The organism is Xenorhabdus kozodoii, from assembly GCF_002632875.1.
Classification (GTDB): domain Bacteria; phylum Pseudomonadota; class Gammaproteobacteria; order Enterobacterales; family Enterobacteriaceae; genus Xenorhabdus; species Xenorhabdus kozodoii.
This window is the reverse complement of sequence record NZ_NJCX01000002.1, coordinates 32,560-147,902: the sequence shown is the minus strand read 5'-3', so window position 1 is coordinate 147,902 and position 115,343 is coordinate 32,560. Positions and strand designations below refer to the sequence as shown.

General features: G+C 45.8%; 96 protein-coding genes, 9 tRNA genes, 2 pseudogenes and 1 other annotated feature (1 of these 108 running past the window's edge). Of the genes and pseudogenes, 31 read left to right on the top strand and 76 right to left on the bottom strand.

Annotated elements, in window-relative coordinates:
• A protein-coding gene (gene mpl, locus Xkoz_RS02190; RefSeq protein ID WP_099140543.1) for a UDP-N-acetylmuramate:L-alanyl-gamma-D-glutamyl-meso-diaminopimelate ligase crosses the window boundary here: on the bottom strand, window positions 1-741 show its 5' portion. Its footprint begins 630 nt before the window's first position; only the first 741 of its 1,371 coding nucleotides appear in the window; its start codon is at window positions 739-741; its stop codon lies beyond the left edge, outside the window.
• 224 nt (window positions 742-965) lie between these two features.
• Here mpl and fbp point away from each other — a divergent pair, with 224 nt between their 5' ends.
• The 3 genes from fbp (at window position 966) to ppa (ending at window position 6,003) form a co-directional block, all read left to right on the top strand.
• The gene (gene fbp, locus Xkoz_RS02185) at window positions 966-1,970 is read left to right on the top strand and encodes a class 1 fructose-bisphosphatase (RefSeq protein WP_099140542.1); all 1,005 of its coding nucleotides are present in this window, start codon (window positions 966-968) and stop codon (window positions 1,968-1,970) included.
• Between the two features lie 463 nt (window positions 1,971-2,433).
• On the top strand, window positions 2,434-5,277 hold the full coding sequence (locus tag Xkoz_RS02180) for an inverse autotransporter beta domain-containing protein (RefSeq protein ID WP_167386538.1): 2,844 nt from the start codon (window positions 2,434-2,436) through the stop codon (window positions 5,275-5,277).
• A gap of 195 nt (window positions 5,278-5,472) precedes the next feature.
• Window positions 5,473-6,003, top strand: a complete 531-nt coding sequence (gene ppa / locus Xkoz_RS02175) for an inorganic diphosphatase (RefSeq protein WP_099140540.1) — start codon at window positions 5,473-5,475, stop codon at window positions 6,001-6,003.
• Between the two features lie 70 nt (window positions 6,004-6,073).
• Here ppa and Xkoz_RS02170 read toward each other — a convergent pair whose 3' ends face one another.
• Genes Xkoz_RS02170 through tamA form a run of 3 tightly spaced genes read right to left on the bottom strand, consistent with a single transcriptional unit; the run spans window position 6,074 to window position 11,939 of the window.
• On the bottom strand, window positions 6,074-6,421 hold the full coding sequence (locus Xkoz_RS02170; RefSeq protein WP_099140539.1) for a gamma-glutamylcyclotransferase family protein: 348 nt from the start codon (window positions 6,419-6,421) through the stop codon (window positions 6,074-6,076).
• 2 nt (window positions 6,422-6,423) lie between these two features.
• The gene (gene tamB / locus Xkoz_RS02165; protein ID WP_099140538.1) at window positions 6,424-10,200 is read right to left on the bottom strand and encodes an autotransporter assembly complex protein TamB; all 3,777 of its coding nucleotides are present in this window, start codon (window positions 10,198-10,200) and stop codon (window positions 6,424-6,426) included.
• Window positions 10,197-11,939, bottom strand: coding sequence for an autotransporter assembly complex protein TamA (gene tamA, locus Xkoz_RS02160; RefSeq protein WP_099140537.1), 1,743 nt, complete (start codon window positions 11,937-11,939; stop codon window positions 10,197-10,199). The genes tamB and tamA overlap by 4 nt, the downstream gene beginning before the upstream one ends.
• A gap of 139 nt (window positions 11,940-12,078) precedes the next feature.
• On the opposite strand from tamA, the gene msrA reads away from it, so the two are divergent.
• From msrA to Xkoz_RS02140, 4 genes are all read left to right on the top strand, one after another.
• A complete protein-coding gene (gene msrA / locus Xkoz_RS02155) occupies window positions 12,079-12,726 on the top strand; it encodes a peptide-methionine (S)-S-oxide reductase MsrA (protein ID WP_099140536.1) in 648 nt (215 codons plus the stop codon).
• Between the two features lie 258 nt (window positions 12,727-12,984).
• Entirely contained in the window at window positions 12,985-13,833 is an 849-nt protein-coding gene (locus tag Xkoz_RS02150; protein ID WP_099140535.1) for a Thoeris anti-defense Tad2 family protein, read from the top strand.
• Window positions 13,834-14,132: 299 nt separating this feature from the next.
• Window positions 14,133-14,864, top strand: coding sequence for a Thoeris anti-defense Tad2 family protein (locus Xkoz_RS02145; RefSeq protein ID WP_099140534.1), 732 nt, complete (start codon window positions 14,133-14,135; stop codon window positions 14,862-14,864).
• A gap of 431 nt (window positions 14,865-15,295) precedes the next feature.
• Window positions 15,296-15,595, top strand: a complete 300-nt coding sequence (locus Xkoz_RS02140; RefSeq protein WP_099140533.1) for a helix-turn-helix domain-containing protein — start codon at window positions 15,296-15,298, stop codon at window positions 15,593-15,595.
• Window positions 15,596-15,745: 150 nt separating this feature from the next.
• Here Xkoz_RS02140 and Xkoz_RS02135 read toward each other — a convergent pair whose 3' ends face one another.
• Window positions 15,746-15,952 carry a DUF1107 domain-containing protein gene (locus Xkoz_RS02135; RefSeq protein ID WP_099140532.1) on the bottom strand — a complete coding sequence of 69 codons (207 nt, stop codon included), beginning with the start codon at window positions 15,950-15,952 and terminating at the stop codon, window positions 15,746-15,748.
• 263 nt (window positions 15,953-16,215) lie between these two features.
• Here Xkoz_RS02135 and Xkoz_RS02130 point away from each other — a divergent pair, with 263 nt between their 5' ends.
• A complete protein-coding gene (locus Xkoz_RS02130) occupies window positions 16,216-16,788 on the top strand; it encodes a YtfJ family protein (protein WP_167386537.1) in 573 nt (190 codons plus the stop codon).
• 66 nt (window positions 16,789-16,854) lie between these two features.
• On the opposite strand, the gene cysQ is transcribed toward Xkoz_RS02130, so the two are convergent.
• The 3 genes from cysQ to Xkoz_RS02115 form a co-directional block, all read right to left on the bottom strand.
• A complete protein-coding gene (cysQ, locus tag Xkoz_RS02125) occupies window positions 16,855-17,598 on the bottom strand; it encodes a 3'(2'),5'-bisphosphate nucleotidase CysQ (RefSeq protein ID WP_099140531.1) in 744 nt (247 codons plus the stop codon).
• A gap of 228 nt (window positions 17,599-17,826) precedes the next feature.
• On the bottom strand, window positions 17,827-18,447 hold the full coding sequence (gene bamJ / locus Xkoz_RS02120; protein WP_099140530.1) for a BamJ family beta-barrel-assembly machinery protein: 621 nt from the start codon (window positions 18,445-18,447) through the stop codon (window positions 17,827-17,829).
• A 318-nt stretch (window positions 18,448-18,765) separates the two neighbouring features.
• On the bottom strand, window positions 18,766-19,380 hold the full coding sequence (locus Xkoz_RS02115; protein ID WP_099140529.1) for an inositol monophosphatase family protein: 615 nt from the start codon (window positions 19,378-19,380) through the stop codon (window positions 18,766-18,768).
• Window positions 19,381-19,654: 274 nt separating this feature from the next.
• On the opposite strand from Xkoz_RS02115, the gene Xkoz_RS25505 reads away from it, so the two are divergent.
• Entirely contained in the window at window positions 19,655-19,726 is a 72-nt protein-coding gene (locus Xkoz_RS25505; RefSeq protein ID WP_071839248.1) for an IS1 family transposase, read from the top strand.
• 1,008 nt (window positions 19,727-20,734) lie between these two features.
• Here the strand turns inward: Xkoz_RS25505 and rplI are convergent.
• The 16 genes from rplI to tsaE all read right to left on the bottom strand — a co-directional run bounded on the left by rplI (window position 20,735) and on the right by tsaE (window position 36,832).
• A complete protein-coding gene (rplI, locus tag Xkoz_RS02100; protein ID WP_099140527.1) occupies window positions 20,735-21,187 on the bottom strand; it encodes a 50S ribosomal protein L9 in 453 nt (150 codons plus the stop codon).
• A gap of 38 nt (window positions 21,188-21,225) precedes the next feature.
• Window positions 21,226-21,453, bottom strand: a complete 228-nt coding sequence (gene rpsR / locus Xkoz_RS02095; RefSeq protein ID WP_000135199.1) for a 30S ribosomal protein S18 — start codon at window positions 21,451-21,453, stop codon at window positions 21,226-21,228.
• Window positions 21,454-21,457: 4 nt separating this feature from the next.
• Window positions 21,458-21,775, bottom strand: a complete 318-nt coding sequence (gene priB / locus Xkoz_RS02090; RefSeq protein WP_099140526.1) for a primosomal replication protein N — start codon at window positions 21,773-21,775, stop codon at window positions 21,458-21,460.
• Window positions 21,776-21,780: 5 nt separating this feature from the next.
• Window positions 21,781-22,179 carry a 30S ribosomal protein S6 gene (rpsF, locus tag Xkoz_RS02085; protein WP_099140525.1) on the bottom strand — a complete coding sequence of 133 codons (399 nt, stop codon included), beginning with the start codon at window positions 22,177-22,179 and terminating at the stop codon, window positions 21,781-21,783.
• Window positions 22,180-22,313: 134 nt separating this feature from the next.
• Window positions 22,314-23,051, bottom strand: a complete 738-nt coding sequence (gene rlmB, locus Xkoz_RS02075; RefSeq protein ID WP_099140524.1) for a 23S rRNA (guanosine(2251)-2'-O)-methyltransferase RlmB — start codon at window positions 23,049-23,051, stop codon at window positions 22,314-22,316.
• Window positions 23,052-23,151: 100 nt separating this feature from the next.
• The gene (rnr, locus tag Xkoz_RS02070) at window positions 23,152-25,596 is read right to left on the bottom strand and encodes a ribonuclease R (RefSeq protein WP_099140523.1); all 2,445 of its coding nucleotides are present in this window, start codon (window positions 25,594-25,596) and stop codon (window positions 23,152-23,154) included.
• Between the two features lie 44 nt (window positions 25,597-25,640).
• Window positions 25,641-26,060 carry a nitric oxide-sensing transcriptional repressor NsrR gene (gene nsrR / locus Xkoz_RS02065; protein ID WP_099140522.1) on the bottom strand — a complete coding sequence of 140 codons (420 nt, stop codon included), beginning with the start codon at window positions 26,058-26,060 and terminating at the stop codon, window positions 25,641-25,643.
• A 176-nt stretch (window positions 26,061-26,236) separates the two neighbouring features.
• Complete coding sequence (locus Xkoz_RS02060) at window positions 26,237-27,535, bottom strand: adenylosuccinate synthase (protein ID WP_099140521.1); 1,299 nt, start codon at window positions 27,533-27,535, stop codon at window positions 26,237-26,239.
• A gap of 272 nt (window positions 27,536-27,807) precedes the next feature.
• Window positions 27,808-28,797, bottom strand: a complete 990-nt coding sequence (gene hflC / locus Xkoz_RS02055) for a protease modulator HflC (protein WP_099140520.1) — start codon at window positions 28,795-28,797, stop codon at window positions 27,808-27,810.
• 2 nt (window positions 28,798-28,799) lie between these two features.
• Complete coding sequence (gene hflK, locus Xkoz_RS02050) at window positions 28,800-30,011, bottom strand: FtsH protease activity modulator HflK (protein ID WP_099140519.1); 1,212 nt, start codon at window positions 30,009-30,011, stop codon at window positions 28,800-28,802.
• A gap of 305 nt (window positions 30,012-30,316) precedes the next feature.
• Entirely contained in the window at window positions 30,317-31,597 is a 1,281-nt protein-coding gene (gene hflX, locus Xkoz_RS02045; RefSeq protein WP_099140518.1) for a ribosome rescue GTPase HflX, read from the bottom strand.
• 95 nt (window positions 31,598-31,692) lie between these two features.
• On the bottom strand, window positions 31,693-31,995 hold the full coding sequence (gene hfq, locus Xkoz_RS02040; protein ID WP_099140517.1) for an RNA chaperone Hfq: 303 nt from the start codon (window positions 31,993-31,995) through the stop codon (window positions 31,693-31,695).
• 128 nt (window positions 31,996-32,123) lie between these two features.
• Window positions 32,124-33,065 carry a tRNA (adenosine(37)-N6)-dimethylallyltransferase MiaA gene (gene miaA / locus Xkoz_RS02035; RefSeq protein WP_099140516.1) on the bottom strand — a complete coding sequence of 314 codons (942 nt, stop codon included), beginning with the start codon at window positions 33,063-33,065 and terminating at the stop codon, window positions 32,124-32,126.
• Window positions 33,058-34,977, bottom strand: coding sequence for a DNA mismatch repair endonuclease MutL (gene mutL / locus Xkoz_RS02030; RefSeq protein WP_099140515.1), 1,920 nt, complete (start codon window positions 34,975-34,977; stop codon window positions 33,058-33,060). The genes miaA and mutL overlap by 8 nt, the downstream gene beginning before the upstream one ends.
• A 59-nt stretch (window positions 34,978-35,036) precedes the next feature.
• Window positions 35,037-36,353, bottom strand: a complete 1,317-nt coding sequence (gene amiB / locus Xkoz_RS02025) for an N-acetylmuramoyl-L-alanine amidase AmiB (protein ID WP_244183372.1) — start codon at window positions 36,351-36,353, stop codon at window positions 35,037-35,039.
• Window positions 36,354-36,367: 14 nt separating this feature from the next.
• Window positions 36,368-36,832 carry a tRNA (adenosine(37)-N6)-threonylcarbamoyltransferase complex ATPase subunit type 1 TsaE gene (tsaE, locus tag Xkoz_RS02020; RefSeq protein WP_099140513.1) on the bottom strand — a complete coding sequence of 155 codons (465 nt, stop codon included), beginning with the start codon at window positions 36,830-36,832 and terminating at the stop codon, window positions 36,368-36,370.
• Window positions 36,833-37,037: 205 nt separating this feature from the next.
• Here tsaE and queG point away from each other — a divergent pair, with 205 nt between their 5' ends.
• Window positions 37,038-38,195, top strand: a complete 1,158-nt coding sequence (queG, locus tag Xkoz_RS02015) for a tRNA epoxyqueuosine(34) reductase QueG (protein WP_099140512.1) — start codon at window positions 37,038-37,040, stop codon at window positions 38,193-38,195.
• A 697-nt stretch (window positions 38,196-38,892) separates the two neighbouring features.
• On the opposite strand, the gene Xkoz_RS02010 is transcribed toward queG, so the two are convergent.
• Window positions 38,893-40,077, bottom strand: coding sequence for an MFS transporter (locus Xkoz_RS02010; protein WP_208615193.1), 1,185 nt, complete (start codon window positions 40,075-40,077; stop codon window positions 38,893-38,895).
• Window positions 40,078-40,273: 196 nt separating this feature from the next.
• On the opposite strand from Xkoz_RS02010, the gene Xkoz_RS02005 reads away from it, so the two are divergent.
• Entirely contained in the window at window positions 40,274-41,149 is an 876-nt protein-coding gene (locus Xkoz_RS02005) for a LysR family transcriptional regulator (RefSeq protein WP_099140511.1), read from the top strand.
• Window positions 41,150-41,310: 161 nt separating this feature from the next.
• On the opposite strand, the gene Xkoz_RS02000 is transcribed toward Xkoz_RS02005, so the two are convergent.
• The gene (locus tag Xkoz_RS02000) at window positions 41,311-41,622 is read right to left on the bottom strand and encodes an MFS transporter (protein ID WP_244183371.1); all 312 of its coding nucleotides are present in this window, start codon (window positions 41,620-41,622) and stop codon (window positions 41,311-41,313) included.
• A gap of 112 nt (window positions 41,623-41,734) precedes the next feature.
• On the opposite strand from Xkoz_RS02000, the gene Xkoz_RS01995 reads away from it, so the two are divergent.
• Window positions 41,735-42,529, top strand: a complete 795-nt coding sequence (locus tag Xkoz_RS01995) for a substrate binding domain-containing protein (protein WP_099140510.1) — start codon at window positions 41,735-41,737, stop codon at window positions 42,527-42,529.
• A gap of 117 nt (window positions 42,530-42,646) precedes the next feature.
• On the opposite strand, the gene Xkoz_RS01990 is transcribed toward Xkoz_RS01995, so the two are convergent.
• Window positions 42,647-42,722 (bottom strand) — tRNA-Gly (locus Xkoz_RS01990).
• A 383-nt stretch (window positions 42,723-43,105) separates the two neighbouring features.
• Between Xkoz_RS01990 and Xkoz_RS01985 the strand changes: the two genes are divergently transcribed.
• On the top strand, window positions 43,106-46,468 hold the full coding sequence (locus Xkoz_RS01985; protein WP_099140509.1) for an indolepyruvate ferredoxin oxidoreductase family protein: 3,363 nt from the start codon (window positions 43,106-43,108) through the stop codon (window positions 46,466-46,468).
• Window positions 46,469-46,559: 91 nt separating this feature from the next.
• Here the strand turns inward: Xkoz_RS01985 and Xkoz_RS01980 are convergent.
• The 3 genes from Xkoz_RS01980 to orn all read right to left on the bottom strand — a co-directional run bounded on the left by Xkoz_RS01980 (window position 46,560) and on the right by orn (window position 47,511).
• Window positions 46,560-46,635 (bottom strand) — tRNA-Gly (locus Xkoz_RS01980).
• Between the two features lie 55 nt (window positions 46,636-46,690).
• Window positions 46,691-46,766: transfer RNA gene (locus Xkoz_RS01975), tRNA-Gly, on the bottom strand.
• A gap of 199 nt (window positions 46,767-46,965) precedes the next feature.
• Window positions 46,966-47,511, bottom strand: a complete 546-nt coding sequence (gene orn / locus Xkoz_RS01970; protein WP_099140508.1) for an oligoribonuclease — start codon at window positions 47,509-47,511, stop codon at window positions 46,966-46,968.
• Window positions 47,512-47,633: 122 nt separating this feature from the next.
• Between orn and rsgA the strand changes: the two genes are divergently transcribed.
• Genes rsgA through mscM form a run of 3 tightly spaced genes read left to right on the top strand, consistent with a single transcriptional unit; the run spans window position 47,634 to window position 53,074 of the window.
• Window positions 47,634-48,692: a small ribosomal subunit biogenesis GTPase RsgA gene (gene rsgA, locus Xkoz_RS01965; RefSeq protein ID WP_099140507.1), complete on the top strand. Its 1,059-nt coding sequence runs from the start codon at window positions 47,634-47,636 to the stop codon at window positions 48,690-48,692.
• A 34-nt stretch (window positions 48,693-48,726) separates the two neighbouring features.
• Window positions 48,727-49,689, top strand: a complete 963-nt coding sequence (gene asd / locus Xkoz_RS01960) for an archaetidylserine decarboxylase (RefSeq protein WP_099140506.1) — start codon at window positions 48,727-48,729, stop codon at window positions 49,687-49,689.
• Between the two features lie 40 nt (window positions 49,690-49,729).
• Window positions 49,730-53,074: a miniconductance mechanosensitive channel MscM gene (mscM, locus tag Xkoz_RS01955; RefSeq protein ID WP_099140505.1), complete on the top strand. Its 3,345-nt coding sequence runs from the start codon at window positions 49,730-49,732 to the stop codon at window positions 53,072-53,074.
• 231 nt (window positions 53,075-53,305) lie between these two features.
• Here mscM and Xkoz_RS01950 read toward each other — a convergent pair whose 3' ends face one another.
• The 8 genes and pseudogenes from Xkoz_RS01950 to recQ form a co-directional block, all read right to left on the bottom strand.
• On the bottom strand, window positions 53,306-53,737 hold the full coding sequence (locus Xkoz_RS01950) for a carboxymuconolactone decarboxylase family protein (protein ID WP_099140504.1): 432 nt from the start codon (window positions 53,735-53,737) through the stop codon (window positions 53,306-53,308).
• Between the two features lie 307 nt (window positions 53,738-54,044).
• Complete coding sequence (locus Xkoz_RS01945; protein ID WP_099140503.1) at window positions 54,045-54,398, bottom strand: DUF805 domain-containing protein; 354 nt, start codon at window positions 54,396-54,398, stop codon at window positions 54,045-54,047.
• A 403-nt stretch (window positions 54,399-54,801) separates the two neighbouring features.
• Window positions 54,802-54,951, bottom strand: a pseudogene (locus tag Xkoz_RS22510) (LacI family DNA-binding transcriptional regulator); the annotation flags it as partial.
• Window positions 54,952-54,988: 37 nt separating this feature from the next.
• Window positions 54,989-55,405, bottom strand: a complete 417-nt coding sequence (locus Xkoz_RS01935) for a helix-turn-helix domain-containing protein (RefSeq protein ID WP_099140502.1) — start codon at window positions 55,403-55,405, stop codon at window positions 54,989-54,991.
• The gene (locus Xkoz_RS01930; RefSeq protein ID WP_099140501.1) at window positions 55,402-55,713 is read right to left on the bottom strand and encodes a type II toxin-antitoxin system HigB family toxin; all 312 of its coding nucleotides are present in this window, start codon (window positions 55,711-55,713) and stop codon (window positions 55,402-55,404) included. The genes Xkoz_RS01935 and Xkoz_RS01930 overlap by 4 nt, the downstream gene beginning before the upstream one ends.
• A 109-nt stretch (window positions 55,714-55,822) precedes the next feature.
• Entirely contained in the window at window positions 55,823-56,623 is an 801-nt protein-coding gene (gene yigL / locus Xkoz_RS01925) for a sugar/pyridoxal phosphate phosphatase YigL (protein ID WP_099140500.1), read from the bottom strand.
• Between the two features lie 21 nt (window positions 56,624-56,644).
• Complete coding sequence (gene pldB / locus Xkoz_RS01920; protein ID WP_099140499.1) at window positions 56,645-57,616, bottom strand: lysophospholipase L2; 972 nt, start codon at window positions 57,614-57,616, stop codon at window positions 56,645-56,647.
• Window positions 57,617-57,661: 45 nt separating this feature from the next.
• On the bottom strand, window positions 57,662-59,488 hold the full coding sequence (gene recQ / locus Xkoz_RS01915; RefSeq protein WP_099140498.1) for an ATP-dependent DNA helicase RecQ: 1,827 nt from the start codon (window positions 59,486-59,488) through the stop codon (window positions 57,662-57,664).
• 370 nt (window positions 59,489-59,858) lie between these two features.
• Here recQ and Xkoz_RS01910 point away from each other — a divergent pair, with 370 nt between their 5' ends.
• The 3 genes from Xkoz_RS01910 to rarD all read left to right on the top strand — a co-directional run bounded on the left by Xkoz_RS01910 (window position 59,859) and on the right by rarD (window position 62,106).
• On the top strand, window positions 59,859-60,344 hold the full coding sequence (locus Xkoz_RS01910; RefSeq protein ID WP_099140497.1) for a thioesterase family protein: 486 nt from the start codon (window positions 59,859-59,861) through the stop codon (window positions 60,342-60,344).
• Between the two features lie 73 nt (window positions 60,345-60,417).
• Entirely contained in the window at window positions 60,418-61,050 is a 633-nt protein-coding gene (locus Xkoz_RS01905) for a hypothetical protein (RefSeq protein ID WP_099140496.1), read from the top strand.
• 165 nt (window positions 61,051-61,215) lie between these two features.
• Window positions 61,216-62,106 (top strand): EamA family transporter RarD, encoded by an 891-nt coding sequence (rarD, locus tag Xkoz_RS01900; protein ID WP_099140495.1) that lies wholly within the window; start codon window positions 61,216-61,218, stop codon window positions 62,104-62,106.
• A gap of 142 nt (window positions 62,107-62,248) precedes the next feature.
• On the opposite strand, the gene corA is transcribed toward rarD, so the two are convergent.
• The 7 genes from corA to lptM all read right to left on the bottom strand — a co-directional run bounded on the left by corA (window position 62,249) and on the right by lptM (window position 69,103).
• Window positions 62,249-63,199 carry a magnesium/cobalt transporter CorA gene (corA, locus tag Xkoz_RS01895; RefSeq protein WP_099140494.1) on the bottom strand — a complete coding sequence of 317 codons (951 nt, stop codon included), beginning with the start codon at window positions 63,197-63,199 and terminating at the stop codon, window positions 62,249-62,251.
• 88 nt (window positions 63,200-63,287) lie between these two features.
• Entirely contained in the window at window positions 63,288-65,453 is a 2,166-nt protein-coding gene (gene uvrD / locus Xkoz_RS01890; RefSeq protein WP_099140493.1) for a DNA helicase II, read from the bottom strand.
• Between the two features lie 207 nt (window positions 65,454-65,660).
• Complete coding sequence (yigB, locus tag Xkoz_RS01885; protein ID WP_099140492.1) at window positions 65,661-66,377, bottom strand: 5-amino-6-(5-phospho-D-ribitylamino)uracil phosphatase YigB; 717 nt, start codon at window positions 66,375-66,377, stop codon at window positions 65,661-65,663.
• Complete coding sequence (gene xerC, locus Xkoz_RS01880; RefSeq protein WP_099140491.1) at window positions 66,377-67,291, bottom strand: tyrosine recombinase XerC; 915 nt, start codon at window positions 67,289-67,291, stop codon at window positions 66,377-66,379. The genes yigB and xerC overlap by 1 nt, the downstream gene beginning before the upstream one ends.
• Window positions 67,288-67,992 carry a DUF484 domain-containing protein gene (locus tag Xkoz_RS01875; protein WP_167386536.1) on the bottom strand — a complete coding sequence of 235 codons (705 nt, stop codon included), beginning with the start codon at window positions 67,990-67,992 and terminating at the stop codon, window positions 67,288-67,290. Before Xkoz_RS01875 ends, xerC begins: the two co-directional genes overlap by 4 nt.
• 48 nt (window positions 67,993-68,040) lie before the next feature.
• Window positions 68,041-68,865, bottom strand: coding sequence for a diaminopimelate epimerase (dapF, locus tag Xkoz_RS01870; RefSeq protein WP_099140489.1), 825 nt, complete (start codon window positions 68,863-68,865; stop codon window positions 68,041-68,043).
• Window positions 68,866-68,905: 40 nt separating this feature from the next.
• Window positions 68,906-69,103 carry an LPS translocon maturation chaperone LptM gene (gene lptM, locus Xkoz_RS01865; protein ID WP_099140602.1) on the bottom strand — a complete coding sequence of 66 codons (198 nt, stop codon included), beginning with the start codon at window positions 69,101-69,103 and terminating at the stop codon, window positions 68,906-68,908.
• A 78-nt stretch (window positions 69,104-69,181) separates the two neighbouring features.
• On the opposite strand from lptM, the gene cyaY reads away from it, so the two are divergent.
• The gene (gene cyaY, locus Xkoz_RS01860; RefSeq protein WP_099140488.1) at window positions 69,182-69,502 is read left to right on the top strand and encodes an iron donor protein CyaY; all 321 of its coding nucleotides are present in this window, start codon (window positions 69,182-69,184) and stop codon (window positions 69,500-69,502) included.
• A 217-nt stretch (window positions 69,503-69,719) separates the two neighbouring features.
• Here the strand turns inward: cyaY and Xkoz_RS01855 are convergent, their stop codons facing one another.
• Window positions 69,720-72,332, bottom strand: a complete 2,613-nt coding sequence (locus Xkoz_RS01855; protein ID WP_099140487.1) for a class I adenylate cyclase — start codon at window positions 72,330-72,332, stop codon at window positions 69,720-69,722.
• A 739-nt stretch (window positions 72,333-73,071) separates the two neighbouring features.
• Between Xkoz_RS01855 and hemC the strand changes: the two genes are divergently transcribed.
• The 4 genes from hemC to hemY are packed head-to-tail and all read left to right on the top strand — an operon-like array spanning window position 73,072 to window position 77,157.
• Complete coding sequence (gene hemC, locus Xkoz_RS01850) at window positions 73,072-74,013, top strand: hydroxymethylbilane synthase (RefSeq protein ID WP_099140486.1); 942 nt, start codon at window positions 73,072-73,074, stop codon at window positions 74,011-74,013.
• Entirely contained in the window at window positions 74,010-74,750 is a 741-nt protein-coding gene (gene hemD, locus Xkoz_RS01845) for a uroporphyrinogen-III synthase (RefSeq protein WP_099140485.1), read from the top strand. Before hemC ends, hemD begins: the two co-directional genes overlap by 4 nt.
• An 11-nt stretch (window positions 74,751-74,761) precedes the next feature.
• Complete coding sequence (hemX, locus tag Xkoz_RS01840) at window positions 74,762-75,949, top strand: uroporphyrinogen-III C-methyltransferase (protein WP_099140484.1); 1,188 nt, start codon at window positions 74,762-74,764, stop codon at window positions 75,947-75,949.
• 2 nt (window positions 75,950-75,951) lie between these two features.
• Window positions 75,952-77,157, top strand: a complete 1,206-nt coding sequence (gene hemY / locus Xkoz_RS01835) for a protoheme IX biogenesis protein HemY (protein WP_099140483.1) — start codon at window positions 75,952-75,954, stop codon at window positions 77,155-77,157.
• A 786-nt stretch (window positions 77,158-77,943) separates the two neighbouring features.
• On the opposite strand, the gene Xkoz_RS01830 is transcribed toward hemY, so the two are convergent.
• The 19 genes from Xkoz_RS01830 to trxA all read right to left on the bottom strand — a co-directional run bounded on the left by Xkoz_RS01830 (window position 77,944) and on the right by trxA (window position 95,972).
• Window positions 77,944-78,020 (bottom strand) — tRNA-Pro (locus Xkoz_RS01830).
• A 24-nt stretch (window positions 78,021-78,044) separates the two neighbouring features.
• Window positions 78,045-78,131: transfer RNA gene (locus tag Xkoz_RS01825), tRNA-Leu, on the bottom strand.
• Between the two features lie 15 nt (window positions 78,132-78,146).
• Window positions 78,147-78,222: transfer RNA gene (locus tag Xkoz_RS01820), tRNA-His, on the bottom strand.
• A gap of 111 nt (window positions 78,223-78,333) precedes the next feature.
• Window positions 78,334-78,410 (bottom strand) — tRNA-Arg (locus Xkoz_RS01815).
• 172 nt (window positions 78,411-78,582) lie between these two features.
• A complete protein-coding gene (gene thrP / locus Xkoz_RS01810) occupies window positions 78,583-79,956 on the bottom strand; it encodes a bifunctional threonine/serine APC transporter ThrP (protein ID WP_099140482.1) in 1,374 nt (457 codons plus the stop codon).
• A 265-nt stretch (window positions 79,957-80,221) separates the two neighbouring features.
• On the bottom strand, window positions 80,222-80,959 hold the full coding sequence (wecG, locus tag Xkoz_RS01805; RefSeq protein WP_099140481.1) for a lipopolysaccharide N-acetylmannosaminouronosyltransferase: 738 nt from the start codon (window positions 80,957-80,959) through the stop codon (window positions 80,222-80,224).
• Entirely contained in the window at window positions 80,946-82,367 is a 1,422-nt protein-coding gene (wzyE, locus tag Xkoz_RS01800) for an ECA oligosaccharide polymerase (protein WP_099140480.1), read from the bottom strand. Before wzyE ends, wecG begins: the two co-directional genes overlap by 14 nt.
• A complete protein-coding gene (locus Xkoz_RS01795) occupies window positions 82,364-83,470 on the bottom strand; it encodes a TDP-N-acetylfucosamine:lipid II N-acetylfucosaminyltransferase (protein WP_099140479.1) in 1,107 nt (368 codons plus the stop codon). Before Xkoz_RS01795 ends, wzyE begins: the two co-directional genes overlap by 4 nt.
• Window positions 83,467-84,717, bottom strand: coding sequence for a lipid III flippase WzxE (wzxE, locus tag Xkoz_RS01790; RefSeq protein ID WP_099140478.1), 1,251 nt, complete (start codon window positions 84,715-84,717; stop codon window positions 83,467-83,469). The genes Xkoz_RS01795 and wzxE overlap by 4 nt, the downstream gene beginning before the upstream one ends.
• 1 nt (window position 84,718) lies before the next feature.
• Entirely contained in the window at window positions 84,719-85,849 is a 1,131-nt protein-coding gene (gene rffA, locus Xkoz_RS01785) for a dTDP-4-amino-4,6-dideoxygalactose transaminase (protein ID WP_099140477.1), read from the bottom strand.
• A gap of 1 nt (window position 85,850) precedes the next feature.
• The gene (gene rffC / locus Xkoz_RS01780) at window positions 85,851-86,576 is read right to left on the bottom strand and encodes a dTDP-4-amino-4,6-dideoxy-D-galactose acyltransferase (RefSeq protein ID WP_099140476.1); all 726 of its coding nucleotides are present in this window, start codon (window positions 86,574-86,576) and stop codon (window positions 85,851-85,853) included.
• Window positions 86,554-87,435 (bottom strand): glucose-1-phosphate thymidylyltransferase RfbA, encoded by an 882-nt coding sequence (gene rfbA, locus Xkoz_RS01775; RefSeq protein ID WP_099140475.1) that lies wholly within the window; start codon window positions 87,433-87,435, stop codon window positions 86,554-86,556. Before rfbA ends, rffC begins: the two co-directional genes overlap by 23 nt.
• An 18-nt stretch (window positions 87,436-87,453) precedes the next feature.
• Window positions 87,454-88,524 carry a dTDP-glucose 4,6-dehydratase gene (gene rffG, locus Xkoz_RS01770; RefSeq protein ID WP_099140474.1) on the bottom strand — a complete coding sequence of 357 codons (1,071 nt, stop codon included), beginning with the start codon at window positions 88,522-88,524 and terminating at the stop codon, window positions 87,454-87,456.
• The gene (gene wecC / locus Xkoz_RS01765) at window positions 88,521-89,783 is read right to left on the bottom strand and encodes a UDP-N-acetyl-D-mannosamine dehydrogenase (protein WP_099140473.1); all 1,263 of its coding nucleotides are present in this window, start codon (window positions 89,781-89,783) and stop codon (window positions 88,521-88,523) included. Before wecC ends, rffG begins: the two co-directional genes overlap by 4 nt.
• Window positions 89,780-90,910, bottom strand: a complete 1,131-nt coding sequence (gene wecB / locus Xkoz_RS01760; RefSeq protein ID WP_099140472.1) for a non-hydrolyzing UDP-N-acetylglucosamine 2-epimerase — start codon at window positions 90,908-90,910, stop codon at window positions 89,780-89,782. The genes wecC and wecB overlap by 4 nt, the downstream gene beginning before the upstream one ends.
• A 79-nt stretch (window positions 90,911-90,989) precedes the next feature.
• Window positions 90,990-92,060, bottom strand: coding sequence for an ECA polysaccharide chain length modulation protein (gene wzzE / locus Xkoz_RS01755; RefSeq protein WP_099140471.1), 1,071 nt, complete (start codon window positions 92,058-92,060; stop codon window positions 90,990-90,992).
• Window positions 92,061-92,090: 30 nt separating this feature from the next.
• Window positions 92,091-93,179, bottom strand: a complete 1,089-nt coding sequence (wecA, locus tag Xkoz_RS01750) for a UDP-N-acetylglucosamine--undecaprenyl-phosphate N-acetylglucosaminephosphotransferase (protein WP_099140470.1) — start codon at window positions 93,177-93,179, stop codon at window positions 92,091-92,093.
• A gap of 341 nt (window positions 93,180-93,520) precedes the next feature.
• Window positions 93,521-94,780 (bottom strand): transcription termination factor Rho, encoded by a 1,260-nt coding sequence (gene rho / locus Xkoz_RS01745; protein ID WP_099140469.1) that lies wholly within the window; start codon window positions 94,778-94,780, stop codon window positions 93,521-93,523.
• Window positions 94,781-95,645: 865 nt separating this feature from the next.
• Complete coding sequence (trxA, locus tag Xkoz_RS01735) at window positions 95,646-95,972, bottom strand: thioredoxin TrxA (protein ID WP_099140468.1); 327 nt, start codon at window positions 95,970-95,972, stop codon at window positions 95,646-95,648.
• A gap of 119 nt (window positions 95,973-96,091) precedes the next feature.
• On the opposite strand from trxA, the gene rhlB reads away from it, so the two are divergent.
• On the top strand, window positions 96,092-97,375 hold the full coding sequence (rhlB, locus tag Xkoz_RS01730; protein WP_099140467.1) for an ATP-dependent RNA helicase RhlB: 1,284 nt from the start codon (window positions 96,092-96,094) through the stop codon (window positions 97,373-97,375).
• Window positions 97,376-97,467: 92 nt separating this feature from the next.
• On the top strand, window positions 97,468-98,976 hold the full coding sequence (gene gppA, locus Xkoz_RS01725; protein WP_099140466.1) for a guanosine-5'-triphosphate,3'-diphosphate diphosphatase: 1,509 nt from the start codon (window positions 97,468-97,470) through the stop codon (window positions 98,974-98,976).
• A gap of 51 nt (window positions 98,977-99,027) precedes the next feature.
• Here the strand turns inward: gppA and rep are convergent, their stop codons facing one another.
• On the bottom strand, window positions 99,028-101,061 hold the full coding sequence (rep, locus tag Xkoz_RS01720; RefSeq protein WP_099140465.1) for a DNA helicase Rep: 2,034 nt from the start codon (window positions 101,059-101,061) through the stop codon (window positions 99,028-99,030).
• 558 nt (window positions 101,062-101,619) lie between these two features.
• On the opposite strand from rep, the pseudogene Xkoz_RS22505 reads away from it, so the two are divergent.
• Window positions 101,620-101,883: pseudogene (locus Xkoz_RS22505) on the top strand (class II histone deacetylase); the annotation flags it as partial.
• Between the two features lie 35 nt (window positions 101,884-101,918).
• Window positions 101,919-102,056: a hypothetical protein gene (locus tag Xkoz_RS22500; RefSeq protein ID WP_244183369.1), complete on the top strand. Its 138-nt coding sequence runs from the start codon at window positions 101,919-101,921 to the stop codon at window positions 102,054-102,056.
• A gap of 54 nt (window positions 102,057-102,110) precedes the next feature.
• On the opposite strand, the gene ilvC is transcribed toward Xkoz_RS22500, so the two are convergent.
• Window positions 102,111-103,589, bottom strand: coding sequence for a ketol-acid reductoisomerase (gene ilvC, locus Xkoz_RS01710; protein ID WP_099140464.1), 1,479 nt, complete (start codon window positions 103,587-103,589; stop codon window positions 102,111-102,113).
• A gap of 160 nt (window positions 103,590-103,749) precedes the next feature.
• Between ilvC and ilvY the strand changes: the two genes are divergently transcribed.
• Window positions 103,750-104,631: an HTH-type transcriptional activator IlvY gene (gene ilvY, locus Xkoz_RS01705; protein ID WP_099140463.1), complete on the top strand. Its 882-nt coding sequence runs from the start codon at window positions 103,750-103,752 to the stop codon at window positions 104,629-104,631.
• Window positions 104,632-104,743: 112 nt separating this feature from the next.
• On the opposite strand, the gene ilvA is transcribed toward ilvY, so the two are convergent.
• The 6 genes from ilvA to ilvL all read right to left on the bottom strand — a co-directional run bounded on the left by ilvA (window position 104,744) and on the right by ilvL (window position 111,325).
• Window positions 104,744-106,291 carry a threonine ammonia-lyase, biosynthetic gene (gene ilvA / locus Xkoz_RS01700; RefSeq protein WP_099140462.1) on the bottom strand — a complete coding sequence of 516 codons (1,548 nt, stop codon included), beginning with the start codon at window positions 106,289-106,291 and terminating at the stop codon, window positions 104,744-104,746.
• A gap of 2 nt (window positions 106,292-106,293) precedes the next feature.
• Window positions 106,294-108,144, bottom strand: coding sequence for a dihydroxy-acid dehydratase (ilvD, locus tag Xkoz_RS01695; RefSeq protein WP_099140461.1), 1,851 nt, complete (start codon window positions 108,142-108,144; stop codon window positions 106,294-106,296).
• An 88-nt stretch (window positions 108,145-108,232) separates the two neighbouring features.
• Window positions 108,233-109,159 (bottom strand): branched-chain amino acid transaminase, encoded by a 927-nt coding sequence (locus tag Xkoz_RS01690; protein ID WP_099140460.1) that lies wholly within the window; start codon window positions 109,157-109,159, stop codon window positions 108,233-108,235.
• Window positions 109,160-109,183: 24 nt separating this feature from the next.
• Window positions 109,184-109,441 carry an acetolactate synthase 2 small subunit gene (ilvM, locus tag Xkoz_RS01685; RefSeq protein WP_099140459.1) on the bottom strand — a complete coding sequence of 86 codons (258 nt, stop codon included), beginning with the start codon at window positions 109,439-109,441 and terminating at the stop codon, window positions 109,184-109,186.
• On the bottom strand, window positions 109,438-111,084 hold the full coding sequence (gene ilvG / locus Xkoz_RS01680) for an acetolactate synthase 2 catalytic subunit (protein ID WP_099140458.1): 1,647 nt from the start codon (window positions 111,082-111,084) through the stop codon (window positions 109,438-109,440). The genes ilvM and ilvG overlap by 4 nt, the downstream gene beginning before the upstream one ends.
• A 145-nt stretch (window positions 111,085-111,229) precedes the next feature.
• Window positions 111,230-111,325: an ilv operon leader peptide gene (gene ilvL, locus Xkoz_RS01675; protein WP_099140457.1), complete on the bottom strand. Its 96-nt coding sequence runs from the start codon at window positions 111,323-111,325 to the stop codon at window positions 111,230-111,232.
• 597 nt (window positions 111,326-111,922) lie between these two features.
• Here ilvL and Xkoz_RS01670 point away from each other — a divergent pair.
• Window positions 111,923-113,449 carry a YifB family Mg chelatase-like AAA ATPase gene (locus Xkoz_RS01670; protein WP_099140456.1) on the top strand — a complete coding sequence of 509 codons (1,527 nt, stop codon included), beginning with the start codon at window positions 111,923-111,925 and terminating at the stop codon, window positions 113,447-113,449.
• Between the two features lie 62 nt (window positions 113,450-113,511).
• Here the strand turns inward: Xkoz_RS01670 and Xkoz_RS01665 are convergent, their stop codons facing one another.
• Window positions 113,512-113,850: a MaoP family protein gene (locus Xkoz_RS01665; RefSeq protein ID WP_099140455.1), complete on the bottom strand. Its 339-nt coding sequence runs from the start codon at window positions 113,848-113,850 to the stop codon at window positions 113,512-113,514.
• Window positions 113,851-113,965: 115 nt separating this feature from the next.
• Here Xkoz_RS01665 and hdfR point away from each other — a divergent pair, with 115 nt between their 5' ends.
• Window positions 113,966-114,823 (top strand): HTH-type transcriptional regulator HdfR, encoded by an 858-nt coding sequence (gene hdfR, locus Xkoz_RS01660; protein WP_099140454.1) that lies wholly within the window; start codon window positions 113,966-113,968, stop codon window positions 114,821-114,823.
• A gap of 205 nt (window positions 114,824-115,028) precedes the next feature.
• On the opposite strand, the gene Xkoz_RS01655 is transcribed toward hdfR, so the two are convergent.
• Window positions 115,029-115,104, bottom strand: a tRNA-Trp gene (locus Xkoz_RS01655).
• Between the two features lie 8 nt (window positions 115,105-115,112).
• Window positions 115,113-115,189: transfer RNA gene (locus tag Xkoz_RS01650), tRNA-Asp, on the bottom strand.
• A gap of 66 nt (window positions 115,190-115,255) precedes the next feature.
• Window positions 115,256-115,343 (bottom strand) — a sequence feature (5S ribosomal RNA rRNA prediction is too short).

The following is a 115,343-nucleotide window of genomic DNA, read 5'->3' as shown; positions in this document are numbered from 1 at the left end:
CCAACTCCCGCTTTCCCCAAGCTGTTCCAATTCACTCCAGCAGCCCATTGAGAGCACATGCTTCAAATGAATATCATTATCCGGAACAATGATCTTGCCTGTACCCGGCACAACCCTGACGAGATGGTGGAACTGTTTTTGAATCGCGCCCAAATTTTCAAAAATGTCGGCATGATCAAATTCAAGATTGTTCATGATCAGTGTGCGGGGGCTGTAATGGACAAACTTTGAACGCTTGTCAAAAAAGGCGCAGTCATATTCATCGGCTTCAATAACAAAAAACGGGCTGGCACCGATTTGGGCTGAAACCTCAAAATTTCCCGGCACGCCGCCGATCAAAAAGCCGGGCTGATAGCCACACTCTTCTAAAATCCAGGCTAACATCCCTGCCGTGGTTGTTTTGCCGTGGGTTCCCGCGACCGCCAATACCCAACGTTCAGGCAAGACATGGTCATGCAGCCATTGCGGGCCAGAAGTATAAGGAATACCCCGATCCAGAACGGCTTCCACACAGGGGTTGCCACGGGTCATGGCATTACCAATGACCACCATATCTGGAGCAGGATCGAGCTGTGCCGGATCGTATCCCTGGATCAGCTCAATACCCTGCTTTTCCAGCAAAGTGCTCATTGGTGGATAGACATTGGCATCAGAGCCAGTCACTTCATGCCCCTGTGCGCGGGCGAGGATCGCCAACCCACCCATGAAAGTACCGCAAATGCCAAGAATATGAATACGCATTTATTTCTACCTGATATCATGAACTGTACCACCATTCTAACCATCAAATCATAGATTAGAAATGCACTAACCTATCAATCAGTTGATTCTTTAGCTAAACTGCCAGCGCCTCCGTGCAACACTTAAGTGCAATCCTTAAGTGCAAATCGTCAATGCAATAAATAGTAGAATAAATAGTCGTAAGGCACTCCCCTAAAACCAAAATCACATTCAGGATCTTTGTCATGAAAACATTGGGCGAATTTATCGTCGAAAAACAGCAAGATTTTCCACATGCCACAGGTGAACTGACTGCACTGCTGTCTGCCATCAAGTTAGGTGCCAAAATCATCCATCGGGATATTAATAAAGCCGGACTGGTGGATATCTTAGGCGCCAGTGGCGTATCTAATGTTCAGGGTGAAGTTCAGATGAAACTGGACTTGTATGCCAACGAAAAACTTAAAGCCGCACTGAAAGCCCGTGGCGAAGTGGCTGGCATTGCTTCTGAGGAAGAAGACGACATCGTTATTTTTGATGGCGATCGGGCAGAAAATGCAAAATATGTTGTTTTGATGGATCCATTGGATGGTTCTTCGAATATTGATGTAAACGTTTCCGTCGGGACGATTTTCTCGATTTACCATCGAATTACCCCGATAGGTCAGCCTGTCACCGAAGAAGATTTCCTGCAACCCGGCCATCGTCAGGTGGCGGCGGGTTATGTGGTTTATGGGTCATCCACCATGCTGGTTTACACGACCGGTTGTGGTGTCCATACCTTTACTTATGATCCTTCCCTTGGCGTATTCTGCCTGACCCATGAGAAAGTCCAGTTCCCGGAGAAAGGCAATATGTATTCGATCAACGAAGGAAACTACATCAAGTTCCCAATGGGGGTGAAAAAATACATCAAATATTGCCAGGAACAGGATGAAGCCACCCAACGCCCGTACACGACCCGTTATATCGGCTCTCTGGTGGCTGATTTTCACCGCAATTTGTTAAAAGGTGGGATCTATATCTACCCAAGTACGGCCAGCCATCCAACCGGCAAACTCCGCTTACTTTACGAATGCAACCCTATCGCATTTCTGGCTGAGCAGGCGGGGGGGAAAGCCAGCGATGGCGCAAACCGCATTCTGGATATCGTGCCAAATAAGCTCCACCAACGCGTGCCTTTTTTTGTCGGGACAAAGTCGATGGTCGAAAAAGCCGAAAGTTTTATGGCGGAATACCCTCACCCATAAAATTAAGAGGTGGGTTTCCACCTCTTCTGTTATTTCCCTTGCCAGCCACAAGCTTATTCATTCTCTTTCCCACCGTTAAACCCACCAACTATTTATCCCCGATTTATCCAGCGATAATTATGCCTATACCAATCCAACTTCAAGATGCGTCTTATATCTCCCCTAAAATTTAACCATTTTATTTATTCCACAATAATGGCTAAAAACATTCTCTCTCGTCGCCAAATTTATAAAAAATACAACCAGATATAGGCCTCAATAAAGTGATAACTTTTTCTTATCGGCTGATAATAATTTTTCATTACGCACAACAACAAAAGTTTTCCTAATGTATGTAGGTATGGGGAATATTATCTTTTTGTATTAACAAGATATCTATCCTCGTTTAAGACTTAAGTTTGAAACATCAAAGGTGTAATGCAAAAGCGCTGGCAACAGCCCATATTTTATGAGGAATTCATATATGGACTCGTATATAAATCATAAAGTTTTTCGGTTTTCTATTCTGATGTGTTCGCTATTTCTCCCCTTTGCCACGACAAGTGCAATTTCTGCGGGTGAAGAAACCCAACAGAGTAGGGCTGAAAACAAACGGTTTTTACAAGGTTCATCAAATGTCAATCGCGCTGATGATGCGCGGGATAGGCAAGCGGCGACTGATGCCGAAGCCGGTGTCATCGCACAAAATATCCAGAGAGTGGGTGGGATCTTATCCTCTTCCCCTTCTCAATTAACTGAACAGGCTAAATCCTACGCGCTGGGGAAACTCAACGGTACAGTCACCTCAGAAGCGCAAAAATGGTTATCCCAATTTGGTACGGCCAATATTAACCTTGCTCTCGACAGCAAAGGCAAACTGGAAACCAGCGCCTTAGATTTACTGCTCCCGCTCTATGACAATAAAGCGGATTGGTTGCTGTTTACCCAATTAGGCTATCGCCATCATGACAGCCGCGATATCCTGAACGTGGGTCTGGGTGGGCGTTATTTCACCCCAAGCTGGATGTACGGCTTAAACACCTTCTTTGACAATGATTTCACCGGTAAGCATAAGCGTGTCGGTGTTGGCGGTGAAGTGTGGACAGATTACGCCAGATTCTCGGCCAACAGTTACTGGCGCGCAAGCAAATGGCGTGAATCGGAAAAAGAGTTGGATTATGAAGAGCGTCCAGCCAACGGTTTCGATATCATCGGTGAGTTTTTCTTACCGGCCTATCCAAACCTTGGGGGTAAGTTGAGTTATGAACAGTACTTCGGCGATAGCGTTGGCCTGTTCAACCGGGAAACCAAGGAAAAAGATCCTAGCCAGGCTCGGTTTGGCGTGAATTATACCCCTGTCTCATTGGTGACCCTGGGGGCGGATTATAAAATCGCCAGCGGTGGGCACAGTGAAGGTCTTTTCCTGGCTAACCTGAATTACCGTTTTGGTGTGCCTTTTGCCGATCAAATTTCATCGGACAGTGTCGCGGCGATGCGTACGCTGGCGGGCAGCCGTTATGATCTCGTGCAAAGAAACAACAACATCGTGCTGGAATACAAGAAGAAGCCAGAATTCAACCTGTCTTTGCCAAGTATTTTAAGTGGATACAGTGCCCAGCATGTTCAGGTCACACCGCAAATGACCGCTGAAAATCGCTTGAAAAAGCTATCATGGCAGGCTAATGACGAGTTCCGTAAAAATGGCGGCGCTATCATTCCTGGTAATAAATCGATTGAAATAGACCTACCGAAATATGTTGCCAAAGGGGTCAACAGCTATACCCTGTCTGCGACTGCCGACCTTGAAGGTAACAGCAAGCCCAAGACAACCCAGATGAATCTTGTGGTGGAGCCTTTTGCCATTAAAGAGCAAAGCATCAAGCCAAATGGCTCAGGCCCGGTCATTTCCGATGGCAAATCTGCGTATGATCTGGCAGCCATCATCACCTATGGTGATAAGAACAACCCGCCGATTAAAAACACGGTCATACCCGATGTGAAATGGAGCATCGAACCGGAAGATAAAGATGCAACATTAACGTGGGATAAATCAGGAAAAACTGATGACAAGGGTCAGTTAACAGCCACATTAAGCACGACGAAACCGTTGGCTGCGAACACCAAGGTCTATCTGTCCCTGGATGATCAGCCCCAATTGGAGTTAACAGGCCAAATCGCACCAACAGATCAACAGATTAAATTGGGCGATATAATACTGTTAGAATCTCCGAAGATAGCAACAGCTAATGGAACAGACCACTATACCTTTAAGGTGCAAATATTCGATGCTGACGACACTCTGCTGAAAAATAAGACGATTGGTAAACTTAAAACGGAACTGAAAGTAAATACAGACAAGGGTTCCCCAATAGATGCGCCACAAGGAGTGAAACTGGAAGAGCCAACAAATCTAACAACAGATGAAGAGGGTAATTTAGTTCTCAATATGACAAGTACAGTCGGGATAAATGACGTTTATTTCATCATATATCCAGATTCTACCGATACAACTTCTGGCAGTAAGCAATCCAACAAAGTCATCTTCGAGCCAATTTTAGAACCAATAGGGATAATATTGAGCACGTCGCATAATGCAACAAAGACGCCAAACCCCTATAAACCTTTTCCTGCGAATTACAGTCTCCATAACGTGACTACCGATGCGAGCGTGTTTTTGGCGCTTTCAGGTGCTGGGAACGATCCACAAGGTACTGGTGATTTTATTTTGACCGATGTGGAAGTTAGCGATCCCAATGCGGTGAAAATGGATCCGACGACTAAAGCTATATACTTCCCCCTAAAGGCTTTTAAAACAGGGAGATGGCCAGTAACCGTGACAGCCACTGCAACAGACCAGAAAACTCAGATAGTAAAACGTGTTACCCACACCTTTAATCCAGCAAGGCTTTGGTTTACCGATATCTCGCTAAATTCACATCAGGTTTCACATGAGAGTACTTGTAGCGATGAGCGCACATACTCCTATTACCTCCCTGGTGATACTCAGGTACAGACCGACAAGACCACGGATGGAAATAAGCCAACCTTAATGGAAGTAGGCGGCGTTAACATCGCTCTACCGTCTTCATTAAATGAGGAATATGACAAAACGATTTTACCTGGTTTCGGGTTCGGAGAATTGGAAAGGGTTATCTACGGAGACATAATTCCTAAACTAGGTTCAAGTACCCCTCTAACAGTTCGGGTACAAGAAACAGGCGGTTTATCAAAAGATGCAGTGAGATATAATTACGTAACCAGAACCTGGGAAAATAATCCGACGAAAGACAAGGAAGATATTTACTTATGTGTAATACGCAGGTCATAGGTAACATCGCAAAAACTAAACAGGACGTTTCTTAGTCTCAAATAAGCAATAAGCGCGGACTCAATCATCATTGAGCCGCGCTTTTTTTATGCTTTTGATCCCACCGCCAGCCCCGAAAAATCCGAGGCATTTGAGCCGGTTTTGGCTATAATACTCCGCACTCCATTTTGGTCTAACATTGAAGGAAACCGTTTTATGAGCCTAAATCATGTCCCGGCGGGCAAAGATCTCCCCGAAGATATTTACGTCATCATTGAAATCCCGGCCAATGCCGATCCCATCAAATATGAAGTGGACAAAGAATCCGGCACCCTGTTTGTAGACCGTTTTATGTCAACGGCGATGTTCTACCCTTGTAACTACGGCTACATCAACCATACCCTGTCGCTGGATGGTGATCCGGTTGACGTATTGGTCCCGACGCCATACCCATTACAGCCAGGCTCGGTTATTCGCTGCCGTCCGGTGGGTGTCCTGAAAATGTCTGACGAATCCGGTGAAGATGCCAAACTGGTGGCGGTTCCCCATACCAAACTGAGCAAAGAATACGATCACATCAACGATGTGAACGACCTGCCTGAGCTGCTGCGTGCCCAAATCGCGCACTTCTTCGAGCACTACAAAGATCTGGAAAAAGGCAAGTGGGTTAAAGTGGAAGGCTGGGACAATGTTGAAGCGGCCAAGGCTGAAATCCTGTCTTCTTTTGAACGTGCTGCCAAGCAATAATCCTGCCAGCTAAAACCACAAAAACCGCTGCCCCTGATAAGGGCAGCGGTTTTTGTTACGCTTCTGATGGTTACGCTTCTCCCTGGCGTTTTAGCCAGTCACCACTGGTTATGCGGTGCAACCCTTCTACGGACAATTGATAGAGGTAGATCCAGGCCTTACCATAAGGGGTATCAATCAGTTCCCTTTGGTATTCCTGATCGTTTTTTTTCAACTGATCCAACTCCGTCAGGATGGAGGGGGTAATCCGATAGACTTCACATTGGAGGGTCCCTGTGCCACGGATAACCGCCGGATAGTGCCCCAGATCATAAATTTCATAACCTGCCAACCGGTGTTCCCCCAACAATTGGGCATCCGTCATCCAGTGATGATTGCCTTGTTTTCGCCTCAGGCTACCATAAACAATAACTCGCATGTTTAAAACTCAAACTCATAGAGCAGATCTAAAGCCTGATCAATACCAGATACCGCTTCCAGATACAATCTTGGCATAACTCGATAGCGTAATGTCAGCGTCGCCAAAGAATCAAAAATACCGACACCGTACTTCACCTGTAAGTTGTTGGTAATCCTGCCACTGACAACCACCTGATATTTATCCCCCACTCCCTGGGTATCTAAAGCCAAATCAGAAACCCCAAACGTTTCCCCAATCTTGCCAACGAGTTGACCACTCTGGGCAATCCCCAATCCAATCAGCATGGCGGCCATTTGCGAGTTGTCAGAATCGCCTTTTTCCAGCCCTTCCCCCCGTAACAAGTAAGACAAGGCTTCCTGCTGCGATTTGACCGGATCAGAAAAAATCTCCACTTTCGGTTTATCTGCCAATCCCGTGACCCGCACACCGGCAATCACTTTGTTGGCGGTGGATTCTGGATTACGGATAGCTTCAATATTCAGCAAAGGCTGATCGGGCGGGCCAGAAAACATAATGGTTCCCTTACGCACCTGCAAATCTTGCCCATAGGCGTGGAAACTCCCTTCCGGGATATCAATCTGGCCATTTAGCCCCAACCCCTGTTGATCCTGAATGACTTTTAAGGCGCCTTTAAGCTGTGCCTTTAGGCCAAATGCACTCAGGCGCACATCATCGCCAATCTGAACATTTAAGTGACTTTGCAGCAAAATAGCGGATTTTTTCTTCTCGATGGGCTGGAGGTGGTCATCCAGCATCACTTCATCCGCAGAAACCCCGACCGCAGATTCCGGTAACTCCTGCACCGTGATACGTGCCCACGGGATATCCACATTACCGTCAAGTTTCAACAGGTTTGGTTTGGCCTCCAGCACCAGATTGGGGCTGATATCCACTTTCACCATCGGGGGCACCGTGACACGTAACTTATCACCCTTGGCGGCAATTCTGGCGTACCACTCATTCAGGCTGCGCCAATCAGCATGACCGTTTAAGTTTAATTGCCCCTGGGGGGTTTTGATCACGCCATGCAAATCAGAGCTGGCGCCGGCAAAATGCACGGCTAACTGACCCTGGGAGATATCGAAGGGCAGCCAATGGCTGCTGATTTTCAGGTCACCCGCGTTAAGTTGACCAAATAGCAGCGGCGTTTTGGCGGTGCCGCCCAAACGTAAATTCGCATTTAATCCTCCCTGCGCCTTTTCGTCTTTAGCCAAAATAGGCTTAATCAGCTTTAAGGCCACCGCTTGAATATCAATATTGCCGGCTAATTTTCGGCGGCCTTCTAAATCAGTGACCTGCACATCACCTTGCAACAGCCCATTGCCCGCCAATTTAAAGAGCCAGGCCAAATTCGCCTTGCCATTGATTAGCCCTGCATGCAGGGTGAGGGTTTCAAAATTCACCGGCAAGATATTTCCTTCCACGACCTGACGAACTTCCACCCCCTGCCCCTGAAGCGCCACTTTTGCTTGTGGCAACCCCTGCCCTGCGCGCCATTTGACCTCGGCATTCCCACTGAATATCCCCTTAAGTTGGGTACTTCTGTCAAGGAACGGCTGGATCATAGCTAAATCAAAGCGCTCAAGTGCCACTTGCGCATGGCCGCTCGCTCCCGCTTCAATCGGTTTGGGGATACAAAGGCGTGCATGGGAATTCAGCCAACAATGGGTGCCCACGATGGCTTTTTGTTGCAAATTGAAGTAATCAATGGCGATGGGCTTGCTTAAACGCCACTGACCGACAGGCGTATTCGCCTCCGTATGCGTGATGTTGCCTTTCCAGTGTGCTTTTTGCCGATCAAAGCTGCCATGAAGTGCCAATTGGCCTGATACCGGCGTGCCTTCGATTTTCAGTTGTAAATCATGTTTTTTTTCTGTGCCCTGGGCGTTGAGCGTCAGGTTCCTGATCGTGAAATCTGCCTGCTGCAATTGCCGCACCACAACCGATAACTGGCCCTGGATCTGCTCAGCCGAACGGATATCGGCTTTGATCGTGGCGCTATCCACCCTGAGTGCATCTTGCCAGCGCACCCCACGCGCATTGACATCCGCCATGATTTGCGGCGCTTTCAGGTTGCCCCGCAGTTTAACCTCACCAGTCCCCCGCCCCGCCAAACCGGGCAATAAGCCATGTAATTGCGGGGCATGAATGTCACCGTCCAGCTTCCACGCCGCATCCGTAAGCCGCCCCTGGATATTCAGCTTATTGCGGCCAAAAACAAGATCGAGCTGGGGGATATCCCACTGGCCGGCGGCATTGCCCGATGCCTGACCTCGCGCTTTAATGGCATTCTGTTTTACGTGACCTTCAAGGCGAATTTCAGGCACCTTAAGCTGCCAGCTTCCCCCGTACAGGCTGCCCCGCACGGCGATTTTACCGTCGATTTGGGCAGGCCATTCCGGCCACTGTTTGGCGGTATTGATGCCAGCCAAAATCAGCCCGGCATTCCAGCTAACGGCCTGACTCCAATCCACCACGCCGGTCAACTCCGCTTTACCCTGCAAGGCCGCCAGACGCAGGCGGGTTAACCTCAGCAACGCTTCATTGCCTTTTGCGTCCAATGTCAACAAGGCCGGAGGCAACCCATTGCCCTTGATCGCCGAGCGGAGGGAAAGATCGTAGTGGCTGGCCTGACCATTCAGGCGTAGTTTTACGCCATCAAGCTGGTACTCCGGTTTGCCGTGCAAAGGCCATTGCAGTTGCGGGCTGGTGAAGGTCAGGCGGGCGGGCAAGCCTGCTGTTGCCAATTCGGTCTGGGCGGCTAGGCTGGCGCTGACCGGGCCGGAAAGCGTCAGGGCGAGATCAAGCTGCTGCAATAACGCGCCTTTTAGCGTTAAATCCATCTGTTGCCCTGTCAGGTCATCCAGACTGAGACGGGCTAAATTCTCCGCCTTGCCCTGCACCCGCAGGTTAACCGGCCATTGCTCAGCCAGGGTTGCTGTCCCCTGTATCGCCAGTGCGCCTTCCGGTGACTGTAAGCGCAAGGTTTTGATCGCCACCGCCTGCCCATGATTACTGGCCTGTAGCTGCAACTCGTTAATGTTGATATCGCGATCACCGGTCAGGTGAAGCTGACGGCCGTGAATACCGGCCAGCGTGATATCAAGCGGGATAGGGATCGCGGGCAATTCGGTTAACAACGGCTTGGAGAACAATGCCTTTAACGTTGCACCCAATGATTTTTCAGGCCCAGCCTGCGGATGGGTTTTGGCGGGCTTTTCAGGGGGGCTTTTGGGCAAGGCCACCAACAGGTTGTTAATTGCCGTCGGTTTTACGATCAGCCGCTTTTCCTGCCACTGGGCCGCGGTTTTCAACTCATCCAAGGTCATGGCGATATCATCGACCGTCACGTGGATATTTTTTAACGCCAGCAAATCCAGCGAGATAGGATACGGTGTTATCAATTCCGTTAATGGCTTCGATTCCGCCGCCGGTGCCGATGGCGGCAGTTCAGCGGTATTGACCGCAACCGTCACCCCTTCCGTGGTCAAGGCATTGACACACACCTGGCTGTGTTTCAGGCAGGCAAGCCGAACCGACAGGTGCAGGTTATCGGCTTTCACCTTCACGCCCGGCATCTGGTATTTGACGCCCGTTAAGGTTAAATCGCGCCAGCCCCCGCTGACATGGGCAATCTCCAATCCGGGCACCCAGCGTGCCGCACTGTTGATCATAAAATGCAAGCCGGTTTGCGTCCCCACCAGCCCCACCACGGCGATCAATAACAGGCTAACCATCAGCAGGAAAGCGACACTGACCCTTTTTGCCCACTTCATAGTTCCGCCCCTAATCCAATATAAAATTCAATATTATGGCTATCGGGATCATTGATTGGCGTGGCCAAATCAAATTTTATCGGCCCCACCGGGGAAGCCCAGCGCACCCCCATGCCGGCACCGGTTTTGAAATTGCTCTGTCTAATGTCATTCACCGCTTCCCCCGAATCGATGAACACGGCTCCCCACCAGTTACCATAAACATGGTATTGGTACTCCAATGAGCCAACCACCAACTTTGATGCGCCGACTAATTTGCCGTCCCGGTTGGTCGGGGAAACTTTTTGGTATTTGTAGCCACGAATACTGCGATCGCCACCGGCAAAGAAACGCAGATCCGGCGGCACCTTGTCGAATTCATTGGTTTCTATCCAGCCCAAATCGGCTCGCATCACAAAACGGTGGTTCTCCCGATAAGTCCTGATCCAGACGTGATGAGCCTGTAACACCAAAAAATCGACATTGGATTGCCAGGTGGTATCAGAAATATCCACCGAGTAACGCTGGCTATCGCCCCAAGAAGGCATGGTTCCCCCCCGCTGGCGAATACGGCTAAGACTGAACCCCGGATACAGCAGCGTGGTGGTATTGGTGACATTGGCCTGGGTAAAGTGGCTCAGGCTCCAGCGCAAATTCACGCCATATTGCCAGCCAGTAAAACGATCCCAATTGCGGGACAGGTTTAAGGTTGCCGTATCGGAAATGGTATCGTTAATCGCTTTGCGTTTATAACCGGTTTGTAGCTGGTAGTACTCTTCCAGCGGGTTGACTTTCAGCGGCATTTTGTAGGCGGCATCGATAAGCTGATCCCGTGTCGACAGGTTAAGGCTGGTGCTCAGGCTGTGCCCACGGGAATTAATCCACGGTTTTTTCCATTTGGCCTGTACGCGCGGGCCAACGTCCGTGGCATAACCGCCGCCCAACTCCACCGAGTTGGCTGAGCGTGGGATTAAGGCGGCATTGAGCGGCAAGATCTTATCCTGATTTTCGCGCCCGGCTTTAAAATCGGGCACCACAACCGCAGAGTTGAACCAGCCGGTATCAACCAAACGGCGGTTAAACTCGGCCAACTGTTCCGAGGTATAGTATTCGCCTTGTTTGAACGGGATCAGGTTATGCAGGTAAGGTTCACGAATTTGTGAACCGTGGAAGGCGACCGAGCCAAAGCGATAACGTTGGCCGCTATCAAAATCAAAATCCCAAATAGACTCGTGCAAATCTTTTGCCACCCCCAGCTCACTTTTTTTCATGACCGCATCAAAATAGCCTTTCTTGACCGCCAGATTGGTCAATGCACTTTTAAAATCTTCATATTGACCGTGGTTGAGTATTGTCCCGATTTTTGGCCGGTTTTTGGCAATCAGGGCGGCATAATCTTTATCGGTTTTCGCGCCGCCCTCCAGTTCAACATTCACGGAAGCCACTCGCACAGGCTCCCCCAGCGTCACTCTGGCGGTTAAAACCGGGCGGGCGGGTGGTGGATTTTCTTGGTAGGTAAATTCAACGGTGGGCGCATAATAGCCCAATGGCCGCAGCCCTTGTTGTATTGCTTTCGCGACACGGGCACGAAAACGGCCATCCGGGGAAACTTCATCGGTACTGATATTGGAAAGTTGCACCCTGGCATTTTTTTCTAATTCGCCAGAAAGCCCTTCTATTTTCAAGCGTAAATTTGCACTGTAAGCCGATGGCGTGACGATAGATAAAAAAAGCGCACCTATGAGGGGATATCGTGACACTCGAACTCCTAATATTTAGCCATCTGTAGGGTAAATTCCAACAATTAAAGAAATGCTGCAATAAATTAATTCTGGTAAAGTTTTAAGGATATACAAGCCACATATCATCATAAAACTTGTGCATATACAGGAGATAATCTTGCCAAATTCAACTAATGGAAGACAACATGTTTCTTCACCGCAGGCCATATCCGGCAGAGCCACTCCGCTCGCGGTATCACCCTACCATGCCATCACCCAGCATGCGATAGCGAACATTCCTGAAAATGGGGAAATTGCTTATGTCGGCATGGGCTGTTTCTGGGGCGTGGAGCGCCTTTTCTGGCAACAGGCCGGCATTTACACCACCTCCGCAGGGTACAGTGGCGGCACGACCCCCAACCCCACCTATGAAGAAGTGTGTACGGGCTTGACCGGCCATGCCGAAATCGTCCGGATCGTCTTTGATCCCGCCAAAATCAGTTACTCGCAATTACTCACCCTGTTCTGGGAAAATCACGACCCCGCGCAAGGCATGCGCCAGCATGGGGATATTGGCAGCCAGTACCGTTCAGCCCTGTATACCGTTTCACCCCAACAGTATGAGCAGGCCATTGCCAGCCGCGACCACTACCAGCAAGCGATGGCGCAAAATGGCGACCCGCGCCCCATCACGACGGAAATTCGCCCGGCCGGGCCATTCTATTTTGCCGAGGATTACCACCAGCAATACCTCCACAAAAACCCTGAGGGGTATTGTGGCTTAGGCGGTACGGGGATCTGCTTCCCGCCGGCACTGAGAAACTAACCGATGTCGCTAGCCCAACAGCATGACTGTTGGGCTAATTGCCTGAGTCACCCGCCATAAATCCGCCTTTACACTCCAGCCGATAGCTATCACAGCAGATAAACAGATTTTATAGCGCAAAACCACATTTTCGCCCGAATTAATTGCTTTGTATATCATATTGTTGAAGTAAAAATTCAACTTAAGTAATATCTCTTGGCGCTTTAACAGTAGGATGGAATGACCTTGATACTTTAACAATCAATAAGTGAGGTAATTATGTCTGACGTAAGCAAACCCGATACACCCAAATGTCCATTAGATCTGAGCCAATATCAGGTACTGGTGAATAATGTTTCACCCGTTGGCAGTTGCCCGTGGGCTTTGATTCAGGTGTATGCAGGAGTAAAAGTCCATCGCAGTGGTTGGAATGCCCCCAAAGAACATTTACGCCTAGACTATGAATCGGGCACGGGTAGTGATAAAGGGAACCCTTATATTGAAAAGAGTGACAAGGATGGTGTGTGGGGCACTTGGCAACCCACAAAGGAAGATTTGGTCGCCTGTGATTGGAAGTTACTGACGGCAGAAGATAATAAGCCGAAGCCTGTGGATTGTATGCTGTCTTTTACGCTTGAATTGGGTGCTGGCAAGGATATGGAGGGTCCAGCTTGGGGATATTTGAATGAAGATGTGGATGGTCCAGCTTGGGGATATTTGAATGCAGGTGAGACTTCTCATTACAAGGGGCCGGCTTTCGGTACTTTGACTACAGTCCAAAATAACGTAGGTATCGCAAACATTTCAATGTTCTATTTTAGAGATAATGGTCAAATGATGTTTGGAGTAATCCCTGCCCAAGATAACCCACTGCAGGCGCGTGAATTATTTACGAAAACGCTTTATGTCACCGTTGATAACACCACCTATAATCTTGGGGGTAATCCATCCGCGGGAGGTATTGACGCACAATTAGCTGCCGCCCTGCCACGCCATATGGCGGGTAATCCATCCGCGGGAGATATTGACAATAATTTTAGCGATTATTTCAGTAATGACACACGAAAATTAGGTGCCATATTGAAGGAAACAGGCAAAACCAAGCACTTTTGCCTAACCTGGAAATAATCCCCCCAATCTACCCCCTGAATTCAAGGCTACGCCCAGCGTGGCCTTTTTCATCTTTATTTACCGCCGTCTCTTTCGCTATTCCCTGAGCCACTAGCGGTAAATTCGCCTTTACACTCCAGCCGATAGCTATCCTAGCAGATAAACAGATTTTATAGCGCAAAACCACATTTTAGACCGTATTAATTGCTTTATATATCAAATCGTTGAAGTAAAAACTCAACTTAAGTAATATCTCTTGGCGCTTTAACAGTAGGATGAATGACCTTGAACTTTAACAATCAATAAGTGAGGTAATTATGTCTGATGTAAGTAAGCCCGAAAGCCATAACGCTGACCTTAAATGCCCCTTTAATCCAGAGGATTATAAGGTCAAAATCAATGATACGGTTGCCCCAGTTGGCTCATATCCTTGGGCAATCATTCAAGTCTATTTAGGCGCGAAAATACGTCGTAGCCATTGGGCGGTGCCCGATGAATACCTACGCCTTGCCGGTATGCCCGATGATTTGCCCTATATTGAGAAACGCAAAAAAGACGACGTCACACGCTGGCAACCCACTCAGGAAGAGATGTTCGCTTGTGATTGGAGCTTGTGGAAGCCAGAGAGTTGCATGTTGTCTTTTGATCTTGAATTGGGTACTAGCAATTTTAGTGGCACTGGCCAAGATTGGGGATATTTGGCTAAAGATGGGTATGTTAAAACAGACGAGTCGACTTTCGGTACTTTGACTAACCTTCAAAGTCACGTAGGTATCGCAAACATTTCAATGTTCTATTTTGAAACAGATAATGTAGTGTATTTGGGGGTGTCTTCTGCTCAAGATAACCCACAGCAGGTGCAGGAATTACTTAAGAAAACGCTTTATGTCACCGTTGATAACACCACCTATCATCTTGGGACTTCCAGAACATTTACTTATAATGATAATAATATTTGTTATTATTATTACGATAATGACACACAAAAATTAGGTGCCATATTGCAGGAAACCGGCAAAACCAAGCACTTTCGCTTCACCTGGAAATAATCCCCCAATCTACCCCCCTGAATTCAAGGCTACGCCCAGCGTGGCCTTTTTCATCTTTGCCGCCCGTTCAGTTTTTCCCGCTCACGGTTCCAAAGCGATGCGAACCATTGCGCAAAAAGATATTGAAAGATCTGGGACTATCCACCTCAAAATAATGCCCAACATTATTCGTGGGTTGGGATGGCGAACGACTTGAAATCAGCGATAATTTTAGCGTGAAATTCGTATCTTGAGTAAAAATAAATTTGGAATTTATATATTGTAGCCTATAATTTTTATAGGCTGTAGCCTATGAATTGAAGTTTATATATTCATAAATATGGAAGACGGCGTGTGTGGGACGTCATAACGACAAAATTATTTGACCAATGGTTTGATTAACATCGCTGATGAACAATTTAAAAATCACCTGAATAATTTGGAGAAATGACATGTCAACGTTAAACAAACTGATGAAAAAACGTAGCCCAGAAAGCCGCGTGCGAATTAAAGAAAAAGCAGACGAAATGCTGCTGGAAACGCAACTTTACCAAATTCGTGAGGCGCTGGCGTTATCACAAACGCAGGTCGCAAAAAATCTGGGGATAGCGCAATCGTCTGTTGCCGCTATTGAACAACGTGGAAATGAATTAAAAATTTCCACGCTGAAAAAATACATTGAATCTATGGGTGGCGAAATGACTCTCGGTGTCAAATTGCCTGGCGGTAAATCAATGAATTTTTCTATTTAATAAAAATCCTGATTATCCAATTAACACATCGGCGATGATATGAACGTGACTGCTCTTCGCCGTAAATGGCGAGGCCTCCCACTTCACAGGCCGCTGCTTAATATTCAGCGCAGCATTGATTTTATGACATTATCCGTTAACCGACGAGAATCACCCTATTTCGGTCTGTAAGCGCAATACGTGCTGGTTCACTTCACTCATGACATGGAAATGGCGTTTGTCTTTGATTTTCGGGGGTAAAATCTTGCCATAATTGAATTCAAAAGCGCCCATGTCCTGAATATATAATCGTCCACGAAATAGGGTCTTTACGTAGAGAGCAATTTTCACTGGGTTATAATGGCGAAAGATTTTCATCTCTGTTTTTTCCTCCCATGCTTCTTACGATACTATTCGATTGCTACGGCATAACATCGGGTTATTTCATCACCACTCAATGGACTTAAAAAACACGTCACGGTTATGCCAACTGTATAGACTACGTATAGGAAAGTTGGTTCATTCTCTATCCAAAATGTTATCAAATTGTTTATTTTTTTGAGGACAGACCAGTTAACAAACGCTATGCTGAATATGACGTTCCCTGATAACATGCCACCCCTGATAGATAAGGAATAAATATGTTAAAAAACAATATGTTAATAAAAATCGTGTTATCTGCATTATTGAGTGTCACGCCACTATTTGCTTTCGCCCATCACCTCAATTTAGAGCAACAACTTCCCGCTGTCAGTGTGACAGATAAAGGTGAACTGTTGCTCAACAATGATAAGTTCAGCTACCAAAACTGGAGCAGTGCTGAACTGCCGGGGAAAGTCAGAACAATCCAGCATATTGCCGGTCGTAGCTCTGCCAAAGAGATGAATGCCCCTTTAATTCAGGCATTGAAGGAAGCTGATTTACCTAAGGATAAGTATCAAACCACCAGTATCGTGAATACCGATGATGCTATTTTTGGTACGGGAATGTTTGTGGGTAATAGTATCGAAGACAGCAAAAAACAGTTTCCGTGGTCACAATTCATCGTGGATAGCCACGGGGTGGTGAAAAAAGCCTGGGGACTGGAACCCAAGAGTTCAGCTATCATCGTGCTGGATAAAAACGGTAACGTGAAATTTGTCAAAGATGGCAAATTAAATCATGCCGAAATTGAACACGTTATCAGCTTAATCGAAGCCGAATTGAAAAAATAGCTTAACGAACAGTGATAATGGCTCCCCGTTGTGAGCCATTATCTCCTGACGCTTATCGCGTTAGTATCAAAAAACGCTGACCCTAAAGCCGGGATTCAGGAAAGATTCACGCGGCGTGTAATTGAGTGTCTTCCCTTCCCAGTCGGTCACATGCGCCCCCGCCGCAATGGCAATGGCATGACCGGCTCCGGTATCCCAGATGTTGGTTGGCCCAAAGCGTGGGTAAAGTTGGGCTTTTCCCTCTGCAACCAGACAGAATTTTAGTGAAGATCCTATCGAAAGTGTATTGTGCACCCCTAGCTGGGCGAGGTAATCTTGCAACTCTTCATCATCCTGATGGGAACGACTGACTACCACCACCGGAGGCTTCGCTGGCATCGCTTTAATCGGCAGCGTCTGACCATTGGCCTCTTTCCACGCCTGACGCCCTTGCCCTGAATATAAGACGTTTTGTACAGGAACGTAGACGACCCCCATGACCGGTACGCCATTTTCTACCAACGCAATATTGACGGTAAATTCACCGTTTCGGCGAATAAACTCTTTCGTCCCATCCAATGGATCAACCAGCCAATAACGCTGCCAATTTTTCCGCTCTTCCCATGCAGGTGGATCTTCTTCTGATAACAACGGGATATCAGGCGCAATGTGCAATAATCCCGCTTTAATGACTTGATGAGCGGCAATATCCGCGGCCGTTACCGGCGAATCATCCATTTTATGTTCGACTTGCAATGGTTGTTCAGCCTGATAGACCTCCATGATCGCCGCACCCGCTTCCCGTGCCAATTGGCAGATCTGTTGTAGCATCATTCACCTCTGTGTTTGTTATTCAGCTATCCTCCCATGCTTTCAAATGGCAACTTTTTGACGGTGTTGCGCTGTGTTGCACATTGAAATCAATTCCGGGATACCCTTTGAAGCTACATTTTTAACGCATTTTTCATCGGAATGGCGAATATTTTCTCTTTTAGCGGCGGGAAATGTCGTGCGGGAATACACCTGAAAAAATAGCCGGCTAACCGGCTATTCAACAACTTACAGAATTTCCAGTAATTCGACTTCGAAAATCAGCGTGCTATAAGGCGGAATAGATGCCCCTGCGCCACGCTCACCATAAGCCAGATTATGAGGAATATAGAGTTCCCACTTAGAACCGACTGGCATCAGGGTCAACGCTTCAATCCAACCGGGGATCACGCCGCTGACGGGGAATTCTGCTGGCTCGCCACGCTGTACTGAACTGTCAAATACGGTGCCATCGATCAGGCGGCCAGTATAGTGAACACGGACACGATCAGTACGGGTAGGGATAGTGCCATCACCTTGGGTCAGGACGGAAAATTGCAGGCCAGACTCCGTGCTGCTGACACCTTCACGCTGAATATTGTCTGCCAGAAATTTTTTGCCTTCTTCTGCCATCTCCTGCTGACGTTCACGACGAACGCTATCAGCACGTTCATGTATCTCACGTAGTGCGCGATGCAGTTCTTCGACAGGAATAGCAGGAGAACGGCTTTCCAGCGCATCACACAGCCCTGCCAGCAGCGCTTCTGGTTCTAACCCTTGTAAACCCGATTCCTGTAATTGCTGCCCAACCTGCAAACCAATCCCGTAACTTGCCCGCGCTTCAATAGACTCAAAAGAAGGTGTTGTCATGAAAGTACCTGTTATTAAATGAGTGAAAGCTCAAGCATAACAGCACTGTCTGGATGGGTAAACGCGTGAAGGCGTTTAATTGGATTATCGTTCTTTACTCTGTTTGGTGGCGAAGTGTAAGCGTCCAAAATGAAATAGTGACATTGTTTATACCCTATGGATTTCAAGATGCAGCGCAGCGGCAAGGGAATGAACCCCCAGGAGCATAGATAACTCTGTGACTGGGGTGAATGAGCGCAGCCAACAAAGCGGCAACTTGAAAGACGACGGGTATAGTGATTTGAAACCTATTTATCCGATAGTATTCCCACATTGACTTTAATTTAAAGCATAGAGCAATTCATCCAAAAGAAATTGCGATGAAGCTGTAATTAAGCTTCCTCCATGTAATAGTTTTTCCCTGGAACCTTGTAGATTTGCACACACCACTCCAGACTCTCTCATACAAGGGATCAATGCTGCTATATCCCAAGGTTTCATTAGAGTATCAAGAGCGGCATCAATGCGCCCCATAGATACCATAACATGCTGATAGCAATCATTTATAAAAACAGTATCTCTGGCAGTATGCACTATATTAGACAAATTATAAGCTTTCATACCTTCCCGTCTATCGAATGTAGTGCTATGAATACCTGAGGCTGATATCACAGAATCTTTTAATTTTCTTTCATTATTGGACGCGATAGAGATTTTAATAGGAGTATTATTACCATGTTGAACCCAGCATCCCTCACCTTGAGAGGCATAAAAGACTTTTTCTAATGCAGGAAAAGAAATGACACCAATAAGGGGTTCATTATTTTCAACATTCAAGTCAGTTCGGGTAACTAAAGATTTGTCGGATTTTATCTCGAAAGCTTTTGCATTATAAAAAGAGTCAATCGTAAATTGACGTGTTTGTTTAACCGCTTGTATAGCTATGTTTAACATCGTAACCTCATTAGGCTTGGACTTAAAGCCCAAGCCTATAAATATCAAACCAGATTGAGCACTCTTAACATAAAAGAGTCTAAGTTATCCTTAAATTCATCTATGTTAGAAAAAATGAAGTCCGAATGTTCATCGCTCAATTTCACATCTCCTGTGCAACGAATACTAAAATTGAGTTGAAGACATTTTCTGCCTCTGGCAGAATAGCTGACGGAGCTAACATACTTTTCTATTTCGATAATATCTAAGTCAACTTCTTCCTTTATTTCGGGTCATGACCTCAAAATCCATAGAAATACATGACAGGGTCATAGGGTATTATTTAAACATTCATCACTATCAATAAATTGGTATCATGACCCAAGCATTCATTCTCGTTTTCTTTCACAAATTAAAAATGGTGAGAGAATTAGTTTTAGTAATACTTATAATTTTGGAACCGAGTCTATACCCTATGGATTTCAAGATGCGGCGCGGCGGCAAGGGAATGAACCCCCAGGAGCATAGATAACTCTGTGACTGGGGTGAATGAGCGCAGCCAACAAAGCGGCAGCTTGAAAGACGACGGGTATACACACCCAAATGACCCGTTATGGGCTATAGGCAGTGCAATAGTTAGTGGAAGATTATCTGATATTGAAGTAAAAGAAAGAGGGAATAGATATAATCTATTTGGCGTAGTTAATTACAAACTTTATGACAAATTCACGGATCCAGTTGATATATTTAATTGGTTTGAGAAAGATTGAAATCCATTAGGTGCTCCTTTTGAAATCAAAGGAGAATGGAATCAACCTATCAGCATCGATATTGATAAAAATACATATGAGAATAAAATAAAACAGTTACTTAATAAATAATCATTTCATGGTTACAATGTTGTGTATTTAATGCACAACATTGTAAATAAACTCAGACAAATATAAAAAACAGTACAATAGTGGTATAGAGAGAATCTCAGAAAAAATAAGAGTGACAATAGATAGAGTTGAAAAAAATAGAATTTTTTTGATATTTTTCCCTGTGATGAAAAAATAACTTATTATAGTCATTAATATAAAGAAAACAGAAAATTTTATTACGTATAATGCGATGAATATCATTTTTACATCCTTTATATAAAAATTGATGACATCATATAAACATATTAAAAAGTTTTCAATTTATTAATTAACCATTGAGCCTTATTGTTTTTAAGGGCAATAGAAAAAGATCCCGTTCATGTCTTAAAAGCATTATCTATGTAGCACCTTGCTCATCCGTTTGGCAGGAAAATCATTTTGCGACATAAAACAAAAAACGCCGGCAATGCCAGCGTTTTTTGTCACCTGTTCCTTCCGCTAATCAGTGACGATTAAGCTTCTGGAACGATGTTAACGTTCAACTGTGCGAATACATCGCTGTGTACCTGGAAGTGAACTTCGTGTTCACCCACAGTACGCAGAACGCCGTTAGGCAGGCGAACTTCGCTCTTAGATACTTCAACGCCAGCCGCAGTCACTGCGTCAGCGATATCACGAGTACCAATAGAACCGAACAGTTTACCTTCGTCACCTGCTTTGGAAGCGATGGTGACAGAACCCAGTGCACTGATTTTCTCTGCACGAGCTTGTGCTGCTGCCAGAACGTCAGACAGTTTAGCTTCCAGTTCAGCACGGCGAGCTTCGAAGAATTCGATGTTTTTCTTAGTCGCAGGAACCGCTTTGCCCTGTGGTACTAAGAAGTTACGGGCATAACCCGCTTTAACGTTAACTTGGTCACCCAGGCTACCCAGGTTAGCTACTTTATCAAGCAGAATAATTTGCATTACCTTATCCTCTCAAAGTCGTTAATGGACTGAGCCTATTACTGATGGCGATCAGTATAAGGCAACAGAGACAGGTAGCGCGCACGCTTGATCGCACGAGCGAGCTGGCGCTGGTATTTTGCACGGGTGCCAGTAATACGGCTTGGTACAATTTTACCGCTTTCGGTAATGTAGTTTTTCAGCGTAGCGATATCTTTATAATCGATCTCTTGTACGCCTTCCGCGGTGAAGCGGCAGAATTTGCGACGACGGAAATAACGTGCCATTTGGCTAGTCTCCAGAATCTATCAATTCAATCTGCTCGGCATGGAGAACCAGTTTGCTAAGACCATTGCGCCCATAATGGGAATGAATGAACCCTGCTACGGTGATCCGACTGCCGACCGTTATACTGTGAGTATATTCCTGTAACAATTGTCCGCTGGCAATAACGGGCATTCTGCACCATGACTGCCTGCTGAATCCGGCTTCCTGTTGCTGTGAACGATGTTCAAGCACAAACTGACAATGTGGAATACCCGATGGACTGACTTTTCGTATCGGTGCCTTACATACTGTGCCGGAAAGCACCAATCGATTGGTTGTCACGGTAATTACTCTTCAGAATCCCCAGCTTCTTCAGCATCATCAGCCAGGTCTTCTTCCAAGACCAGATCACGGCCGCGACGTTCGTCTTTAGCCTTAACCATTGGTGATGCTTCAGTGATGGCGTGCTTAACGCGCATAACCATGCTGCGGATAACGGCGTCGTTGAAGCGGAAGTTAGTTTCCAGCTCATCAATCGCTTCTTGTGGCGCTTCAACGTTCATCAGAACGTAGTGTGCCTTGTGCAGTTTGTTGATTGGGTAAGCCAGTTGACGACGGCCCCAGTCTTCCAGACGGTGAATCTGACCTTGCGCGTTAGTGATTGTCGCACTGTAACGCTCGATCATGCCCGGAACCTGTTCGCTTTGGTCAGGATGGACCATAAAAACGATTTCGTAATGACGCATGAGTTGCTCCTTACGGATTATTCAGCCTCCTGTCAGGGTCAGCCGTGGCCCATGGAGGCAAGGAACGTAATTTGGTACGGCTGAAAAATCGACGCGTAACTATACCTGTACAGGATAAAAAACTCAATAAAGAATTATTGAGCACGCCTCTGGCGTACGATTTCAAACAAGCATACCCCGGTTGCCACCGAGACGTTCAAAGAGGAAACGGCGCCCGCCATCGGAATGCTGATCAATTCATCGCAATGATCGCGAGTCAAACGGCGCATTCCTTCCCCTTCCGCGCCCATTACCAGCGCCATTGGGCCAACCAGTTTGCTCTCATATAAAGCATGCGTGGCTTCTCCCGCCGTGCCGACAATCCAGATATGGTGTTCTTGCAGTAAACGCAGGGTTCGGGCAAGGTTAGTGACACGGATTAGCGGTACGCTTTCTGCCGCACCACAGGCTACTTTTTTGGCGGTTGCATTCAATTGTGCAGAACGATCGCGGGGAACGATAACGGCATCAACCCCTGCGGCATCTGCGGTACGCAAGCAAGCGCCCAGGTTATGTGGATCGGTAACACCATCCAAGACCAGCAGGAAGGGGCGCTCTAGCCGAGATAACAAATCCGGCAGATCATTTTCCTGATACTGACGCCCCGGCTTAATTCGTGCGATGATCCCTTGATGTACGGCACCTTCCGTTTGGGTATCCAACCATTGGCGGTTGGCAATTTGTACCGCAATGCCGATACCTTCCAACTCCTGCAATAATGGGGTTAAACGGCGATCTTCACGCCCTTTCAGTACATAAACTTCCATGAAACGTTGCGGATCGCGCTCCAGCAAGGCTTTAACGGCATGGATACCGTAGATAATTTCACTCATGACTGACTAATACCTGACTCACTGATATTTTTAAGCTATCGAAAAATAGTGGGCGGCAAAATCCGCCCTGTTTGATGATGGTAGGGTTTAATTTTTACGGCTAGTTTGTATTCGCACTTTTTTTCGCGCGTTTCGCTTTCAGTTTTGCCGCAATTTTTTTCGTCTTGTTGGACGGTTTTTTCTTTTTATCTGGCGCAGATTCTTTCGATTTTTCCGTATTTTTCTTTTTACGGAAGGCGTTATCTGGCTCAAAATTGGCTGGTTTTTTACGATCACGGCCTTTTTTGCCATTTTTACGCTCTGGGGTGCCTTTTTTCGCCTTATCCCGTGCGGTTTTCCCCGGATGACGCGCCTTTCGGGTGGTCGAAAGCAGGGCGAAATCAATCTTGCGTTCATCCATATGAACGGCGTCCACACGGATTTCGACTTCATCACCAAGGCGATAAGTTTGGCCGGAAGATTCGCCAATGAGACGCTGCCCCACGTTATCATATCGATAATAATCGTTGTCCAACGTCGAAACATGCACTAAGCCGTCAATAAACAGGTCATGCAAGCGAACAAAGAAACCAAAACCGGTCACACTGGTAATCAATCCGGTGAAAACATTCCCCACCTGATCTTGCATGAAATCACATTTCAGCCAGTCTGCCACATCCCTTGTCGCTTCGTCAGCACGGCGTTCGGTCATGGAGCAATGGTTACCCAGTTGCAGCATCTGTTCCAGATCGTTGTGACAACCGCCGGTTGGCGTCCCGCTATGTTCACTATCACCGCTTTCTTGCGCCAATATATATTTGATCGCCCGATGCAGCGCCAAATCAGGGTAGCGGCGAATTGGCGACGTAAAGTGAGAATAAGAGCGCAATGCCAAACCAAAGTGCCCACGATTCTCCGGCTCATAAATCGCCTGCTTCATGGAGCGCAACAACATCGTTTGCAATAATTCGCGATCTGGCCGATCCGCGACTTCTTTCATCAATTGTGCGTAATCTTTCGGTTCTGGCGTCATGCCCCCCAACAAGCTCAATCCCAACTCGTTGAAGACCGAACGCAGGTTCAGGATGCTCTCTTCTTTCGGTCGATCATGGATGCGGTACAATGCTGGCTCATGGTGTTTTTCCACAAAGCGAGCCGCAGCGATATTCGCCAGGATCATGCACTCTTCGATCAGTTTATGCGCGTCGTTACGAACCACCGCTTCAATGCGCTCAATACGGCGCTCCGCATTAAAGATGAACTTGGCTTCTTCTGATTCAAACGAAATCGCGCCACGCTGCTCCCGCGCCTGTTCCAGTGCTTGATAAAGCTCATGCAGATGCTCAATAGGTTGCACCAATGGTTGATAATGCTCACGCAGCTCTTGATCGCCTTGCAAAATCTTCCACACTTTTGTGTAGGTCAAACGGGCATGTGAATTCATCACCGCTTCGTAAAACTTATAGGAAGATAGCTTGCCTTGGGCGGAAATGGTCATTTCACACACCATACACAGGCGATCAACTTCTGGATTGAGAGAGCACAATCCATTGGACAGCACTTCCGGCAGCATAGGTACAACTTGGGATGGGAAGTAAACCGAGTTTCCACGGCTACGTGCTTCTGTATCCAGCGCCGTCTGCGGACGGACATAGTAGCTGACATCGGCAATCGCTACCCACAATCGCCAACCGCCGCCACGCTTTCTTTCGCAATACACCGCGTCATCAAAGTCTCGTGCATCTTCGCCATCAATCGTCACCAGCGGCAACGCGCGTAAGTCTACACGGCCTTGTTTGGCAGATTCTGGTACTTGCTCATCTAAATCAGCGATCTGTTTTTCGACCGTCGGCGGCCAGCTATATGGAATTTCGTGGGTTCGCAGCGCAATATCAACCGCCATGCTGGTTCCCATGGTTTCACCCAGCACTTCAACAATTTTGCCGATGGCTTTAGTCCGGCGAGTCGGGCGGTTTGTCAATTCAACCACCACGACATTCCCCATTCTTGCCCCACAGGTTGCTTCTTTTGGGATCAAGATATCGAAACTAAGGCGGCTATCATCCGGGACGACAAATCCCATGCCCGCGTCCATAAAATACCGGCCAACAATCTGGCTACTTTTTGGCTCTAACACCCGCACGATACGCACTTCAGTGCGGCCTTTTCTGTCCGATTGCAGGGGCTGAGCCAGTACCACGTCACCGTGGATCGCCATTTTCATTTGATCAGATGGCAGGTAGTAATCTTCTTTTTGGCCTTCCACTCGCAGGAAGCCATAGCCATCACGGTGTCCAATCACCGTGCCTTTCAATAAGTCTAATCGCTCCGGCAACACATAACATTGACGGCGGGTAAAAACCAACTGTCCATCACGCTCCATTGCCCGTAAACGGCGACGTAATGCTTCCAGTGCTTCTGGCGTGGTTAATTGAAGTTCTAGTGCTATTTCCTGACGGCTTACCGGAGTGGTATGTTTAGATATGATATCCAAGATGTATTCACGGCTTGGGATAGGTGATTCGTATTTTTCAGCCTCTCGTTCCTGAAAAGGATCTTTTGACATCGTCATTCCTCTATTGTCATCAGCAAGCTGTATATCCCCTTGCTTCACTTAACCAAAAGCAATTGATAAAGGGGACGATTGTCTCTGACCATGTCGGCCACAGTGTGTTTATCCAACTCTTCCAAAAAATTTTCTACCGCTTGATTCAAGACTGACTTTAAGCGACATGCAGGCGTGATTTGACAGGCACTACAATTGACCAATGACAGCGGCTCCAATAAGCGAACCACATCACCAATTCTGATCTCGTTGGCAGGTTTCCCTAAACTAATGCCGCCATTTTTTCCCCTGACCGCATTCACTAATCCTAGATGACTCAGTTGATTGATGATCTTTACCATATGGTTACGTGAGACACCATAAACTTCCGTGACTTCTGTAATACTCGTCATTTGCCCCTCCGGTAAAGAGGCCATATAAATCAAGGCACGTAATCCATAATCGGTAAAACTGGTTAACTGCACACTCACCTCTGGGAGATTGAATATAACGGCGTTTATTTGGAACCCAAAAATGTATGATTATTCGTTTTCTTAGTTGATCATCATTATGTGGGTATTTTAAAAATTAAGCAAAACAGGAAAAAACAAAAACCGGGCAATAAGCCCGGTTATATATGCCTGACAGATTAATCTATCGATTAAGCATCAAATGGATCACGCAGGATCATGGTTTCTGCACGATCTGGACCTGTAGAAATAATATCAACAGGGACGCCTGTCAGCTCTTCTACACGTTTGATGTAGTTCAATGCGGCTTGTGGCAATTGGCTGTGATCTTTCACGCCAAAAGTGCTTTCATCCCAGCCTGGCAGGGTTTCATAGACAGCTTCAAGCCCTTCCCAGTTTTCGGCGGCCAGTGGCGTTGTGTCAATGACAGTGCCATCAGCATGGCGATAACCCACGCAGATTTTCACTTCTTTCAAGCCATCCAGCACGTCCAGTTTGGTCATGCAGAAGCCAGACAGAGAGTTGATTTGGATCGCGCGACGAATCGCAATGATATCCAACCAGCCAGTACGACGGCTGCGCCCGGTAGTCGCACCAAATTCCTGACCTTTCTGACGCAGGTATTCACCGGTTTCATCAAACAGCTCAGTTGGGAATGGGCCTGCCCCTACGCGGGTAGAGTATGCCTTGATGATGCCCAGGACATAGTCAACATAACGTGGACCCAAGCCAGAACCCGTTGCAACGCCACCCGCCGTGGTGTTGGAAGAAGTCACATAAGGGTAAGTACCGTGGTCGATATCCAGCAGCGTACCTTGCGCGCCTTCGAACATCACCAATTCACCTTTCTGGGTTGCTTTGTAAAGCAGGTCAGAAACGTCAACGACCATCCCCGTCAAGATGTCGGCAACAGCCAAAATATCATCCAGGGTTTTTTGGTAATCAACAGCCGGTTCGTTGTAATAGTTAACCAACTGGAAGTTGTGGTAATCGACAATTTCTTTCAACTTAATCGCGAAAGTTTCTTTATCAAACAGATCCCCGACACGCAGACCACGACGCGCAACTTTGTCTTCGTATGCAGGGCCAATACCACGGCCTGTAGTACCAATCGCCTTGGCACCACGCGCTTTTTCGCGGGCATTATCCAGTGCAACATGGTAAGGCAAGATCAGCGGGCACGCTTCAGAAATAAGCAGGCGCTCACGTACGGGAACCCCACGTGATTCGAGTTCTTTCATCTCTTTCATCAAAGCATCTGGTGCTAAAACGACCCCATTTGCGATAATGCTGATGACATTTTCACGTAAGATCCCTGATGGGATTAAGTGGAGAACGGTTTTTTCACCGTTGATGACTAGTGTATGGCCCGCGTTATGGCCCCCTTGATAACGAACTACGTATTTAGCCCGTTCAGTCAGCAAGTCGACGATTTTACCCTTGCCCTCGTCACCCCATTGGGTGCCCAATACGACAACGTTCTTACCCATTTCAAAAGTTCACTCGGTTGCTTAAAAATGGATTCTACCATCTCATTTAGCACCTTTCAGTATTTTTTGTTACTTCTGTTATTTCTTTTCGTCATATAAATGGAGTGCTAAGTAAGCATTGGTAATGATAACAGGATAAAAAAAAGCCACTGTCGTTTTTTACAGTGGCTTACAGCAGAGTAAAATGCGGCTAAATAGATTAACCGCATTGAGTCACTTTAATGCTTTTGGGATTTTCCCAGCGAAATCATTTAATCCGCAGCATGAAGGCGTTATTTCGTAGGTGCTTTCATATAACGGAAGAAATCGGTATCTGGGCTAAGTACCATCACATCATTGCCGTCATTCTTGAAGCTCTTTTCGTAAGCACGTAAGCTACGGATAAACGCATAGAATTCAGGATCTTTATTGAACGCATCAGCAAATAGTTTAGTGGCTTCCGCATCCCCTTCACCACGTAAAACCAACGCTTCACTCTGTGCTTCTGCTTTAATTTCAGTGGCTGTTTTATCAGCAGCAGCTCGGATCTTTTCTGCTTCTTCCAAACCTTCCGAACGCAGGAGACGCGCTTCTGCTTCACGATCAGCTCGCATACGCTGATAGATGGCTTCTGAAATTTCCTGTGGCAAGTTGATCTGTTTGATACGAACGTCAACAACCTCAATACCTAACGCCGCCATACTGTTTGGATTAATCGCTGCTTGCTTGCCTTTCGTCTCTTTTTCTACCAAGGCCGCGGCAGAGGCAATCGCATTATCGACATCCGTTTTCCCACTTTCTTCCTGGGTTCCCAGATTCAGGGCATCACGCACATCTGTCGTTAAACGACCACGCGAGTCAGTGACAATACCACGTACATCAAGGCGACCAATTTCAGAGCGCAAACGGTCACTGAATTTGCGTTTCAATATCGTTTCAGCCCGGATAACATCACCGTTACCGGTTGCCAGATAGTAACGACTGAAATCGTTAATGCGCCACTTCAAGTAAGAATCAACGATCAAGTCTTTATTTTCACGCGTTAAGAAACGGTCAGCCTTGATATCCATCGTTTGAATACGAGCATCAAGGTTTTTGACGGTTTCCATAAACGGAATTTTGAAATGCAAACCCGGCTCATAAATCACCGGCTTATTTTCTGCATCACGTATAACCTTACCAAAACGCAGGACAATGCCACGCTCGCCTTCTTTCACAGTAAAGATTGATGAATAAAGAACAACCAATACCGCAATAATCGCAACAATTAATGAATTACGCATGATTATGGTCTCCCTATTCTGACCGTATCACCGCGCTGGTTATCGCTACCACCATAAGTGTTAGATTCCCGTTGTGGTGTCGATTGATTCTGATGAATCATCTTCTGTGCCGTTGTGTTGCTGGGTGCATGTTGCTGAACTTTCGCCTGATCTTTGACAATCTGATCTAATGGCAATAACAGCATGTTATTACTCTTCTCGTTTGCAATGATTTTACGTGTATTGCTTAACACACGCTCCATCGTTTCGATATACAGACGTTCACGAGTAATTTCTGGGGCTGCCTTATATTCAGGTAAAATTTTGGCAAAACTCGCCACTTCACCCCTGGCATTCAATACGGTGCTAACTTTATAGGCTTTAGCATCTTCAATGATACGCTGTGCATCACCTTTCGCTTTAGGTAACACTTCGTTTTCGTAAGCGCGAGATTCACGAATGGTTTGTTGCTTCTGTTCGCGCGCCGCGATCACGTCGTCAAATGCAGCTTTGACTTCTTCTGGCGGACGAGCAGTCTGAAAGTTTACATCGACTACTGTAATACCCATATGGTATGGACGGATAGTCTCTTCCAATACCTTTTGAGTATCGTTACGGACAACAGTACGCCCTTCCGTCAGATTTGTTTCCATCGAATATTTGCCAACAACACCGCGCACGGCACTGTCTGTCGCTTGCCCCAGGCTATTATCAGGATTGGTAACACTGAAGAGGTAAGCTGCTGGATCAGTCACACGGTATTGAACGTTCATTTCAGCCAATACAACGTTTTCATCCGACGTCAGCATGGCACCGGATGTTGCCAAATCACGAACAGATTCGATGTTAACAGCCGTGACTTGATCGATAAACGTCATTTTCCAATTCAAACCAGGCTGTACAACATGACTAAATTTACCAAATCGAGTCACTACGCCACGATCTGATTCTTTAATCGTATAGAAACCACTTACAACCCAAACAGCAATTGCAGCAGCAACGGCAAGACCAATAAGACGCCCGCCAAATTTCGGGTTCTGTTCAGAACCATTTCCACCTTTGTTTCCACCGAGACCACCGAGTTTTTCACTCAGCTTACGGAACAGATCGTCGAGATCAATTGCCCCACGGTTACGACCACCTTTATTGTTGCCGCCGGAGTTGCCGCCATTATTCTTGCTGCTTCCCCACGGGTCGCGGTCCTGTCCGTTATTACCGGGCTGATTCCACGCCATGTTTTAGCTCCACTTTCTAGTTTTTACTGGTTTTTCAGAGGTGACTGCTCTCCACCCAAATGGGTGAGGCTTCCCACTTCACAGGCCGTTGTTTGACAATAGCCTCCGTGGGCAGAAACGACGAACTTCATCGTTTTGTAAGCAACCAATATTATTGGGTGATATTTTTGACAGTGCTGATGCTATTACTGCAATTCTGGCACAGCCATTTCATCACCGCCATTTCATCTCTGCTACTCCATGACCATAAGCACCTTGAAATGACGGCTAAAATGATACCTTGTTTGTTGTCTTGCGCCAATCAATCAGACAACATAGTCTGGTAAATTTGGTTCTTGTTTACACAGACGACGCCAATCAACGATTGGCATTCTGACTTCAACACCAACCTCACCATTTTCTTCTATCCATTCGCGTTCAATGGCCTGAAGCTGATAAAAACGGCTGCGCAGACGCCCTGCTTCGGGTGGAAGGTGCAATTTATAATGCGCGATTTCGCCGGAAAGACGCTCTGTCAACGCTTGCAATAACAGAGGAATACCTTCACCAGTTTGGGCTGACACCCAAACCCTCACCGGACGATTTTCTTCATCACGGTCAATACGGGGAACAAAATCTTCCAGCATATCGATTTTATTCATCACCATCAGAGAAGGGATCTCATGAGATTCAATCTCTTCAAGGACACTGTCAACAGCACTAATATTTTCATCAAGGCGAGTATCGGCTGCATCAACAACGTGCAACAATAATCTCGCCTGCCGAGTTTCCTGCAAAGTCGCCTTGAACGCGGCCACCAAATCATGGGGTAAATGGCGGATAAAACCGACTGTATCAGCCAAAACAACCGTGCCAACATCATCCACCTCTATTCGGCGCAGTGTCGGGTCCAGGGTAGCAAAAAGCTGGTCAGCCGCATAAACGTCGGCAGAAGTGACTTTATTAAATAAACTCGATTTTCCGGCATTGGTGTAACCGACAAGGGAAATTGTTGGAATATCCGCTTTATTGCGTGCCTGGCGACCCTGTTCACGCTGCTTTTCAACTTTGTTGAGACGTCCCAAAATCTGTTTGATTTTGTCACGCAGCATACGACGGTCACTTTCCAACTGGGTTTCTCCAGGCCCACGCAACCCGATCCCCCCTTTTTGCCGTTCAAGGTGAGTCCAGCCCCGAACCAGGCGGGTAGACAGATGACGCAATTGCGCCAATTCGACTTGTAATTTGCCTTCGTGCGTTCTTGCCCGCTGGGCAAAAATATCCAGAATCACTCCCGTGCGATCAACGACACGGCATTGGCACAAGCGCTCAAGATTACGTTCCTGAGCAGGGCTGAGGGCATGGTTAAACAACACCACATCTGCACCGCTGTTTTTGACAGCTTCAGCAATTTCCTCTGCCTTGCCCTCTCCGACAAAATATTTCGGATGAGGTGCCCTCCGGCTTCCCGTTACAATCTGCACAGGAGAAACACTCGCGGAAGTCACCAATGACTCGAATTCACTGAGATTTTCCGTATCTTTTTCCTGTGAGAAGAAAACATGCACCAGAACAGCTAATTCTCCGCCTTCATAACGATCAAACAACGGTGCAACCTCTCAGGCTGAGTAAAAATCCAATAAGAAAAAACATAGGTAAAGTCTCCCTACCTATGTTTTTATTTTCAGGCACGGATGCTGATTTACTCAGCGCCATCGCTTTCCTGTTGTACCGCTGGGGTAGTGCCAGCATGATAATTTCCGATGCCAGTCGGCGCATTCTGGTTGTTACCATGATGAGACACTGGGCGAGAAGGTACAACAGTAGAGATGGCATGTTTATAAACCATCTGGCTAACCGTGTTCTTTAGTAAGATGACAAACTGGTCAAAAGATTCAATCTGCCCCTGTAATTTGATGCCGTTGACCAAATAAATAGAAACCGGGACCCTTTCACGTCGTAAAGCGTTCAGGAATGGATCTTGCAGAGATTGCCCCTTAGCCATTCTATATTTTCCTTATTTTGTTGTTTTTAACTAAGAACCTGTTGGTTCGAAAAAAGTCACTACTCAAACTCAAAAATGACACTTTGCATTGATCACTTGCACTGATCAATTGTACACAATCAATGAATTTATGTACTAATAACCTGCATGACGGTGTTTAAGTTTTGTTTAGGTTGATCACTATCCAACCAGGTCACATTGTCCCAACTCCTGAGCCACGTCATCTGGCGCTTCGCCAATTGGCGTGTCGCACAGATACCACGATAAACCATCTCATCATGAGAAATTTCGCCCGCGAGGTAAGACCACATCTGACGATAACCAACACAACGAATGGAGGGTAAGTCTGTATGCAAATCACTACGAGCATAAAGTGCTTTGACTTCATCTTCAAACCCTGATTTGACCATTTGTTCAAAACGGGCGGCGATGCGTTGATGCAAAATTTCACGACTTGCTGGCGCGATCGCAAATTGATGAACTCGATAAGGCAATATTTCTCCAGACGTTTCAGTCAACTCAGTTAGAGTTTTACCCGAAATTCGAAAAACTTCCAGTGCACGAGTCAAACGTTGAGGATCATTAGGATGAATTCTTGCCGCAGAAACGGGATCAATCTCCTGTAATTGCCGGTGTAAAAACTCCCATCCCAGCTCCGCTGCTTGTTGTTCTATCTGTGCCCTTACCTCAGGATTTGCAGAAGGCAAAGGCGATAAACCTTCCAACAATGCTTTGAAATATAGCATGGTTCCACCAACCAAAAGCGGAATTCTCCCAGCCGCCGTGATTTCTGCCATTTCTTTCAATGCATCACGGCGAAAATCAGCAGCAGAATAGACTTCTGTCGGGTCAAGAATATCGATCAAACGATGGGGTGCCAGTGCCTGTTCTTCTGTGGAAGGTTTTGCTGTGCCAATATCCATTCCACGATAAATCAGTGCAGAATCGACACTGATTAATTCAACGGGAAGATGCTGACGCAAGGCGATCGATAACGCCGTTTTCCCGGAAGCCGTCGGTCCCATAATAAAAATGGCTGTCGGCAGATATTGAGTTTTTAAATCACTCATGGTTAAGAAGTGCCACCACTGCTTGTAAATCAATTAATTGTAATAACCCATCCGGCGGCGATCCCACCAGTTGAGGGCAAAGACGTTCGACATCCGCCAAAAGCTGGACAGCTTGCGCGATGTTCCACGTTTCATGCTCATTATCCACGTGACGGGAAAGCCAACTGGCAACCTGCTCAATGGAAGCGGCTGTCTGCTCCCCAAGATAGCCCAACAGTTCCGGCAAAAGTTTTGGTAGGTTCTGTTGACGCAAGGGCAACGATACCGCATGAATAGTTACTTTTCCATGCGCGACTGTCGATTCGATACCAAAAGTCTTTAATAATTCACTATTCTGCTTCAAAACTCTCATTTCTGACTGATTGAGAGCAAGTTTCAGCGGGATCAATAATGGCTGGGATTTTAGTCCCTGCTCTTCGGGAGTCAGTTGCGCCTGTTTCAGCCAGCGTTCAGCCACTGGCAGGGAAAGCAGCCCGATCCCTATTGAAGATTCGATCAAGGCATAGCAATCCGCATAGATGCACAATACTTTGCCGAAAGTATATTTTTCCTGTCCCGATAGCGCAGAAACCGCCCTTGGATGAGAAACCGGGACATTGGATGTTGGTTTTATACTTTCCGATTTGGGGATGGCTTTTTCTGGCGCCACGCCTTCCCGCACACCACGCTCTGGAAATAGCGAGCGTTTTTCTTGCGGTGAAGATTGCATCAGTTTTTGGTACAGCTCGCCGGTTTTTTTCTGGTAGTTTTCCCCATGATGCGTTTGCTGTGTACTATTCTCATGACGTCGTGAAGGTGTCTCATCAGCTTGATCAGCCGGTTTGCGCAGAAAATGATTTTCTCCCGCAGAAGGGCGATTCTCCGGCACCCAGCTTGCCGCACTCTCCTGACAGCCAAACGCTAACTCATCTCCCGTGCCGCGTTGTTTCAGTACGGCTGCCACACCTTGATAAATAAAATCATGCACTAAGCGAGCCTGATGGAAACGGACTTCATGTTTGGCGGGATGTACATTGACATCCACCTGGCGCGGATCGATTTCGAGATACAAAACATAAGCGGGTTGTTGTTCACCCTTTATCAAATCCTGGTAAGACTGACGGATCGCATGGTTAATCAGGCGATCTCGCATCATACGTCCGTTAACATAACAATATTGGATATCGCTGACGGCCGTATTGACGGGATCAACCACCCAGCCTTTAATGGACAAGGAATCATGCTGCCATGACAGCGCCAGCGCCTGTTGTACAAACGCTGTCCCACAAATGGCGGCCAAACGCCGTTCATGTTGAGACTCATCTTTAGCCGGGCGATACTGGCGCACCAATTTTCCATTGTGATTCAGATTGATGGCAACATCTAACCGTGCCAGAGCTATCCGGCGCACGATTTCATCAATATGACCAAATTCCGTTTTTTCCGTCCTCAGGAATTTTCGGCGGGCTGGCGTGTTATAAAACAGATCCAACACTTCAACCGTTGTTCCCACCGGATGGGCGGCAGGTTTCACCGTAACTTCCATATCGCGGCCTTCGGCATAAGATTGCCACGCTTCTGCCTGGCTTTCAGGGCGGGAAGTTAATGTCAGCCTTGAAACAGAGCTGATACTCGCCAGCGCTTCCCCGCGGAACCCCATACTGACAATCGCTTCCAAATCATCCAATGAAGCAATTTTACTGGTTGCATGGCGCGCCAGTGCCAGTGTCAAATCTTGCTTGCCGATCCCACCGCCATTATCACGAATTCGGATAAGTTTTGCGCCACCGCGTTCAATATCAATATCAATGCGGGTTGCACCGGCATCAAGACTATTTTCCACCAACTCTTTCACCACAGAAGAAGGGCGTTCAACCACTTCACCGGCAGCAATCTGGTTTGCCAATTGTGGGGGTAATATCTTGATAGCCATATTTGACCTTACTGACAATTCAGAGCCTATCAAACCTATTCTGATAGGCGTATCTTTGGTTACTTTGGTGCTGACTGCAATGGGTTCGCCAAAAAATAGTGACGTAATCCCAAATGAATGGCTTGTGCCAGTTTTTCCTGATATTGATTGGAGGCTAACAACGTCTCTTCAGATAAGTGACTAATAAAGCCTGTTTCCACTAAAATGGACGGAATATCCGGCGAGCGCAAAACACCAAGGCTTGCATGTTCTGGTGTCCGCTTATGCAGGGAACCCATTTTAGATAACTGGTGCAATACTTGCGTGGCAACGTCATAGCCCACCCGCTGTGAATGCCCAAATTGCAAATCCAGCACGGCCTGGCTCAGATAAGGATCAGCGCCATTGGCGAGGACATCTCCCGCACCGCCCAATAATTCCGATTGTTTTTCATGCTGTTCCAGCCAATTCCCCAATTCGCTGTTTGCACGACGGTTGGAAAGCACCCAGACAGAAGCCCCTCTGGCACTGCGATTGGGGGCTGCATCGGCATGAATCGATACCAGCATATTGGCTTTATGTTTACGGGCAACCTCAGAACGCCCTGCCACAGAGATAAAATAATCGCCATTTCGCGTTAACACCGGTATAAACATGGGATCATTGCGCAAAAGGGCTTCCAATTTACGGGCAACACTAATAGTGACATTTTTTTCTTTCAGTCCTCGTTGGCCTATCGCACCCGGATCTTGTCCGCCATGCCCTGCGTCAATGGCAACGACAATCGGATGAGCCACTCTTCCCTGCCCAGATTGGGCCACCTGTTTTTTCACACCTTGCTCATGGTGATCTGATACGGGTTTAGACGCTTTTTCTGTCAGTTGAGCACCATTTGTAAGTAATCGCTTACTTTCATTTTTCAAGGTATGATGATTGGGTTCAAGTGAATTGATCGTGGTTCCATTGGCTTTCAGTGTCATCACCACTTGCGATTTATTACCGCTGTTTTTCACCGTAGGCGTGGCGATGGCCTTATGTGCCAATTCCAGGACTATCCGCTGATGATGTGCATCAGCCGGCTGGCTGGAACGCACAAGTTTTACCAGATCCTGGCCGGATAACCGCATCGGTAATCCAATCATTTTACTGGGTTGGCGAATATCGACCACCAACCGTTCAGGAGAATGCAACGAAAAGAACCGATAATCAGGATGCCCCCCCGTGAATTCCAGCGTCACTACAGCCTCAGATGCGCTATTCTTCACATGAATATTTGACAACGTCGCCGCCGATGCCGCTGTCATAACCCACTGGCTCAATATGAAAAACAAAATGCAGGCCATCACCCACTGGGCGCGCCATTTTTTTATCACATCCACAAAAAAGGCATTCATCATGGTCGGGTATTCCTTCATAAGGACTTCAAATTATCCAACAGACTTTCACCATATTGAGATAACGCAACAAAACGTGCCTGTCGCCCTTCACTGTCATAGCTCAGGTGCAGCTCAATATCTGCCTCAGGCAAAACGCCAGCCCCCTGCTGAGGCCACTCCACCAGACAAACAGCATCCTGATGGAAATAATCACGGATCCCCATAAATTCCAGCTCTTCAGGATCAGCCAGACGATAAAGATCGAAATGATAAACAGGCCGTGGTTGTAAAGCATAAGGCTCAACTAACGTATAAGTCGGGCTTTTCACATGCCCCTGATGGCCGAGAGCTTGCAGAAAACCACGGCTGAATGTGGTTTTTCCCGCGCCAAGATCGCCATACAAATAAATAACATAGCCGCGATCGCCAACTGCCGCCACTGCATTACCTAACGCAACGGTAGCTTCTTCATTTGGAAGTGATAAAACGAGTTCTTTCATCGAAAAATATCTATTTTAATTTAATGAATGAGAGACTAATCAGGTAGACAATCAGCTAAATAGCTAACCAATAACCATAACATAATTCAGATATTATCATTGAGTATCTTCTGTGCTGCCATAACAGCCATATACCGCATTTTTTGTATTCAATCTCCACTGTGTTAAGCTAACTCTCCTCTTTTCAGTAGTTATTTGATATTTCATGGTAACCCCTCTCGATCTGGATCTTCTGACAACAAACATCAAACAATGGGGCCTTTCCCTTGGCTTCCAGCAAGTCGGCATTTGTGACACCGATTTATCGGCAGAAGAGCCGAGATTACAGGCATGGCTTGATAAGCAATATCATGGCGAAATGGACTGGATGGCTCGTCACGGCATGATGCGCGCGCGCCCCCATGAACTTCTGCCAGGGACTTTGCGGGTTATCAGTGTACGCATGAATTACCTGCCCGCTAAAGCCGCGTTTGCCAGTACGCTTAACAATCCGCAAATGGGGTATATTAGCCGCTATTCGTTGGGCAGAGATTATCATAAACTGCTGCGTCAACGTCTTAAAAAACTGGGCGATAAAATCCAAGAATATTGTAGTGCTCATGAATATCAGGGAACGTTAAATTTCCGTCCTTTTGTCGATTCAGCCCCGATTATGGAACGTCCACTGGCAGCAAAAGCGGGGCTTGGATGGGTTGGTAAACACTCACTTATATTAAATCGTGAATCAGGTTCCTGGTTTTTCCTCGGTGAACTCCTGATTAACCTCCCCCTCCCCATTGATGCTCCACAAGAGGAGCAGTGCGGCCGCTGCGTGGCCTGCATGACAACGTGTCCAACCGGCGCCATTGTTGAGCCTTACACCATCGATGCCCGACGCTGTATCTCTTATCTGACCATTGAATTGGAAGGCGCCATTCCAGAAGAATTTCGCCCACTCATGGGCAACCGAATTTATGGTTGCGATGATTGCCAGCTTATTTGTCCCTGGAACCGATTTTCCCAATTAACAGATGAAGCTGATTTTAGCCCACGTGCAGCACTGCATGCCCCAGATTTGCTCGCGCTATTCCATTGGAGCGAGGAGAAGTTTCTGCGTATTACGGAAGGCTCGGCAATTCGCCGTATTGGGTATTTACGCTGGCTACGCAACATTTCTGTCGCCTTGGGCAATGCACCGTATCAAGATGACATCGTGTTAGCGCTGGAAAAAAGGCTCGGCTTAAGTGACGTTTTGGATGAACATATCCACTGGGCGATAGCCCAGCAAATGACCCGCCGGAATGCGAATGCCATTGAGGTGCAAACCTCACAACAAAAACGATTAATCAGGGCAATAACCAAAGGCTTACCCAGAGATGCATAATAATTAACCAAGCCAATTTTTGGAAAAAAAAGCCGTTCATTTCCTTGTGAATAAAATGAAAATACTTTGCTGATCAACTAACAAACGGGGAATAAATATTGATCATGTTATTTTTAAATTAGGTTAATTACTTTAACTAATCAATAAGTTAAGTTTGAGTTGTTGTTATGAACGATAAATCAAAAAAAACAAACGTAGAGAATCCTCCTGTGGATAACTCTGTGTAACAAATAGAGTATCATCAGGTGACTCAATAAGGTGATGATGTTAAAAACTGTGGATAAAAAAAACAAGAATTGAATTCTAGTCACGAACACCAGAAATCAGCAACGAAGTCATCGCCCACCCATCCATTCTAGATGCTAGTGGAGAAATTTTCCTCTGCCTCTTCAAAAATGAGGCGGCATTATGGACCTGTTGGGGCAGGATAGCAAGGGCTTTATCGACAATTAATTTTCGCTGGGGTTTGCAATCAATGCCAACATTTCCATGCGAGCATTTTCCCTTACTGGCCGGTTCTCCATGCTTTCAATTAACGCATTGTTATCTTATTCAACCAATGCCCTAATGCTTGCTTTGGAACACAATCTGAATGATTTACTAATGGAACCAAATTCATCTGCATGAGCTTTGCTCTCTTTGGATGAATTATTGTTGTCATTTTTATCGAGAGCAAAAGCCATTGGCCAATCCTATCTTAGGATGATCTGCAGATCAGGAGTTGTCGATCCTTGCTAATAAACATAATAAATACCATCATCAAAGTGGCAACAGAGATAACAGCAGCCACCAGAGAGATTGTATTCAATGGGAAGCCTGCATCAATCACCTTCCCTCCAATCCACGCCCCAATAGCATTACCAAGATTAAATGCACCGATATTCAGCGTTGAGGCATAATTTGCAGATTCCCCTGCCGTTCTGATGATTGAAACCTGCAAGAGCATGCCGACTGTGAAAGATAAACACCCCCAAATAGCCATATTGATTACAGCCGGATACCTGATATAACTTGTCCAATAGAAAGCAACAAGTGTTACAATTAAAATGCATAACGATAAGACCAAGGATTTGGTGAGATCCCAATCTGCAAGGCGTCCCCCAAGCAGCCCGCCAATAGTAATTCCAATACCACAGATCATCAAAGCAAGACTGGCAAATTTCGGTTCTACTTGAGTCACATCCTGAAGGACAGGAACAATATAAGTGAAGAAGGTAAACATACTTGCCGATGCCATCACGCTGGTTATTAACCCAATCCAAACGATAGGCCGCTTTAATCCAATCATACTATTTTCAGGCTTGCTAGACTTCGTGACTTTTCTAGACGGTACAAAAATAAATACCATAAATAAAGACAATAGGCCCAAGATCACTACACCTGTAAATGTTGTTCTCCAACCAAGCTCTAGACCAATATAAGAACCGGCTGGTACACCTAGGACGTTAGCCAAGGTCATGCCAGTGAGCATCAGGGTCATCGCCCTCCCTTCCTTACCGGGTGGTGCAATGCGTGATGCCAAAACTGCGGCTATACCAATAAAAGAAGCATGACTGAACGCTGTAAAAACACGAGCAATCAGTAATACTTCAAAACCAGACGCTAATTTACAGGCTAAGTTACCAACGATAAAAATAACCATAAGCATTAGAAGTGCTGTTTTTTCTTCTACTTTACGCAAGGCAAACGCAAACAAAGGACCACCGATCACAACACCAATGGCATAACCTGAAACAAGATACCCGGCGGTAGGTATAGAAATACTCAAATCCACTGAAATTTGGGGTAATAAACCCATAATAATAAATTCTGCTGTACCAATCGCAAAAGCAGAGATTGCCAATGCAAAAATTGGCCAGCTCATGATTTTATTACTACTCATAACACCTCCAATTAACGCCAAAAGGTTACATCAAAAAAGAGATCCACTATTCCTAATCTATTTCAATAGTGGATCTGCGTGTTTATAGTTCCTGACAGTTTTATGAAATTGAGTCAGTTTACCCTGCTAGTATTTATGGAAAAAGTAGGGTATATATCCAGTCTATGTTGCCGCAATTGTCCGTAATGGAGAAGAAATGATTGAATCTCTCGCCGCAATTTCAGTGTTTGTCCAAGTCGCAGAAATCAAAAGCTTTGTCGGTGCAGGTAGAGTATTAGGACTTACAGCATCTGCTGTTGGTAAACGAATATCGCGATTTGAAAAAGAACTTGGAATACAGCTATTTAATCGAACAACTCGAAGTATTTCGCTTACTCACGAAGGTAACGTATTGCTTGCAAGGAGCCGACGGATCCTAGACGAACTTAACGAGCTCCAATATGAACTCTCTAACTCTGCACAAGAACCTCAAGGACGTTTAAAGATAAGCCTTGCTCCAATCACCGATATTTTTTTAGATTACTTGTCCAAATTCAATGAACAATATCCAGACATTGAATTAGAACTAGATTATTCAGCTCGCAATGTTGATTTAGCCCAAGAAGCATTCGATGCTGCTATACGCGTCGGGTATATTCCAGATAATAATCTAAGATCACATCATTTAGGTAATTTCCGGCGTCTTATCGTTGCATCACCAATGTATTTAGAAAAAAATGAGATACCTATAACCCCCTCTGATTTGACAAACCATAAATTACTTCATTATCGTTCACCAAATACTGGAATTATTGAACCATGGTCAGTTGAGCTAACCCGAGAAACTCACCTTTCTACATCAATCGTGTGCAATGATTTAAACGCCCGTATCGATTTTGCTCTGAAAGGGTTAGGGATTGCATGTTTGCCTGATATTGCCATTCAACACTATTTAGACCAAAAATTGCTTATTCCAATATTGAATGATTACACTACCGATACAATTCAGATTCATGCTATTTGGTTACACTCGGCTCAATATTCAATGAGGAAAAAGGTCTTAATAAATTTCCTCAAGAACATAATAATTTAAGGGCTGTCCTAGATAAGGATTAAATCTTACCTTTAACTATTTGTTTTAAATTAGGCTGAGTTCCTTAATATAAATTAATAATATTGAATAGTGCTTATATGGATAAGGTGTTGTTAATAGCAGGATTATGCTCGACGACTAAAAAATGAACGCTCACGATCTCACACTGCAACATTAACCCAGCATGTAGAAATAACAAAAAATAGCGTAAAACCTGCTATGCCAATCACAAACATTTTCTTACGCCCATATTGATCAGCGAGTGCTCCTGCCGCCATCACAGCACTACCAAAACTTAAGGCAAATGCATTGATAACCCAAGATAGAGCAATTCCGCTTCCCCCCAGTTCAGTTTGGATCGCAGGTAATGCTACGGCTGGGCCAGTATATTCCAACGGTAAGTTCAGCCCAGCTATGCAAACAGCTATCAAGACCCAGTAACGATTCCAGGATTTCTTATCCACTATCTGCATGCCATATTCTCCACAATTTCTTGCAAAACATAATCTTTCGATTATTTGATTTTACTTATGTAAAATCAGCAATAATATTGCTATATACTCAAATATAAATTGTGGAAATAGCATGAATCATGATCTGACACTCTGGCAGCTCTTTTTTCGTATTGTCGAGAGAGGAAGCCTGACAACCGCCGGCACTTTGGCATATGAGCAAATGCGGCTCTTGCTGAATGAAATGGATGGAATATTGAGAGACATCAGCAATAAATCATTGGCTGGTAAAATAAAAATAACCGCTCCTGTCAATTTTGGGGAGCGTTATGCCACACAATGGCTAACACTTTTCCAGCATCAAAATCCTGACATCACATTCGATTTAGTACTTTCGGACAGTTGTTTGGATATCCGGCAAGAAGGCATTGACCTTGCCATACGTATCGGGGAGTTACCTGCTTCTCGTTTAGTCGCCAAAAAATTGGGTAATATGTTAGGGGTATTATGTGCCAGCCCCAGCTATCTGCTGAAACACGGCACGCCAAAACATCCACAAGATCTTAGTTATCATAAAGCTATCATTTATTCTCTTCACCAACATATATCTTCTACTCGACTGCAACTATTTCGCGCTCACGAAGTAAAACAAGTAGAGTTATCCGGTAACTTTTACCTGAATAATGTCGGTGCAATTTATCAGGCTGTTTGTCATGGTGTAGGAATTCATGCTGGTCCTGCTTGGCTATTCAATGAAGCTATTCAAAGTGGACAACTAATCAGATTATTACCTGATTGGCAGCTACCTGCATTACCTGTTCACCTGCTAAGAATGAAAAGCCACTATGTTCCCCATCGGATATCCGTATTAATGGATTGGATAGCGTTGTGTTGGCAAAAGGAAGCCAGTTTGCTCTCTTTGAATTGATGATTATTGTCCTTTTTATAAAAGGAAAGCAAAAACGGCCGACCACTTTATGTGTTTGATATACCAATATAAACGCAGGTATTTTTTATGGAAAAAGGATAAAAAAATGGAGGAAATTGGAGCGGGAAACGAGACTCGAACTCGCGACCCCAACCTTGGCAAGGTTGTGCTCTACCAACTGAGCTATTCCCGCGTCGCTGACAGCTAATCTTTTAGCTTAAGATACCTGAATGCCGATTCTGAATATCCGTTAACCACATGAGTTAAGAATAATTCTTTATAAACAGCATTCAAGAATGCGCGCCATTATGGACGTGTTCAGATAAGATGACAAGCCCTTTGCATTCACTTCCGTGTTAAACGCTCAAAAGATATTCGTCCGAGTTTGGCGCAATAAATCCATGCCATAACCCCAATCATTATCTGGTATACCAAGCACCAGAGAGTTAACATTAAATAAACAACTAACCAACATCTAATAAGATTTATGCTTGTCCTAACGGTTTTGTGGCAATAGATTAACAACGACTTTGGTCGTTACTCAGATGATTATTCTCTTGAGAGAGGGTCAGAAACATGGCTCGATATTGTAAATCTAAATTTGTTACGGGCACTGAAGCGCTGGTTGACCTTCTACTCGCTCAAGCTGAGTGGGATGAAATCCATAATCTCAACACAGCGGGGTTCGTTTCAGGTTATCGAGGCTCTCCTTTAGCTCGTTTAGATCAAACACTATGGCAACACAGCAAAGAACTTATCCAAGCTAACATTCGCTTTCAGCCTGCCGTCAATGAAGATCTCGCAGCCGATACGCTGATCGGAACACAAAAAGTCGAAACCGATCCAGACCGACAGGTTAACGGCGTTTTTGGTATGTGGTACGGCAAAGGGCCGGGCGTCGATCGCTCCGGTGATGCACTCAAACATGGTAATGCTTACGGCTCCTCTCCACACGGTGGCGTACTGGTGATCGCCGGAGACGATCACGGTTGCGTCTCTTCTTCCATGTCCCACCAATCTGATCTCGCGATGATGGCTTGGAGTATGCCAGTTTTGCACCCAGCATCCGTTGCCGATTACCTTGATGTCGGTTTATGGGGCTGGGCGGCATCACGTATCAGTGGTGCATGGTTTGGCTTTAAGGCAATCAGTGAAGTCGTGGAAAGTGGTGCCATCAGAGAAAGTAAACCATTCCCTGAGTATAAAATTCCCCAGGTTGATCCTGGGCCAGATGGGCTGCACTGGCGCTGGCCTGATCTCCCTGGCCCACAAATTGAAAAGCGCCTGGCCTATAAACTTAAAGCCGTCGAAGCGTTCGCGAAACTTAACCCCATTGATTACCTGCTCGCCCCTTGCGAACATCCACACGCTTTATTGGTCACGGTTGGCAAGGCCCATCAGGATGTTATGGAAGCCTTGCGAGTTGGGGGAGAGACACCTTTTGAACTGGCGCAACAAGGGATTGCCTTTCTCCATGTCCGCTTGGTTTATCCTTTATCACCGCTGCTCAGCGAGCTTGCTACCCAAGTCAGTCATATTTTTGTGATTGAAGAAAAAGCGGCAATCGTTGAGATGCTGCTGGCTCATCAATTGGTTAAATTACAAAAAAGTATCAATCTGGTCGGTAAGCATAACCATCTTGGTCAGAAGTGGTTACCCACTGATATTGAACTCCGCCCTTCGCGGGTTGCTGCCCCACTTTCTGCATGGTTACAGCAATTCAATGTATTTCTCCCCGTGCCACCGGAGTGGTCAATATCAACCATTCAGCACGATGCAACTTTACCTAAACGCACCCCTTATTTCTGCGCGGGATGCCCCCATAGCACGTCAACACGCTTACCCGACGGCAGCCAAGCCCAGATTGGTATTGGATGCCATGTCATGGCCGCGTGGATGGATCGCAATACGGGAAACGGCCTCTTGCCAATGGGGGGAGAAGGTGTCGACTGGATAGGACATGCTCCGTTTGTGAATCGCTCCCACGTTTTTCAAAATCTGGGGGATGGCACCTATTTTCATTCTGGTCACTTAGCCATTCGCCAATCAGTTGCCGCAGGAAGCCACATTACTTACAAATTGCTGTTCAATGATGCCGTGGCAATGACAGGCGGGCAGCCACTGGATGGAAATATCACCCTAGCGCAAATTGTTTCTCTGATGCTGGCGGAAGGGGTGAAAGAAGTGGTTGTCGTCACGGATGACATAAATAAATATAAAAATCGCCTTCCTGCCCATGTGAAACTCTATGGGCGAGATTATCTGGAAGATGTGCAGAAACGTCTTCGGGACATCGTTGGCGTCACCGTGCTCATCTACGATCAAACCTGTGCGACAGAACTCCGTCGTAAAAGAAAACGTGGCTTAACGCCAAAAGTCATGCGCCGTGCTGTCATTAATGAATCGGTTTGTGAAGGATGTGGGGATTGCCAAATACAATCAAATTGCCTTGCCGTCATTCCGGTCAAAACACCTTTCGGTACTAAGCGCAAAATAGACCAACACGTTTGTAACTCAGATCTGTCCTGTCTGAAAGGGTTTTGCCCCAGCTTTATCACTGTCGAAAATGCCACCCCACGCGTCGATCTCAGCAAAATCATCCCACAAGCTGAATTAGATAACATTATCCACAAGCTACCGCAGCCAACGCTGGCTTCTGCCGAAACACCTTACGAAATCCTCTTCGTCGGGATCGGTGGTACAGGTATCGTGACCGCAGGGCATCTGCTTGCAAATGCCGCACAGTTAGATAACAGCTTCGTCAGTCTGCTCAATTTTACTGGATTTGCCCAAAAAGGGGGGGAAGCTATAACCCATGTTCGGTTATGCCATGATAAGGATAAACTGCATCAGGTCAGGATTGATCGCGGGCGCGCTAATCTGGTTATCGCCGCTGATTTAGTCGCTGCAACAGGGCAAAACTCACTGGAAGTCATGTCGAGGGGGCTGACAAAATGCATTCTGAACACGCATGAAACACAAATCGGCACGATGCTTCACGCCCCCATGTTGGATTTAGATCAGCCCAAAATGCTCGATACTCTGAACCAACACACTCAGACATTACGCGCCATTGATGCAGAAATGATAGCTGCCCATCTGGTTGGCGACAGAAACCAAACCAATATCATCTTAATAGGTTATGCCTGGCAACTCGGTAAACTCCCAATCACATTATCTTCCATCGACAATGCCATGCAAGCATTGGGAACTTCGGCAGATAATGCTCGACGGGCTTTCTGTTTAGGCCGCATCGCGGCAGCACAACCTGATATTTTACAAAAACACCTCAATATTATGCCGCCGGAAAAGATAAGAAGCCTGGACGATCTCATTATGCATCGGTATCAATGTCTGGTTGATTATCAAAATGAAAGATATGCGATGCGTTATCTCAGTCGCATTGCCCAAGTTCAAATGGTCGCCCAGCAGATCGATGCAGAAGAAATAACCAAATCTGTTGCTAAAAACCTGTTCAAGTTAATGGCGTATAAAGATGAATATGAAGTTGCCCGACTCTACGTCAAAACCGGTTTTTTCGATAACCTCCGCTCGCAATTTGATAAGACAGATACGCTTCGTTTTCACCTTAGCCTGCCCCTCTTCAATCGCAAAGATCCCCGTACAGGCCAACGAGGAAAAAGGGAATACGGTTCGTGGATCATTCCTGTATTCCGCTTTCTTGCTGCATCTAAATCACTGCGTGGTACTGTTTTCGATATTTTTGGCTATCAGGAAGAGCGTAAACAGGAAAGACATTTGCTGCTTGAGTATGAGCGATTAATTGATTTTTTGATCGAAAAAATGGATCGCGATAACCTGGCAATTTGCCTGCAACTCGCAGAGCTACCGGATCAAGTGCGTGGTTTTGGTCATGTGAAGCAAAAAGCGATGAAACGCATGATGGAGAGTAAAGACGAGTTATTGAAAACGCTATAAAAATAATTTAATGACAACAAAAAAGCGCCTAAAGGCGCTTTTTCTTTTTTCTCTGACTTGCAGACTTTTCTGATATCTACCGTCTTGAATTTGGAGCGGGAAACGAGACTCGAACTCGCGACCCCAACCTTGGCAAGGTTGTGCTCTACCAACTGAGCTATTCCCGCATTTTTTATGACTTATGCTAAGTCTGGATTGATATGCCTGAAACAAATTTTAATTTGGAGCGGGAAACGAGACTCGAACTCGCGACCCCAACCTTGGCAAGGTTGTGCTCTACCAACTGAGCTATTCCCGCATAAATTCTGGCATGTCGTACGGTTGAAATTCTTCACCGGTACGGGGAGCGCATTATACGAGAAATTATTTCTCTGACAAGTCCCACAACCCAAAAAATTGTATTTTTTCTCTGATTGATGATTAAACCAGCAAACGCCCCGCTTAACCATCAACCCAGAGATTAATTTACGTACAATCCTTGCCTCAAACACCGCTCTTTATTTTTGAATAAAGTGCTCACGGTAATACACCAATTCAGCAATGGATTCCCGAATATCATCCAATGCCTGATGGGTATTTTTCTTACTCAATCCTGACAACATCTCAGGTTTCCAACGGCGAGCCAGTTCTTTCAGCGTACTGACATCCAGATAACGGTAGTGAAAATATTTTTCCAACTCAGGCATATAACGAAACAGGAAACGACGATCTTGCCCCACACTATTGCCACAAATGGGGGATTTTCCTGCCGGCACCCATTGTTCTAAAAAAGCAATGGTGGCTTTTTCCGCTTGCACATCATTAAACTGGCTTTGCTTGACGCGTTCTATCAATCCACTGCCGGTATGCGTTCGCACGTTCCAATCATCCATCAATGCCAATTGCTCATCCGACTGGTGAACCGCAATCACAGGCCCTTCTGCAAGGATATTCAATTCCGAATCGGTGACAATAGTCGCAATTTCAATTATGCGATCGCGCTCTGGATCTAAGCCAGTCATCTCTAAATCTATCCAGATAAGATTGTTCTCACTTTTTGACATGATATATCCTAGTTTCCTTCAAAAGAGGTAGTCTGTATCTTGGTGCATCATAACGTTTTTGATCACTCACAGCGATGATCAACAAGAACGATGAAAAATAAACGAAAGATAAGTGAGGTTCAGTGGCTAAAGGTAAACTCTCCAAAGGGCAACAACGCCGTGTGCAAGCCAATCACCAGCGCAAGCTGAATAAGGCTGATGCCAAAAATCTAGAAATAGATGACAGCCAGTTTGGTGAACCACAGGAAGGTCTGGTGATCAGTCGGTTCGGACAACATGCCGATATTGAAGCCGCAGATTCTTCCATCCAGCGTTGCAATATCCGTAGAACAATAAGCTCACTGGTCACTGGTGATCGCGTTGTATGGCGCCCTGCGCTGCAACGCCAGTCTGATGTCAAAGTGAATGGTATCGTTGAAGCGGTTCACGAACGTACTTCCGTTCTGACACGCCCGGACTACTATGATGGCATCAAACCCATTGCATCAAATATCAACCAAATCGTGATTGTTTCCGCCATATTGCCTGAACTCTCGCTAAATATTATCGATCGCTATTTAGTGGCATGTGAAACACTCAATATCGAGCCTTTGATCGTACTGAATAAAATCGATATGTTGGATGCCGAAAGCCGTGAATGGGTCAACGATGTCATGGGTATCTACCGTCATATCGGCTATCGCGTACTGGAAGTTTCTAGCTATACCGGCGAGGGTATCTCTGAATTCACCGCGATGCTGGCTAACAAAGTCAGTATCTTTGCCGGGCAATCTGGCGTCGGGAAATCCAGCTTGCTCAATACGCTACTGCCTGACATTAAGGACGGTATTTTAGTCAATAATGTCTCAGATAATTCGGGTCTTGGTCAGCATACCACCACTGCCTCACGCCTTTACCATTTCCCGCAGGGTGGGGATGTGATCGACTCTCCAGGTGTCCGTGAGTTTGGGCTGTGGCATCTAACACCAGAACAGGTGACGCAAGGTTTTATCGAATTTCGTGAATATCTGGGGGAATGCAAGTTCCGTGACTGCAAGCATCTGGATGATCCTGGATGTGCCTTAAGGAAAGCGTTGGAACAAGGCAATATCGCTCAAGAACGCTTCGAAAATTACCACCGAATTCTGGAAAGTATGGTGCAGGTTAAACCACGCCGAAATTTCACAAGCAATCAAAAATAAGACAATAATTAACGATACCCTGACATTCAAAATAATGGCAGGTACAATAGTCGACTTTTGTCCAATTTGCCAAGAAAAGATCCAAGAGGTTGACGTGCTGGATAACTTTAAAATTCGTCTCCAATATTTACTACCAAAACAATGCATTACAAACATAGCAGGCTGGTTTGCTAATAAAAAAGCCGGCTGGATAACACAGCTTGCAATCAAGGCATTCGCCAAAGCCTATAACGTGGATATGAATGAAGCCAAAGATCCTTCATTCACGGCTTATGCAACATTCAATGAATTTTTTGTTCGTCCGCTTAAAGAAGGTGTACGTCCTGTCGCCAATGAAACCCATCAATTGGCTCTGCCAGCAGACGGCACGGTAAGCCAGCTTGGGCCAATCCGCGAAGATCAGATTATTCAGGCCAAAGGTCACTATTACACCCTAGAAGCACTGCTGGCAGGACAGTATCAACTTGCCGAACAGTTCCGAAATGGTCAATTTATCACGACTTACTTATCGCCAAGGGATTACCACCGCGTCCACATGCCGTGTGATGGTGTGCTCAAGGAAATGATCTACGTCCCTGGCGATCTGTTCTCAGTTAACCCACTGACGGCCGCCAATGTGCCAAACTTATTTGCACGTAATGAACGCGTCATCTGTTTATTTGAGACAACCTTCGGTCCAATGGTACAAATTCTGGTTGGTGCTACCATTGTGGGTAGTATTGAAACTGTCTGGAGTGGCTGTGTCACACCTCCGCGTGAAGGCATCATCCAGCGCTGGACCTATCCGACAGAAGGTGAAGGGGTCATCTCCCTCAAAAAAGGAGAGGAAATGGGACGCTTCAAGCTAGGTTCAACCGTAATCAACCTGTTTACTGCCGATCAAATTAATTTTGCCAACAACTTATACAGTGGTTCCTCAACCCTTATGGGAGCCATGATGGCGCAAGCTATCACATCAGAAGAAGAAACAGTAAATACCGATGAATCAATGAATTAAAGATATCATCAACTTATTTATCACCAAGGAGCCCCTTATTGTGCGCCTGATTATCAGTTTACTTCTCAGTCTCTTGATTGCGATCCCAGCTTTTGCCTCGATGTCTCAGTTGGATGAAACCCAACTGAAACAAGAGCTAAAGCAAGTTGGGGGCAATAAAAGCTCACAAGATTCTGAAATCGCACATGCACTGCAAGGGGCAATAAATTGGATTAATGAGGCAAAATCTGCCAACGAGCGCACCCAGAAATATCGACAAGCCATTGACGAATTTCCTAAAATCGTCAAAGACCTGCGCCAAAAAATCCTGACTGAAAACAATGCTGTTATTGCCATTCCGGCCAATCAGACTATCAGCTATTTAGAACAGCAAATTATCCAAACAAACAACGAATTACAGGAACAAGGACGCCAACTACAACACGAACAGGATAGTCTCCGGGAAATCAGTGACTCCATGAGTCAATTGCCTCAACAACAGGCTGAGGCAAAGCGCTTACTGGCTGAGGCAACCTCTCGGCTCCAGTCCCTGGATTCCGCTTCTACGCCACTCGCCAAAGCACAATTGACGCTGGCGCAAGCAGAAGTCAATGCCCGTAAAGCAGTAGCCAATGAACTGGAGATGGCGCAACTTTCTGTCAATAATCGTCAGGAAATCGCGCGCATACGCGCAGATTTATACAAAAAACGCTATCAACAACTGGATGGTAAACTCCAGCAATTGCGCAGCCAGCTCAATACCCAACGCCAGCAGAAAACGGAATCGGCACTGGAGTATACTGAAATGCTGGCGGAGCAAAGTGGAGGAAAACTGCCACAATTTTTGCAAGATGAACTCCAGCAAAACCGCCAATTGTCGCAAATGCTCAATCAGCAAGCCCAGAGAATGGAGTCCATTGGTTCAAGACAGCGCAAGGCCAACAGTGAGACGTTATTTGTCCTCCAAACACTGAATATTATTCGTGAACAGGCGCAATGGCTCAACGATTCCACTGCACTTGGCGAAACGCTAAGGGCCAGAGTCACCCATATTCCTGATATGTCAAAATCCCAGCAAATTGACAGGGATATTGTCGAATTACGGGTTGAAAGACTGAAATATGAGGAAATGCTGGAAAGCCTGCAACGGCCTATCGAGCAAACATCCCCCTCATATAACACCCTGACTCCAGAACAAAAGAAGGTTTACGAATCACTTCTTCGCACCAAAAAAGAGCTCTTAAATTCTCTGCTATCAGGTTATGACAATGAGATACTGGAACAGACACAATTTAAGGTCATCACCAACAAATTAAACGATGCCCTAAAAGAAGTTCAGGATGCGACCCACCGCTATCTGTTCTGGGTTGCAGATGTCAATCCTATATCGCTCAATTATCCGCTAAAGGTAGTGCAAAATCTGACACACCTACTATCTTTGGATACGTTTTCTCAGTTAGGTGCCGCCATTCACAGCATGTTGACCAAGCAAGATACCCTGCTCTATTTATTGGGAACTTTACTTCTGGTCATCTTTAGCGTCAGCTCACACCGCCAGTATCATGCGTTTCTTGAGCGTTCGAGCAATCGCATCGGGAAAGTGACACAAGATCATTTCTCCCTGACGGTGCGCACCGTTTTTTGGTCTGTCGTCGCGGCACTGCCATTGCCAATGCTCTGGTCAGCCATTGGTTATGGGCTGCAAAATGCGTGGCAGTATCCGATAGCTACCGCAATAGGCAACGGAGTACGTGAAACAACCCCTGTTCTGTGGGTCTTTATGCTCAGTGCCGCCTTTGCCCATCCCAATGGCTTATTTATCGCCCATTTTCGTTGGCCGGAAGAGCGCATAAAGCGAGCAATGCGCTTTTACCGTCTTTCCATTTTCCTGATCGTGCCTCTGATGATGGCATTGATCACGTTTAATCATTATAAAGATCAGGATTTTATCGCAACCCTCGGCAGGCTATGTTTCATCATGCTCTGTATCTCGCTGAGTTTGGTAACCAGTAGCTTAAAGCGTGCCGGCATTCCACTCTATATGGACAAACATGGCTCAGGCGAGAATATCGTTAGTTCTGTTCTATGGTGGATACTGCTCTCAGCCCCGATCCTGGCGGCACTTGCTTCGATCCTTGGCTATCTACAAACGTCACAGGCGCTATTGGGTCGTCTGGAAACCTCTGTCGCTATCTGGTTTTTCCTGCTGGTCGTTTACCATATTATACGTCGATGGATGCTGATCCAGCGCCGCAAGATTGCTTTTGAACGAGCCAAACAGCGCCGTGCGGAGATACTGGCTCAGCGTGCCAAAAGTGAAGAAGACTCTGCCAACATTAATAGCAGCGTAGAGGGTTCAATCGAGGTTGAAGAACCCGTCATCGATTTGGATGCCATTAGCGCCCAGTCGTTAGGGTTGGTGCGTTCAATCCTGACCATGACGGCACTTGTTTCACTTATCCTATTATGGTCTGAACTCCATTCCGCCTTCTCTTTCCTTGAAAATATCCGGCTTTGGGATGTGAGTACCACCATCAATGGTGTTGATAGCGTTCAGCCCATTACCCTTGGCTCCGTATTAATTGCAATCTTGGTGATTATCATTACCACGCAACTTGTTCGTAACTTGCCCGCCCTGCTGGAACTCGCCTTGTTACAACATTTAGTGCTAACACCAGGAACAGGTTATGCCATTACAGCCTTGACCAAATATAGCCTGACGCTTATTGGCGGCCTGGTGGGTTTTTCTCTGGTGGGGATTGAGTGGTCGAAACTGCAATGGCTGATTGCCGCAATGGGGGTGGGGCTTGGTTTTGGTTTACAGGAAATTTTCACCAATATTATTTCCGGCCTGATCATCTTATTTGAAAAACCGATCCGAATTGGTGATACCGTGACTATCCGAGGTCTGACCGGCAGCATCACGAAGATCAACACGCGGGCAACAACCTTGTCTGACTGGGACAGAAAAGAGATCATTGTTCCCAACAAGGCCTTTATTACAGAACAATTCATCAACTGGTCACTGTCTGACACGATCACGCGTATCGTCCTGACAATCCCTGTGCCGGCGGACGTTAATTCTGCCAATGCCACCGACATATTAATGTCTGCCGCCAAAAGTTCACCCCTTATTCTCGATAACCCGATGCCGGAAGTGTATTTGGTGGATTTGCAACAAGGCATCCAGATTTACGAACTGCGTGCCTATGCCGCAGAAATGGGGCATCGTATGCCTGCCCGCCATGAAGTGCATCAACACATTTTGCAGGAATTCCACAAACACGATATCACTTTGCCATTCCCTCCATTCCAGGCGCGTGTTGATATTTTTGGGCAAGAGATCCGCAGTGCTACCACTAACTTCACCGGCCGTAATCCCCCACGAAGACCAGGAGAATTGTAACCCGATATAACATGGTCAGACGCATACCTGTTCAAATTAGTGATTTATGGGTTAATGTATAGCCCCAGCTTCCAAAAGCGAATATTTCCCTTTAAGTAGGTTTTCATAATAGCGATACACTCAACGTATCAGGCTTCCTGACTCCTCGCGTAGCGAGGAGTCAGGAAGTGATCTCCATTTTTGGGTTCTTATTTAATTAACTCAAAGTAATGACGAAAAAACCACATAATATTAATGACGCATACCTATTGCCAGCCGATTCATTCCATTCATAAGTGCAATGGCAAAAGTCAGATCAGAAATTTCCTGATCGGTGAAATGCTCTTTCAAGGGTAAATAAGCATAATCGTCTGCATGTGTTGTCACAACATGGGTAAGCGCCTCGGCCCATTCCAATGCTGCTTTTTCACGGGGGCTAAACTGACTACTCACGCGCCATCCAGCTAATTCAGATAACCGACGTTCGGCCTCTTGATTTTCGCGCAAAACTTGAGAGTGTTTATTTAAACAGAAAGAACAACCATTGATTTGAGATACTCGCAAATAGATCAATTCAACCAATTGCAAACCTAATAAACTGTTTTCCAGCCCTTGCTTGACAACACGGAAACCTTCCAGCAATTCTGGAGATAAATTGTAGTAAGCGAGACGCAATTGACTCATAAATAATATTCCTTGTTTTAATATCTTAAGGACTATATTAAAAATGCTTACTTTAAGCAAAGGAAAAAATATTTTTTATAACACCAAATCATTTAGGTTAAAAATCATAAAACATTAACTCAAAAAAAATATAATTTAATAAATTAATCATTTAATAAAGTAACTATCAAAAAAACGCCACTAAAGGAATTAGTGGCGTTTTATATTACATGGCAAACTAAATAGTTAATTTTTCCAAACCCTATATTCTTGAGTTTATTGCGTTGTTGAACGCCACTTGAAATATATGGGTATATATTTCTAGATATTAAGGCATTCTTTTGGGATCAGAACCATATTGATTATCACCCTGGGTTCCTTCTAACAGGGTTAATACAAAGAAAAAAATATTGGCTATAGGAACTAAAAGTAATAAAATCCACCAGCCTGAATGGTTAGTATCATGGAGCCGACGAACGGTTACTGCAAGTTTTGGAATAAACGTAACAAGAACATAGACAATAAATAATGCAATACCTGCCATATCATTAATTGCTGTCCCTAATACTATCATTATCAGGAATGCAATCATGTTAAATAAATAGAACATCCAATATTCTTTACGACGGGCACGTCCAGAAAATTCAGCATAATTTTTTAAAACACGAAGATACCAATTCATAATGTCACTTTATTTAAATTAGATTATATAAAAACAGGCAAACTATAAAGGATGATTGATTTTATACTTGTTTATCTTTTAGTGTCCACAATTCATTATTGACTGATTAGTATTGTGAAATTCGTGTCATTATTAGATAGTGAATTAAAAAATGCTTCCAAATGTAAAATTAAAAATAGAAACAGTATAAATATCTTTAACTCATATCAAAGTCATGCATAAATCTATCAGCAAAACAAACCCCATTATTTTATGATTAACCTTGATTAGATGATGGTTTTATTATTCAGTTAATGAACACATAAAAATACAATTATGCCCAATAAGGATCAACCCAGGATAGCCGTGTCATTTCAGAGTCGAGTAAACTACCATATTAACTGAACCCATTTATGCCTCAAACTTATAAATTAATCTTACACCCACAAGATTCGCCGGTCTGTAATTCAAACTCACACCCCTGAGCTGCTCCATTCCATGTTCCCAATATTTCAATCGCAGTTTTGGCCATTTTATCAATGGGCTGACGGACTGCCGTTAAAAAAGGCACATTAATGTGCCTGACGGTTTTTTTGTTTCTCGCTGATAGGTTATCGAATGAAGATGGATACAGGCAGGCCGAAGCGAGATGCCAGTTTTTTCATGTGGTCGAGGGTCAGGCCTCGTTCACCATTGAGAATTCTGCTGACATAAGAGCGTGAGCCTAACTCAGCTTTAAAATCCGTAGTGTTCAGTCCGTACTGATCCATGAGCGTCCGCAGTACGGCGATAGAATCGTCGCATTCATTGAGTATTGCATTGAAGGCACGAAACTTCGGCGCATTGTTTTCATACTCGTCAATCTTGGTGCAAATCATATCCACCAAGGGATTGTCAGGGTCATGCTCAACCAGATATTCAACCAGCTTTACAGCGTCCTCATAGTCCTTATGGGAGTTACTGTCACCGAGTAGAGGGACGATGCTTATCAGGCTGTTGGCAGCTTGTATGGCTTCATTAATCATCATTCTTTCGTTCTCCGACAGTGGTCTACCAACTTATCGTATTCGGCGTGCGTTGATATGTGCTTAACGAAGATTTTCCCTCGTTCAAAATCAGCAAAAAACATAATCCTCAACGTATTCCCACCTATGTCGATAACCCACCATTTCTCTCTGTATTTCATCCTATCCAGGCTTGGAAAGGTTCTTTTCAACTCATCAGGTGTACGGTATGCATCACGTTTTAACGTTCTGTAGGTATCTGAAAGCGCCTGGGCGTTGTTGGGAAAACGTGTGGATGCAAGGTCAAATGGTTCCCTTGAAATTACGTGCATTGCATCTCCCTTGTTTCCTATTTGGCAACATTATAGCATGGCTTTTCATTGTTGCCAAATTGGCAACAACTGATTTTTTGATGTATTTCCCTTGTCAGCGGTTGGGTTTTCAAACCTGATACATCTCCCGCAAATAACCAGAAACGGCATCATCGGCATTAGAACCAATGAGTTCCATATCCGGTAAAATGTCTTTTAAACGCTGGTGTGCTCCCTGCATAATGCAGCCCTTACCTGCCACGCTTAACATTTCCCGATCGTTCATACCATCACCAAAAGCAATGCAATCATTTAATTGATACCCAATCAATTGGCAAACATGCTCCAATGCATGGCCTTTAGAAACGCCACCTGCCATCACTTCCAGACAATTTCTCAGTGAAAAACTGACATTTACTCGCTCCCCCCAGCGCGCTTGAATCCTCTCTTCCAAATCCACCAAATAATCATGATCGTCACTGGTGTAATAGACCTTGCATACACCCTCTGTAGGAAAATGTTCGCGTTGAAAAAGTTGGTAATGGAAAACTGACTCCTGAAAGAATGCTTCCTGTTCAGGAGATTCTCTATTAATTAACCAATCATCGTTATTGTAGTAATTGGTCAGGATATTGGGATTATCAAACTCCAATAAACACAAATCATGGGCAATTTCAGGATCTAAGTTATGGCTAAATACCAATTCATCCTGAGTATTGTGTACCCTTGCACCGTTGGAAGTGATCATATAAGCATCAATGCCCAATCCATCACGGATCTGCCCCACATCAATATGATGGCGTCCAGTTGCAAAAATAAAATGAATCCCTTGTTCCGTCAGTAAATTCAAGGTTTCCTTGGTGTACGGGGTTAATTTATGGTCGGGAGATAACAACGTGCCATCTAAATCTGAAGCAACAACATGATACATAGTTACGTTTCCTAAACTAAATCAGTTTTGGTCAAAAAAATCACAAATCGCATTGAGAGCCTGCGCCCGCAATGCATCTTTCTCGAACAGGATTTCGTGATGAGCCCCTTGGATAACCAGAGGATTTTGGTGTGATGCACAAAAAGCCAATAACGCCTGATTATTCACTATCTTATCTTCACTCGCTTGTAAAACGATGAGTGGCGTTTGAATTTTACCCGCATTTTCAATCAGGTTATCTCCCATCAGCATACTTTCACGCATCCAATGGTAAGTCGGCCCCCCAAGACGTAATTCAGGATAATCCGCATAGTAACGCAAGTAGCGCTGGTAACGCGCATAACTGTGCGTTAATAGATTGATAAAATAAGGTAATGGCCGCCATTGCCCCGTTGACAGGGCGTAAGCGTTACGTCTTTTGATATTAGGTTCCGCCTGGTTAACCAGAAAATTCGCCAACCAACGCGGCATGGGTAAGTGAATGCCAAACATCGGTGCACATAACGCCGCGGCACGAAAAATCGGCTGTGGGTAACGCACCAAAAAACGGCTCAAAATCGCACCGCCCATTGAATGAGCCAGTGCATAACAGCGATGGGATTGACGAGGTGCCACTTCAAGTTCAATAAATTTAGCGAAGTCATCTACATAATGATCGAACTCTTCAACATGGCCTTTTTGCCGATCACCCAACATGCGCCCGGAACGACCTTGTCCACGATGATCAATAATGAAAATATCGTAGCCTAAATGGTAAAAATCATAGGCCACTTCAGGGTATTTTACGTAACTTTCACTACGGCCGGGTAAAATGACGAGTGTTTTGTCATGATGGGGAGAACAAAAAGAGACATAATGGATGGGAATATCATCAACGCCGATAAATTGCTGCTCTTCCCTTGTTCGCCAAAAATCCAGTAATAGACCATTCGTGAAGGCTGAGAACTGAGGTTCACGGTTTAACCAGCTCGCTTTCACTATCTCAGGCGCCATTCATCTTCCTCTATTCACTGTCCTTCATTGATTAACATTGTTCAGTTACTCGAATTCTTCAAAATGTTCACGGATTAATGTCATAAATGCGTCGCCAAAACGTTCCAACTTCCGCTGACCAACCCCATTAATCAGCAAAAGCTCATCCGGGGTTATTGGGCATTGTTCTGACATCTCGATTAATGTCACGTCATTGAAAACAACAAAAGGTGGAATATTGTTTTCATCAGCAATGGATTTACGCAATTTACGCAACTTGGCAAACAATTTGCGATCATAGTTGCCGCGATACGATTTGTTTTGCTGATTGCGGCTTTTCAAGTTTTGGATACGTGGTACGGCAAGTTGGAGAGGTGCTTCGCCGCGTAATACAGGCCGCGCAGCTTCTGTCAGTTGCAGCGCAGAATAGTTGGCGATGTTTTGGCTAATCAGCCCCAGATGAATAAGCTGACGTAAAACGCTCATCCAATGTTCCTGGCTCTGCTCTTTACCAATGCCGTAAACCGGCAGCTTATCGTGTCCAAATTCTCTAATACGTTGATTATTCGCACCACGTAGCACTTCTACAATATAGCCAATCCCAAAACGTTGTCCAACGCGATAGATACAGGATAGCGCTTTTTGTGCCTCCACCAGACCGTCGTAACGTTTGGGGGGATCAAGGCAAATGTCGCAGTTACCACAGGCTGTTTGGTGGCTTTCCCCGAAATAATTTAGCAAGACCAAGCGGCGGCAAGTTTGCGCCTCCGCAAATGCTCCCATCGCGTTGAGCTTGTGCCGTTCAATGTCCTGTTGTTCACCCGCGGACTTTTCTTCCAAACAACGCCGCAACCACGCCATATCCGCCGGATCGTAAAACAGCACCGCTTCCGCAGGTAAGCCGTCTCGCCCAGCCCGGCCAGTTTCTTGATAATAAGATTCGATATTGCGGGGAATATCAAAGTGTACAACAAAGCGCACATTCGGTTTGTTAATTCCCATACCAAATGCCACGGTTGCCACCACGATCTGCAAATCATCTCGCTGAAAGGCATCTTGTACCCATGCCCGCTGGCTGTTTTCCAGTCCCGCATGATAAGGCGCCACACTTAGCCCTCGCTTTTGCAGGCGTTCTGCGGTTTCTTCCACTTTCGTGCGACTATTGCAGTAGATAATTCCGCTTTTCCCTTGTTGACCACGGACAAATGCCCAGAGTTGATCAAGCGGTTTGTATTTCTCAACTAAGGTGTAGCGTATGTTGGGACGATCAAAACTGCTGATATGGATAATCGGCTCATGCAGCTCCAATAAGCGCACAATATCCTGACGGGTTGTTTTATCTGCTGTCGCTGTGAGGGCAATCACGGGGAGATCTGGGAAGCGACGCCGAAGTTGCCCTAATGCTCGATATTCTGGGCGAAAATCATGCCCCCATTGAGAAATACAGTGAGCCTCATCGACGGCCAGTAAAGCCGGTTGCCAATCATGGAGTTGGTCAAGAAAGTTATCCGTGACCAAGCGTTCAGGAGCGATATAGAGCAGCTTAATGCTTCCCTTACGGCAACGTTGAATGATATCAAATTGTTGTTCACGACTTTGGGTGGAGTTCAGGCATTCCGCTTCAACGCCATTCGCACGTAGCTGATCAACCTGGTCTTTCATCAATGAAATTAATGGAGATACCACCAGCGTCAGCCCATTTTTAACCAGTGCGGGGATCTGGTAACACAGCGACTTACCGCCTCCCGTTGGCATAATCACCAGACAGTCGCGCCCGCCAAGAACAGCGTCAATAACTTGCTGTTGCCCTGGCCGAAATTGCTGGTATCCGAATGTTTTTCGTAATGCTTGTTCAGACAGCGATGCCGTGCTGATAAGTTCTGCGGTAGACACGCCTTTCCTCGATCGTTAGAAGGTAATCCCTGAAAGAACCTGAAAAATAGGCTATAAAAAATACAACCGCGATCCAGGCGCCTGTATATTATGTTATTTCACTCTATAAGGGCAGTGACAGCATATCATTCAACAGAGCAAACGCATTCCTGGTTTTCCTGTTGTCATAATCCCGTACTAAAAAATTTCCGCTTATTCTACACGCCATAGGGTTATTTTTTGTAGTTTGTTTTTTCCGCCATGAATTGTTTCTCGAAGCGCTTCACAAACTGGCAAAGTCGCTAACAAAAGCATAAAATTAACAAACCATTAACCACAAGCACCCATTTAATGTTAGTTAATTTTACTTTTCATTATCAGGAAAACCACCATGGAAAATATTCAGCCAGTAGACACCGTCTTAACGCCAGAAGAGGCCCGTAAATTTATAGGTGAAATTTTTGTTTATCATATGCCATTCAATCGCCTGTTGGGTCTCGAACTGCTCCGCTTCGAACAAGACTACGCAGAGCTGCAATTCCGTCACCAGGAAAAGTTGATCGGTAATATGATCCATAACATTCTACACGGTGGGGCGATTGCTTCCATATTAGATGTTGCCGGCGGGCTGGTTTGTGCAGGCAATGCACTGGCAACCATTGAAACGACGACTATCACAGAGATCCAAAAACGCCTAATGACAGTAGGCACTATTGATTTGCGCGTAGATTACCTGCGCCCCGGACGCGGTGAAGTCTTTACTGCCAGTTGTAATCTTATCCGCGCCGGCAATAAAGTTTCTGTCGCCAGGATTGAGTTACATAATGAAAAACAAGTGCATATCGCCAGTGCAATGGGAACTTATTTAGTTGGCTAGCAGTTTTGCTGCTTACCCGAAAATCTCACAATACACGTTTTTTACTATTAATAAATCCATATGAGAATAGACTATGAATCCAAAAACCAAAGCAGAGTCGGCGATCCTCGCTGGCAGGGCTGTTGATGCTGTCGTCTATATCTGGTATCCCTGCCGGAGCTTCCCTGTCGGACATGCTGCTATTTATATCGGCGGAGTACCGCAATACCCTTGGCCAGATTTCTGTCCAGAACATGCCCCACAGCATCTGGCTGATGATAATTATGTCAGTTTCCTTGCAGAGCCAGATAGACCACGTGGAATGTTATCCTGTGCAGGGGCGCTTAATAGCCTCCAGGCTGACTTCGTCGATCCCCCCCATCTGGAATATTACCTGATTGACTTGGATGTTGAAAAAATGCAACTCCAAAAGCGTAAAATCTATGATGGAAAAATGTATGGTCGTTCACGTATAAGCCACAGCTATAATTCCATTAATAAAAATTGCGCAACTATGGTTGCCAGAATCTTAAAAGCCGGTGGAGTAGACGGTTTATTAAATACCATTCAAAGAATTGGCTATGCCAACAATGTATATTGGACACCTAAAGACATTGCTCAATTGTGTAATGAATTAAGAAATAATGATAGGGCAGTAAAAGTACGAGGAATGAATTGCCCAGATAAACTGAAATCACCACTTAAAACCTTTCTGGGTTTTAGATAGATAGTCATGTGCTATTTATCTAAGTAGAAACATTTAATTTATTACACATGCTATTAACTACTTGTAAATCATGCAGCCCAATGACACATTGTATAGGTTTATGAGCTATCACCTTAAGCAAGCTCTTCTGATTTTCTGAACATTCTCTACACATTCAAGGATATTATGAGTAACCAACAGACGACCAAAGGTATCTTGTATGCCTTGGGGGCTTATCTTATTTGGGGGTTGGCACCCATCTACTTCAAGGCCATACAATATGTGCCCCCCGATGAAATCGTTTCACATCGTGTTATATGGTCAGTTGTCTTTATGATTTTGATGCTAACGTTAACACGTCATTGGCGTCAGGTTTTGGTGGTTATTCGCCAACCGAAGATACTACTGCTGTTAGGCATCACGGCCTTCACGATTACCAGTAACTGGCTTACCTATATCTGGGCAGTCAATAATGGGCATTTGCTGGAAGCGAGCCTGGGGTATTTTATTAACCCACTGGTTAATGTGTTGTTTGGCATGCTATTTCTTGGTGAGCGTTTTCGCCGTATACAGTGGGTTGCTGTGGGATTGGCCTTTACGGGTGTACTGATCCAGCTATGGCAATTTGGTTCTATCCCTGTGATCGGTCTGTATTTAGCAACGACATTTGCTGTCTATGGGTTGATCCGCAAAAAGCTGGGGATTGATGCACAGACAGGTATGTTGATTGAGACAACCTGGGTATTCCCTGTCGCCTTGATTTATCTGCTGTTTTTTGCTCATAGCCCGACAAGTAATATGTTGGATAATACGTACTCTTTGAATCTCATGTTGATTGCTGCCGGTATTATTACCACGGTGCCCCTGTTGTTCTTTACCATAGCGACTACGCATCTGCGTTTATCTACGCTGGGCTTCTTCCAGTATCTTGGCCCAACATTGATGTTCTTATTAGCAACACTGGTTTATGGCGAGGAAATTGGCCCAGATCGTTTGATCACGTTTGGCTTTATCTGGGCGGCCTTGATTCTGTTTACATTGGATGCGCTCTATACGCAACGTCGTTTACGGAAGTAACTCAATTTCTACAACGAGCCTCAGTATCTATAACCTTTCTGAACTGACCCAAGAGGCATTGTAGAAATTTGGGTCAGTTTTTGAGTGAAAGCAGCCTAGCAACTACTTGAGATGATAAAAAGACAGATAACGGGTGAGAGGGCTACAGCCAATTTTTGCGCTTGAAGTAGAGATAAGGAGCCAAACCTGCTGCTATCATCACCCCAATGGCCGCAGGATAACCGAATGTCCAATGTAATTCCGGCATAAATTCAAAGTTCATGCCATAGCTGGATGCGACGAGTGTCGGAGGCAGGAATACCACGGAAACCACGGAGAAGATCTTGATAATACGGCTCTGTTCGATGTTGATAAAGCCCATCGCCGCCTGCATCAAGAAGTTAACTTTCTGGAACAGGGATTCATTGTGCGGCAACAAGGATTCAATATCCCGCAGAATTTCGCGTGCCTGTTCCAACTGATTGGTCGGCAAGCGGGCACGACGCACAAGGAAGTTCAGGGCGCGTTGGCTATCCATCAGACACAAGCGGACTTTCCAGCCAATATCCTCCTGTTCAGCAAGGTTAGACAAGGCAGAATCAAACTCATCCCCCTGTTTGCCTTTCATAATGACCCGACTCAGGGATTCCAGCACGCTATAGATGTTTTCAATGACATCAGCCAATTGTTCGATTTTAGTTTCGAACAAGTCCATCAACAGCTCATAAGCATTCCCGTCAACCATCGTCTGGTTACGGGCTCGCATACGGTATAATCGGAATGCAGGGAGTTCACGCTCTCGCAATGTGTAGAGACGACCGTCACGAATGGTAAATGCGACTGTCGAGTTGCCAGCATGGTCTTCGGCATCTTCAAAGTAGAAGAATGAATGGACGTGCATACCATCTTCATCTTCAAAAAAACGGGCTGATGCCTCGATGTCATCCAATTCAGTGCGGGTCGCCAAGACTTGTCCCAGCTCATTTTGGACGCGGAGGCGATCATCATCCCCCAGCCCCACTAAGTCTACCCACATGGAGTCAGATAACTTATCACCTTCTTCAACTTCAAGACGGAGCAGGCGATTATTCTCTAATTTAAATGCGTTCAGCATGTACCATAAGTCTCCTTATACTCCCTACGTTTATCGTAAGGCGCGAATGTTACGCTTAGAAGAAAAAGCCTGTCAACATTCGTTCGGATTATTGGCCTGTTTCGAGTCTGGCATAAGCGGCCACCAGCCACTTAATGCCTTCACCTTGAAACGCGATCTGTAAGCGGCAGTGTTCTCCACTGCCTTCTATATTGATAATCGTCCCTTCACCAAATTTGGGATGGTGCACACGCTGTCCAAGTGAATATCCACTATCGTTAGCACTAATAGGTGTACCCAGTCGTTTGTGGCTGACCGGACGAGATACCGTTGCCCGAAGGCGGACTTCTGTCACGCATTCTGCCGGCAATTCGCCAATAAAACGGGACGGGCGATGATGCACTTCCTTGCCATATAAACGACGGCTTTCCGCATATGTTATTGTCAGTTTATCCATCGCCCTGGTCACCCCTACATAAGCCAGACGACGCTCTTCTTCCAACCGACCGCCCTCTTCAATGGACATCTGGCTAGGAAACATGCCCTCTTCCATCCCCACAATAAAGACTTGCGGGAATTCCAAACCTTTCGCTGAGTGCAAGGTCATCAATTGCACCGCATCCTGATAGGCGTCAGCCTGCCCCTCCCCCGATTCAAGCGCGGCATGGGAAAGGAAGGCTTGCAATGGCAACAAATTCTCATCTTCATCCTGATAGCTGAATTGGCGGGTGGCCGTGACCAATTCTTCCAGGTTTTCGATACGAGCTTGCGCTTTTTCGCCTTTTTCCTGTTGATACATCGCCCATAGGCCAGAATCACGGATAATGCGATCGGTCTGCACATGCAATGGCATTTCCTGGGTTTCCGTTTCTAAGGCGTCAATCAATTCAATGAAGCGCTGCAACGCCGATGCCGCACGGCCAGCCAGCACTTTTTCCTGTATCAATAAAAGGCTACTTTCCCATAAGGTTTTTTGCTGATCTCGCGCCATCTGGCGCACAACATCAAGCGTTCTGTCACCAATACCGCGCGTCGGGGTATTCACCACACGCTCAAAAGCGGCATCGTCTTGACGGTTTGCGACCAAACGCAAATAAGACAAGGCATCTTTGATTTCCTGACGTTCGAAGAAACGCTGGCCACCATAAATGCGGTAAGGCATGGAAGCCTGTAATAAGGCTTCTTCCAGTACGCGGGATTGGGCATTGCTGCGATACAAGATCGCACACTCTTTCAATGCACCGCCATTATCCAGCCAATGCTTGATACGGCCGACAACATAACGGGACTCATCCAGTTCATTGAAGGCGCAATAAAGTGAAATTGGCTCTCCTTCGCTTCCTTCTGTCCACAAATTTTTGCCTAAACGATCGCTGTTATGGGCAATCAGGCCATTTGCCGCTTTCAGGATATTACTGGTCGAACGGTAATTTTGCTCCAGTCGCAGCGTTTTCGCGCCCTGAAAATCTTTGAGGAAACGCTGGATATTTTCTACCTGTGCACCTCGCCAACCATAGATGGATTGGTCATCGTCCCCGACAATCATGACCTTGCCGCTATCGCCAGCCAGCAAGTGAATCCAAGCGTATTGAATGCTGTTGGTATCCTGAAATTCATCCACCAGAATATTGGTGAAACGTTCACGATAATGTTGCAGGATCTGCGGTTTGTTCAGCCACAGTTCATGGGCGCGTAGCAACAATTCCGCAAAATCCACCAGACCTGCACGATCACACGCTTCCTGATAAGCCTGATAGATTTTCAGCCAGGTCGCTTCCACCGGATTGCCGTAACTTTCAATGTGCTGTGGTCGCAACCCTTCATCTTTTTTGCCATTGATGTACCACATTCCCTGACGGGCAGGCCACTGTTTATCATCCAGATTCATCGCCTTGATGATGCGTTTGATAAGGCGGTGCTGATCTTCGCTATCAAGGATCTGAAAATCCTGTGGCAGATTTGCATCAAGGTGGTGGGCGCGTAGCAAGCGGTGGGCAAGACTATGGAATGTACCGATCCACATGCCCCCCTGGCTCGTACCGATTAGGTTTTCAATTCGGTGCCGCATCTCAGCGGCGGCCTTATTGGTAAACGTGACCGCCATGATGGAAAATGGCGAGGCATTTTCAACTGACAGTAACCAAGCGATCCGATGCACCAGCACGCGCGTTTTACCACTACCCGCCCCCGCCAGCACCAGCATATGACTACGGGGTGCTGCGACCGCTTCGCGTTGTTTATCATTGAGGCTTTCGAGCAGATAAGAAACGTTCATAGTTACCGTCAGTTGTTAGTATTTTTATATAAACCCGTCGTCTTTCAAGATGCATGTTATATCTCCCCACTGCGCGGGAGATATAACAACAGCACCACCGATAATACGGTTAGCTTCTATATCTCCCCGCGCAGGGGAGATATAAACACGCTCATTGGTTTGCAAACTGCAACTTGAAGTTGGATTGGTATAGATTTCAGTCTGAAATTATATCAGTGCTAGCAAAGAAGCCAAATCAGAAATCTCAATATGTGGCATCAAACGCCCTTCAGGCTCCAGCATCAGATTTTTATTCGCGATGTTGATCCAGCAAGCCTGCATGCCAGTACAAATCGCCCCTTCGACATCGGTATTCAGGTTATCACCCACATGCAGGATCTGATTTATGGGTAGGTTAAGCCGCTTAGCCGCCATATGGTACATATCAGGGTAAGGTTTGGAACGCCCATCAACGCCGGCTTTTAAGACAAATTCAAAATAAGAGGCTAACCCACATGCCGCAGGTTCAGCGTTCCCATTGGTAATGGCCACCAACGGCATTTTTTCCGCCAATAGGGATAAGGTCTTATGGGTAGATGCTGGCACCGTGATTTGATTACGCCAATACCTAAAGCAGGACATAATTTCATCCGTACCACGTAAGGTTTCTTCATCATTGAAACCATGATGGGCAAACATGAGTTCTGCGGATTGTCGACGCCATGAAGTCACATCGTGATAAATATCCGGTTCTCGTTCAAGCACCGCCTGACGGTATACATGCAGATCTTCATGCCCAAAGTGACCAAATTTGGCATCGTACTGCCTGATAAAACACAACACTTCTTTTTCGGTTCTATCGATAACAGGACGATTATCGTAAAGCGTATCATCCAGATCGAATGTCATCGCAGCAAACGGCGCGAGAGGCCGATAAAAACGCATTATGATTTTCCTCGTTTGGCTCTGGGGTGAGCCACATCATAGACTTTGGCCAGGTGCTGAAAATCCAAATGGGTATAGATTTGGGTCGTCGATAGATCTGCGTGGCCAAGTAATTCCTGCACTGCACGCAGATCGCCGCTGGACTCCAGAATATGTGTGGCAAAGGAGTGACGCAATTTATGGGGGTTAACATGGCTGCTGACACCTTGTTGGATCCCCCACCGTTCGAATCGTTTCTGTACGTTACGGGCAGAGATGCGTTTTCCACTCGTGCTGGAAATAAAAACCGCATCATTTTCTGGCTCAAACCGTTCCCGCACTGCCAGCCAACGCTGGAGCCACTCCTGCGCCATCCGCCCAAACGGTACTTTCCGCTCTTTGCTGCCCTTGCCGTGTACCCAAACTTCGCCACTTGCCAAATCCAAATGGCGACAATCAAGCCCGACCAGTTCAGACAAACGCAGCCCTGCTCCGTACATCACTTCCAGCATTGTTCTGTCACGCACTGACAGCGGATCGTTCAAATTAATATTGAGAAGTTGGTTAACCTCATCCACATCCATGTTTTTAGGTAAGTGCCGTTTTTTACGGGGAGTGCTGACGGTTTTAGCCGGATTGGCCGCTAATGTATTTTGCATCACCATCCAGTCAAGAAAACTGCGCAAAGAAGAAAAGCGCAAGGCAAGGCTGGCAGACTGTAACCCTGCCCGCCGACTGCGGGAGGCAAACATTCTGACGTTAGTCGGATCTAATCCCTGCCACTCACGTATCCCCATCTCCAGTGACATTGCCGCCAGAACAGTCAAATGGTGTCGATAGTTAGTGAGCGTCGCAGGACTTAACCGCCGCTCGACCCGCAAATAGAGCAAAAAGTCTTCCACGGGCGCTAACAGCAAATCAATCGGCTGAGTCATGCGCGTTCAATCCAGCGGGATAGCAATCCCGGCAACAGCGTCGACAAATGGTCAAGAATGTCGGTTCCCATGCCTTCGTGATAGTGCTGTTTATCATGGCTATTGAAAATCACCATCCCCAAATCCCCCTGAGAGCCTAAAAGGGATATCGCCACTGAACCAACATGGCGTGCCTGTGGCATCAACAGTAAAATTTCTGGGCCGTGTAATCGGCCAAGATAGTGATTTTCCTCACCAAATCGCTTAATGCGGACAGATTCAAAAGCCTGACGGGAAATCGCCAGCCCTGGCGCATTCAGTGGTGCCCCAAGATGCCATTTATCACTGAACAACCGGATATAACTGTTACTCAATCCCAGCGTTTTGGACCATGAGCTCAAGCAAGAAAGAAAGTCTTGCAAGCTCCTGGCCGCAGAGAGATCGGATAGTAATTGCAATAAGCTGCTAAACAGCACTTCATTTTGTTTCGCCTGCTCTACCAAATGGTCCAGATCATCTTCCAAATCACGGATACGTTTCCTTTGACGGTTCATATGCCATTCCATCAAAGAAACACTCCCCCGCACCGGATGAGGAACTCTTATCTTATCGACCATATTGGCATTACGGATAAAAAACGCGGGATTATTCAATAAATAATCCACGACGGTTTGATCATCCAGCCTATTTTCAATGTGCAATGGATCGTCTTTTTCATCCATTTTCCAATGCCCCATAGTTCAAGAGTGACTCAGCAAACACAGAATCAATCACAAGTGAATCGTACCATCATAAACATGGGTTGCAGGCCCAGTCATAAAAAGGGGTTTGCCCGCCCCATCCCAGCGAATTTGCAGTGTTCCTCCCGGAAGATCAACTCGAACCTGATTATCCAAAAGATCCTGCTGGATACCGATTGCTACTGCGGCACACGCACCACTGCCACATGCCCGCGTTTCACCCGTTCCACGCTCAAAAACACGCAAGCGAATATGGCCCCGGTTTATTACCTGCATGAAACCAATATTGGCCCGTTCAGGAAAACGTTCGTGGCTTTCCAACACCGGCCCTAATATTTCCACTTCGGCAGTGTCCACATCCTCAACGTGTATGACACAGTGAGGATTTCCCATCGACACAACGCCACACAGCACTGTACGTTCGATGGCACGGATAATATAAGTTCTCTCAGCCTTATTCGCGCGAAAAGGAATACGCGGTGGCTCAAAGTCGGGTTCTCCCATGTTGACACAAACCTGGTCATCATGTGTGATGCTCAATATCATTTGACCCGAACGTGTGCTGACCTTGATATCACGTTTATTGGTCAACCCCTTAATACGGACAAAACGGGCAAAACAACGCGCGCCATTGCCACACTGGGAAACTTCACTGCCATCGGCATTAAAAATGCGGTAGTGAAAGTCTAAGTCAGGATCATAGGGCGCTTCAACAACCAAAAGTTGATCAAACCCCACTCCAGTATTCCGATTAGCCAGACGGCAAATTAACTCTGGAGAAAAATAAACATTTTGGGTCACTGCATCAACGACCATAAAGTCATTGCCAAGACCATGCATTTTGGAGAACTGCATATACGGCTCCAAGAGAAATCACATGACTGAATCAGTATCATTAAACATTCATGGAGATATTGTCTTTTAATGAACTGTTTTTTAACCCTGTTTCTGGCTGTGCTTTATCCATTTTATGCACAGCCCCCTGTGTTGCAGACGTTTCTACAGGAGGAAAATAAAGGGGGCCTTTCAAGCCACAGCCAGCCAGAGAAAGTAATGTTATGATAGCCAATGACCAACGGAGTTGTTTTTTCATCATATTAATGCCTGTGATTCATGCGCCAATACTCTCTATAATCGCAGCTAGGCCCTGAAAAGCAAATAGGAAATAAACATGAACGATAGCGAATTTCATCAATTGGCCGATCAATTGATGCTTCATCTTGAAGAGCAACTGGATAATTACGATGGTGATGCGGATATTGACTATGAAATAAATGGCGGAGTGATGACACTGAGTTTTGAAAACGGCAGCAAAATCATTATCAACCGCCAAGAGCCTTTCCATCAAATATGGCTGGCAACCAAAAACGGGGGTTACCATTTTGATTATCGGGATAGCCAGTGGATTTGTGACCGCAGCGGTCATGATTTTCTCTCCATGCTGGCACAAGCCATGACTGAGCAAAGCGGTGAGTCATTCCCTCTTTCGTGACTCTTTCACAAGACAGTATATACCCTATGGATTTCAAGATGCGGCGCGGCGGCAAGGGAATGAACCCCCAGGAGCATAGATAACTCTGTGACTGGGGTGAATGAGCGCAGCCAACAAAGCGGCAACTTGAAAGACGACGGGTATAAAACGATTTGTTAACGAAAGATGCCTAATCAAAAGCGCCTAATAAAATAGGCGCTTGAGGTAAGTGATAATATCAATAGTGATACAGCGAATGACAGGGATCACCTGCCCCACACGTTTTATTGAGGCGCTCATCAATATGGAGCCTGGCATCATTCGCTTCTATAGCATCCACCGGATACACTCCCTCTATAAATGGAATGACATGGGTGCGCTCAATTTTCTTAACGATTTGATAGAACTGCGGCAAGTTGAAATTGACAAAACTGGAGCCATAAGTAAAACGATCATGTGACGATGAATAAAATCGGCTGATATCTCGCACCAATTCTTCTTTGCTGCCTTCACAATGGGAATAAATTTCCACCCGATTTGATTCATCAAGAATATAAATATTGAACCCTTGCTTGTTTTCGATATCCTCGAAAAAGAATTGGACAATGCCTTCGCAGGCAAAGCCATCGATTACCGGTGGTAAGTGTTTTTCTTTGGTGTCAATTTTAACAGGCAGGCCGTGCAATTTGGTATTGGAAATAGCGCCATAGAATTCCACGGCATTTTCCAATTTTTGTACCGAAACGTTTAGCCGTTCGAAGAATAATCCCCATGTTTGCCCTGAAATTCGTAACGCCTTGAAGCGGTTTGGATCTTGTCGGTTGCTGGACAATCGTAACTCAATACACTCCGACACTAATTGCTGGATACGAGTACGGATCAACCCACGCAAGTGTTTGCTATAGCAGAATACTTCAACGTCAGATGGCGGCGCTGCATCTTGATGCATTTTGCCCAATATCGTCTTCAATGCTTCCAATACCGACTGTTCACCACTGAAATGCAAGGTTCTCACTTCATTCCATGAATTGCGGTAAAGCAAGTCAATGCTACCGACCAGGCATTGCTGCAACTCGCCAAAACTGAAAACATTCAGGTTTCTTAAATCGAAACGAACAACCTGATCAGAGAATGTTGTGGTTGGATCTTGCTCTAGATTGACAATGATCGCCAAATGACGGATTTCACACGGACTGTATAATGCTTTTGGCGTGGGTGCAGGTAAGCGGATCGGAAAATGCGTGGCGATATCATCCACCAAATCATTTAATTTTTGCCGGTCACACTGAGATTTGCCGTGATGAATGTGGAGTCGAGTCTCTTTCGTCAGCAAGCCATTGAAATAGGTCCAGGAAACTAATTTATTCAGGTAGCGATTGTATTCCAGCGGTTGGTGACCAATGATCGATTCAATCGTTGGGGCATGGTTGTACAGATACCAGCCACTGCGGTTTACTCGCCCAGGGGGAACATAAATGAAGGTCAGATCTTTTTCTGACAGATCCGGTGATATCTGGGGATTCACCAGCGTCACTTTACCCGGCAGGGCTTCAAACGCCGCATACAATTTGCGGGTCAATACGCCAATATCTTGCGGGCTGGCACTCACACTTAAATTATTACGACGGGCAAAACGGATGAGGTTGCGATAACTTAGCATCATGGTATCAAGCAATTCATTATGGGCATCACGTACCTGCTCAATTTTCCATGAATTACGATTATCCAGCATGGCCAGTTTATTGTCATCCCAACCCCATTCACGCACCAACTGGGAGATAACCTGACGACGCCATCCTGTACAGCCTTTGTCGTTCTGGCCTGCGAATAATTGTTCGCATACCTTCAGGTAAAAACAACGGCGCGCCAAATCAAGGCGCGCAAGATCGTTTGTGGCAGTCAGATAGCGAGTGACGCGCTCCAGCATCATGCTATAAGCATCAAGGCCAAAGGAAACAATCGCACCGTCATGAAAATATTGCTTCATTTCCATCGCCAGCAATTTTCCATTGGGATATTCCCATGAATAGGCTTCCAACAGCAGGCTTTTCAAGACGGCTTTATAAGGAGAGTCCACGCTCTTATAAAGCTGCCAAAGGCTCGCCCCAAAATATTCCTCTGCGGATAATTCGCTCAAGCCGCCCAAATCCAGCCATTCATTGGGTGTCAATACCCCCTGGGCATAGAGAGAAAGGACATACTCATCATAATGAGTCTCTTCTTCCACGGGAACCATTGCCCACAGCAAACGTTTACCTGCCATACAGACTGCGGTGCGATAAAACTCATCAAGCAGAAGGATATGTTGGGTAGAGCCGCAGTCTTCGCCGTTCAAACTACCACAGGCATTATGCCGAAAACGGTTTTCATCAATCAGAAAAAAGGTGACCTCTGTGCCCAGTGAAGCTGCCCACTGTTCTATCAAGGTACATTTTTGTTCCAGTAAGGCTTTCTCATCACTATCCAACCAAGATTGGTGGCAGACCCAAATATCCAAATCAGAAGAGCAACTTTGCCCGATGGAAGAGGTACTGCCCATGGAGTAAATTCCCGTAATCGGCAATTCACCATTGGATATATGTGACGGTATGTCTGGCAAGACACCAGTAAGCTGGCTATCCAGATCATTAATCCAAAATTGCTGTGCCTCATCAGGCATAAAAAAGCAAACGCCATGAGGAACATCGCCTTTGATATAACCTGGCATCATTGAATGATGATAATGTAATAATACTGGAATTAAACTATAAACTTGCTTAAAAGCGTCACTCATTAAGTGAGTAGCGCGTTCTAATCTAAGTTGGTTAATTGCATCCAGTCGCTGCTTTAGCGTTTCAATATAGAGATACAAGAGTTTCGCCTGATATCAGTTCCAGTGCCCAAAGTAGTCCCCTGTTTCCGATAACGCGTGGTATTTCAAGATTATTTAAAATTATTTTTACAAACTTATTGTCGGAAACGTGATCAATTTAACACCTTGCAGTCAAACCGTAAAGTACGCAATACCATCTTTTCTCTTCACCTGCAATAGTCAAAACACAATTAACTCGTTGTAAAATATTAAGTTAATCACGAAATAGACACAATAATATGCTTTTTTAGCATAACGATTATGATTGATTATTTTTCATCTCGTAGTTGTAAAGCATTGTAAATACATCACTCTTCCATCAATATTTAACCCAATAATATTTTGTGACGAATAAATATTTCCCCCTTTTTATCATCAGGCTAATCACAAATTTCAATTTGCTTTTATACCCGTCGCCTTTCAAAATGCGTTTTATACCAATCTCTTTGTTTATTTTCTCTATGCAAATAAAATATTATTTTAATATTTAAAATTATTTTTATTTAATAACCTGTATGTCCATAGACTATTTGGATTTTTTCCTGACTTTTTCGTCACTGGAAAAAAAATCATTGAGATGTTAAAACGGGTACTATTTTCTCACTAATCGGTGACTAACTGGCAGCTAAACGCCATTATTCCCATCAGCTTCACGTTGCGTAACGGTCAATAAGGCAACAAATTGAAGATGAAGGATAGAGAAACCATTAGTTAATACAATTGCCAAATATACTGATCCATGACAATGAAAACCATTCGCATCGCTACCCGCCAAAGCCCACTTGCTATGTGGCAAGCGCTATATGTTCAGAAACAACTGAAACACTTTCATCCAGAACTAAATGTAGAACTGGTTCCAATGGTGACACGTGGCGATATTATCCTCGATACACCATTGGCAAAGGTGGGAGGCAAGGGGCTGTTTGTGAAGGAATTAGAGCTGGCTCTGCTTGAAAAGCGAGCTGATATTGCTGTCCACTCCATGAAAGATGTCCCTGTTGAATTTCCTGCTGGTTTGGGATTAGTCACCATCTGCGAACGGGATGATCCACGGGATGCTTTTGTTTCAGTCGAATACGCTTCACTGGATGAGCTACCTGCCGGCAGTGTGGTTGGTACATCCAGTTTACGCCGCCAGTGCCAAATCCGTCAGCTACGCCCTGATCTTGTGATCCGTGATTTGCGGGGTAATGTCGGCACCCGTCTGAACAAGCTCGATAACGGCGATTATGATGCCATTATTCTTGCGACCGCCGGCCTGAAACGGCTGGGGCTGAAAGAGCGCATTCGTATGCCATTAGAACCTGAGTTATTGTTGCCAGCCGTCGGCCAGGGAGCAGTAGGTATTGAATGTCGGCTTGATGACCAGCAAACCCGTGAGCTGTTGTCACCTTTAAACCACGCCAGAACAGAAACCTGCGTTCTCGCTGAAAGAGCGATGAACACCCGTCTTGAAGGAGGCTGTCAAGTACCGATTGGCAGTTATGCCATCTGGCAGGGAGACAACATTTGGCTACGCGCGCTGGTAGGCTCCCCCGATGGCACAGTGATCGTACGCGGTGAAAGAGTGATATCACCCAAAGAGGCTCGTCAGGCGGGTATCGCATTGGCGGAAGAGTTATTGGAGAAAGGCGCCCGCCAAATCCTGGCTCGCGTATACCAGAGGAACCTAGCGGAATGAGTATTTTGATCACCCGCCCTGCCCCCACAGGAGAGGAATTGGTCAAGCGACTGCGATCTATTGGAAAATCAGCTTTCAGCGCTCCCCTGATCGAAATTCACCCAGGGGCAGATTTGCCATTACTGTCACAAAAACTGCAAGGGTTATCTGCGGGGGATCGGGTTTTTCTATTATCAAAAAATGCGGTTCATTATGCCAATGAACAGCTTATTCAAGAAGGCCAGTCCTGGCCTGAGCCGTTATCTTATTATGGTATCGGCAAATCCACTTCCCTGATGTTCCACCGACTTACCGGGTTGGAAATAAGCCACGCTGAGCAAGGTGAAACCAGTGAAGATCTACTGCAACTCCCCGCCTTACAGGACATGAATAAGAAAAAGATTTTATTGCTCCGAGGCAATGGTGGTCGCGAAGTGATTGCCTCCACATTAAGGTTTCGGGGAGGTGAAGTCGATTATTGTGAATGTTATTCACGCCAGCCTGTCAAATATGATACAGCGGATTTCAGTCGTCACTGGCAGCAATGTGGTATAAAAACCCTCGTTGTCACCAGTGGCGAAATGCTGCAACTGTTATATAACTTAGTGACTGATCGGGATGGAAAAGCATGGTTACTAAATTGCAAGCTGATTGTAGTTAGCGAACGTCTTGCCAAGATCGCCCAGAACCTGGGTTGGCAAACAATAAAAGTCGCCAAGAGTGCAGATAATGACGCCTTAATCCAGGCACTGGAATAAATTAATATGGGATGCCCATTATGACGACGGAACAAAAGCAATCTACCGATGCGGTTGAGACAAAACGCCCTCAGGCTCCCCATCGCCCCAAGAGTTATGGATGGGTCGGCAATACGATCTCAATTGCCATATCGCTGGCGATAGGTATCGGTGGCCTTTATATTTATTATCATGGTCAACAGCAGAATGCAGAATTAAAAACCGAAAACCTCGCTCTCCAGCAAGCGATCACTTCTCTGACGCAACAACAGTCTACCGATAAGCAAGAGCTGAATGCTAACCTCCAGAAGCTGGAGGCTTCCCTACAACACGCCGACTCACAAAGCCAGCAGCGAGATGATCGCATTGCCGAGCTGCGAAACCGGGTTTCCGCATTTTCAAATACGGATATCGAAAACTGGCGACTGGCGCAAGCCAGCTCCCTCGTCAAGATGGCTGGCCGAAAAGTCTGGAGTGAACAGGATATCACCACGGCTATCGCCTTGCTGAAAGATGCTGACCAGAATCTGGCTGAAATGAATGATCCCAGCCTGCTCTATGTCCGTAAAGCTATCATGGCTGATATCGATTCCCTGACCAAAATCAAACAGGTCGATTTAGATGGCATTATCTTGATGCTGAACCAGCTATCAAACCAAGTCGATAACTTACGCCTTGCCAATAAAGTCGAACAAGCTAGATCGGAGAAGGCAGACAATCATGAGATCACGGCTTCGCTCTCTGACTGGCGCGAGAACTTAAGCAATAGCTGGCATAGCTTTATGGATAACTTCATTACTATTACCCCGCGTGATGACAGCAAAGAGCCGCTATTGGCACCTAACCAAGGTGTTTACCTGCGCGAGAACATTCGTTCCAAGCTGCTGATTGCTGCACAGGCGGTACCCCGCCATCAGGCCAAAATTTATCAGGATGCATTAGAAGATGTTCAATCCTGGGTGAAGACTTATTTTGATACTTCACTCCCTGAGGCGGAAAACTTTTTAAACAATGTGGCTTCACTGCAAAAGAAACCGCTTTCTATCCATGTCCCTGAACACCTGAGCAGCCAGCCCATATTGGCAGAATTGGTACGTAAGCGTATTTATAACTTACCGCATTCCAAGCAGACTCAAACAGAAGCTCAGCCTGAGACACCAAAAACTGTCGATCAGGCAAAAGCAGCCGATCAAGCAAAAACATCCGTTGAGGAGAGCTGAACATGCTAAAAGTATTCTTGCTGTTCATTATCCTTATTGTGGGGATCGTCGTCGGTCCTTTGATGTCAGGCCATCAAGGATATGTTTTGATCCAGACGGACAAGAACAATATCACCACCAGTATCACCGGGCTGGTGATCATCTTCCTCCTGCTGCAATTCCTGCTGATCTTCATCGGCTGGTGTTATCGTCGCTTAAAGCGTACCAGCACATCCACTCATAGCTGGATCTTTGGTGGATATAAACGTAATCGTGCTCGTTCACAAACCAAACAGGCGCTGCTGAAACTCGCCGAAGGGGATTTCAAGCAAGTTGAACGCTTGATGTCTCGCAACGCTGACCATGCCGAATACCCGGTCGTGAACTATTTGCTGGCCGCAGAAGCGGCTCAACGGCGTGGTGATTATTTCCGAACCAACCAATATATTGAGCAAGCGGCAGAAGTGGCTGATAAGGATCTGCTCCCCGTTGATATTACCCGTGTCCGTGTCCAATTGGCACAGGGTGAAATTCATGCCGCACACGTTGGTGTGGATAAATTGTTGGAACACGCCCCTCGTCACCCTGAAGTATTGCGATTGGCTGAACAGGCTTACTCTCTTTCAGGTGCTTATCAATCCCTGATTGATATCTTGCCCTCTATGCTGAAAGTTAAGCTGCACAGCGAAGAAGAGATCCTTAAATTGCGTCAGCAAGCCTATATCGGTTTAATGAACCAGGTTATGGCACAGAAAGGCAGTAGTGGGCTGAAAATATGGTGGAAAGATCAAAACCGCAAAATTCGCAATGACATTGTGCTGCAAGTCGCGATGGCCGAACATTTAATTGAATGCAATGATCACGAGGCTGCCCAACAAATCATTCTGGATGGCTTGAAACAACAGTACGACGAACGTCTGCTGCTATTAATTCCCCATCTTAAGGCCAGTGATTCAGAAGCCATACAAAAGGCTCTCTCCCACCTGTTAAAACAACATGGTGCAACCCCATTGCTCAATAGCACGCTAGGGCAGGTGGCTTTGCGCCATAGTGAATGGGCAACGGCTGAATCGGCATTTAAAGCCGCCCTTGCACAGCGTCCAGATGCCCATGATTATGCATGGCTTGCTGATGCACTGGACAGGTTGCAAAAGCGCGAAGAAGCGACCCAAACCCGCAATAAAGGATTTATGCTGACCTTGAAGCGTGAGAGTGATATCGAAGCATAAGAGCGCATAACCTTCACACCTCAGTTAACGATGTTCGGTATTGGATCGTTAGCCGAGGTGCATCCAGGCTTCACGCCATGAGAGCCAATGGCAAACTGTCTGAAGCCTATCCCCACTTTTCTATAGACAAAAAAAACACCCATCAAAAAAGACAGGTGTATAAATACAATCAGGTCTACAGACGGATGAGTGCCTCACTCAACGTTGTGTCCGGTTTGCGATGACAAGACAGAATGCTTACTCATCTATAACGTGGACTATAGGCACCGACAATCAGCTCTACATCATCCTGAGGTTTATGAAGCTACATGCTGTCATAAGGAGTGGGATGAGTATCTACAATTTTAATTAAGCATTTTTCGTGCCAACTTTTTCAATCAGGATAAATTTCTCTTACCCAAGGTTTGACGGGCTTTCCGTAATAAATAGCCTAACTTTCACCAAGTAGGGTTAAAAATAGCGTCTCTCATTTGAGACGCTATTTTGGTTGTTTATATATAGATATTATAAATCAAAGGATTATATGTCTCTCATTTGAGACATTGGGCAGTATGGTTTGTCGTTGAAATACAACATCAATAAAAAAATAACCTTTAAAACATAATGTTAATGCGTTATTAAAAGCAATAACCGTCAAGTTTTACGCTAAAAAGTCAAATAGAAATTAAACAGAAATAAAAAGGAAAAATCTGTTTACTCGCAGGCAAAACAAAGGAAGAAAAAGGAAGGTAAAGCAGGAGTAAGTAGAAAACAAAAACCCCGCAATAGCGGGGTCTTATCGGAATTTGGTCGGCGAGAGAGGATTCGAACCTCCGACCCACTGGTCCCAAACCAGTTGCGCTACCAAGCTGCGCTACTCGCCGAAAATATCTTTTTGTTCTTTTTTATGGTGCGAAGGGGGGGACTTGAACCCCCACGTCCGTAAGGACACTAACACCTGAAGCTAGCGCGTCTACCAATTCCGCCACCCTCGCGTTGCATAAAAAAGATGGGGTGGCTAACGAGACTCGAACTCGCGACAACTGGAATCACAATCCAGGGCTCTACCAACTGAGCTATAGCCACCATAACAGATATCTTTTTACATACTGTTTTTATCTAGCACTACTTCATGCAGCGCTATTACAACAACGCCGACCACGATAACTCATTACCACTGCTCTTGCACGCTTTAAATGGCGCGCCCGACAGGATTCGAACCTGAGACCTCTGCCTCCGGAGGGCAGCGCTCTATCCAGCTGAGCTACGGGCGCTTAACGCCGTTGCGGTGGAGGATAGTACGGATTTAACGTCGTACTGTCCAGTGCTTTTTTAAAAGAAATGATGCGTTTGATTACGCTTTGCCCATTTAGCTGATAAAGCCAGCACCTTTCCACCGCGATATTACCGAAAACACGCTTTTTGGTTGAGAACCAATCACTCAAACTATATCGATTTTTTAGGTAAATACCATTTCATCGACCAATAAATTGATGACACGATCAGCAAAAATATTCCCCCCACGATCAGTGAGAAACGGGTATCAGGATTAATCGCCATCCCCACCAAGACACAACTCAAGAAAATCAATGTCAGATAATTGACATAAGGGAACAAAATCGATTTAAACCGATGCTGTTTTATGGCTTCCTCGTGATGCTTACGGAAGCGCAACTGGCTGATCAGGATCACAAACCACGGCACCATACCGGGCAATACACTGGCACTATAAACGTAAACAAATACTGACTGCGGATTGGGTATCAGATAGTTCAGGCTGGAACCCGCAATCAGGCAACCAATGGTAATCGCAATACATCTTACCGGCACACCATTTTTCGACAGCTTCAGCAATGCAGCAGGTAATTGCCGATTCTGCGCCAGGGCATATAGCATCCTGCCACCGCTATACATACCACTGTTACAGCCTGACAGCGCAGCAGTCAGTACAACAAAGTTGATCACCGCCGCCGCAGAAGCAATACCGACTTTAGAAAAAGTCATCACAAACGGGCTGCCATGTGCACCGACTTCGGTCCACGGGAACAATGTCACAACAATAAAAATGGCACCCACATAAAAAATCAGGATACGCCACAAGATATTGTTGATCGCTTTTTTAAGGGTAACTTGCGGGTTTTTCGCTTCACCGGCGGTAATACCAACCAGCTCTACCCCTTGGTAGGAAGCGACCACAATACAAAGGGCAAATAAAAAGCCTTTCCATCCACCGGAGAAGAATCCGCCATGTGAAGTCAGGTTATCCAAACCCATGGGTTGCCAGTCATTGCCCAATCCGAAGAAAATCAAACCGATGCCAATCAGGATCATCACAATAATCGTTGTGACTTTGATCATGGCAAACCAAAACTCCAGCTCACCGTACAGCCTTACCGCGGCCAGGTTTGCCAAAGCCACCAATCCAACCGCTACCAGCGCTGAAACCCATTGAGGCAGCTCAGGAAACCAGAATTCCGCATAGACGCCGATGGCAGTAATCTCTGAGATCCCCACCGAAACCCACATGAACCAGTAACCCCATGCGGTTAAGCATCCCCAGTAAGGACTTAAATATTTATGCCCAAAAGCAGCAAATGAACCCGTTACAGGTTCAAGAAACAGCATTTCCCCCATGGAACGCATGATGAAAAAAACAAACATCCCAGCAATAATGTACGCCAGCAAAACAGAAGGACCGGCCCATTTCAAGGTACTGGCTGAACCCATGAACAGCCCCACGCCGATTGTGCCACCTAGCGCAATCAGTTCAATATGACGTGCCTCAAGTCCCCTTTGCAGGCTCTGTTTTGAATCACTCATAAAACTCCCTATCCACTTTTATGATGTCTATACTTGCAAACAGAAAAAATACAGGAATTGATAATCAATGGTTGTAAAAAAGGCTGGGATCAAAACACGTTTTGCCGATCAGTGAAATAGAAAATTACAAAAATGAGGATTAAGGACATGGGAATTGAGCATAAGCAGCCAAACAACAGGCGAGTGGCACACAAAAAACCTGCCACACATGGATAAAATATGTTCGATGTAGCAGGTGGAAACAGAAAAATTGTCGCAATTCGGATTAGAGTTTGCCGCCGTAATAATAGCCAAGGAATCTCAACAGTTTTAGCTGCCTGCGAATGCGGCTTGGCTGAGAGAGCAAGCGATACAACCATTCCAGCCCCAGATTCTGCCAAACTTTCGGCGCACGTTTAACGTGACCAGTAAAAGCATCATACGTTCCGCCAACGCCCATATACAGTGCATCTGGATGTATCTTGCGACAGTCGCGCATAAAGATTTCCTGTCTGGGTGAACCCATTGCGACCGTAATAATCTCAGCGCCGCAGGCATGGATCTGCCCAAAAACCTCATCACGCGTTTCTGGTGTAAAATACCCGTCCTGGCTACCCACAATATTGACGTTCCACTGGCTACGCAGTTTGCGCTTAGTCTGTGCCAAAATATCCGGTTTTCCGCCAACCAGAAAGACGGGCGTCCCTTCACGCCCAGCCCGCTCCATCAACGCTTCCCATAAATCAGCGCCCGCAATACGCGACACATTTGCATCAGGGTATTTACGGCGAATGGCGCGCACGATGCTAATGCCGTCCGCATATAAGTATTCGGCTTCATCCAGCAACATATTCAGCGCATTGTCTTTTTCCGCCGTCAGCACTTTTTCTGCGTTAATCGCAACCAAAGTGCCGGTTTTCACCCGCCCCTCCAGAAAAAGGTGGTCGAGGAAATGCGACATATTACGGAAGCCCCAGATATTGAGGCCACGAATGCGGTATGTGGGAATGTTATTCAACGCCATTTTTTTTCCTTACATCCAACATAACAGATGTTTTTTGCGCGGTAGCCAAGCTACTGACCACAAACTTTCGAATCAGTCCGGCACTTTCAAACAGCCAATACAGCAACTTCGCCGCGACCAGGCATAGGCCAAAGACAATACAAAAGAACACCACGCGGGAAACAAAAGAATCGACACCTTCACGAGCCAGTACAATCATGTTAAAGATGGCACCAAAACAGAAAGCCTGCAAAATTGCTGCCTTATAGCGGTTACTTTCCTGTTTTCCGGCTTCATAAACCCAGTCAAACCATTTGATGATAAAACCGACGGCTATCGCACCCAGCGGGATAAAGAATACGCCCCCCATCACGACCAGGGAGCCAATCAGCGTTGGGGAAATTGCCAGACCAGAATGGTTATTCAATACATCCCATGTGAAATAGTTAGCGGTATTCCAGACCTGATTCGGCCTGTCCGGCCATACCCAACTAGGGATAAAGACATAAAAATCACGGATAATCGGGGTCAATCCCTGAAAATCTATTTTGCTGTAATTATCCAGCAACAAAGCCAAATTTTCCCACGGCGAAAAAGTATCCCGCGTGAGATACAAGAAAGTATAAAATGCTTCTGCCCCGCTGACGTCCAGACTATAGCGCTTCAACGCCAGCCAGAACATGCCGACGATTCCCATTGCCCCCGCAGCGAACAGCATCCACAGCGAGATCCAGCCACGAACAATCCCGATAAACAGGAACAAGGCAAACGCAATAATGATGTTGGCTCGCGTTCCACCAACGATCACATAAGTCAGGATGCCAAACCCGACGGTTCCCACCAAAAAGCACAGCCACCGTACTTTAGTCGGTTTCAGGAAAAAAACCACCAGCATGGCAGGAATAAAAAAGTAGAAGAATCGCTTGAGCGCAACACCGGAAACCTGGCTAGAAAATATCTGGCTATAGGACTGTAACTTAAACAGCAAAAAGCCATTCTGCATAAAGAACGAACCTACTGTAACGATAGCAATGCCCGCAAGCAGTAACCATGTCAGATTAGTTTCTACCCGATTCATCGTAAAGAGGGGCTTGCGCGGTGCCGCCGCGGTTTCAGGTTTTATGCTGTCACTCGGCCGTATTTTATCAGTGAGGCGTGTCTTATAAGCCACATAGTAAATGGCATAAAAACAGCCAGAGGCCAATATGGCATGTAGCAGTGAATCTACCGGCACCACTTCCACATTAAACTGAAAGACCAACAGGCTGGTCAATGGAAAGCCAAAATAGAACGTCAGCAAGTACAACAATGAGAAAAACACATTGAAGTTAAAGCGAACACGGCGAAATTCTCGATACGTCAAGGTCAGGATAAACGCCACTGATAGCACGTAAACAACAAATAGCCCACCGAATTGTGTCAAGGTCATTGATACTCTCCAGATGCATCCAACAGGGCGGTTTTCCACCCCTCAATGAAATTGGGATCAAAAAAAGCAATCGCCTTTTTATCGAGGGACAGCATCTGGCGCTGTGCTTCCTGCACCCAGTGTTTATTGAGTTCATCACCGTCAAACAGAACAGGGACTTGCTGCTCCGTTAAATCATGCCAGAATGGATTTTGGCGGCTAAGAACAAACGGAATACTCAATTGAATCAACAGACAGAGTGTTCCAATACCCTGCTGACGATTGAAAATGAAATAACCTAAATCGCATTGGCGCAGCAATGACAAGTAGTCATCAAAGGCGATTTGCGCTTTTAAAATACGGATGTTTTGCGCCGGAAACAACGATAATGCAGCCAGCTCCACCTTTTGGACATAAGTTTGGTTATTATCAGGATAACCCATTGGAATGATTATCTTTGCCTCATCGCCAAACTGGCGCTGGATCTGCTGCAAGGCTTCAATATGACGGTTGGATTGATCGCCTGAATTCCCCAACAAGATGGTCATCCCTTCGGGTGAAAATGTTTTCTCCGTCACCGTCAGTGCAGGATCCATCCGGGTCGGGAAATAGAGCAATGATGATGGCACATCAGGTTTAGCCTGATTTGAACGCGAGGAACCCTTCAGAAAAAAGTGCTGGAGATCGCCGCGCGTAGCAAAAATATGCCCTACCCGCTTCTGCGCCAGACGACGAACCAGATAGAACAAACGGAATTTCAGTTGGCGGGACTCTTCGTAGAGATCGGCGCCCCAAACATGCCAAAAAAATTGGTGTCGCTTGATTTTGCCCATGAATAATGCCAACCACAAAGTGGCATTAAACTGCCCATGAAAAAAGAAGCGGACGGTTCTGTTCGCCTTTGCTTGCTCTATCACCGCCTGTGACAAGGCCGATTTGTTGTTATAAAGGGAAATCGCCAAGTTAGGATAATTCGATAACTTTATGTGGTCTTTGGACACCACCATAAAACACGGTTTGGCAGAAAAAGGTATTTCCTGTGCCAAGACGTCATTAAAGAAACGCAGTAACGTTTGATTGTGATGTGGGATATCCGATCCCAAAACGTGAATTAGGGTTGTCATGCTCGCCTGCGATAAATAATAAATACGCTACAACAAAGAATGAAATAAACGATATAGGTTACCATATATGACTGGGCGGCTCCCAATGCCCCATTAGCGGGTATCAGCCAATGGGAAAAACCCGTCAGTAAAAGAAACTGGCTCACTTCAGTCAAGATATAAAAACGCAGTGCCGCTTTTGCTATCACCAGATAACCAAAAACATAAGCGCCCACTTTCAATACATCGCCCACTAACTGCCACGCAAACAGATCGCGCATGGCGATGAATTTGTCTGAAAACAACAGCCAAATAACAAAATCACGCAACAACCAGACAGAAAAGCTGGCAACCGCTACCGCCGGCAAAACAAATTTCAGGGCCTTCACAATTTCGCTGGCAATTTCTTGCTTATTGTCCAAACGAGAAAGTGTTGGCAATAGATAGACCGTGAAGGAGGCCGTGATAAATTGTAAGTACGCATCCGAAATACTGCTGACGCCCTGCCAAATCCCAACCTCTTCCCAGCTATAACGCGCTGCCAGCAAATTTCGCATCATGACATAAGCAACGGGTAAGGTAATGGAGGTCAGCAATGCCATCAGGGTAAATTTCCCCAAATGACTGGCAACCGCCCGATCCCACATCGGCCTCAAGGCGGAAAATGTCATGGCTTTGTGCTGCAATATCATCAGACCGGCAGGTAAAACCACTAATGCCGGCACTAATGCTAATCCCGCTAATGCCCCTTCATAGCCTCCCAGCCAATAGCAAAGGCCATAGGCAAGCACTCCTGTCAGGCTGCCGAAGATAATGGCCAATGCATTTCCCTTAGCATCCCTGAACCCTTTCAGGATTGCCAGAAAATAGTTGGCATAAGCGATACCCATTTGAATAAATGCGAGCGCCTGCACAACCGTCTTGTAACGGGTGTGACCAAATAGGCCAATACTGATGATTTCATTGAATAAGAGGAATATCACCGCCAGTAAGGTCGAAAAACCCAGGATCATCAAAGACGATGTCCCTAATACTGCCCTGAGTTTTTCCGGTTGCTGATGATGTTCCGCCACATATTTGGTCACACCATTAAAAATCCCTGCCCCAGAGAGCACTCCCAGTACGGTAATGAGTTGGCGAAAATTACCGGCTTGCCCAACACCCGTTGGGCCAAAAGATACCGCCAGCAGTTTAATGGCCAGCAACCCCACACCGATCTTGATCAGCGTGGAGCCTGCCGTCCAAACAGAAGTTTTGGCAAGTGACATATCAGGCGAAAAATTCCTTGATACGATCGATGACGATTTGCTGTTCTGTATCAGTGATGTTGTAGAACATCGGTAAGCGCACTAAGCGGTCACTTTCGTGGGTGGTAAACCGATCTTCACCGTGGAAACGGCCACATTTTTCACCCGCCGGGCTGGTATGCAGTGCGACGTAGTGGAAGACACTCAGGATATCATGCTCTTTCATGTAACGATTGAATGCGCTACGTTCATTCACATCTTTGAGCTTGATATAGAACATGTGGGCATTGTGCTCTAATCCCGGTGGGACAATGGGCAACGCTAAATGTCCCGCATCGGCCAACGGTTTTAGGGCGTGATAGTAGTTATCCCATAGGGTCAGGCGACGCTGGTTGATCGCTTCCGCCATTTCCAGTTGTCCCCACAGGTAAGCCGCTTGCAAGTCAGACAGCAGATAGCTGGAACCGATATCACGCCAGGTGTATTTATCGACTTGTCCACGGAAGAATTGGCTGCGGTTAGTCCCTTTTTCCCGAATGATTTCGGCACGGGCAATCATCGAGTTATCATTGATGAGTGTCGCCCCACCTTCACCACCGGCTGAGTAATTTTTGGTTTCATGAAAACTGAAACAACCAATATGCCCAATCGTGCCCAATGCCCGGCCTTTATAGGTGGACATCACGCCCTGTGCCGCATCTTCCACCACATACAGGTTATATTTTTTCGCCAGTGCCATGATGGTATCCATTTCACACGCCACCCCGGCATAATGTACGGGTACGATAACACGGGTTTTTTCTGTAATGGCGGCTTCAATCTTGTTCTCGTCAATGTTCATGGTATCAGGTCGAATATCCACGAACACAATGGTTGCACCACGCAGGACAAAAGCATTGGCGGTTGAAACAAAGGTATAGCTCGGCATGATGACTTCATCACCCGGCTGGATATCTAACAACATCGCCGCCATTTCCAGGGAAGCGGTACAAGAGGGTGTCAGCAATACCTTCGGGCAATGAAAGCGCTGTTCCATCCAGGCTTCGCAACGTTGGGTAAATTCACCATCACCACACAATTTACCGCTAGCCATCGCCTGTTTCATGTATTCAAGTTCAGTGCCGACTACGGGTGGTTTGTTAAATGGAACCATTTCATCCTCTGTATAACCAATAGGCGGTGCTCTCAATGATGGCACCACGACGTGTATAAAGGCGCAAGGCAGTGATATTGCTGATTTGTGTAGCCACTCTCAGCCCTTGTATCTGATGGTTCTGACACCACTGTTGCGCCGCCGACATTAATTTTTTTCCAATCCCCTGACGGTGATTGCCTGGTACAGCCGCCAGTAAACCGATACGCGCCTCGCGGTTGCCTAGATCCCTTAACGTCACAAAACCAGCTAATTGACCATGATCATCATTGATAAGTAGGCATTCGTGATCGAACGTACCCAAAACTGCTTTTTCAACCCAAGCGGCGTAAAAGCGCCCGCTGTCATCGGGTTGATACCAAGGGGCGCGGAAACGACTGGAGGTAAATACACGGGCGGCCACGGCCTTCAATACCGGGATGTCTTTTTGTTTTGCAGAAATGAGTTCTTTTCCCGTATGAATGCCCGCAATACTTTCCACCTCACTTTCCGCTTCAATCGATAACCGTAAATCTACTTCACCTTCCACCAGGGAAAATCCCAGGGTGGGGAGTTCATCAAGAATGGCTGTTTGCTGGGTCGCTACCTTGGCCTGCACCAAGGCATATTGATCCAAATCGGCCACCGTCAACACTGCTGCTTCCGACGAAAAATGCAGGCGGGCAGTCGATAAACCAAAAAACTGGCTATCCCAAACTAGAGGTTCAAGATTGGCGTGAATAGACATTGAACAAATCCATGAGATATTTGCCGTAGCCGGTTTTTGCCAAGTCTGTCGCGGCTGATTTTAGCTGCTCATCACTGAGCCAACCATGGCGCCATGCGATCTCTTCCAGACAGGCAATTTTGAAGCCTTGGCGTTTTTCGACGGTCTGAACAAAGGTACTGGCTTCAATCAGGCTGTCATGAGTCCCTGTGTCTAACCAAGCAAAGCCACGCCCTAATAACTCAACGTTCAATTCACCACATTCCAGATACATCTGGTTGATACTGGTGATTTCCAGCTCCCCGCGAGCGGAAGGTTTCACTTGTTTAGCGAAATTCACGACCTTATTGTCGTAAAAATAGAGCCCCGTCACCGCCCAATTAGATCTTGGCTGGAGCGGTTTTTCTTCGATAGAAAGCACCCGATATTGCTCGTCAAATGCCACGACGCCAAATCGTTCAGGATCCATCACCTGATAACCGAATATTGTCGCGCCGGTTTCTCGTGCAGCAACATGTTGCAGTTTCGGGCTAAAGGCTTGACCAAAAAAGATATTATCGCCCAATACCAAACAACAAGCATCATTGCCGATAAACGCTTCGCCAATCAGGAATGCTTGCGCTAAACCATCCGGTGAAGGCTGCTCAGCGTAGCTAAGTTGGATACCAAATTGCTCACCACTGCCCAACAATCGCTTAAACGCCGGTAAGTCTTCCGGTGTCGAGATAATCAGGATATCGCGTATTCCCGACAGCATTAAAACTGACAGCGGATAATATATCATCGGCTTGTCATAAATCGGCAATAACTGCTTTGATACCCCGCGCGTGATGGGATATAAACGGGTGCCAGAACCTCCGGCCAGTATAATTCCTTTCATCTGTTCCCCCTGACGGGCTTATTTATTTTCTAACCCAAGTCGTTCCCCTGCATAAGAGCCATCTTGAACTCTTCTCCACCAGTTCTCATTTTCCAGATACCATTGCACCGTCTTGCGAATGCCGGATTCAAACGTTTCCTGAGGTGCCCAGCCCAGCTCGCGCTCAATTTTTGCCGCATCAATCGCATAACGCATGTCATGCCCTGGGCGATCCGTGACGTAGGTAATCAGATCTCGATAATGCGCCACCCCCGCAGGTTTTTCGGGGCAGAGTTCCTCCAGCAGTTCACAAATCGTTTCCACAACCTCGATATTGCGGCGCTCATTATGTCCACCGATATTATAGGTTTTGCCGGATTCCGCCTTGGTCACGACCAAATACAATGCCCGTGCATGATCTTCCACATATAGCCAGTCACGGATTTGCTCTCCCTTGCCATAGACTGGCAAGGGCTTACCCACCAGCGCATTCAGGATCATCAATGGGATCAGTTTTTCAGGGAAATGATAAGGGCCATAGTTATTCGAACAGTTGGTGATCACCGTCGGTAAGCCATACGTACGGCGCCATGCCCTAACCAGATGATCACTGGACGCTTTTGATGCAGAATAGGGGCTGCTCGGTGCGTAAGGGGTCGTTTCAGTAAAGAGCCCCTCTTCGCCATGCAAATCACCATACACTTCGTCTGTTGAAATGTGATGGAAACTGAACTGTGCCTGTTTTTCCTGATCCAACTGTTGCCAAAATGCGCGTGCCGCTTCCAACAAAGTATAAGTGCCAATAATATTGGTTTCGATGAACGCCGCCGGCCCGTCAATGGAGCGGTCAACATGGCTTTCTGCGGCTAAATGCATAACCGCATCCGGTTGATATTGTTGGAACACCCGATCTAAGGCATCACGCTGGCGGATATCAACCAGCTCAAACGCATAGCGGGAATGGTCGGCAACCGAAGCCAGTGATTCAAGGTTACCGGCATAGGTCAGGCTATCAACAACAACGACACTATCTTCAGTTTGATTAATAATGTGGCGAACAACCGCAGATCCGATAAAACCTGCACCGCCGGTAATAAGAATGCGTTTCAACGCCAAACTCCTTTTGTATCAACAACCCATTTTTGTTTGATTGCCGAACCACTAATCGCTTTAAACTGGCTATGATCCACCAGCATTAATACAATGTCAGCCTCTTCGAGTGCCTGATTAATATCCATTAATTCCACCAGACCTGTCAGTGAATGGGGCAGCTCATGCACATTGGGTTCAACGGCGATGGTTTGCCCTGCATGCCACTGCGCAACCTTTTTTGTAATATGGGCAGCCGGGCTTTCCCGCAAATCATCAATGTTCGGTTTGAAGGCCAAGCCAAAACAGGCAATTTTAATCTCATGCGCCCGTTTGCCACTTTCGGTCAAACAGTCCGCGACGGCGGCTTTCACTTGTTCGACGACCCACAGTGGCTTGCCATCATTGACTAAACGCGCAGTATGGATTAAACGGGATTGTTCAGGATTCTGGGATACGATGAACCACGGATCGACTGCAATACAATGCCCCCCAACACCCGGACCAGGTTGCAGGATATTTACGCGTGGATGGCGGTTTGCCAGACGGATCAACTCCCACACATTGATCCCCTGTTCGGCGCAGATCAAAGAAAGTTCGTTGGCAAAAGCAATATTGACATCACGAAAACTGTTTTCTGTCAGCTTACACATTTCCGCTGTTCTGGCATTGGTGATCACGCATTCACCTTCAAGGAAAATGCGATATAACTCGCTTGCCCTGCGGGAGGATTTGGCTGTCATGCCTCCCACTACGCGATCATTTTTGATCAATTCCACCATCACTTGTCCCGGCAAGACACGTTCAGGGCAATAGGCAATATCGATATCGGCGTTTTCACCCGCTTGTTGTGGAAATAAGAGATCAGGACGTGCGGCGGCTAACCATTCGGCCATCTGCTCTGTCGCACCAACGGGAGAGGTGGATTCCAGGATAACCAAATCGCCTTTTTTCAGGACCGGTGCGACTGATTCTGCCGCAGAGCGTACATAGGCCATGTCTGGCTCATGTTCCCCCTTAAAAGGGGTCGGGACAGCAAGCAAAAAGGCATCCGCAGTTTGTGGCACCGTGACGGCTTTCAGGAAGCCCTTTTCTACCGCCACTTTCACGACCTTATCTAAATCAGGTTCAACAATATGAATCGCACCACGGTTAATCGTTTCTACCGCATGTTGATTGACATCCACACCAATCACCGTCTTTTGACGGGAAGCGAATGCCGCTGCGGTGGGTAAGCCGATATACCCCAGGCCGATAACAGAAATTGTTTCAAAACTCATAATGTCACCTGATTTTTTCTTAATGCTTCAAGAATTCGCTGGCAAGCCTGACCATCGCCATACGGATTATGGGCATGGCTCATTTGTTGGTAGGCGTGAACGTCCGTCAATAGCCGCGTCACTTCTGCAACGATAGTTTGTGTTTCTGTCCCCACTAATCGCACTGTCCCGGCATCAACGGCTTCAGGTCGCTCAGTGGTATTGCGCATCACCAGAACCGGTTTTCCCAAAGAAGGCGCTTCTTCCTGAATCCCCCCTGAATCGGTCAAGATCAAATAGGCATGATTCATCAAATAGACGAATGGCAGATAATCCTGGGGTTTGATAAGGATAACGTTATCAATGTCATGCAAAATGCGCTTAACCGGTTCACTGACATTCGGGTTTAAATGAACCGGATAAACCACCTGAACACCGGGATGTGCCCTGGCAATCTGTGCCAATGCTTCACAAATGCGCTCAAATCCTTCACCAAAATTTTCACGACGGTGGCCTGTCACCAGGATCATTTTTTTATTCGGATTCAGGAAAGGATAAAGCTCAGCAAACTGTCCATAGATGGCGGCATCATTCATGATGCGATCACGCACCGACAGCAGGGCATCAATGACCGTGTTGCCTGTGACAAAAATACGGTTTTCCGCAATGGATTCTTTTAAGAGATTGTTTCGGGAATTTTCCGTCGGGGCAAAGTGGTACATGGCCAAGTGTCCGGCTATCTTACGGTTGGCTTCTTCCGGCCACGGAGAATAAAGATCTCCCGTCCTCAAACCCGCTTCAACATGGCCTACCGGAATATGCTGATAGAAAGCCGCCAGACTGGTTGCCATGGTTGTTGTCGTATCACCATGCACCAACACCACATCCGGCTTGAATTCTTCCAATACAGGCTTGATGCCTTGCAGGATACGGCATGTGATATCCGTCAGATCCTGCCCTTTTTGCATGATATTCAGATCAAAATCCGGTGTTATCCCAAACAGGTGCAATACCTGATCCAGCATTTCCCTATGCTGCGCCGTGACACACACTTTTGCGTCAAAAGCAGTATCCATCGCCAATGCATGTACCAACGGAGCCATCTTAATGGCTTCCGGCCGAGTACCAAACACAGTCAACACTTTCACAGTGACTCTCTTATTTTGTCAATCATTGCAGATACGTCCAAAAAAGGAATTTAGAAACCTATGGCTCATTTACATACTGTTATTGATATGAGCTGACGGAGCGAGAACGTCTTACCAAAGCAACACCTGCCCCAACCAGCATGCCAACGGCGCCCCACAAAATCATCATAAAAGCACGACGGGGACTGTCTCGGTTGACAGGTTCCTCTGGAGTCCTGAGATAGCGGTAAGTCAGGAAAGCGTCTTGCAATGTCGGGCCGACATTTAATGTCGCCAGCATCGCGATATTTTGATCATAATCGATGCTGTAGTTCGGGCCGGTCACCTCCAACGTTTCAATTTGGGCTTGTAACAATGGCATACCCAACATAAACATTTTGGATTCAGGGAGTTCTTCGATAGGAATATCGGTCTGATTACGGTGAATACCTTGTTTCTCAGCCACTTTCAGCGACTGTTGTAAGACATTCAATTCACGATGATAGATCGCCTTTGCCACCATTTCCTGACGTTTCACCAACGCTTTCATTGACTGGGTACGGGTCGCCCATGCCCCTTTGATTTCGTTATTGAGGTGAGAATTCGCCCGTTGGTTGGCAAACGCAATATACTGGCGCAGAAGTTGGTTGGCATCAGCGGCGGTTTCTGCTGTCAATTTGATGCTGTCATTTGATGATGCTTTATCCTCACTGCGCGTAATTTTAATAGCGTTGATCAATTCATCTAACAATACAGCATCCGCTTTGGCATTTCCTTCCTTGCGGTGTTTGTAATACTCAGAATGGAGCCAAAACTCACGGCGGGTATCATAGGCCGAGACCTGAGTCATGAATTCTTCGTATGCACCGTCTGGAATCGTGGGTAATTGCGCCTCTGGCGAGGCATTGATATGGGTATCCAAATTACGCAAGAATTGTTGTTGCGAATAGTAGCTACCCAAATTATTCGTTGTCGGTAAATCGACAATAGCGGTTGCGCTCCATTTTTGCTGCATCAAATAAGATGCACCCAGAGCGACGGCAGCGAAAATGATTGCCAGTGCGATAATCCATATCTTTCCATGCCACAAAGCATAACACAGCGTCCGAATATCCAGCTCATGCTCTATAGCAGGTTGATCCTGTTTAGATTTCGTTTCTGAGTTTATCACTGCACAAAACCTCTTTGTTTGTCGATGTTTTTAATGATGGCTTGCTGCCCGACGCATACGGCGCTTACACCGTTTGATAAAACGGGCTACCTTCCACGCTCTTTTGATGCAATAGCCATACAACATAAATGCAAGCAAAAATAATGCCAACATCACCCACTCAGGAACAAAAATCAACCGTTCAGCGATAATTCCAATCGATGCTAATAAAGCGGCAGCCAAAGTGATCAAAATAAATGCCTGACGAGAAGTAAACCCAGCACGCATAATCAAGTGATGGATATGCTGGCGATCTGGAGAAAACGGGCTCATTCCCTTACGTAATCGACGGTACATAATAGCAACCATATCCATAAGTGGAATTGCGATGACCCATAATGCTGTCACCGGACTAATAGACGCATTTTCCCCTTGCGTCGTTTCGGTCAGTAACCAAATAACAGTAAAGCCGATTAAGGTACTTCCTGCATCCCCCATAAATACTTTGAAACGTTTTCCCAATAGACCAAGATTGAGGAAGATATAAGGCAATATTCCTGCAATAAATGCGAAGCACCAAAACGCCAGCGCCATATTCCCGTTATCATAAAGCAAAATGCCTAATGCACCGAAAGAAACACAAGATATTCCTCCCAGCAAACCGTCAATACCATCCATCATATTGAAAGCGTTAATGGCGGCCCAGACAGCAAACAAGGTCACAATATAACCGAATGGCCCCAGAGTCATTTCCCAAGGACCAAAGGAATTACCTAAACTCTCAAGTTTAAGATTAGCAAAGAACATCATGCTAATGCCGACCAAGGCTTGGATCACGGCTCTAATTTTCACGCTGACATCAAATCGATCATCCAGCACACCGACAAAAACCAAGACTCCTGCACAGGCCAAATATGTCCATTTGTGTGGGATAAACTCTTTTGTGATTGCAAATGCAAAACAAACAGTAAAAAACAACGATATACCACCAACTAAAGGAATCAATCCTCGGTGACACTTGCGATAATTGGGTTTATCAACTAAACCAATATGTTTTGCTACCTTACGAGCCACAAACAAAAATACGAATGAGAATATAAATACGTAAAAAATTTCGGCACTCATACTGGGAATATTCACAATAACAGCTCTCTGCAAGATAACGATGGGCCATCTATTATTGATAGACCTTATAGATGCTTATGACGATGGTTCTACAAGTTGGTATTCACAAAATAAGAGTTCTACCATGCATAAAAAATCACTGCATGAATAATGTTGGCCGTAAGTTCGTGATCAATTTGAATACTTGTAAGCAATTCACTTAGCGTATCTCCATCCAACCACACCACATATACGCATGCAAAATATGTGCCATTTCAGCTAAAATTCAATATGCATCTATAAAAAACGCCACAAAATGTGGCGTTTTAGAGAAGTGAATATTATTTATTACAAGACTATCAATAAATTTACAAAAACTATGAACGTTTCATAAAGTCGAAGAATTCTTCGTTTGTTTTTGTCATAGCCAGTTTATTGATCAGGAATTCCATCGCGTCGATTTCACCCATCGGATGGATGATTTTACGTAGGATCCACATCTTCTGTAGTTCATCCTGTGTAGTGAGCAGCTCTTCTTTACGGGTTCCAGAACGGTTGTAATCAATAGCTGGGAAGACACGTTTTTCCGCAATCTTACGGGACAGGTGCAATTCCATATTACCTGTACCTTTAAATTCTTCGTAAATAACCTCATCCATCTTGGAACCCGTATCAACCAGCGCCGTTGCGATGATGGTCAAGCTACCACCTTCTTCCACGTTACGTGCAGCACCAAAGAAACGTTTTGGACGATGCAGGGCGTTCGCATCTACACCACCAGTCAGGACCTTACCGGAAGCAGGAACCACTGTGTTATATGCGCGAGCCAGACGGGTAATAGAATCCAGCAGGATAATAACGTCTTTCTTATGTTCAACCAGACGCTTCGCTTTTTCGATGACCATTTCAGCCACTTGGACATGGCGGGAAGCGGGTTCATCGAAGGTTGAAGCAATGACTTCGCCTTTAACCAGGCGCTGCATTTCAGTCACTTCTTCTGGACGCTCATCAATCAGCAGAACCATCAGAACGCAATCTGGATAGTTATGGGCAATGTTAGCTGCAATATTTTGCAGCAGCATGGTCTTACCGGCTTTTGGTGGAGCCACGATCAGCCCACGCTGACCACGACCAATCGGCGCGGCCAGATCCAGAACACGAGCGGTCAAATCTTCAGTAGATCCATTACCACGCTCCATACGCAAACGGTTGTTGGCGTGAAGTGGCGTCAGGTTTTCGAACAAGATTTTATTGCGGGCGTTTTCAGGTTTGTCAAAGTTAACTTCATTAACTTTCAACAGAGCAAAATAACGTTCACCTTCTTTTGGTGGGCGGATTTTCCCTGAAATGGTGTCACCGGTACGGAGGTTAAAGCGGCGGATTTGACTAGGAGAAACGTAGATATCATCGGGGCCTGCAAGGTAAGAACTGTCTGCGGAGCGGAGGAAACCAAATCCATCCTGCAATATCTCCAGCACACCATCTCCGAAAATATCCTCTCCGCTTTTCGCATGCTGTTTGAGAATAGAGAAAATGATGTCCTGTTTACGCATACGAGCCAGGTTTTCCAGCCCCATATTTTCGCCGAGAGTAATCAACTCAGATACCGGCGTATTCTTTAATTCGGTAAGATTCATAATGGTGGGTTCTTTAACTCGGGGTATATCTCGAACTATGAACGTGAATGGTATGGCAGCACTATCGATGCCTGTTTATTTGTACCAGAAACGAATAACACCTTCTAACATATTAAATTATATTACAAGGCAATAGTTTGAAGTACTCAGATTGATGTCAAAATAAGGCTGACAAACTGTCAAAACACGACTGAGATAGTAGCGAAACATGGTTAGTTTCAATATAGGAACTTTCCCAGCGTAAACATTATCTCGGTATGAGCACTGTTTATAGCTATCGTCTGAATATCCTATCTTCTAACTGTCTCTGTTCCACATGTTATAACTATCTATAATGTAAATACAATTCCATAATGCGAACACGATTAAGATTTAACAGTGGGCACTATTTCAGCATATACATCTTTCAGCATAAACATTTTTTAACATAAGCGCTTTTTGACATAATCACGATTAGCGGATTTTCTGTCTAACATAAGAAGGCTAAACATAAAAATGTCTGGGATAAAAACACTCTGCTTAAAGATATTGAGCATTAGGACGCTATGAGTGTACTACGCTATATATTGGATTAATCGTATATAGACTCAGAAATTTTACCAAATGCGATATGCTATCGGATACTTCAGGTGATCCAGAGATAACAGATTTATCAGACACTACAAATTGTTTAGTATGCAACTCGCTTAATGTCAACTCTTTATATCAATAAGCTTTTATATCGAATAAAGAATTCGTTCAAGCAAAACGTCATACAAGTATATGTGCCGCTAACTTACCATGCTTCGTAGCGGACGTCTAGCGGTCAATGGGATAAATCGCCTCATACGCCAAACGTCCGTAATTACTGTGACCTGACTCTAAATTAGAGGTGTGGCTCTAAAAACTCTTTCAATTGAGTTTTTGACAAAGCACCCACTTTTACTGCGGCCTTTTCACCATCTTTAAACAGAATCAGCGTTGGGATACCACGAATACCGTATTCTGGTGCTGTTGCTGGGTTATCATCAATGTTCAGTTTACCAACGGTCAGTTTTCCTTCGTATTCTGTAGCAATTTCATCCAGAATAGGGGCAATCATTTTGCAAGGACCGCACCATTCAGCCCAGAATTCAACAAGAACAGGGCCTTGTGCTTTCAGGACATCGCTTCCAAAGCCAGCATCAGTCAGAGAGATAATATTCGCACTCATTTTTTGCTCCAAAAATAAAATCTTTTACGGTGTCAGTGTACATTAACCAACGTTAAGGTGTCTTTATTTCAGCGGATACACTTTCTTAAAGCAATAGTTAACTGATATTCTACCTTACTATGAGCAAAACACATTTGACAGAAAAGAAGTTTTCCGACTTCTCATTGCACCCAAAAGTCATAGAAGCCCTTGATAAAAAAGGGTTTTTAAACTGCACGCCAATACAGGCGCTAACATTGCCTTTAACTGTCGAAGGCCGAGATGTTGCGGGGCAAGCACAAACCGGAACAGGCAAGACGCTGGCATTTTTGACGTCTACTTTTAATTATTTATTAACCCATCCCACGACGAAAGAGCGTAAAACGAATCAGCCAAGAGCGTTGATTATGGCTCCAACCCGTGAACTGGCGGTTCAGATATACTCTGACGCAGAAGAATTAGCACAAGTCACTGGGTTAAAAATGGGCCTTGCCTATGGCGGCGATGGCTATGATAAACAGCTTAAAGTGCTGGAAGCGGGTGTCGATATCATCATTGGCACCACAGGGCGTTTGATCGATTTCACCAAACAGGGCTACATCCATCTTGGCGCCATTCAGGTTATTGTGCTTGATGAAGCGGATCGCATGTATGATTTAGGCTTTATCAAAGATATTCGCTGGTTGTTCCGCCGCCTCCCGGTGGCGACAGAAAGAATGAATTTATTGTTCTCCGCAACACTCTCTTACCGAGTGCGTGAACTGGCGTTTGAGCAGATGAATAATCCTGAGTATGTGGAAGTGGAGCCTCTGCAAAAAACAGGGCACCGTATTCAGGAAGAGCTATTTTATCCTTCCAATGAAGAAAAAATGCGTCTGTTACAGACGTTGCTGGAAGAAGAATGGCCTGATCGCTGCATCATTTTTGCCAATACCAAACACCGCTGTGAAGACATCTGGGCTCATCTGGCTGCTGATGGTCATCGGGTTGGCCTGTTGACCGGTGATGTTGCACAGAAAAAACGCCTGCATATTCTTGAAGAATTCACCCAAGGCAATCTGGACATTCTGGTTGCCACAGATGTTGCCGCCCGTGGGCTACACATCCCGTCAGTGACACACGTATTTAACTATGACCTACCGGATGACTGTGAAGACTATGTTCATCGGATTGGCCGGACAGGTCGTGCGGGAAAAAGTGGTCATTCCATCAGTCTGGCATGTGAAGAGTATGCACTGAACTTACCGTCCATTGAAGAATATATCCAGCACCAGATACCGGTCAGCAAATATAACAGTGATGCGTTGCTAAAAGATCTGCCTGTACCTAAGCGTCGTAATCGCACCCGCTCAGGAGGACACCCTCGACGTACCGGCGTACCGCGTCGTGGCAATGCAACACGCAACCGTAAGCGCCCAGGCTAAGATGAGATAATGTTGAAACAATACGATCGGTGATCGGTTTAAAATAACGTCAGTAACACGATGCTGAAACAACACAGGCTGGAATAAATACTATGCTGAGTGCTTCTTCGCTTTATGCGGCTATTGATTTAGGCTCAAACAGTTTTCATATGCTGGTTGTTCGTGAAGTATCCGGCAGCATTCAAGTCGTCACTCGCATCAAACGCAAAGTCAGGCTGGCTGCCGGATTGGATAACAATAATCACTTATCACAACAGGCGATGGAACGGGGATGGCAGTGTTTACGCCTTTTTTCCGAATATCTCCAGGATATTCCTGTCTCGCATATCCGCGTTGTTGCTACAGCAACCTTGAGGCTGGCAGAAAATTCAGAAGGATTTGTCAGGAAGGCCTCAGAAATACTGGGTAACCCTGTCCATGTGATCAGCGGCGAAGAAGAAGCTCGGCTCATTTACCAAGGTGTCGCTCATACAACTGGCGGATCTGAAAAGCGACTTGTCGTCGATATTGGCGGCGCCAGTACTGAATTGGTAACAGGTATTGGCGCCAGGGCCAATCAGCTTTTCAGCCTTGAAATGGGTTGTGTTACCTGGCTGGAACGTTATTTTAATGATCGCCGCCTGGCAGCAGAAAACTTTGCCAATGCAGAAGCGGCTGCCCATCATATTCTCAGCCCTGTCAGCACTAAGTTGCTCTCACAAGGCTGGAAAATTTGTGTAGGGGCTTCCGGCACGGTGCAGGCCTTGCAGGAAATTATGATTGCCCAAGGTATGGATGAATTGATCACCCTACCTAAACTCCAGCAACTTAAACATCAGGCGATGGAATGCGGCAAGCTGGAAGAGTTGGAAATTGATGGGCTGACCCTGGAACGGGCATTGGTTTTTCCCAGTGGATTAGCCATCTTAATCGCCATTTTTCAGGCCTTGAATATCGAAAGTATGATATTGGCGGGTGGCGCACTGCGTGAAGGCCTGGTTTACGGGATGCTGGATTTACCGATTGAGCAGGATATTCGTGCAAGAACCCGACTCAATATTCAGCATCGCTTCCAATTGGATATCGCACAGGCACAGCGTGTCAAACAGTTGGCCGACCATTTTTTCCAACAAGTTACCCGATCATGGAAACTGGACGAACGTTGTCATGAGTTATTAAGCAGTGCCTGTTTGCTCCATGAAATAGGCCTGTTTGTGGATTTTCGCCAAGGACCTGCCCACTCCGCTTATTTGATAAGCCACTTGGATCTGCCTGGTTATACTCCCGCCCAAAAACGACTTTTAGCGGCCCTATTGAAAAACCAAAACGGCCCCGTCGATTTAGCCTCACTCAGTCAGCAAAATGCCGTATCACCGCAACAGGCACAACGGCTATGCCGTCTATTACGTCTGGCGATTATTTTCGCCAGCCGCCGGCGGGATGATATTTTACCCGCTTTACGGTTACAGGCGGAAAATGAAACCCTGACAGTCACTTTGCCCCATCAATGGCAGATAAAACACCCACTCAGAGCCGAAGCATTACAGCAAGAAATGAAGTGGCAGAGTTATGTCCAATGGTCACTATTTCTTGAAGAGCAAAATAACGCTCGTCTGGGCTAACGTTTTACCCTCCTGCATTTATCCGCAAATGCAGGGTTAACAGGGTATGCTTTATTGCTTATTGTCGTTTTTCTGCCCGATCCCCAAACGGGATTTAATATCAGCAAGGCGCGATTGCCCCTGTTTCATCCTTTCTTCTGCACTTATCACCCGCTTACCCTGCGGCCAATCCAAATCATCCTGTGGCAATTCAAGCAAGAATCGACTCGGCTCTGGACGGATAAGTTCACCAAACTGACGACGCTCTTTGCTGAAAGTGAAGAAAAGCTCTCTACGCGCGCGCGTAATGCCTACATAAGCCAAACGGCGCTCTTCCTCAATGTTATCTTCATCAATACTGCTTTGGTGTGGAAGCAAACCTTCTTCCATACCCACTAAAAAAACATAGGGAAACTCCAACCCCTTGGAAGCATGTAACGTCATCAACTGAACCTGATCCAGCCCCTCATCTTCCTCGTTTCTCTCCAGCATATCCCGCAACGTAAAACGCGCCACGATCTGGGCAAGGGTCATTGGCTCATTCAAGTCGTCTCCCTCAAGCATTTCACTCATCCAGGTAAAGAGTTGGTTGACGTTCTTCATTCTCATTTCAGCCGCCTTAGGGCTGGGGGAGGATTCATATAACCAGCTTTCGTAATCCATACCACGCAGTAAGTCTCTTACCGCCAGCAATGGCTCCCGCTCCGCCTGACGGGATATTTCATCCATCCAGTAGGCAAAGCGCTGTAATGCAGCCAAACCGCGTCCGGTCAAATATTGTTCCAACCCAAGATCAAAACTGGCTTGATACAAGCTCTTGTTACGCTGACTCGCCCACTCACCCAATTTTTGGATCGTTACTGCACCAATTTCTCGCCGTGGTGTGTTGACGATACGTAAAAAGGCACTGTCATCCTCAGGATTGGTCAAGACACGCAGGTAAGAGAGCAGATCTTTAATTTCAGGCCGAGAAAAAAATGATGTTCCGCCTGAGATTCGGTAAGGAATACGGTTTTGCATCAACATTTTTTCGAAGATACGGGATTGGTGATTACCACGATATAAAATAGCGTAATCTTTGTAGTCTGTTTTATGGATAAAATGGTGAGCAAGCAGCTCCCCGACGACACGCTCAGCTTCGTGATCTTCATTGCTCGCTTCGATCACCCTGAGCGGTTCCCCATAACCCAATTCTGAAAAAAGTTTTTTCTCAAAGACATGAGGGTTGTTGGCTATCAGAATATTCGCCGATTTTAATATCCGCCCTGATGAACGGTAATTTTGTTCCAGCTTAATGACATTCAACTGCGGGAAATCGTCTTTCAATAAGATCAAATTCTGTGGGCGAGCACCACGCCATGAATAAATGGATTGATCATCATCACCAACCACCGTAAAACGTGCGCGATGACCGACCAATAATTTCACCAGTTGATATTGACTGGTATTCGTATCCTGATATTCATCCACCAGCAAATAGCGAATTTTATTCTGCCAGCGTTCCCTCGCGTCCTCATCATGCATTAACAGCAATGTGGGTTTGGTAATCAGATCATCAAAATCAAGCACATTACAACTCGTCAGATGCAAGTCATAGCGACGGTAACACTCTGCAAACTGGTGTTCCTGCGCTGAACGAGCCATTCTCATCACCTGCTCTGGCAACATTAAGTCATTTTTCCAGTGAGAAATGTTCGAAATCAGTTTTTGCAGCAGATCCTTGTCTTCTTCTAACAAATCCGCGGTGAGATCTTTTAGCAACGCCATCTGGTCTTGATCATCAAACAATGAAAAATTGCTTTTCATTCCCAGCGCCTTGTATTCACGCTTAACGATCTCCAACCCTAAGGTATGGAAAGTCGAGATCATCAACCCGCGGGTTTCCTTACGGCCCAAAGTTTGTGCAACACGCTCTTTCATCTCACGTGCGGCCTTATTGGTAAAAGTGACTGCCGCAATATGGCGAGCCTGATAACCACAGGCGCGGATCAGGTAGGCAATTTTATTGGTGATGACTCTCGTCTTGCCAGAGCCAGCACCTGCCAGAACCAGGCAAGGTCCTGTTACAAATTCAACCGCTTGTTGTTGACTTGGATTTAATCGCATACTGTTTCGAAAACTATATCAGGATGAAAGTTCAGGGAGTGGAATTGTAGCAGAAAGCAAGGCTAACCAGACGGTTTTCTTTACCGCAATGAATTATTACAAGAAAAGATAAATAACAACATGAATATAAGCCACTTTTTAACATAATATAAAAATTATCGTGTGTTTTATTTTTTATAAGATGAATAATAACGGCGGGAAAAATAAAATCCTGACCCATGTTCTTAATCCATAAACAGATAGCCACCTTGTTTTCAATATCTTAAGCTATCACCAATTACTCTCATCCCTTTGTTATTGATACATTTTTTAATAAAGCGGGCAGATGGAAAAATCCATACCTTACTTGCATAATAGCCACTAATATTATCTCACGAGGAATTTAAATTATTCTGGTTAACTATATCAATATTGATGTTGCTGTCATTGAAATACATCGAATCTATTTAACTGCATTAATGTTATAACAATCAATTACGCTTATTGACATACCATCAATATACCCAATAGATTTCAAGTTGTGGCTTGAAAGATAAAGGGGATCAAAGAGGATGTAATATGTTACGCAAAACCGGCTTTTTCTTTGATGAACTCTGTTTCTGGCACAATTCTGGATTATTACATGTCATGACATTTCCGGTTGGAGGATGGGTACAGCCTCCCAACGGGGCAGGACATGCTGAATCACCGGAAACAAAACGCAGAATGAAGAACTTAATGGATGTTTCCGGTTTAAGCCATTCGTTACAACTGCGTAGTGCAGAACCCCTCGATGATGCAACGCTGAGGTTAGTTCACACCGAAGATTATTTACAACGTTTTCTGAAGCCTATGTACCTTTCTGTGGGTTAGCTGTCATGGAGGAATTAAGTGGCGTACGCACCAAAATTAACGATCCGGCACTGAATATGCTCCAATCGCAGCAACCAAAAGAACGATTTGACGCATTCCAGCGCCAAGTCATTGATGAACTGAAACTAAAATTTAATCTGTAAGAATGAAAAATCGCCCTGCCCGATAAAATAATTTCGGGCAGGTAAAATAGGATGTTAGCCACCGACGGCAATGCGTTTCATATCCGTCATATAACCACGCAAAGTACGGCCGATAACTTCAATTGGATGGTTATGGATCGCTTCATTGACATCACGTAGCTGCGCATTATCAATGCTACGATCAGCAACGGCTTTTCCTAAATCCCCAGCTTGCAACGCTGCCATAAACGTCTCTTTCAGCAACGGAACCGCGACGTACGAGAACAGATAGTTACCGTATTCCGCAGTATCAGAAATGACCACGTTCATTTCATACAAACGCTTGCGAGCAATGGTATTCGCAATCAATGGCAATTCATGCAAAGATTCATAATAAGCAGACTCTTCGATAATGCCCGTATCTACCATCGTTTCGAATGCCAGTTCTACCCCCGCTTTGACCATTGCAATCATCAGGACGCCATGATCAAAGTATTCCTGTTCACTGATATGCCCTGAGTAGTCTGGGTAATTTTCGAAGGAGGTTTTACCGGTTTCCTCACGCCAGGTCAGCAAGTTTTTATCATCATTCGCCCAGTCTGCCATCATCGTGGCAGAAAATTCACCCGAAATGATGTCATCCATATGTTTCTGGAACAACGGCGTTAAAAGGGTTTTCAGTTGTTCAGACAAGGCATAAGCGCGCAATTTGGCTGGGTTGGACAGACGATCCATCATCAACGTTATGCCACCTTGTTTCAGGGCTTCGGTGATAGTTTCCCAACCAAATTGGATTAATTTTCCGGCATAACCGGGAGCCACACCCTCAGCAACCAGTTGGTCATAGCACAACAGAGAACCCGCCTGTAACATGCCACACAGAATGGTCTGTTCTCCCATCAGGTCAGATTTAACTTCTGCTACGAAAGAAGATTCCAACACGCCAGCCCGATGTCCTCCGGTTGCGGCAGCCCACGCTTTCGCGATCGCCATCCCTTCACCTTTGACATCATTTTCTGGATGGACAGCTATCAGGGTCGGCACACCGAATCCACGCTTATATTCTTCACGCACTTCTGTGCCTGGGCATTTAGGGGCAACCATCACAACGGTGATATCTTTGCGTATTTGCTCACCCACTTCGACAATGTTAAAACCATGGGAATAACCCAGCGCTGCGCCTTCTTTCATCAAAGGTTGAACCGCCTGAACCACCGCTGAATGCTGTTTGTCTGGCGTCAGGTTGATCACCAAATCGGCCTGTGGAATTAACGCTTCATAAGTGCCAACGTTGAAACCATTTTCGGTTGCCTTACGCCATGAGGGACGTTTTTCATCAATCGCTTCTTTACGCAGGGCATAGGCAATATCTAAACCAGAATCACGCATATTGAGACCTTGGTTTAGCCCTTGCGCACCACAACCGATGATCACCACTTTCTTGCCTTTCAAATACCCTGCTTCGTCAGTAAATTCTTCTCGCGCCATAAACCGGCATTTGCCTAACTGCGCCAATTGTTGACGCAAGTTCAACGTATTAAAATAATTCGCCATGGTGACTCCGATATAATAATTAGAGGTGAGGTCGTTTGCATAGCAACAATATATGACATGAAAGCCATTGCTGAAATTGATATATTAACAAGACTATATTGCAGTTTATGCAACAAACTTTCTTACGGCACAAAGCCGCTGGATAAAGGGCCTAAAAGCGATGGATCTACGTGATTTAAAACTGTTTTTACACCTTGCGGAAAGTTGCCACTTTGGGCGCTCAGCCAAAGCCATGCACGTCAGCCCATCGACACTCTCACGCCAGATCCAACGTCTTGAGGAATTATTGGGACATCCACTTTTTCTGCGGGACAACCGAACCGTAAAATTGACTTCCGCTGGCGAACAATTCAAACAATTTGCTCAGCAAACGCTCCTGCAATATAAGCAGCTACAGCATTCTTTAAACCACCAAAGCCCATCACTGACGGGAGAGTTACGTCTGTTCTGTTCAGTCACGGCGGCATATAGCCATCTGCCACAAGTATTGGATAAATTTCGGGCAGAGCACCCCTTAGTGGAAATCAAGCTGACAACAGGCGATGCGGCTGATGCCGTAGATCGCGTTCAATCCGATGCTGTGGATTTAGGGATTGCAGGCAAACCAGAGAAATTACCCGATAATGTCAGCTTTACTAAAATCGGTGAAGTACCATTGGTACTGATTGCCCCTTCCCTGCCTTGCACCGTAAGAAATCTCGCTACCCAGGAACACCCTGATTGGAATAACATCCCGTTTATCCTGCCGGAGCACGGCCCTTCCCGCAAACGCATTGAACTTTGGTTCCGTCGGCATAAGATTTTGCATCCCGTCATTTATGCGACAGTCTCCGGCCATGAAGCGATAGTTTCTATGGTCGCACTGGGTTGCGGCGTTGCATTGATCCCGACGGTTGTTGTCGAAAACAGTCCCGAACCAGTGCGTAACCGTATTTCACTGCTGGAAAATATTGCACCGGTCGAGCCGTTTGAATTGGGGGTTTGTGCACTAAACAAGCGCTTAAACGAACCTTTGATGAAGACGTTTTGGGAACTACTGTAACCTTTACGAATTCCATCCAAAAGAAACGAAATAAGAGAGTGTTTATATCTCCCCGCGCAGCGGGGAGATATAAGACGCATCTTGAAAGACGACGGGTATATTGATTTATTGCTTAAGTCAAAAATAATTTGAATGAGGGATTATCGGTTTCGTCATGATATTCATAGCCCAGTGCATCCAAATAGCGATCAAAACGCACTTCCGGCTCTGAAAGCTCAAAAGCAGCCAATACTCGCCCATAATCCATGCCGTGGCTACGGTAATGAAACAGCGTGATATTCCAGTGAGTTCCCAAGGTTTGTAAAAATTTTAGTAAAGCGCCTGGTGATTCAGGAAAGGCAAAACTAAACAACCGTTCCTGTAATGGCCTGGAGGGTCTGCCACCGATCATATAACGCACATGCAGCTTCGCCATTTCATCATCCGTAAAATCAGCGACTTGATATCCCGATGCTTTTAGCTCTTCAATGATTTCACAACGTTCAGTATTTCCCCGACTCAGTCTGATACCGACAAAAATGCAGGCCTGGTTTGGATCTGTTGCATCTGAATAACGATAACTGAATTCAGTCACAACACGAGAACCCAGTATCTGACAGAACTGCAAGAAACTCCCTTTTTGTTCAGGAATAGTCACTGCCAGCAAGGCTTCACGCTGTTCCCCAAGTTCACAGCGTTCTGAAACGTAACGTAATCCATGAAAATTCACATTAGCGCCAGAAAGAATATGCGCTAATCGCTCCCCTTTAATCTGGTGTTGCTGGACATATTTCTTTAAACCTGCCAGCGCCAGCGCGCCAGAAGGCTCGGCAACGGCTCTGACATCTTCAAAAATATCTTTCAAGGCAGCACAGATGGCATCACTGTCTACGGTAATGACATCATCAACATATTTCTGGCATAAACGAAACGTTTCGTCGCCAATGCGTTTGACTGCCACACCTTCCGCAAATAATCCCACTCTTGGCAAATCAACCGGGCGCCCTGCTTCCAGCGCCGCTTTCAAACAGGCAGAATCTTCAGCTTCCACGCCAATAACTTTCATTTCAGGTACAAGCTGTTTAATAAGAACGGCAACCCCCGCAATCAATCCACCACCGCCAACCGGAACAAAGATGCGATCAAGATGAACATCCTGCTGTAGCAGTTCCATCGCCAGCGTCGCCTGGCCGGCAATCACAACCGGATGGTCAAAGGGGGGAACGAAGGTATAACCGTGCTCTTTTGCCATCTCAATGGCTTTTGCCTTCGCTTCATCGAAGTTTGTACCATGCAACAAAACCTCGCCACCAAAACTGCGAACCGCATCGACTTTAATATCCGCGGTTGCTATCGGCATAACAATGGTGGCTTTTATGCCAACCTTACTGGCGGATAATGCAACACCTTGCGCATGGTTGCCTGCGGAAGCCGTGATCACGCCTTTTTCTTTTTGCTCTTCCGTCAAACCCGCGATCATCGCGTATGCACCACGCAATTTGAAACTATGTACCAACTGGCGATCTTCCCGTTTAACCAAAATCGTATTGCCTAAACGTGCAGAAATTTTTTTCATTTCCTGTAAGGGAGTGACTTGAGCAATATCATAAACTGGCGCACTCAATGCCGCCTTGAGATATTCCGCTCCCTTGGGTTCAGTATTAAGAGGATAAACCGCCACAATCAACTCCCCAGTTTGGTTTTATCACGCACAGCGCCTTTGTCAGCACTGGTCGCCAATGAAGCATAAGCACGTAATGCCAAAGAAACCTGACGCTCACGGGATTTCGGTGTCCATGCCTTAGCTCCGCGAGATAATTCGGCTTGTGCGCGCTCTGCAAGTTCTGTTTCCGTTATGTCCAACTGAATTTTACGGTTTGGAATATCAATATTGATGATATCGCCGTCATTAATCAGGCCAATCAAGCCACCATTTGCCGCTTCTGGCGATACATGGCCAATCGATAATCCCGATGTTCCGCCGGAAAAACGCCCATCCGTAATTAATGCACAACTCTTCCCCAGCCCCATAGATTTCAAATAGGTAGTGGGGTAGAGCATTTCCTGCATGCCTGGGCCACCTTTCGGCCCTTCATAACGAATAACCACCACATCGCCGGCCACGATTTTCCCACTGAGAATGGCGTCTACTGCCTCATCCTGGCTTTCATAAACTTTGGCAGAACCACGGAAAGTCAGGATTTCTTCATCAACGCCTGCTGTTTTCACAATGCAACCATCTATTGCAATGTTGCCAAACAAAACGGCCAGCCCACCATCCTGACTGTAAGCATGGGTATGCTCACGAATACAGCCTGCTTTGCGATCGGTATCCAGCGATGGCCAACGGCAATCCTGTGAGAAAGCTTTCGTGGTACGAATGCCAGCTGGCCCCGCTGCATACATCCGGTGAACACTTTCGTCTTTCGTCAGCATGATGTCGTACTGGGCCAACGTGTGTGGCAAATCCAACCCCAAAACATTTTTCACATCGCGATGCAAAAGCCCTGCACGATCAAGCTCACCAAGTATCCCCATCACGCCACCTGCGCGATGTACATCTTCCATATGGTATTTCTGAGTGCTTGGAGCAACCTTACATAAATGCGGCACTTGACGAGACAGACGATCAATATCCGCCATCGTAAAATCAACTTCACCTTCCTGTGCAGCGGCCAACAAATGCAGGACGGTGTTCGTCGAACCGCCCATCGCAATATCTAATGTCATGGCATTTTCAAAGGCAGCTTTAGTCGCAATATTACGCGGGAGAGCGCTATCATCATCTTGCTCATAATAGCGTTTAGTCAGTTCAACAATGCGCTTACCTGCGTTGATAAACAAATTTTTGCGATCTGCATGAGTCGCGAGCAGTGAACCATTACCGGGCTGCGAAAGCCCAAGTGCTTCAGTCAGGCAATTCATCGAATTCGCCGTAAACATACCGGAGCAAGAACCACATGTCGGGCAGGCTGAACGTTCGATTTGGTCGCTCTGTTCATCACTGACATTGGGATTGGCGCCCTGGATCATGGCATCGACCAAATCCAGCTTAATCAGTTGATCGGATAAGCGCGTTTTACCCGCCTCCATTGGACCACCAGAAACAAAAATGACTGGAATATTTAAGCGCAGAGATGCCATCAACATGCCTGGCGTGATTTTGTCACAGTTGGAAATGCACACCATGGCATCCGCACAGTGGGCATTGACCATATATTCCACCGAATCAGCGATCAATTCACGTGAAGGCAATGAATAGAGCATTCCACCATGCCCCATCGCGATACCATCATCAACCGCGATGGTATTGAACTCTTTCGCAACGCCTCCAGATGCCTCAATCTGTTCTGCCACCAGCTTACCGAGATCACGCAGATGGACATGCCCTGGCACGAACTGCGTGAATGAATTAACAACCGCAATGATAGGTTTTCCAAAATCTGCATCGGTCATTCCTGTGGCTCGCCACAAGGCACGTGCGCCCGCCATATTGCGGCCATGAGTTGTCGTAGCAGAACGGTATTTAGGCATTGTCTTGACTCCCATCTCTGTCTTATCAATTAACTTCAACGATTAAAACAGGCGGGGAACGACCGCCTGCTGAGTTTTATCTTTTTTATTAAGGGTTAACGGGATCTAACCAGCCCCATTTATCTTCTGTCGTACCATCAAATAGGCCAAAAAACGCGTTTTGGATCTTTTTAGTCACTGGGCCACATTTGCCGATCCCAACCTGAATACCATCTACGCTACGAACCGGTGTGATCTCCGCCGCCGTTCCGGTCATAAAGACTTCATCCGCTAAATAAAGCGATTCGCGAGAAAGTGCCTGCTCACGCACTTCCAGACCAAGATCCTGTGCCAATTTGATGATGGCATCACGGGTGATCCCCGGCAAAGCCGATGAAGTAAATGGCGGCGTGAATAAAACGCCCTCTTTCACTTCAAACAAGTTTTCGCCCGCACCTTCTGAAATATAACCGTGCACATCCAGTGCAATCCCTTCCTGATAACCATGACGTCGCGCTTCACTTCCCACCAGCAAAGAAGAGAGATAATTTCCCCCGGCTTTTGCACCTGTAGGGATCGTATTGGCTGCCACACGATTCCATGAAGACACCATCGCATCAATGCCCTGATCCAAGGCTTCCTCACCAAGATAAGCGCCCCACGGAAAAGCGGCAATAATAACGTCTGTTTTATAACCCGCAGGTGGGTTTACTCCCATTCCAACATCCCCCACAAAGACCAGTGGACGAATGTAAGCACTAATCAATTTATTTTTGCGCAGTGTTTCACGGCAAGCCTCCATCAATTCATCAACACTTTGGCTCACTGGGAAACGGTAAATTTTGGCTGAGTCACGCAAGCGTTGCATATGTTCACGATGCCGAAAAACAACAGGTCCTTTGTGGGAGTCATAGCAACGGATCCCTTCAAATACCGACGTTCCATAATGTAAGGCATGGGACATAACGTGAACTTTAGCCTCTGCCCAAGGCACCATTTCCCCATTGAACCAAATATAATCAGCTTGCTTTGTCATTCTCAGTTTTCCTTCAATGGCGCATTACGCGCTTATTAATCGTGATTTTTTATGTTTGATCTCGACACCAGACACATCCACTAATTTCATCAGTTGAGAAAAAAGTAAATTAACCGGACGCTGGCTAGTCACGGTGAGTTCAATATTCACATTATCACTATCTGTTATATGATCCATATTCAATGCATATATCTGAAATCCGCGGTGACGGGTAACTCTCAAGATACGCTCTAAAATCTCAGGACAAAACCGCGCCTTAATAGCAAGTTGATGCTGTATCATAATGGCTTCTCCAACATGGTTTCGTTACTTGCGCCTGGTGGAACCAAGGGCCAGACATTCTCTAATTCATCAATAGACACGTGTAATAAGTACGCGCCCTCGCTGCTGAACAACGCATCCAATGCGCCATCCACTTGTGCTTTATCCGTAATTCTCTGTCCCGGAATACCAAAGGCCTGCGCCAACATAAGGAAATCAGGATTATCAGTTAAAATCGTTTCGCTATAACGTTTGTCAAAAAACAACTCTTGCCACTGGCGAACCATGCCTAATCTTTGGTTATCCAATAAGATCAATTTGACTGGCAATTGTTTGCGTTTAATGGTGCCCAATTCCTGAACGTTCATCATGAAGGAGCCGTCACCTGATATGCAGATAACCCTATCTTTTGGGCGAGCCATCTGGGCGCCAATCGCCGCTGGAATGCCGAATCCCATCGTGCCTAATCCACTTGAGGTAATGAAATTCTCTGGTTGACTAAAAGCCATGTGCTGGGCAGCCCACATCTGGTGCTGCCCAACATCAGTTGTGATAACCGTATTGGGCGAAGCACGTTCAGAAACCTGCTTCAATAACAACGGAGCATAAATACTTTTACCCTGATAGTCATAACACCATGCATGTTCGTTTTTTAATTGTTTGATTTTTTGCTGCCAGGCTTGGATCGATAAAGGTTGTTGTAAATGAGGCAGGAGGGTTTTTAAATCACCTAATAATGAAACGTGCGTCTGACGTAATTTATTGAACTCAACAGGATCAATGTCCAAATGAATCACTTTGGCATTAGGGGCAAAAGTATTCAGCTTCCCGGTAACACGGTCATCAAAACGTGATCCAGCGGCAATTAACAAATCACAGGATTGAACGGCAAGATTAGCCGCTTTAGTGCCATGCATCCCTAACATTCCCAAATAACATTCATGTCCAGAATCTGCCGCGCCCAACCCTTTCAATGTGGAAACAACGGGAATACCCGTTTCAGATACAAAATGGCGTAATTCAGCAACAGCACCAGACATGCCAACGCCCCCACCTATGTACAGAATGGGTTTCCGAGATGCAGCCAATAATTGACGGGCTAATTCAATTTCTTGTTTTGGAAGAGAAAACGTAGGGGGTGTCGGTATTAAATAGGGCGCAAAATCGCCTTGGGCCAACTGAATATCTTTGGGTAAATCAATCAGAACAGGGCCAGGACGACCACTCATGGCAATGGTAAAGGCTTCGGCCATGATTTGAGGTAATTTTTCCAGTGAGTCAACAAGAAAACTGTGTTTTGTACAAGAAAGAGACATTCCCAGTATATCAATTTCCTGAAAGGCATCCGTCCCTATAAATTCAGAACTTACCTGCCCAGTAATGGCGACAACAGGAACAGAATCCAAGAATGCGTCGGCCAATCCCGTGATTAAGTTAGTTGCTCCTGGCCCTGATGTCGCGATACAAACGCCTGGCCTACCACTTGCTCTCGCATAGCCAATTGCAGCCATAGCGGCGCCTTGTTCATGGCGACATAAAATATGCTCAACGCCTCCGTCATACAACGCATCATAAACTGGCATGATAGCGCCACCAGGATAACCAAAAACTTTTTCAATTCCCTGTTTTCGTAATGCCTCTACAACTAATTGTGCCCCGTTCATTGCCGCCTCCCCAGTTTATGTTTACCTTGCCGTTGGCTATTGTGATGTTGTGTTATTTCTACGTATCGAACTTAGTTTGAAGCCTAAAAAAAACCCCCGCGCCTTTCGGTGCGGGGGTTTTTCGGATTCTGGCTAGTTTTTCTGTCTAAGCCGTTCTTCGTCCAAGTGCAGCCCCGCACGGTGGGATAATCACCACCACGCTCACAATAATTAGGCTAATCACTAGGACAAATGTGTTCATAATTTTATTTGTTTTTAACTCGTATGCTTGACGTATATTTAAGAGTTATCACTTTCTCTGGTTGTTGACAACGATTATTTTTATTTTTTTATAACAAAATTATTTTATTGATACTTTTCACTTAGATAGAAAGAGAACAGATAAATTCACTGGCATTTAGCCATTTATGTCGCACAAAATTTCACAACTTTGTTATTTTGCAGAATAATTAACAAATAAAATGATAAAAAGCAGTTAATAATACAAATCACCATAACATGGGTAAAATATGGTTTAACCTAACCCGCCTGATTAATAATCATTATTATTAACAAAATTCAAAGCTAAAATTAATAAAATTAAATTTATGAATTTCATCCTGTTATAATGACTAAAAAATAGCACCTACTCACATGCGATATTTTTTCATAAGCGTTACCTTGTATAACATTATTCATATATAACATGATGTTATTATTAAAATCCAAACTACTGAATGATTGCAATATAACTATTAAGATAAATATATTTACGAGCCTTTTCACAAAATAACGAAAGCCGACTTTTCATTATTTTTTATCGATTCATGATAGCAGCTTTCTTGCTAAGGAGAGCATCATGACACTTGCCGTTATCCATACACGGGCAACAATCGGTATTAATTCCCCTACCGTCACGGTAGAAGCACATATCAGTAATGGCTTACCTGGCCTCACCCTCGTCGGCTTGCCTGAAACTACCGTAAAAGAAGCCAGAGATCGTGTCCGAAGTGCTCTGATCAATAGTGGTTTTACTTATCCTCCCAAGAGAATTACTGTCAATTTAGCACCCGCGGATCTCCCCAAAGAAGGGGGAAGATATGATTTACCCATCGCTATCGCAATTCTGGCAGCATCGGAGCAGATCACGACAGATAAGCTACATAATTATGAGTTTTTAGGTGAATTAGCCCTCTCTGGTGAAATACGGCGAGTCACGGGAGCAATTCCCGCTGCCTTGAGTGCTAAAAAAGCGGGAAGGCAACTCATCCTCTCCGCAGGCAATCAAACTGAACTGGCAATTTTGTCTCAAAATGAAACGCTAATGGCAAATCATTTGCTACAAGTCTGTCATTTCTTACAAGGAGAAAAAACGACCTTACCTTTCCCTGCTCCTGTTGAACTACAGACTGAAGCATTTGTTCTGGATATACAGGACATCATTGGGCAGGAACAAGCTAAACGAGCATTGGAAATCACTGCCGCTGGCGGTCATAATCTTCTGCTACTCGGTCCCCCTGGCACCGGTAAGACCATGCTTGCCAGCCGATTATGCAGCTTATTACCACCATTAACACATCAGGAGGCGCTAGAAGTCGCTGCAATCAATAGCTTAGCGGGATGTTCAGTTAGTCCCAAAAAATGGCATACACGCCCGTTTAGAGCCCCTCATCACAGTTCTTCAATGGCAGCTCTTGTTGGGGGAGGCTCAATCCCCAAGCCAGGAGATATTTCTCTTGCCCATAATGGCGTATTATTTCTAGATGAATTACCCGAATTTAACCGTAGTGTCCTTGATGCCCTGCGTGAGCCATTGGAATCTGGCGAAATAGTGATATCCCGTGCCAGGGCAAAAGTCCGTTTCCCTGCCCAAGTTCAATTGATTGCAGCTATGAATCCTAGCCCAACCGGCTATCATCAGGGGCTACATAACAGAAGTAGCCCACATCAAGTATTACGCTATCTTTCCAAACTTTCAGGTCCTTTTTTAGATCGGTTTGACCTCTCTATTGAAGTCCCCCTACTTCCCCCAGGAATTTTAAGTCAATCATCAACAAAACATGGTGAAAGTAGCCAGGAAGTCAAAAAACGCGTAGCAAGGGCAAGAAAAATACAAATAGAGCGGTGTGGACATATCAATGCCCATCTCAGTAGCAAACAAACCGAAGATATTTGCAAAATTAGCATGGAAGATGCTGTTTTTCTGGAAAATACTTTATTGAAATTAGGACTGTCTATACGTGCCTGGCACAGAATACTCAGGGTGTCCCGTACAATTGCAGATTTAAAAGACCAAAAAAGAATAGAAAAACAGGATATTATGGAAGCACTCAGCTACCGAAGTATGGATAGGCTACTTATTCAATTACAGAAACAGGTTGGGTAGGTGACTGATTGGAAGAGAGGCAACCGCCCCTCTTCTGTAGGTGATTAATATCAATGATGGTATTAATCATCACTATCGGTATAGTCTTCTGTAGCATCAACCTGTGGTTTTCCACCGGAAAGTGTATGGAAGCGTTTTGGACGACTAACTTTTTCCAAATACTTAGTCCATAACTTTTCCTCTGTCGTTGCAGGTGCACGTTCACCACGGCAAACTGCAACAAACAGTTTTTCTTCTTCTGTTTGAGGTTCACGTTTACCAAGGTCCAATTCATTGAACGCATGACCATGACGTTCTAGCAATTGAGCCTCTTTGATGGTGAAATCACCATGACGGGAAAATCCACGTGGATAATGTTTATTATCGAAAAAACGATTAGTCGTGATGAAGCTTTCAGCCATCTGACACACTCCTAACTCTAAGTCATACTAATTATGGCGCGGAGTATTAGGGAGGCTTGACATTCTGTAAAACAAAATATTTAAATCTTAACGACAAAAACTATTGGAGATACATGTGGACACTGAATTACTGAAAACCTTTTTGGAAGTCAGTAAGACTCGCCACTTTGGTCGGGCGGCTGAATCGCTTTATTTGACACAATCCGCTGTTAGCTTTCGGATCCGACAATTAGAAAATCAGTTGGGGACCAATTTATTCACTCGACATCGCAATAATATCCGCTTAACAGCAGCCGGAGAACGCCTGGTCCCTTATGCAGAATCACTAATGAGTACCTGGCAATTGGCGAAGAAAGAAATCAATTATGTCGCCCAGCACACAAAACTTTCTATCGGTGCTACAGCATCCCTGTGGGAAAGTTATCTAACATCCTGGCTAAACACATTTTATCAACACCATCAGGAAACTAGAATTGAGACTCTGGTTTCGACACGCCAGTCGTTAGTCAAGCAGTTACATTCTCGTGAATTAGATCTCTTAATTACGAGTGAGCCGCCTAAAATGGATGAGTTTCAAAGCCAGTTAATAGGTAAAATCCAGCTTATTTTATTAACGACCCAGAATAATCTTGATAAAGGGGTGGAGAATTATATTAAATTAGAGTGGGGCGCTGATTTTCATCAGCAAGAACAACAAATCTTAAAGAATGATCATCCTCCGATCATGACAACCACATCAGCGCATATTGCCAGAGAATTATTGAATAGCGTAAATGCTACAGCCTTTCTTCCTATACACTGGCAAGAAGAATATCCGAAACTCGTTGCCTTACCTAATAATGAGTTAATAGAACGACCGTTATATGCTGTATGGCTGCAAAACAGTGACCAGCAAGCCCTCATCCAACATTTATTAAAAATTCCTGTCGAAAAAGCGTCTGCAACTGCCCAAGAGCAATTTTTATCAAAGTAAGGAATGTATACGATATAGCGCGCAAAGGAGTCGCGCCTGCAAAGAAATGAGAATGACACGAAACCAGAGATTAAAACTATGCTTCAGAATGTCAGAGTTGCAATATGTGAGAGTTGCATAGAAAGTGACAAGCAAGAAAAAACCCAGCTAAATTTAGCTGGGCTATTAATCTGAAAGCTATATCAATTATTACTTAGTTGTTAACTGGCAGGGGCGGAGAGACTCGAACTCCCAACACCCGGTTTTGGAGACCGGTGCTCTACCAATTGAACTACGCCCCTAAATACGGTGGCGGTGCGGACGGGACTCGAACCCGCGACCCCCGGCGTGACAGGCCGGTATTCTAACCAACTGAACTACCGCACCACCGAATTTCTGACCACTTGCTGCTTTTTGTGCCGGCAACAAAGGCTTAATTGAATGTCTGGCAGTGCCCTACTCTCGCATGGGGAGGCCCCACACTACCATCGGCGCGACGGCGTTTCACTGCTGAGTTCGGCATGGATTCAGGTGGTCCCAC

Bases quoted from the DNA above. Each gene is read 5' to 3' on its own strand.
- Xkoz_RS02115 (WP_099140529.1), bottom strand. From the start codon at position 19,380: ATGTTAAACATAGCTATACAAGCGGTTAAACAAACACGTCAATTTACG.
- ilvY (WP_099140463.1), top strand. From the start codon at position 103,750: ATGGATCTACGTGATTTAAAACTGTTTTTACACCTTGCGGAAAGTTGC.
- rffA (WP_099140477.1), bottom strand. From the start codon at position 85,849: ATGGTTCCATTTAACAAACCACCCGTAGTCGGCACTGAACTTGAATAC.
- Xkoz_RS01665 (WP_099140455.1), bottom strand. From the start codon at position 113,850: ATGGCTGAAAGCTTCATCACGACTAATCGTTTTTTCGATAATAAACAT.
- rpsR (WP_000135199.1), bottom strand. From the start codon at position 21,453: ATGGCACGTTATTTCCGTCGTCGCAAATTCTGCCGCTTCACCGCGGAA.
- cysQ (WP_099140531.1), bottom strand. From the start codon at position 17,598: ATGCTACAACAGATCTGCCAATTGGCACGGGAAGCGGGTGCGGCGATC.
- ilvG (WP_099140458.1), bottom strand. From the start codon at position 111,084: ATGAACGGGGCACAATTAGTTGTAGAGGCATTACGAAAACAGGGAATT.
- Xkoz_RS01995 (WP_099140510.1), top strand. From the start codon at position 41,735: ATGAATCATGATCTGACACTCTGGCAGCTCTTTTTTCGTATTGTCGAG.
- tsaE (WP_099140513.1), bottom strand. From the start codon at position 36,832: ATGAAAGAACTCGTTTTATCACTTCCAAATGAAGAAGCTACCGTTGCG.
- ilvL (WP_099140457.1), bottom strand. From the start codon at position 111,325: ATGAACACATTTGTCCTAGTGATTAGCCTAATTATTGTGAGCGTGGTG.
- rpsF (WP_099140525.1), bottom strand. From the start codon at position 22,179: ATGCGTCATTACGAAATCGTTTTTATGGTCCATCCTGACCAAAGCGAA.
- uvrD (WP_099140493.1), bottom strand. From the start codon at position 65,453: ATGAACGTTTCTTATCTGCTCGAAAGCCTCAATGATAAACAACGCGAA.
- Xkoz_RS01670 (WP_099140456.1), top strand. From the start codon at position 111,923: ATGACACTTGCCGTTATCCATACACGGGCAACAATCGGTATTAATTCC.
- wzxE (WP_099140478.1), bottom strand. From the start codon at position 84,717: ATGTCACTTGCCAAAACTTCTGTTTGGACGGCAGGCTCCACGCTGATC.
- Xkoz_RS02000 (WP_244183371.1), bottom strand. From the start codon at position 41,622: ATGCAGATAGTGGATAAGAAATCCTGGAATCGTTACTGGGTCTTGATA.
- Xkoz_RS01875 (WP_167386536.1), bottom strand. From the start codon at position 67,992: ATGGATGAAAAAGACGATCCATTGCACATTGAAAATAGGCTGGATGAT.
- Xkoz_RS02170 (WP_099140539.1), bottom strand. From the start codon at position 6,421: ATGCGAGTTATTGTTTATGGTAGCCTGAGGCGAAAACAAGGCAATCAT.
- xerC (WP_099140491.1), bottom strand. From the start codon at position 67,291: ATGACTCAGCCGATTGATTTGCTGTTAGCGCCCGTGGAAGACTTTTTG.
- rnr (WP_099140523.1), bottom strand. From the start codon at position 25,596: ATGTCAAAAGATCCTTTTCAGGAACGAGAGGCTGAAAAATACGAATCA.
- Xkoz_RS02135 (WP_099140532.1), bottom strand. From the start codon at position 15,952: ATGAAAATCTTTCGCCATTATAACCCAGTGAAAATTGCTCTCTACGTA.
- Xkoz_RS01950 (WP_099140504.1), bottom strand. From the start codon at position 53,737: ATGAGTCAATTGCGTCTCGCTTACTACAATTTATCTCCAGAATTGCTG.
- hemD (WP_099140485.1), top strand. From the start codon at position 74,010: ATGAGTATTTTGATCACCCGCCCTGCCCCCACAGGAGAGGAATTGGTC.
- miaA (WP_099140516.1), bottom strand. From the start codon at position 33,065: ATGAGTGATTTAAAAACTCAATATCTGCCGACAGCCATTTTTATTATG.
- Xkoz_RS02140 (WP_099140533.1), top strand. From the start codon at position 15,296: ATGTCAACGTTAAACAAACTGATGAAAAAACGTAGCCCAGAAAGCCGC.
- rhlB (WP_099140467.1), top strand. From the start codon at position 96,092: ATGAGCAAAACACATTTGACAGAAAAGAAGTTTTCCGACTTCTCATTG.
- Xkoz_RS01945 (WP_099140503.1), bottom strand. From the start codon at position 54,398: ATGAATTGGTATCTTCGTGTTTTAAAAAATTATGCTGAATTTTCTGGA.
- Xkoz_RS01795 (WP_099140479.1), bottom strand. From the start codon at position 83,470: ATGACAACCCTAATTCACGTTTTGGGATCGGATATCCCACATCACAAT.
- wecC (WP_099140473.1), bottom strand. From the start codon at position 89,783: ATGAGTTTTGAAACAATTTCTGTTATCGGCCTGGGGTATATCGGCTTA.
- bamJ (WP_099140530.1), bottom strand. From the start codon at position 18,447: ATGACAACACCTTCTTTTGAGTCTATTGAAGCGCGGGCAAGTTACGGG.
- tamB (WP_099140538.1), bottom strand. From the start codon at position 10,200: ATGAAGTGGGCAAAAAGGGTCAGTGTCGCTTTCCTGCTGATGGTTAGC.
- hemY (WP_099140483.1), top strand. From the start codon at position 75,952: ATGCTAAAAGTATTCTTGCTGTTCATTATCCTTATTGTGGGGATCGTC.
- rplI (WP_099140527.1), bottom strand. From the start codon at position 21,187: ATGCAAATTATTCTGCTTGATAAAGTAGCTAACCTGGGTAGCCTGGGT.
- hflK (WP_099140519.1), bottom strand. From the start codon at position 30,011: ATGGCGTGGAATCAGCCCGGTAATAACGGACAGGACCGCGACCCGTGG.
- wecG (WP_099140481.1), bottom strand. From the start codon at position 80,959: ATGGCGTTGAATAACATTCCCACATACCGCATTCGTGGCCTCAATATC.
- thrP (WP_099140482.1), bottom strand. From the start codon at position 79,956: ATGAGTGATTCAAAACAGAGCCTGCAAAGGGGACTTGAGGCACGTCAT.
- ilvD (WP_099140461.1), bottom strand. From the start codon at position 108,144: ATGCCTAAATACCGTTCTGCTACGACAACTCATGGCCGCAATATGGCG.
- Xkoz_RS01905 (WP_099140496.1), top strand. From the start codon at position 60,418: ATGAATCCAAAAACCAAAGCAGAGTCGGCGATCCTCGCTGGCAGGGCT.
- Xkoz_RS02130 (WP_167386537.1), top strand. From the start codon at position 16,216: ATGTTAAAAAACAATATGTTAATAAAAATCGTGTTATCTGCATTATTG.
- ilvM (WP_099140459.1), bottom strand. From the start codon at position 109,441: ATGATACAGCATCAACTTGCTATTAAGGCGCGGTTTTGTCCTGAGATT.
- hemX (WP_099140484.1), top strand. From the start codon at position 74,762: ATGCCCATTATGACGACGGAACAAAAGCAATCTACCGATGCGGTTGAG.
- Xkoz_RS01930 (WP_099140501.1), bottom strand. From the start codon at position 55,713: ATGCACGTAATTTCAAGGGAACCATTTGACCTTGCATCCACACGTTTT.
- hemC (WP_099140486.1), top strand. From the start codon at position 73,072: ATGACAATGAAAACCATTCGCATCGCTACCCGCCAAAGCCCACTTGCT.
- orn (WP_099140508.1), bottom strand. From the start codon at position 47,511: ATGTCAAAAAGTGAGAACAATCTTATCTGGATAGATTTAGAGATGACT.
- lptM (WP_099140602.1), bottom strand. From the start codon at position 69,103: ATGAAAAAACAACTCCGTTGGTCATTGGCTATCATAACATTACTTTCT.
- trxA (WP_099140468.1), bottom strand. From the start codon at position 95,972: ATGAGTGCGAATATTATCTCTCTGACTGATGCTGGCTTTGGAAGCGAT.
- Xkoz_RS02060 (WP_099140521.1), bottom strand. From the start codon at position 27,535: ATGGGTAAGAACGTTGTCGTATTGGGCACCCAATGGGGTGACGAGGGC.
- Xkoz_RS01935 (WP_099140502.1), bottom strand. From the start codon at position 55,405: ATGATGATTAATGAAGCCATACAAGCTGCCAACAGCCTGATAAGCATC.
- yigL (WP_099140500.1), bottom strand. From the start codon at position 56,623: ATGTATCATGTTGTTGCTTCAGATTTAGATGGCACGTTGTTATCTCCC.
- pldB (WP_099140499.1), bottom strand. From the start codon at position 57,616: ATGGCGCCTGAGATAGTGAAAGCGAGCTGGTTAAACCGTGAACCTCAG.
- rffC (WP_099140476.1), bottom strand. From the start codon at position 86,576: ATGTCTATTCACGCCAATCTTGAACCTCTAGTTTGGGATAGCCAGTTT.
- gppA (WP_099140466.1), top strand. From the start codon at position 97,468: ATGCTGAGTGCTTCTTCGCTTTATGCGGCTATTGATTTAGGCTCAAAC.
- Xkoz_RS02005 (WP_099140511.1), top strand. From the start codon at position 40,274: ATGATTGAATCTCTCGCCGCAATTTCAGTGTTTGTCCAAGTCGCAGAA.
- rlmB (WP_099140524.1), bottom strand. From the start codon at position 23,051: ATGAGTGAAATTATCTACGGTATCCATGCCGTTAAAGCCTTGCTGGAG.
- wzyE (WP_099140480.1), bottom strand. From the start codon at position 82,367: ATGACCTTGACACAATTCGGTGGGCTATTTGTTGTTTACGTGCTATCA.
- rho (WP_099140469.1), bottom strand. From the start codon at position 94,780: ATGAATCTTACCGAATTAAAGAATACGCCGGTATCTGAGTTGATTACT.
- mutL (WP_099140515.1), bottom strand. From the start codon at position 34,977: ATGGCTATCAAGATATTACCCCCACAATTGGCAAACCAGATTGCTGCC.
- Xkoz_RS01985 (WP_099140509.1), top strand. From the start codon at position 43,106: ATGGCTCGATATTGTAAATCTAAATTTGTTACGGGCACTGAAGCGCTG.
- Xkoz_RS02180 (WP_167386538.1), top strand. From the start codon at position 2,434: ATGGACTCGTATATAAATCATAAAGTTTTTCGGTTTTCTATTCTGATG.
- Xkoz_RS02145 (WP_099140534.1), top strand. From the start codon at position 14,133: ATGTCTGATGTAAGTAAGCCCGAAAGCCATAACGCTGACCTTAAATGC.
- corA (WP_099140494.1), bottom strand. From the start codon at position 63,199: ATGCTGAACGCATTTAAATTAGAGAATAATCGCCTGCTCCGTCTTGAA.
- amiB (WP_244183372.1), bottom strand. From the start codon at position 36,353: ATGATGAATGCCTTTTTTGTGGATGTGATAAAAAAATGGCGCGCCCAG.
- rfbA (WP_099140475.1), bottom strand. From the start codon at position 87,435: ATGAAAGGAATTATACTGGCCGGAGGTTCTGGCACCCGTTTATATCCC.
- cyaY (WP_099140488.1), top strand. From the start codon at position 69,182: ATGAACGATAGCGAATTTCATCAATTGGCCGATCAATTGATGCTTCAT.
- rep (WP_099140465.1), bottom strand. From the start codon at position 101,061: ATGCGATTAAATCCAAGTCAACAACAAGCGGTTGAATTTGTAACAGGA.
- fbp (WP_099140542.1), top strand. From the start codon at position 966: ATGAAAACATTGGGCGAATTTATCGTCGAAAAACAGCAAGATTTTCCA.
- ilvC (WP_099140464.1), bottom strand. From the start codon at position 103,589: ATGGCGAATTATTTTAATACGTTGAACTTGCGTCAACAATTGGCGCAG.
- dapF (WP_099140489.1), bottom strand. From the start codon at position 68,865: ATGCAGTTCTCCAAAATGCATGGTCTTGGCAATGACTTTATGGTCGTT.
- rarD (WP_099140495.1), top strand. From the start codon at position 61,216: ATGAGTAACCAACAGACGACCAAAGGTATCTTGTATGCCTTGGGGGCT.
- Xkoz_RS02010 (WP_208615193.1), bottom strand. From the start codon at position 40,077: ATGAGTAGTAATAAAATCATGAGCTGGCCAATTTTTGCATTGGCAATC.
- ppa (WP_099140540.1), top strand. From the start codon at position 5,473: ATGAGCCTAAATCATGTCCCGGCGGGCAAAGATCTCCCCGAAGATATT.
- asd (WP_099140506.1), top strand. From the start codon at position 48,727: ATGGCAGGTACAATAGTCGACTTTTGTCCAATTTGCCAAGAAAAGATC.
- hfq (WP_099140517.1), bottom strand. From the start codon at position 31,995: ATGGCTAAGGGGCAATCTCTGCAAGATCCATTCCTGAACGCTTTACGA.
- yigB (WP_099140492.1), bottom strand. From the start codon at position 66,377: ATGCGTTTTTATCGGCCTCTCGCGCCGTTTGCTGCGATGACATTCGAT.
- hflC (WP_099140520.1), bottom strand. From the start codon at position 28,797: ATGCGTAATTCATTAATTGTTGCGATTATTGCGGTATTGGTTGTTCTT.
- Xkoz_RS01690 (WP_099140460.1), bottom strand. From the start codon at position 109,159: ATGACAAAGCAAGCTGATTATATTTGGTTCAATGGGGAAATGGTGCCT.
- queG (WP_099140512.1), top strand. From the start codon at position 37,038: ATGGTAACCCCTCTCGATCTGGATCTTCTGACAACAAACATCAAACAA.
- Xkoz_RS02150 (WP_099140535.1), top strand. From the start codon at position 12,985: ATGTCTGACGTAAGCAAACCCGATACACCCAAATGTCCATTAGATCTG.
- Xkoz_RS01910 (WP_099140497.1), top strand. From the start codon at position 59,859: ATGGAAAATATTCAGCCAGTAGACACCGTCTTAACGCCAGAAGAGGCC.
- Xkoz_RS22500 (WP_244183369.1), top strand. From the start codon at position 101,919: ATGGAGGAATTAAGTGGCGTACGCACCAAAATTAACGATCCGGCACTG.